This is a genomic window from Acinetobacter sp. Root1280, assembly GCF_001425285.1.
In the GTDB taxonomy this organism is placed as follows: Bacteria; Pseudomonadota; Gammaproteobacteria; order Pseudomonadales; family Moraxellaceae; genus Acinetobacter; species Acinetobacter guillouiae.
In genome coordinates, this window is record NZ_LMED01000026.1 from 57672 (window position 1) to 173014 (window position 115343).

The 115343-nt window shown below is 39.4% G+C and carries 117 protein-coding genes and 1 riboswitch (2 of these 118 cut by a window edge); of the genes, 71 read left to right on the forward strand and 46 right to left on the reverse strand.

Annotated elements, in window-relative coordinates; translation table 11 throughout:
* The 3 genes in view from purC to dapA are tightly spaced (at most 37 nt apart) and all read right to left on the reverse strand, a layout consistent with a single transcriptional unit that may run on beyond the window.
* A protein-coding gene (gene purC, locus ASC84_RS17390; protein WP_004818291.1) for a phosphoribosylaminoimidazolesuccinocarboxamide synthase crosses the window boundary here: on the reverse strand, positions 1-531 show its 5' portion. The gene continues 189 nt to the left of window position 1, outside the view; 531 of the gene's 720 nt are visible here — the first part of the coding sequence; its start codon is at positions 529-531; its stop codon lies beyond the left edge, outside the window.
* A 37-nt stretch (positions 532-568) separates the two neighbouring features.
* The gene (locus ASC84_RS17395; protein WP_004718797.1) at positions 569-1177 is read right to left on the reverse strand and encodes a hypothetical protein; all 609 of its coding nucleotides are present in this window, start codon (positions 1175-1177) and stop codon (positions 569-571) included.
* 15 nt (positions 1178-1192) lie between these two features.
* Positions 1193-2089 carry a 4-hydroxy-tetrahydrodipicolinate synthase gene (gene dapA / locus ASC84_RS17400; protein ID WP_004718795.1) on the reverse strand — a complete coding sequence of 299 codons (897 nt, stop codon included), beginning with the start codon at positions 2087-2089 and terminating at the stop codon, positions 1193-1195.
* A 485-nt stretch (positions 2090-2574) separates the two neighbouring features.
* On the opposite strand from dapA, the gene pncA reads away from it, so the two are divergent.
* Together pncA and ASC84_RS17410 are read left to right on the forward strand one after the other, a co-directional pair.
* Complete coding sequence (pncA, locus tag ASC84_RS17405; RefSeq protein ID WP_056517059.1) at positions 2575-3210, forward strand: bifunctional nicotinamidase/pyrazinamidase; 636 nt, start codon at positions 2575-2577, stop codon at positions 3208-3210.
* Positions 3211-3303: 93 nt separating this feature from the next.
* Positions 3304-4257 carry a bile acid:sodium symporter family protein gene (locus tag ASC84_RS17410; RefSeq protein WP_056517062.1) on the forward strand — a complete coding sequence of 318 codons (954 nt, stop codon included), beginning with the start codon at positions 3304-3306 and terminating at the stop codon, positions 4255-4257.
* Positions 4258-4317: 60 nt separating this feature from the next.
* Here ASC84_RS17410 and ASC84_RS17415 read toward each other — a convergent pair whose 3' ends face one another.
* Positions 4318-4788, reverse strand: coding sequence for a DUF523 domain-containing protein (locus ASC84_RS17415; protein WP_034611128.1), 471 nt, complete (start codon positions 4786-4788; stop codon positions 4318-4320).
* The gene (locus ASC84_RS17420; RefSeq protein WP_056517064.1) at positions 4788-5306 is read right to left on the reverse strand and encodes an N-acetyltransferase; all 519 of its coding nucleotides are present in this window, start codon (positions 5304-5306) and stop codon (positions 4788-4790) included. The genes ASC84_RS17415 and ASC84_RS17420 overlap by 1 nt, the downstream gene beginning before the upstream one ends.
* 105 nt (positions 5307-5411) lie before the next feature.
* Here ASC84_RS17420 and ASC84_RS17425 point away from each other — a divergent pair, with 105 nt between their 5' ends.
* Together ASC84_RS17425 and ASC84_RS17430 are read left to right on the forward strand one after the other, a co-directional pair.
* Positions 5412-5681: a DUF4031 domain-containing protein gene (locus tag ASC84_RS17425; RefSeq protein WP_004718783.1), complete on the forward strand. Its 270-nt coding sequence runs from the start codon at positions 5412-5414 to the stop codon at positions 5679-5681.
* A 140-nt stretch (positions 5682-5821) separates the two neighbouring features.
* Positions 5822-6142, forward strand: a complete 321-nt coding sequence (locus tag ASC84_RS17430; protein ID WP_004718782.1) for a helix-turn-helix transcriptional regulator — start codon at positions 5822-5824, stop codon at positions 6140-6142.
* A 111-nt stretch (positions 6143-6253) separates the two neighbouring features.
* On the opposite strand, the gene ASC84_RS17435 is transcribed toward ASC84_RS17430, so the two are convergent.
* The 9 genes from ASC84_RS17435 to ASC84_RS17475 all read right to left on the reverse strand — a co-directional run bounded on the left by ASC84_RS17435 (position 6254) and on the right by ASC84_RS17475 (position 16045).
* Positions 6254-7225: a cation diffusion facilitator family transporter gene (locus ASC84_RS17435; protein WP_004718779.1), complete on the reverse strand. Its 972-nt coding sequence runs from the start codon at positions 7223-7225 to the stop codon at positions 6254-6256.
* A gap of 434 nt (positions 7226-7659) precedes the next feature.
* Positions 7660-9498, reverse strand: a complete 1839-nt coding sequence (glmS, locus tag ASC84_RS17440; RefSeq protein ID WP_056517067.1) for a glutamine--fructose-6-phosphate transaminase (isomerizing) — start codon at positions 9496-9498, stop codon at positions 7660-7662.
* Positions 9499-9510: 12 nt separating this feature from the next.
* Positions 9511-10875 carry a bifunctional UDP-N-acetylglucosamine diphosphorylase/glucosamine-1-phosphate N-acetyltransferase GlmU gene (gene glmU / locus ASC84_RS17445; RefSeq protein WP_056517070.1) on the reverse strand — a complete coding sequence of 455 codons (1365 nt, stop codon included), beginning with the start codon at positions 10873-10875 and terminating at the stop codon, positions 9511-9513.
* 21 nt (positions 10876-10896) lie between these two features.
* Positions 10897-11373 (reverse strand): phosphatidylglycerophosphatase A, encoded by a 477-nt coding sequence (locus tag ASC84_RS17450; RefSeq protein WP_016539097.1) that lies wholly within the window; start codon positions 11371-11373, stop codon positions 10897-10899.
* A gap of 22 nt (positions 11374-11395) precedes the next feature.
* Positions 11396-12313: a thiamine-phosphate kinase gene (gene thiL, locus ASC84_RS17455; RefSeq protein WP_056517071.1), complete on the reverse strand. Its 918-nt coding sequence runs from the start codon at positions 12311-12313 to the stop codon at positions 11396-11398.
* Between the two features lie 11 nt (positions 12314-12324).
* Complete coding sequence (gene nusB, locus ASC84_RS17460) at positions 12325-12774, reverse strand: transcription antitermination factor NusB (RefSeq protein WP_004718751.1); 450 nt, start codon at positions 12772-12774, stop codon at positions 12325-12327.
* Positions 12775-12777: 3 nt separating this feature from the next.
* Positions 12778-13248 (reverse strand): 6,7-dimethyl-8-ribityllumazine synthase, encoded by a 471-nt coding sequence (gene ribE / locus ASC84_RS17465; protein WP_004718750.1) that lies wholly within the window; start codon positions 13246-13248, stop codon positions 12778-12780.
* Between the two features lie 97 nt (positions 13249-13345).
* Positions 13346-14467, reverse strand: a complete 1122-nt coding sequence (gene ribBA / locus ASC84_RS17470) for a bifunctional 3,4-dihydroxy-2-butanone-4-phosphate synthase/GTP cyclohydrolase II (RefSeq protein ID WP_004818315.1) — start codon at positions 14465-14467, stop codon at positions 13346-13348.
* Positions 14468-14758: 291 nt separating this feature from the next.
* On the reverse strand, positions 14759-16045 hold the full coding sequence (locus tag ASC84_RS17475; RefSeq protein WP_056517075.1) for a hypothetical protein: 1287 nt from the start codon (positions 16043-16045) through the stop codon (positions 14759-14761).
* A 77-nt stretch (positions 16046-16122) separates the two neighbouring features.
* Between ASC84_RS17475 and serB the strand changes: the two genes are divergently transcribed.
* From serB to ASC84_RS17490, 3 genes are all read left to right on the forward strand, one after another.
* The gene (gene serB / locus ASC84_RS17480; protein ID WP_004718743.1) at positions 16123-17343 is read left to right on the forward strand and encodes a phosphoserine phosphatase SerB; all 1221 of its coding nucleotides are present in this window, start codon (positions 16123-16125) and stop codon (positions 17341-17343) included.
* A 430-nt stretch (positions 17344-17773) separates the two neighbouring features.
* Complete coding sequence (gene aciT, locus ASC84_RS17485) at positions 17774-18088, forward strand: ciprofloxacin tolerance protein AciT (protein ID WP_004818318.1); 315 nt, start codon at positions 17774-17776, stop codon at positions 18086-18088.
* 216 nt (positions 18089-18304) lie between these two features.
* The gene (locus ASC84_RS17490; RefSeq protein ID WP_004718739.1) at positions 18305-18784 is read left to right on the forward strand and encodes an SCP2 sterol-binding domain-containing protein; all 480 of its coding nucleotides are present in this window, start codon (positions 18305-18307) and stop codon (positions 18782-18784) included.
* Positions 18785-18878: 94 nt separating this feature from the next.
* On the opposite strand, the gene dtd is transcribed toward ASC84_RS17490, so the two are convergent.
* Complete coding sequence (gene dtd, locus ASC84_RS17495) at positions 18879-19319, reverse strand: D-aminoacyl-tRNA deacylase (protein WP_004818319.1); 441 nt, start codon at positions 19317-19319, stop codon at positions 18879-18881.
* Between the two features lie 279 nt (positions 19320-19598).
* Between dtd and pncB the strand changes: the two genes are divergently transcribed.
* The 3 genes from pncB to asd all read left to right on the forward strand — a co-directional run bounded on the left by pncB (position 19599) and on the right by asd (position 22614).
* The gene (gene pncB / locus ASC84_RS17500) at positions 19599-20825 is read left to right on the forward strand and encodes a nicotinate phosphoribosyltransferase (protein WP_004718736.1); all 1227 of its coding nucleotides are present in this window, start codon (positions 19599-19601) and stop codon (positions 20823-20825) included.
* Between the two features lie 92 nt (positions 20826-20917).
* Complete coding sequence (locus tag ASC84_RS17505) at positions 20918-21766, forward strand: sulfurtransferase (protein ID WP_035371610.1); 849 nt, start codon at positions 20918-20920, stop codon at positions 21764-21766.
* A complete protein-coding gene (gene asd, locus ASC84_RS17510; protein ID WP_056517077.1) occupies positions 21763-22614 on the forward strand; it encodes an archaetidylserine decarboxylase in 852 nt (283 codons plus the stop codon). Before ASC84_RS17505 ends, asd begins: the two co-directional genes overlap by 4 nt.
* 51 nt (positions 22615-22665) lie before the next feature.
* Here the strand turns inward: asd and ASC84_RS17515 are convergent, their stop codons facing one another.
* The 4 genes from ASC84_RS17515 to ASC84_RS17530 all read right to left on the reverse strand — a co-directional run bounded on the left by ASC84_RS17515 (position 22666) and on the right by ASC84_RS17530 (position 26164).
* Positions 22666-23097, reverse strand: coding sequence for a hypothetical protein (locus ASC84_RS17515; RefSeq protein ID WP_056517080.1), 432 nt, complete (start codon positions 23095-23097; stop codon positions 22666-22668).
* 24 nt (positions 23098-23121) lie between these two features.
* On the reverse strand, positions 23122-24480 hold the full coding sequence (gene phoR, locus ASC84_RS17520) for a phosphate regulon sensor histidine kinase PhoR (protein WP_004718725.1): 1359 nt from the start codon (positions 24478-24480) through the stop codon (positions 23122-23124).
* 25 nt (positions 24481-24505) lie between these two features.
* Complete coding sequence (gene phoB / locus ASC84_RS17525; protein ID WP_004718724.1) at positions 24506-25216, reverse strand: phosphate regulon transcriptional regulator PhoB; 711 nt, start codon at positions 25214-25216, stop codon at positions 24506-24508.
* 273 nt (positions 25217-25489) lie between these two features.
* Positions 25490-26164, reverse strand: a complete 675-nt coding sequence (locus tag ASC84_RS17530; RefSeq protein ID WP_004718721.1) for a TetR/AcrR family transcriptional regulator — start codon at positions 26162-26164, stop codon at positions 25490-25492.
* Positions 26165-26376: 212 nt separating this feature from the next.
* Between ASC84_RS17530 and ASC84_RS17535 the strand changes: the two genes are divergently transcribed.
* Together ASC84_RS17535 and ASC84_RS17540 are read left to right on the forward strand one after the other, a co-directional pair.
* Positions 26377-27222 (forward strand): SDR family oxidoreductase, encoded by an 846-nt coding sequence (locus tag ASC84_RS17535; RefSeq protein WP_004718720.1) that lies wholly within the window; start codon positions 26377-26379, stop codon positions 27220-27222.
* A gap of 208 nt (positions 27223-27430) precedes the next feature.
* The gene (locus ASC84_RS17540) at positions 27431-29698 is read left to right on the forward strand and encodes a YncE family protein (RefSeq protein ID WP_056517083.1); all 2268 of its coding nucleotides are present in this window, start codon (positions 27431-27433) and stop codon (positions 29696-29698) included.
* A 60-nt stretch (positions 29699-29758) separates the two neighbouring features.
* On the opposite strand, the gene ASC84_RS17545 is transcribed toward ASC84_RS17540, so the two are convergent.
* Positions 29759-31126 (reverse strand): MATE family efflux transporter, encoded by a 1368-nt coding sequence (locus ASC84_RS17545; protein WP_056517085.1) that lies wholly within the window; start codon positions 31124-31126, stop codon positions 29759-29761.
* Positions 31127-31253: 127 nt separating this feature from the next.
* Positions 31254-32408 (reverse strand): methionine aminotransferase, encoded by a 1155-nt coding sequence (locus tag ASC84_RS17550; RefSeq protein WP_056517088.1) that lies wholly within the window; start codon positions 32406-32408, stop codon positions 31254-31256.
* A gap of 360 nt (positions 32409-32768) precedes the next feature.
* Between ASC84_RS17550 and ASC84_RS17555 the strand changes: the two genes are divergently transcribed.
* From ASC84_RS17555 to ASC84_RS17565, 3 genes are all read left to right on the forward strand, one after another.
* Positions 32769-36578 carry an RHS repeat protein gene (locus ASC84_RS17555; protein ID WP_081409390.1) on the forward strand — a complete coding sequence of 1270 codons (3810 nt, stop codon included), beginning with the start codon at positions 32769-32771 and terminating at the stop codon, positions 36576-36578.
* A 139-nt stretch (positions 36579-36717) separates the two neighbouring features.
* Positions 36718-37155, forward strand: coding sequence for a toxin glutamine deamidase domain-containing protein (locus ASC84_RS23620; RefSeq protein ID WP_227515173.1), 438 nt, complete (start codon positions 36718-36720; stop codon positions 37153-37155).
* A 1-nt stretch (position 37156) separates the two neighbouring features.
* Positions 37157-37438: a hypothetical protein gene (locus ASC84_RS17565; RefSeq protein ID WP_056517094.1), complete on the forward strand. Its 282-nt coding sequence runs from the start codon at positions 37157-37159 to the stop codon at positions 37436-37438.
* 157 nt (positions 37439-37595) lie between these two features.
* On the opposite strand, the gene ASC84_RS17570 is transcribed toward ASC84_RS17565, so the two are convergent.
* The gene (locus ASC84_RS17570) at positions 37596-37772 is read right to left on the reverse strand and encodes a transposase (protein ID WP_056517097.1); all 177 of its coding nucleotides are present in this window, start codon (positions 37770-37772) and stop codon (positions 37596-37598) included.
* 47 nt (positions 37773-37819) lie between these two features.
* Between ASC84_RS17570 and ASC84_RS17575 the strand changes: the two genes are divergently transcribed.
* From ASC84_RS17575 to ASC84_RS17600, 6 genes are all read left to right on the forward strand, one after another.
* Entirely contained in the window at positions 37820-38029 is a 210-nt protein-coding gene (locus ASC84_RS17575) for a transposase (RefSeq protein WP_056517340.1), read from the forward strand.
* 200 nt (positions 38030-38229) lie between these two features.
* Positions 38230-38421, forward strand: coding sequence for a hypothetical protein (locus ASC84_RS23075; RefSeq protein WP_201784142.1), 192 nt, complete (start codon positions 38230-38232; stop codon positions 38419-38421).
* A gap of 5 nt (positions 38422-38426) precedes the next feature.
* The gene (locus tag ASC84_RS17585) at positions 38427-39005 is read left to right on the forward strand and encodes a hypothetical protein (protein ID WP_056517099.1); all 579 of its coding nucleotides are present in this window, start codon (positions 38427-38429) and stop codon (positions 39003-39005) included.
* Positions 38998-39441: a hypothetical protein gene (locus tag ASC84_RS17590; protein ID WP_056517102.1), complete on the forward strand. Its 444-nt coding sequence runs from the start codon at positions 38998-39000 to the stop codon at positions 39439-39441. The genes ASC84_RS17585 and ASC84_RS17590 overlap by 8 nt, the downstream gene beginning before the upstream one ends.
* A 571-nt stretch (positions 39442-40012) precedes the next feature.
* Positions 40013-40300, forward strand: a complete 288-nt coding sequence (locus ASC84_RS17595) for a CopG family ribbon-helix-helix protein (protein ID WP_056517105.1) — start codon at positions 40013-40015, stop codon at positions 40298-40300.
* On the forward strand, positions 40300-40575 hold the full coding sequence (locus ASC84_RS17600) for a type II toxin-antitoxin system mRNA interferase toxin, RelE/StbE family (protein WP_056517109.1): 276 nt from the start codon (positions 40300-40302) through the stop codon (positions 40573-40575). The genes ASC84_RS17595 and ASC84_RS17600 overlap by 1 nt, the downstream gene beginning before the upstream one ends.
* A gap of 205 nt (positions 40576-40780) precedes the next feature.
* Here the strand turns inward: ASC84_RS17600 and ASC84_RS17605 are convergent, their stop codons facing one another.
* Complete coding sequence (locus ASC84_RS17605) at positions 40781-41788, reverse strand: carbon-nitrogen hydrolase family protein (RefSeq protein WP_056517113.1); 1008 nt, start codon at positions 41786-41788, stop codon at positions 40781-40783.
* 247 nt (positions 41789-42035) lie between these two features.
* On the opposite strand from ASC84_RS17605, the gene ASC84_RS17610 reads away from it, so the two are divergent.
* Positions 42036-42977 carry an AraC family transcriptional regulator gene (locus ASC84_RS17610; protein ID WP_056517116.1) on the forward strand — a complete coding sequence of 314 codons (942 nt, stop codon included), beginning with the start codon at positions 42036-42038 and terminating at the stop codon, positions 42975-42977.
* A 338-nt stretch (positions 42978-43315) separates the two neighbouring features.
* Complete coding sequence (locus ASC84_RS17615; protein WP_056517119.1) at positions 43316-44074, forward strand: SIMPL domain-containing protein; 759 nt, start codon at positions 43316-43318, stop codon at positions 44072-44074.
* Positions 44075-44141: 67 nt separating this feature from the next.
* On the opposite strand, the gene ASC84_RS17620 is transcribed toward ASC84_RS17615, so the two are convergent.
* Both ASC84_RS17620 and ASC84_RS17625 read right to left on the reverse strand, forming a co-directional pair.
* Positions 44142-45461, reverse strand: coding sequence for a DUF445 domain-containing protein (locus ASC84_RS17620; RefSeq protein ID WP_056517121.1), 1320 nt, complete (start codon positions 45459-45461; stop codon positions 44142-44144).
* A 28-nt stretch (positions 45462-45489) separates the two neighbouring features.
* Positions 45490-46056, reverse strand: coding sequence for a hypothetical protein (locus ASC84_RS17625; RefSeq protein ID WP_004718687.1), 567 nt, complete (start codon positions 46054-46056; stop codon positions 45490-45492).
* 239 nt (positions 46057-46295) lie between these two features.
* On the opposite strand from ASC84_RS17625, the gene ASC84_RS17630 reads away from it, so the two are divergent.
* Positions 46296-46823, forward strand: coding sequence for a dihydrofolate reductase family protein (locus ASC84_RS17630; protein ID WP_056517124.1), 528 nt, complete (start codon positions 46296-46298; stop codon positions 46821-46823).
* 99 nt (positions 46824-46922) lie between these two features.
* On the opposite strand, the gene ASC84_RS17635 is transcribed toward ASC84_RS17630, so the two are convergent.
* Complete coding sequence (locus tag ASC84_RS17635; protein WP_004718682.1) at positions 46923-47462, reverse strand: DUF924 family protein; 540 nt, start codon at positions 47460-47462, stop codon at positions 46923-46925.
* A 210-nt stretch (positions 47463-47672) separates the two neighbouring features.
* On the opposite strand from ASC84_RS17635, the gene gshA reads away from it, so the two are divergent.
* From gshA to ASC84_RS17650, 3 genes are all read left to right on the forward strand, one after another.
* The gene (gshA, locus tag ASC84_RS17640; protein WP_056517128.1) at positions 47673-49250 is read left to right on the forward strand and encodes a glutamate--cysteine ligase; all 1578 of its coding nucleotides are present in this window, start codon (positions 47673-47675) and stop codon (positions 49248-49250) included.
* Between the two features lie 28 nt (positions 49251-49278).
* The gene (locus tag ASC84_RS17645) at positions 49279-49773 is read left to right on the forward strand and encodes a disulfide bond formation protein B (RefSeq protein WP_004818338.1); all 495 of its coding nucleotides are present in this window, start codon (positions 49279-49281) and stop codon (positions 49771-49773) included.
* A 77-nt stretch (positions 49774-49850) separates the two neighbouring features.
* Positions 49851-50366 carry a hypothetical protein gene (locus ASC84_RS17650; protein WP_056517131.1) on the forward strand — a complete coding sequence of 172 codons (516 nt, stop codon included), beginning with the start codon at positions 49851-49853 and terminating at the stop codon, positions 50364-50366.
* 35 nt (positions 50367-50401) lie between these two features.
* Here the strand turns inward: ASC84_RS17650 and ASC84_RS17655 are convergent, their stop codons facing one another.
* Complete coding sequence (locus ASC84_RS17655; RefSeq protein ID WP_004818342.1) at positions 50402-51733, reverse strand: alpha/beta hydrolase; 1332 nt, start codon at positions 51731-51733, stop codon at positions 50402-50404.
* Positions 51734-51976: 243 nt separating this feature from the next.
* Here ASC84_RS17655 and ASC84_RS17660 point away from each other — a divergent pair, with 243 nt between their 5' ends.
* The 7 genes from ASC84_RS17660 (at position 51977) to urtE (ending at position 60686) form a co-directional block, all read left to right on the forward strand.
* Positions 51977-52561, forward strand: a complete 585-nt coding sequence (locus ASC84_RS17660; RefSeq protein ID WP_004718672.1) for a YqiA/YcfP family alpha/beta fold hydrolase — start codon at positions 51977-51979, stop codon at positions 52559-52561.
* 16 nt (positions 52562-52577) lie between these two features.
* Positions 52578-54458 (forward strand): DNA topoisomerase IV subunit B, encoded by a 1881-nt coding sequence (gene parE / locus ASC84_RS17665; protein ID WP_004718669.1) that lies wholly within the window; start codon positions 52578-52580, stop codon positions 54456-54458.
* A gap of 576 nt (positions 54459-55034) precedes the next feature.
* Complete coding sequence (gene urtA, locus ASC84_RS17670; protein ID WP_034611328.1) at positions 55035-56324, forward strand: urea ABC transporter substrate-binding protein; 1290 nt, start codon at positions 55035-55037, stop codon at positions 56322-56324.
* 101 nt (positions 56325-56425) lie between these two features.
* Positions 56426-58066 (forward strand): urea ABC transporter permease subunit UrtB, encoded by a 1641-nt coding sequence (urtB, locus tag ASC84_RS17675; RefSeq protein ID WP_056517135.1) that lies wholly within the window; start codon positions 56426-56428, stop codon positions 58064-58066.
* 4 nt (positions 58067-58070) lie between these two features.
* Entirely contained in the window at positions 58071-59141 is a 1071-nt protein-coding gene (gene urtC, locus ASC84_RS17680; RefSeq protein WP_004718664.1) for an urea ABC transporter permease subunit UrtC, read from the forward strand.
* An 11-nt stretch (positions 59142-59152) separates the two neighbouring features.
* Complete coding sequence (gene urtD, locus ASC84_RS17685; protein WP_171077748.1) at positions 59153-59977, forward strand: urea ABC transporter ATP-binding protein UrtD; 825 nt, start codon at positions 59153-59155, stop codon at positions 59975-59977.
* 10 nt (positions 59978-59987) lie between these two features.
* The gene (gene urtE, locus ASC84_RS17690) at positions 59988-60686 is read left to right on the forward strand and encodes an urea ABC transporter ATP-binding subunit UrtE (RefSeq protein WP_056517139.1); all 699 of its coding nucleotides are present in this window, start codon (positions 59988-59990) and stop codon (positions 60684-60686) included.
* A 62-nt stretch (positions 60687-60748) separates the two neighbouring features.
* Here the strand turns inward: urtE and ASC84_RS17695 are convergent, their stop codons facing one another.
* The 3 genes from ASC84_RS17695 to ASC84_RS17705 all read right to left on the reverse strand — a co-directional run bounded on the left by ASC84_RS17695 (position 60749) and on the right by ASC84_RS17705 (position 62941).
* The gene (locus ASC84_RS17695; RefSeq protein ID WP_056517142.1) at positions 60749-61495 is read right to left on the reverse strand and encodes a hypothetical protein; all 747 of its coding nucleotides are present in this window, start codon (positions 61493-61495) and stop codon (positions 60749-60751) included.
* A 106-nt stretch (positions 61496-61601) separates the two neighbouring features.
* On the reverse strand, positions 61602-62105 hold the full coding sequence (locus ASC84_RS17700) for a GNAT family N-acetyltransferase (protein ID WP_004718653.1): 504 nt from the start codon (positions 62103-62105) through the stop codon (positions 61602-61604).
* Between the two features lie 113 nt (positions 62106-62218).
* A complete protein-coding gene (locus ASC84_RS17705) occupies positions 62219-62941 on the reverse strand; it encodes an outer membrane protein OmpK (RefSeq protein ID WP_056517146.1) in 723 nt (240 codons plus the stop codon).
* Between the two features lie 503 nt (positions 62942-63444).
* Here ASC84_RS17705 and ASC84_RS17710 point away from each other — a divergent pair.
* The 4 genes from ASC84_RS17710 to ASC84_RS17725 all read left to right on the forward strand — a co-directional run bounded on the left by ASC84_RS17710 (position 63445) and on the right by ASC84_RS17725 (position 66145).
* Positions 63445-63798, forward strand: coding sequence for an HPF/RaiA family ribosome-associated protein (locus ASC84_RS17710; protein WP_004718651.1), 354 nt, complete (start codon positions 63445-63447; stop codon positions 63796-63798).
* A 195-nt stretch (positions 63799-63993) separates the two neighbouring features.
* Entirely contained in the window at positions 63994-64536 is a 543-nt protein-coding gene (locus ASC84_RS17715) for an ankyrin repeat domain-containing protein (protein ID WP_004718650.1), read from the forward strand.
* A gap of 15 nt (positions 64537-64551) precedes the next feature.
* Positions 64552-65319: a transporter gene (locus ASC84_RS17720; protein ID WP_004718649.1), complete on the forward strand. Its 768-nt coding sequence runs from the start codon at positions 64552-64554 to the stop codon at positions 65317-65319.
* Positions 65320-65464: 145 nt separating this feature from the next.
* On the forward strand, positions 65465-66145 hold the full coding sequence (locus ASC84_RS17725) for a glutathione S-transferase family protein (RefSeq protein WP_004718648.1): 681 nt from the start codon (positions 65465-65467) through the stop codon (positions 66143-66145).
* Between the two features lie 14 nt (positions 66146-66159).
* On the opposite strand, the gene ASC84_RS17730 is transcribed toward ASC84_RS17725, so the two are convergent.
* The 3 genes from ASC84_RS17730 to ASC84_RS17740 form a co-directional block, all read right to left on the reverse strand.
* Positions 66160-67275 carry a GGDEF domain-containing protein gene (locus tag ASC84_RS17730; RefSeq protein ID WP_224964554.1) on the reverse strand — a complete coding sequence of 372 codons (1116 nt, stop codon included), beginning with the start codon at positions 67273-67275 and terminating at the stop codon, positions 66160-66162.
* A 256-nt stretch (positions 67276-67531) separates the two neighbouring features.
* Positions 67532-68134: a GGDEF domain-containing protein gene (locus tag ASC84_RS17735; protein WP_004718646.1), complete on the reverse strand. Its 603-nt coding sequence runs from the start codon at positions 68132-68134 to the stop codon at positions 67532-67534.
* A gap of 330 nt (positions 68135-68464) precedes the next feature.
* Positions 68465-69379 carry an alpha/beta hydrolase gene (locus tag ASC84_RS17740; protein ID WP_056517147.1) on the reverse strand — a complete coding sequence of 305 codons (915 nt, stop codon included), beginning with the start codon at positions 69377-69379 and terminating at the stop codon, positions 68465-68467.
* A 153-nt stretch (positions 69380-69532) separates the two neighbouring features.
* Here ASC84_RS17740 and ASC84_RS17745 point away from each other — a divergent pair, with 153 nt between their 5' ends.
* Positions 69533-69964: a DUF2147 domain-containing protein gene (locus ASC84_RS17745; RefSeq protein ID WP_004718644.1), complete on the forward strand. Its 432-nt coding sequence runs from the start codon at positions 69533-69535 to the stop codon at positions 69962-69964.
* 65 nt (positions 69965-70029) lie between these two features.
* Here ASC84_RS17745 and ASC84_RS17750 read toward each other — a convergent pair whose 3' ends face one another.
* Together ASC84_RS17750 and ASC84_RS17755 are read right to left on the reverse strand one after the other, a co-directional pair.
* Positions 70030-70386, reverse strand: coding sequence for a Spx/MgsR family RNA polymerase-binding regulatory protein (locus ASC84_RS17750; protein WP_004718643.1), 357 nt, complete (start codon positions 70384-70386; stop codon positions 70030-70032).
* A gap of 515 nt (positions 70387-70901) precedes the next feature.
* Positions 70902-71720, reverse strand: a complete 819-nt coding sequence (locus ASC84_RS17755) for an exodeoxyribonuclease III (protein ID WP_004718642.1) — start codon at positions 71718-71720, stop codon at positions 70902-70904.
* 40 nt (positions 71721-71760) lie between these two features.
* Between ASC84_RS17755 and pyrE the strand changes: the two genes are divergently transcribed.
* Positions 71761-72411 (forward strand): orotate phosphoribosyltransferase, encoded by a 651-nt coding sequence (gene pyrE / locus ASC84_RS17760; RefSeq protein ID WP_004718641.1) that lies wholly within the window; start codon positions 71761-71763, stop codon positions 72409-72411.
* Positions 72412-72486: 75 nt separating this feature from the next.
* Complete coding sequence (locus tag ASC84_RS17765) at positions 72487-73020, forward strand: hypothetical protein (protein WP_004718640.1); 534 nt, start codon at positions 72487-72489, stop codon at positions 73018-73020.
* Positions 73021-73022: 2 nt separating this feature from the next.
* Here ASC84_RS17765 and ASC84_RS17770 read toward each other — a convergent pair whose 3' ends face one another.
* From ASC84_RS17770 to ASC84_RS17780, 3 genes are read right to left on the reverse strand one after another with little or no spacing between them, the layout of a single operon-like run.
* The gene (locus ASC84_RS17770) at positions 73023-73733 is read right to left on the reverse strand and encodes a VanW family protein (protein ID WP_056517150.1); all 711 of its coding nucleotides are present in this window, start codon (positions 73731-73733) and stop codon (positions 73023-73025) included.
* Between the two features lie 16 nt (positions 73734-73749).
* Entirely contained in the window at positions 73750-74451 is a 702-nt protein-coding gene (locus ASC84_RS17775) for a class I SAM-dependent methyltransferase (protein WP_056517153.1), read from the reverse strand.
* A gap of 40 nt (positions 74452-74491) precedes the next feature.
* Positions 74492-74692, reverse strand: coding sequence for a DUF3565 domain-containing protein (locus ASC84_RS17780; RefSeq protein WP_035371612.1), 201 nt, complete (start codon positions 74690-74692; stop codon positions 74492-74494).
* A gap of 110 nt (positions 74693-74802) precedes the next feature.
* Here ASC84_RS17780 and gshB point away from each other — a divergent pair, with 110 nt between their 5' ends.
* The 8 genes from gshB (at position 74803) to lpxC (ending at position 84193) form a co-directional block, all read left to right on the forward strand.
* Entirely contained in the window at positions 74803-75747 is a 945-nt protein-coding gene (gene gshB / locus ASC84_RS17785) for a glutathione synthase (protein WP_056517155.1), read from the forward strand.
* 305 nt (positions 75748-76052) lie between these two features.
* Complete coding sequence (gene murG, locus ASC84_RS17790; RefSeq protein ID WP_056517158.1) at positions 76053-77150, forward strand: undecaprenyldiphospho-muramoylpentapeptide beta-N-acetylglucosaminyltransferase; 1098 nt, start codon at positions 76053-76055, stop codon at positions 77148-77150.
* 13 nt (positions 77151-77163) lie between these two features.
* A complete protein-coding gene (gene murC / locus ASC84_RS17795) occupies positions 77164-78612 on the forward strand; it encodes a UDP-N-acetylmuramate--L-alanine ligase (protein ID WP_056517161.1) in 1449 nt (482 codons plus the stop codon).
* A gap of 81 nt (positions 78613-78693) precedes the next feature.
* Positions 78694-79623, forward strand: coding sequence for a D-alanine--D-alanine ligase (locus tag ASC84_RS17800; RefSeq protein WP_056517162.1), 930 nt, complete (start codon positions 78694-78696; stop codon positions 79621-79623).
* Positions 79624-79627: 4 nt separating this feature from the next.
* Positions 79628-80482: a cell division protein FtsQ/DivIB gene (locus ASC84_RS17805; protein WP_004718624.1), complete on the forward strand. Its 855-nt coding sequence runs from the start codon at positions 79628-79630 to the stop codon at positions 80480-80482.
* A gap of 63 nt (positions 80483-80545) precedes the next feature.
* A complete protein-coding gene (gene ftsA / locus ASC84_RS17810) occupies positions 80546-81808 on the forward strand; it encodes a cell division protein FtsA (RefSeq protein ID WP_004718623.1) in 1263 nt (420 codons plus the stop codon).
* Positions 81809-81971: 163 nt separating this feature from the next.
* Positions 81972-83165 (forward strand): cell division protein FtsZ, encoded by a 1194-nt coding sequence (gene ftsZ, locus ASC84_RS17815; RefSeq protein ID WP_004718620.1) that lies wholly within the window; start codon positions 81972-81974, stop codon positions 83163-83165.
* A 125-nt stretch (positions 83166-83290) separates the two neighbouring features.
* The gene (gene lpxC / locus ASC84_RS17820; RefSeq protein WP_056517165.1) at positions 83291-84193 is read left to right on the forward strand and encodes a UDP-3-O-acyl-N-acetylglucosamine deacetylase; all 903 of its coding nucleotides are present in this window, start codon (positions 83291-83293) and stop codon (positions 84191-84193) included.
* A gap of 97 nt (positions 84194-84290) precedes the next feature.
* Here the strand turns inward: lpxC and ASC84_RS17825 are convergent, their stop codons facing one another.
* On the reverse strand, positions 84291-84740 hold the full coding sequence (locus ASC84_RS17825; RefSeq protein ID WP_004718616.1) for a hypothetical protein: 450 nt from the start codon (positions 84738-84740) through the stop codon (positions 84291-84293).
* 105 nt (positions 84741-84845) lie between these two features.
* Between ASC84_RS17825 and ASC84_RS17830 the strand changes: the two genes are divergently transcribed.
* The 10 genes from ASC84_RS17830 to recJ all read left to right on the forward strand — a co-directional run bounded on the left by ASC84_RS17830 (position 84846) and on the right by recJ (position 98877).
* Positions 84846-85523, forward strand: a complete 678-nt coding sequence (locus ASC84_RS17830; RefSeq protein ID WP_004718614.1) for a M23 family metallopeptidase — start codon at positions 84846-84848, stop codon at positions 85521-85523.
* Between the two features lie 288 nt (positions 85524-85811).
* Entirely contained in the window at positions 85812-88520 is a 2709-nt protein-coding gene (gene aceE / locus ASC84_RS17835) for a pyruvate dehydrogenase (acetyl-transferring), homodimeric type (protein WP_004818397.1), read from the forward strand.
* Between the two features lie 2 nt (positions 88521-88522).
* Positions 88523-90508, forward strand: coding sequence for a 2-oxo acid dehydrogenase subunit E2 (locus ASC84_RS17840; RefSeq protein WP_171252553.1), 1986 nt, complete (start codon positions 88523-88525; stop codon positions 90506-90508).
* A gap of 546 nt (positions 90509-91054) precedes the next feature.
* A riboswitch (yybP-ykoY riboswitch) is annotated at positions 91055-91211 on the forward strand.
* An 89-nt stretch (positions 91212-91300) separates the two neighbouring features.
* Positions 91301-91879, forward strand: a complete 579-nt coding sequence (locus ASC84_RS17845) for a TMEM165/GDT1 family protein (protein WP_056517171.1) — start codon at positions 91301-91303, stop codon at positions 91877-91879.
* A 213-nt stretch (positions 91880-92092) separates the two neighbouring features.
* On the forward strand, positions 92093-92890 hold the full coding sequence (locus tag ASC84_RS17850) for an MBL fold metallo-hydrolase (RefSeq protein WP_004718609.1): 798 nt from the start codon (positions 92093-92095) through the stop codon (positions 92888-92890).
* Between the two features lie 89 nt (positions 92891-92979).
* Positions 92980-93345 carry a YkgJ family cysteine cluster protein gene (locus ASC84_RS17855; RefSeq protein ID WP_081407361.1) on the forward strand — a complete coding sequence of 122 codons (366 nt, stop codon included), beginning with the start codon at positions 92980-92982 and terminating at the stop codon, positions 93343-93345.
* A 222-nt stretch (positions 93346-93567) separates the two neighbouring features.
* A complete protein-coding gene (guaB, locus tag ASC84_RS17860; protein ID WP_004718605.1) occupies positions 93568-95034 on the forward strand; it encodes an IMP dehydrogenase in 1467 nt (488 codons plus the stop codon).
* A gap of 118 nt (positions 95035-95152) precedes the next feature.
* Positions 95153-96484 (forward strand): phosphoglucosamine mutase, encoded by a 1332-nt coding sequence (gene glmM / locus ASC84_RS17865; RefSeq protein ID WP_004718603.1) that lies wholly within the window; start codon positions 95153-95155, stop codon positions 96482-96484.
* A 32-nt stretch (positions 96485-96516) separates the two neighbouring features.
* Positions 96517-97173 carry a pyridoxamine 5'-phosphate oxidase gene (pdxH, locus tag ASC84_RS17870; RefSeq protein WP_056517174.1) on the forward strand — a complete coding sequence of 219 codons (657 nt, stop codon included), beginning with the start codon at positions 96517-96519 and terminating at the stop codon, positions 97171-97173.
* Complete coding sequence (gene recJ / locus ASC84_RS17875; RefSeq protein WP_056517176.1) at positions 97174-98877, forward strand: single-stranded-DNA-specific exonuclease RecJ; 1704 nt, start codon at positions 97174-97176, stop codon at positions 98875-98877.
* Between the two features lie 56 nt (positions 98878-98933).
* Here the strand turns inward: recJ and ASC84_RS17880 are convergent, their stop codons facing one another.
* A complete protein-coding gene (locus ASC84_RS17880) occupies positions 98934-99695 on the reverse strand; it encodes a putative porin (protein WP_004718597.1) in 762 nt (253 codons plus the stop codon).
* A gap of 377 nt (positions 99696-100072) precedes the next feature.
* Between ASC84_RS17880 and ASC84_RS17885 the strand changes: the two genes are divergently transcribed.
* The 6 genes from ASC84_RS17885 (at position 100073) to ASC84_RS17910 (ending at position 103483) form a co-directional block, all read left to right on the forward strand.
* Entirely contained in the window at positions 100073-100615 is a 543-nt protein-coding gene (locus tag ASC84_RS17885; RefSeq protein ID WP_056517181.1) for a PadR family transcriptional regulator, read from the forward strand.
* A 49-nt stretch (positions 100616-100664) separates the two neighbouring features.
* Complete coding sequence (locus ASC84_RS17890; protein ID WP_056517184.1) at positions 100665-101060, forward strand: Fur family transcriptional regulator; 396 nt, start codon at positions 100665-100667, stop codon at positions 101058-101060.
* 35 nt (positions 101061-101095) lie between these two features.
* Positions 101096-101398 carry a DUF3861 domain-containing protein gene (locus tag ASC84_RS17895; protein WP_004818410.1) on the forward strand — a complete coding sequence of 101 codons (303 nt, stop codon included), beginning with the start codon at positions 101096-101098 and terminating at the stop codon, positions 101396-101398.
* A gap of 52 nt (positions 101399-101450) precedes the next feature.
* Positions 101451-101714 carry a DUF2798 domain-containing protein gene (locus ASC84_RS17900; RefSeq protein WP_034611342.1) on the forward strand — a complete coding sequence of 88 codons (264 nt, stop codon included), beginning with the start codon at positions 101451-101453 and terminating at the stop codon, positions 101712-101714.
* 265 nt (positions 101715-101979) lie between these two features.
* Positions 101980-102927 (forward strand): pirin family protein, encoded by a 948-nt coding sequence (locus tag ASC84_RS17905; RefSeq protein ID WP_034611289.1) that lies wholly within the window; start codon positions 101980-101982, stop codon positions 102925-102927.
* Positions 102928-103084: 157 nt separating this feature from the next.
* Positions 103085-103483, forward strand: a complete 399-nt coding sequence (locus ASC84_RS17910) for an OsmC family protein (protein WP_004718587.1) — start codon at positions 103085-103087, stop codon at positions 103481-103483.
* 127 nt (positions 103484-103610) lie between these two features.
* Here the strand turns inward: ASC84_RS17910 and ASC84_RS17915 are convergent, their stop codons facing one another.
* Positions 103611-104078, reverse strand: a complete 468-nt coding sequence (locus ASC84_RS17915) for a surface-adhesin E family protein (RefSeq protein ID WP_227515172.1) — start codon at positions 104076-104078, stop codon at positions 103611-103613.
* A 114-nt stretch (positions 104079-104192) separates the two neighbouring features.
* On the opposite strand from ASC84_RS17915, the gene ASC84_RS17920 reads away from it, so the two are divergent.
* Both ASC84_RS17920 and ASC84_RS17925 read left to right on the forward strand, forming a co-directional pair.
* The gene (locus ASC84_RS17920; RefSeq protein ID WP_004718584.1) at positions 104193-104834 is read left to right on the forward strand and encodes a glutathione S-transferase family protein; all 642 of its coding nucleotides are present in this window, start codon (positions 104193-104195) and stop codon (positions 104832-104834) included.
* A 26-nt stretch (positions 104835-104860) separates the two neighbouring features.
* Positions 104861-105460: an alpha/beta fold hydrolase gene (locus ASC84_RS17925; RefSeq protein ID WP_056517189.1), complete on the forward strand. Its 600-nt coding sequence runs from the start codon at positions 104861-104863 to the stop codon at positions 105458-105460.
* 41 nt (positions 105461-105501) lie between these two features.
* On the opposite strand, the gene dinB is transcribed toward ASC84_RS17925, so the two are convergent.
* From dinB to mdtD, 3 genes are all read right to left on the reverse strand, one after another.
* On the reverse strand, positions 105502-106557 hold the full coding sequence (dinB, locus tag ASC84_RS17930; RefSeq protein ID WP_056517192.1) for a DNA polymerase IV: 1056 nt from the start codon (positions 106555-106557) through the stop codon (positions 105502-105504).
* A gap of 122 nt (positions 106558-106679) precedes the next feature.
* The gene (locus ASC84_RS17935; protein ID WP_056517195.1) at positions 106680-107438 is read right to left on the reverse strand and encodes a GH25 family lysozyme; all 759 of its coding nucleotides are present in this window, start codon (positions 107436-107438) and stop codon (positions 106680-106682) included.
* 79 nt (positions 107439-107517) lie between these two features.
* The gene (gene mdtD / locus ASC84_RS17940; protein WP_056517198.1) at positions 107518-108909 is read right to left on the reverse strand and encodes a multidrug transporter subunit MdtD; all 1392 of its coding nucleotides are present in this window, start codon (positions 108907-108909) and stop codon (positions 107518-107520) included.
* A 201-nt stretch (positions 108910-109110) separates the two neighbouring features.
* Between mdtD and ASC84_RS17945 the strand changes: the two genes are divergently transcribed.
* Complete coding sequence (locus ASC84_RS17945) at positions 109111-110940, forward strand: choice-of-anchor I family protein (protein ID WP_056517201.1); 1830 nt, start codon at positions 109111-109113, stop codon at positions 110938-110940.
* A gap of 155 nt (positions 110941-111095) precedes the next feature.
* Here ASC84_RS17945 and tenA read toward each other — a convergent pair whose 3' ends face one another.
* Complete coding sequence (tenA, locus tag ASC84_RS17950; RefSeq protein WP_004818427.1) at positions 111096-111767, reverse strand: thiaminase II; 672 nt, start codon at positions 111765-111767, stop codon at positions 111096-111098.
* Positions 111768-112001: 234 nt separating this feature from the next.
* On the opposite strand from tenA, the gene ASC84_RS17955 reads away from it, so the two are divergent.
* From ASC84_RS17955 to ssb, 3 genes are all read left to right on the forward strand, one after another.
* Positions 112002-113084, forward strand: coding sequence for a DUF475 domain-containing protein (locus tag ASC84_RS17955; RefSeq protein ID WP_171252558.1), 1083 nt, complete (start codon positions 112002-112004; stop codon positions 113082-113084).
* Positions 113085-113223: 139 nt separating this feature from the next.
* Positions 113224-114588, forward strand: coding sequence for an MFS transporter (locus tag ASC84_RS17960; protein WP_056517207.1), 1365 nt, complete (start codon positions 113224-113226; stop codon positions 114586-114588).
* A 51-nt stretch (positions 114589-114639) separates the two neighbouring features.
* Positions 114640-115248 (forward strand): single-stranded DNA-binding protein, encoded by a 609-nt coding sequence (gene ssb, locus ASC84_RS17965; protein ID WP_004718569.1) that lies wholly within the window; start codon positions 114640-114642, stop codon positions 115246-115248.
* Positions 115249-115331: 83 nt separating this feature from the next.
* Here ssb and ASC84_RS17970 read toward each other — a convergent pair whose 3' ends face one another.
* Positions 115332-115343, reverse strand: the 3' end of a protein-coding gene (locus ASC84_RS17970; RefSeq protein ID WP_056517210.1) for a hotdog fold domain-containing protein. 453 nt of this gene lie beyond the right edge of the window; only the last 12 of its 465 coding nucleotides appear in the window; the start codon falls outside the window, past its right edge — the gene reads right to left on this strand; its stop codon occupies positions 115332-115334.

Sequence of the window (115343 nt, forward strand, 5' to 3'; positions counted from 1 at the left end):
TTTAAAATCAACAAGAAGCATGTTGCCTTGAGCGAATAAATCTTTCAGCACAACATTGACTTTTTGAGTCAATTCTTTCATTTGCGCCAATTGTTCAGCATTTGCCCAACCCAATGCAATTGCTTGAGACTCGTTCACCATAGGATCGCCTAAAGCGTCATCTTTGAAGAACAATTCAAATGTTGGTGGAACAAGCTCTAAACCTTCTTCAACACCCAAACGACGGCATAATGAACCTGCAGCATAATTACGCATTACACATTCAACAGGGATCATTTGCAATTTTTTCACTAAAACTTCAGTTGGAGAAAGAAGTTTTTCGAAGTGTGTTTCAATACCAGCTGCAGCCAGTTTTTCCATGATAAAGGCATTAAAACGGTTGTTCACCTTACCTTTACGGTCTAGTTGCTCTATTTTTTCGCCATTAAATGCAGAAGCATCGTCACGGAAAACTAGAATTAGATGATCCGCGCTATCTGTTTCATAAACAGATTTCGCTTTACCAGTATAGAGCAAGGTTTGTTTTAACATGGGGGAACCTTTTGCAAAAAAAAATTGCCTAGAACGACTAGGCTGGCCAGTTTTGGTAAATCTGGGTTAATAGTTCTGCAGCTTTTTCTTTGTCTGCAAAGCTATTATCGGCGTTAAACACAGCAAGTGTGTTACTTGAACCTACAGAATTAAGTTTCAATACATAAGTTGAATTATCGATTTTTACAGTTGCCTCATTGGCATTTTTGCTTTGGCCGATAACCTTATGATTTAAGCTACTGAGGGTCGCAAGTGCGTACTGCCAAATTGTAGCAGAATTTCCATCAATTTTGATCAGTGGATTGCCATTTCCATCAGTTAAAATTTGAGGACGACCAACACTTTCAGTTGATGCAGAAACTTCATCAGCAGGTGCACTGATTTGAGCAACATCTGGACGAGGAACTTCGTAACGGTTGCCTCGTTTATTTTCAAATTTTGGTGCATGCTGAAGTGCAAGAGGGTCAACAATAGGAGCTGGATACATTGGCGTTGCAGGTCTAACTGTTGAACCTTCAGGGTAGCTAAGTGGCTCTACAGTGGTCGTGTTTTTATAATCTAAAGAACCATTGCTGATTCCAAGGGAACTACAACCCGCCAAGCTTAAAGCTGAAATGGCAAGAGTTAAACCTAAACGTAATTGCATAATACTAAGCTCTTATTAAATGAGACCCACTGCTTTGAGTTCTTCACGCAGTGGTGCACGGTATTGTTCTGCTAGGGGAGTTAATGGTAAGCGAATGCCAGTACCAATTAATTCCATTTCATGAAGTGCCCATTTCACTGGAATTGGGTTCGATTCGCAAAATAGAATATTGTTTAATTTTGCAACTTGGTCATCTTTGCTTTTCGCTGTTGCAGCATCACCTGCAATTGCAGCGGCACAAAGTTCGCTCATGATTTTTGGTGCAATATTTGCTGTCACTGAAATATTGCCGTGGGCGCCTAACTGAATCAATTCACTCGCAGTCGCATCATCACCTGAATACACCACCATGTTTTTACCTTTTAAGCCATCAATCAGCTCTTTACCACGGGGAACATCGCCAGTCGCATCTTTAATTCCTACGATTTGAGGAATATCTGCTAAACGAATCGCGGTGTCGTTGTGCAGATCTACACCAGTACGACCAGGCACGTTGTAAAGAATGATAGGTAAATCAACAGCTTCAGCAACAGCCTTATAGTGTTGGAATAAACCTTCTTGCGTTGGTTTGTTATAATAAGGGGTAACTAAAAGTGCGGCATCTGCGCCGAGTTGTTTGGCTTCTTTGGTGAGTTCAATCGCTTCGTGTGTCGAGTTTGCACCAGTACCGGCAATAATTGGAATACGTTTATTGGCAACACGGATAATTTCTTTAATTACTTCTGTGTGTTCTGCCATGCTAAGAGTAGATGCTTCGCCAGTTGTACCGACAGCAACAATACTATTAGTGCCTTGTTCTATGTGCCACTCAACGAGCTTCTCGAGACCCTTCCAATCTACGCTGCCATCTTCAAACATAGGGGTGACGATTGCGACAATTGAGCCTTGAATGGTCTGTGCTTGCTGAGTCATTTTAAAAAAATATCCTATTTTTCCATCCACATGCGTTTGAGTAAACAAGGATTGGGATGGTTGCAGTATTTTGATTTGAGCGTGAAACAATCATCTTAAAGATTGCCTAATGCTTATGCAAATTATGACTGATTCAGCGTGTCAGAACAATATGCTTTAGTCAAAGCTTGGAAATTCTTTAACAAAAGCAACAAATCACTCACATTTCCAAGCAATTTTTTTTAATTTTCAGTTTTTTATCAAACTTGAACAACGCGCAGTTTCAATCCAAACGCAGGGTAAAATCCATCCGCGCTAGAAAACAATTTTCTATTGGGCGGCGGAGTCTCGCCGTTTAGAATCTAGCGAACCGTTCTAGATGATTTCTTGGTTGATTTTGATAAGACGCTCGCAAATGTAGGCTTTTTTATTGTATGTTGAGTCATCGAGTATTTAAATTTTTACGATTAAAATAATAGTCATTTGGCCAATATAAGGGTAGGGAAATGTTGCAATCTGAGCGTAGCGCCTTGATCGTTGTTGATGTACAAAATGGTTTCACTTCAGGGGGAAATTTAGAAGTTGCCCATGCTGAGCAAATTATTCCAACCATCAATCAATTGGCACTACATTTTGACAATATTGTATTGACTCAAGATTGGCATCCTGAAAACCATATTTCATTTGTTGAGAATCATCCCAACCGTAAAGCTTATGACCTGATTCAATTAGATTACGGTCCGCAAGTATTGTGGCCATCACACTGTGTACAAGGGACGCAAGATGCTGAATTCCATCCTGATCTAAACATACCAACCGCACAACTGATCATTCGTAAAGGCTTTCGTTCCCAAATTGACAGCTATTCAGCCTTTATGGAAGCTGATCATAAAACCACTACAGGCTTGGCGGGCTATCTTAAAGAGCGTGGTATAGATACGGTGTATATTGTCGGGATTGCAACAGACTTCTGCGTCGCATGGACGGCCATGGATGCCGCCAAATTAGGCTTTAAAGCCTTCGTGATTTCGGACGCGACCAAAGCGATTGATTTACATGGTTCTTTACAACACGCATGGCAGGAAATGCTGGCTGTGGGTGTAAAACGCGTGATCTCAAAAGAGATTTTCAACGTAGCATAAGCATCAAGACTTGCATCATTTGAGAAATATTACTGCTTTAGAACATCTTGTTTTAAGATAAGCCGAAATCCTCAATCTGCTTGGGTAAGGACAATGTCAGCAATTTTACGTTTTAGTCAGTTTGTACAAAAAACTTTTGCTCTATGGGTTGTGGTGTTTGCCTTTATTGCCTTATGTTTTCCAGCAGCATTTGTCTGGATGAAAGCATATATTCCATGGGTTTTAGGGATTATCATGCTGGGGATGGGCATGACCATGACCGTAGATGAGTTTAAAAATGTCTTGTCAAATCCCAAAGCAGTTGTGATCGGTGTCGTTGCACATTTTGTGGTGATGCCCAGTGTGGCATTCTTTCTCTGTAAAGTTTTTAATTTACCACCCGAAATTGCGGTAGGGGTAATCCTTGTCGGCTGTTGCCCCGGAGGGACAGCATCCAATGTCATCACCTATATGGCCAAAGGAAATACTGCTTTATCCGTCACATGTACATCTGTTTCAACGTTTTTAGCGCCTATTTTGACACCTGCAATATTCTATGTGTTAGCCAGCCAGTGGATTCCGATTGATGCGGGTTCAATGTTTATCGACATTCTTAAAGTGGTAATTTTTCCAATTATTTTGGGCGTGATTTTAAGAAGCTTATTTAAACAAAAGACTGAGCAATATATTCAAGTGATGCCTTTGATCTCTGTGATTGCCATTGTGGTGATCGTGGCAGCAATTATTGCAGCCAGTAAGGCTTCAATTTTGCAATCGGGCTTGCTGATTTTGGGTGTGGTGATTTTACATAATGGTTTAGGCTTTTTATTAGGCTATTGGGCAAGTCGTCTATTCAACCTATCTTATCCTGACTCTAAAGCTGTTGCGATTGAAGTGGGGATGCAAAATTCTGGTTTAGGTGTGACCTTAGCGGCAATACATTTTGCAGCATCTCCAATAACCGCAGTGCCAAGTGCTATTTTTAGTTTATGGCATAATATTTCAGGGCCTGTTTTAGCCACGTATTGGGCAGCGAAAGCAGATAAAATGGCTGAAAATAAGCAATAATACTATTTTAAAAGTTACCTTTCATTTAGAGAGCTTTGGCTCTCTTTTTATTTATAGTGCTTATTCATACGCTAACTGTTTTAAAAACTCATCTTCAGTGAGTACGCTAAAGCCATGTTGTTCGAGTAGGGCTGCAGTAACCCCTTTGCCTGATATTTTATGTCCTGAAAATGATCCATCATAAATCATCTGTGAACCACAAGAAGGACTGTTGGCTTTTAAAATAATATGTGTAACTTGATGGTATTGGGCGAGTTTTAGGGTTTTTTCTGCACCTAGAATAAATTCAGCTGAAACATCATCACCATTGGCGTCTTTTACTTTGGCTTGCCCCCTTAAAACCTGATAACCATCACCACCTACGATTTCAGCAGGCTGCCGAGGTGTACTTAAGCCGCCTGAAACTTCAGGACAAATCACTACGGCTTGTTGAGTGTCTAGCAGTTGTTTAAGCTTGTGTTGTAGGCAGTTCTTGGCATCGTAGCGAACATTTTCACCCACAAGACATGCACTAATCAGGTATTTTTTCATTATCTTGAGGTTAATTCGAGTTGCATTAAATCCATACCAATATCATATAAATCTGTTTTAAAGTCGATGCTTAATTTCTCTGTAAAAGCAAAATTTTGATAGAATTTTTTTGCACGGGTGTTGGTTGTTAATACTTCCAAAAATACAGAAGCTTGTTGATGTTCACGTGCAATATCAATCGCATTTTGCATAAGCGAAGATGCAAAATTTTTCCCAACCGCCTCTTTAAGCAAGTAAATTTTCTGTAATTCTGCACCCATAATATCTAAATGTGGTTCATATTGGTTGAGATTTAATTTGGCATATCCAATAATTTGCGCTTGTTCATTTTCAAGCAATAGCCAAACTTGATCAGGATCTCGCAGAGATTCGGACAAATTTTCTAAACTAAAATTTTGATTGAGAAAGTTTTGTAGACCTTGTTCTGACCAAAGATCAGCAAAATGTTGGCGATATGTGGTGCAGACAAGCTGATTGAGTTGCTTGAGATGGATTGGTGTGGCTGGATAAATTTTCATTATATTTTGTCATCAAATGACGCTTTGCTATACCTTGAATTTGTATTCAATCATGGATGAATTTCATGGGATAATCAATCCGAAATAGGGAAAATGAATCTTGTTATGAGTGTGTATGTCGATCGCGCAAAAGTTCCTTTTAAAGGCCAAGAATGGTGTCATTTGATGGCAGATACACTGGAGGAATTACATCACTTTGCGCAAATGTTGGAAATCGATGCCCGTTTATTTCATCGCTCTGCCTCTTATCCGCATTATGATATTACCCTGCAAATGCGTGTGATGGCGATTGCTTATGGCGCAATTGATGCCGATCGAAAAACCATTATTGCTTGTGGAAAGAAGCTGAAGTTACAACTCAACCAATCTTTATAAAGAATTGGTTTTTTATTCAAACTTGATAAAACCGCACCTCCAGAAAAATACTTTATCGCGATTAAGTCTTGTCCTTATGAGAAGCACAAGAGTAGAATCTTTTATGATGAAAAATTATGAACAACGATTGTGATTAATATATGACTTTTAAAGACGGCTCAACAGAAATATCGCAAGACGAGATTATTATTCTGGCTGAAACTTTTCGACTTTTAGGAGATGCCTCACGTCTCAGAATTCTTTTATTCTGTATGCGTGGACCTAGTCCAGTTGGCGATATCTGTGAAGCACTCGATTTGTCGCAATCTTTGGTTAGTCATCATTTACGTTTATTACGTTCAGCACGCTTGGTGAAAAGTGAGCGTCAGGCCAAACAAGTCTTATATGAAATCGCTGATACGCATGTCAGCCATGTTTTGTCTGATATGGCAAAACATATTGCAGAAGAGCAGTGTGGTTAAATTTTCTATTTTTTAAATCGATTATTAAAAGCAAAGTGAATTTCAAAATGTGGATGCCACAAGGTAACAATCAATGACCTTGTGGCGCTTTGTGCTTGATCCATATTGATCTTAATGGCTATGTCCAGCATGAGGATCAATTTTTGTCGGTTTTTCAAGGCTGCAGCTGCTATCACCTTGCCAATCAATCGCGACAGTTGGATGTTCAATATCAAATTTGGTTTTTAATTCATGTTCAATTTGTTCGGTGAGTGTCTTGATATCAACACCTGCTTCAGGTTGGACATGTAATGTTGCCATTGCTCTTCCTGAAGTAATCATCCATACATGAATATGGCTAATTTTCTGAATGCCTTGAACGGATTTTAATAAGTGAGTGGTAATATCTGTTGTATTCGCATTGGCAGGCGCACCTTCTAATAAAATATGAATGGTTTGTTTAAACAAAGACCATGCACTGCGCAATACAAGTAATGATACAAGCACAGACAAAATCGGATCAATCGGTGTCCAGCCTGAGTACCAGATGACGATTGCAGCGATAATTGCAGCAACAGAACCCAATAAGTCACCCATCACATGCAGAATTGCACCTTTGATATTTACATGATCCGTATCATCTCGTGTGAGATACCATAAAACAAAGATATTCACCAACATACCAACAATTGCGACAATAAACATCGGTCCTGCAAGTACGGGTTGAGGTGATTGAAAGCGTACAATCGCTTCATAGACGATCCATCCAACAATCCCAAACAATGTTAGAGAATTGATCAGGCCTGCAATCACTTCAAAGCGCATATAGCCGAAAGTACGTGATTTATCCGCAGTACGACGGCCAAAGCGAAACGCTGCATATGCTAATCCTAATGCAAGTGCATCCGTCATCATATGGCCTGCATCAGCTAACAGTGCCAGTGAACCAGATATGATTCCCCCAGCAGCTTCAACAAGCATAAAACTGAAAATAATGAAGAAAGAAATCAGAATTTTTCTTTCATTTCCTGTAGTTGCTTCAGGTACATGTGCGTGGTTGTGATCACTATGGCTATTATGGGGGTGATTATGATTGTGTCCCATAAGGACCTCTGAATTGGATTATTTACATATGAATATATGTTCATATGTTTGTTTTGTCAAATAGCTTCATGTTAATTTTTTATTGCATTGTGAATCAAAAATTTTAAAAAACTGATGCCATAAGGCACTTAGGTTTAATAAAACAGAATAGAAATAAAGTTTTTAAAACGGACTAATTCACTTTCGAGCTTATTTACTTTGATACGAAGTAAAAAGGAGGCTATTTTTTGCTCAGGGATTTTGTTGGTTCAAGTTTAAGAAGATGGTTTTTGTTCAGGTTATTTTTAAATTGATGGATCTATAAAAATCAGGCATAAAAAATCCACACATTCATGCAATTTTAGCGCACGGTTTGTGTGGATTGCTTGAGCTATTGATATGTGTATGAAACTTAATTTATTTCATACACATATGCTCAATGAGTAACTGATTGATTATTCAACCGTAACTGATTTTGCTAAATTACGAGGTTGGTCTACGTCAGTACCACGTAATACCGCAACATGATAAGACAACAATTGCACAGGTACACTATAAACGATTGGCGCTAACCAAGTATTGACCGTTGGAACATAGACAACATGTTGGCGTTCTTTAGCCACGATACCGCTATTTTCATCAGCAAAAACAAACAGTTCACCACCACGTGCTTGGACTTCTTCCATATTGGATTTAAGTTTATCCAGCATGTCATCATTCGGTGCAAGAATCACCACAGGCATATCATTGTCGACCAAAGCCAGTGGGCCATGTTTCAATTCACCCGCAGCATAACCTTCGGCATGAATATATGAAATTTCTTTAAGTTTTAATGCACCTTCAAGCGCAATTGGGAATTCTGTACCGCGACCTAAGAACAAGCAATGCTGTTTCTCTTTGAACAGAACAGATAAACGTAAAATTTCTGCATCATTTTGTAAGGTATCTAAAATGACTTTAGGGATATGCCACAATGCGGAAGTGATTTCATCAATACGTTCAGCTGAAATGGTTTGCTTAACTTGACCAAGTTTAAGGGTCAATAACATCAAAGCCGCAAGCTGTGTGGTAAATGCTTTGGTTGATGCGACCCCAATTTCAGGACCAGCTAGGGTTAATAAATGATGATTTGTTTCACGAACCATAGATGAGGTCGCGACATTACAAATCGTCATGGTATAGATATTCACCCCTTTTGCTTTGGCACGCTTTTGGGTATCACGTAATGCAGCCAAGGTATCTGCAGTTTCACCTGATTGGGAAATACAAACATACAAGGTGTTATCTACAATCACAGGCGAGCGATAACGGAACTCACTGGCAATTTCAACTTGGCAAGGCAGATCAATCAGTTGTTCAAACCAATATTTTGCAATCATTCCCGCATGGTAGCTGGTACCACAAGCAAGCACTTGAACTTGCTGAACATTTTTAAAATCTATTTCAGCATTTTGTAAAAAGTCTTCTCGTAATGTATTGCCATTTAAAGCTTGAGAGATCGTTTGTTGAATTGCTTCAGGTTGCTCAAAAATTTCTTTGAGCATGTAGTGTTTATATTCACCTTTAGAGGCATTACTCACGGTTGCATCCAGCTCTTTCACCGGACGATCAACCAATTGATCATTAACAAAAACTTCAATCGTTTCACGAGTTAAACGCGCAATATCACCTTCTTCAAGATAGATAAAACGGTTGGTCACAGGTAATAGTGCCAATTGGTCTGAACTAATAAAGTTCTCACCAATACCGACACCAATGACTAAAGGTGAGCCTTCACGAACAGCAATTAATTCATTTGGGTAATCGGTATGCACAATCCCCAGTGCATAAGCACCTTTCAGTTGAGGTACGATTTCTTCAACGGCTTTTAATAAATTTGGCGATGATTTTAGTGCTTCAGTAATTAAGTGAGCAACGACTTCAGTATCGGTTTGAGATGTAAACACATAACCCAAAGCTTCAAGATCATCTTTAAGCTCTTGGTAATTTTCAATAATACCGTTATGTACCACTGCAACATGCCCAGAAATATGCGGATGGGCATTGTTTTCAGTTGGTTTACCATGGGTTGCCCAACGTGTGTGTGCAATACCCACAGAACCTAAAATATTCGACTCTGCAACCGCGCCTTCTAAATTTGCAACTTTACCAACACGACGTTCACGTAAGATTTGCCCCTGATCAACTAGAGCAACACCCGCAGAGTCATAACCACGATATTCAAGACGTTTTAGGCCTTCAATTAAAATATTTGTAATGCTTCGTTCAGCAACGCCACCAACAATACCGCACATAATAATATCCTCTTATTTCTTGACCTTTTGGGGACGTTGATAATTTTCTTTCGAAATTTGTTTTGCACGTTCAAATGCAAGACTGTTGTCTGCTACATCATGGGTAATCACTGAACCCGCACCTGTGGTTGCGCCATGCCCAATTTTAATCGGTGCAACCAGTGAGTTGTTGGTTCCAATAAAGGCATTATCACCAATGATGGTTTTGTGTTTATTGGCGCCATCATAATTACAGGTAATTGTACCTGCACCGATGTTTGAACCCGCACCAATTTCTGCATCGCCTAAATAGGTGAAATGATTGGCTTTTGAACCGAGACCAACAGAAGTGTTTTTCACTTCAACAAAGTTACCGATATGAACTTCATCTGCCAATTTCGCACCTGGACGTAGTCGTGCAAAAGGACCAATGTGTACATCTGCACCAATCACTGCATCTTCAAAAACACTATACGGTTGAACTTTGGTTCCTGCCGCAATTTGAGTATTTTTGATAATACATCCTGCGCCAATTTCAACGCCATTTCCGAAAGTACATTGACCTTCAATAATCACATTAATATCAATACGAACGTCAGTACCCGCAGTGAGTTGACCACGTAAATCAAAACGTGAAGGGTCAATCAAATGCACGCCTTGTTGCATCAATAATTTGGCTTGATAATTTTGAAATTCACGCTCTAATGCTGCAAGTTGAATACGATCATTTACGCCTTCAACCTCAAAAGCCAATTCTGGTTGAATGGATGCGATTTCCATACCATCCGCTAAAGCCATTGCCACGATATCAGTGAGGTAGTACTCGCCTTGAGCATTGTCATTGCTGAGTTTAGGTAACCATTCATGTAATTTGGCATTGCTCACACAGTAAATACCTGTGTTGATTTCTTTAATTTGACGTTGTTCATCAGAAGCATCTTTATGTTCAACAATCGCTTGGATTTTTCCATCCTTACGTACGATGCGACCGTAGCCAGTAGAATCATCAAGCGTTAATGTGACTAAACCGATGCCTGTTTGACTGGATACATCAACCAAGCATTGTAGGGTACTTTGTTGTACGCAAGGCACATCACCAGAAAGGATCAAAGAAATGCCATCTTGGGGCAAAACAGGTAAAGTCACTTTAACGGCATGACCCGTACCGAGTTGTTCGGTTTGCTCTACCCATTGAATATTTTCATGTGCAAATGCATTTTGAACTAGATCACCACCGTGACCAAAGATTGTAATGATATTTTTTGCTTGTAATTGTTTTGCTGTTTCAATCACATGACCGAGTAGTGGGCGTCCTGCTAAAGGTTGGAGTACCTTGGGTAAACTAGAACGCATACGTGTTCCTTTACCTGCAGCAAGAATGATCACAGTTGTAGACATATCACACCTAACAGATCTGGCTTAAGCCATTTTAAAATATAAATAAATCACGATACATATTGCTGCCCAGAGGCCTGCAATAATATCGTCAAGCATGATCCCAAAGCCACCATCGACTTTTTGGTCAATGACACGAATAGGCCATGGTTTCCAGACATCAAATAAACGGAACAGTGCAAATCCAACCAGTGCCCAAATCCAATTCATTTGTCCTAAATAAATTAAAGGCAGGAACGTGATTGATTGCCCAGCAAACTCATCCCAAACAATGCGCCCATCATCATGCACATGGATAATCTCTGCGGTTTTCCCACAAATCCAAATACCGACCAATGACATGATTATGATGGCCAATATAGAGCCATAAAAACCAATTGCAAGCCAAATCGGAATAAACAAAAGCGCAAATGCTGAGCCAAATGTACCTGGTGCTTTAGGCGCTAAGCCTGAACCAAAGCCCACACCGCAGAACACAATAAAGCGTTCAGCCCATGTCATACTTTTAAAGACAATCGGAGGTTTATGCAAAGTGTTGGTACCCTTGAAGTTGAAGTGGATGGTCTAAGCCATCTTTCTCAAATACAATCCCAGATTTTTGTGTAACTTGGCCGATGATTGTAGTGGTTACATTTGGTTTTAATTGCAAAAGTTTAGCATAATTTTGCATAGTTATTGTAAAGCATAACTCATAATCATCTCCGCCCGCTAAAGCATATTTCCATTGCTCATTGTTGCTGAGCTGCCTTAAAGCTGGATGAATTGGGAGTTGATTTAAATCTATTTTTGCACCGACACCCGAGGCATCTAAGATATGCCCGAGATCTTGAGCAAGTCCATCTGAAACATCAATCATACTGGACGCCAAGTCTTTTAACAGAGCGCCTAATTCGCAGCGCGGTGTTGGGTAATCTAGACGTTGTTGTAGTGGATGTCCTAAATGTTTTAGCCCAAAAGCGGCATCACCAATCGAGCCACTGACTACAATTAAATCATCGACTTGTGCGCCAGAACGGGTAATGGCTTTGCCTGTTTCAATCCAGCCCAGTGCGGTGACGGTAATGGTGAGATGTGGACTTTGTGTGGTATCACCACCAATTAAACGTACGCCAAATTGATCGCAACAATCATATAAACCCTGACTAAATTGTTTTAGCCAGTCATGATCAATTTGGGATAGGCTCAATGCGAGTAAAATACTGTGGGGTTTTGCACCCATTGCAGCAATATCTGACAGATTGACAGCAACAGATTTCCAGCCAATGGCATGTGGAGAAGTTTCTAACGGAAAATGTCGACCAGCGACAAGGGTATCCGTACAAATCACCAATTGATGATTCAAAGGCGGGGAGAGCAGAGCTGAGTCGTCACCGACGCCTAGATCAACATCAGTTTGCTGCTGACGATTGAAATAGGTCTCAATAATTGAAAACTCAGCCATGTAAAAACAACTTATTTACTTTGTTGCTTTTCTGCTTCACGCAGGCTTGTTGCTAAACGATCTAATACACCATTGATGTATTTATGACTGTCAGCACCACCAAAGTGTTTTGCCAGCTCAATGGCTTCATCGAGTACAACTCGATAAGGGACTTCAAGATGGTCTTTGAGTTCGTATGCACCTAAACGTAATGTAGCAAGTTCTACACCGTCCAATGCACTCAGTTCACGATCCAGAACAGGAACAAGTAAAGCATCCAATGCTTCATGGTTTGCGATCACGGCTGTGAGCAACTCATGATAATAGCCGAGATCCACTTTATGCATTGCGTTTTCAACACGGGTACGTGCTTCAATTTCATGCACTGGGTTGTGGCTCATTTGCCATTCATAAATCCCTTGTACAGCAAAGCGACGTGCTTTACGTTTTGCTGCATAAGTAGCTTGGAGTGTTTGCGACATGCTTTAAATTGCCTTTAACAGGTTAACCATTTCAATAGCAGTAAGGGCAGCTTCACCACCTTTATTACCTGCTTTTGTACCAGAGCGTTCAATCGCCTGTTCAATACTATCCGTAGTCAATACACCATTGATTACAGGTAGGCCAGTATCTAAACCAACTACACCTAAACCTTTGGCACATTCACCTGCAACGAAGTCGAAATGTGGCGTACTACCACGAATCACTGCGCCAAGTGCGATCACTGCATCGAATTTACCAGAAGCTGCTAATTTTTTAGCCACAACTGGAAGTTCCCATGCGCCCGGTGCATGAACGACAGTGATATTATCGTCGCTTACACCATGACGATGCAATGTATCAATTGCACCTTCTAATAAATGTTCAACAACAAAGCTGTTAAAACGACCAACTAAAATCGCGTAACGGTCTTCGCTCGCGAGATGTAATAAACCTTCAATTCGGCGAATCGCCATGGCAACCTCGATAATTTAACAGATAAGTGGTTGTACCGACTGCTTTTATTTCCCGACTAAAAACCTAATTGAGCAATAAATGCAGTCTGATTAAAAATTATTGACCCGTTTTTTGGTCAGCAGTGATGTATTCCACCACTTCTAAATTAAAGCCTGATAATGCATTGAAACGTAATGGTGAGCTAAGAAGTTTCATCTTTTCAACACCAAGATCACGTAAAATTTGTGCACCAACACCAATCGTTTGGTATTGCTGTGAAAGTGCAGCATTTGATTTTGTTGGTTTTGGCTTACCAAGTTCTGCTAAAGCAGGGCCTAAGTCAGATAAATGACGTTGACCAATCCAGACCAAAACCCCTCGATCACTGTCGGCAATCGTTTTGAGTGCTTTATCGAGGTTCCAAGCAGGCTCACCATCTTTTTTATTGAGTTTCAATAAATCACGTACAGGATTGAACCCATGTACACGGACAGTCGTCACCCCTTGTTTTGGTTCACCTTTGACCAAAGCCAAATGAATGTCTGGATTACCAATTTCACGGTAACGGTATAAATCAAAGGTACCGTATTCAGTATCTATACTTTGTTGATCCAAACGTTCTACGGTTTGTTCATTGGTCATACGATAATGAATCAGATCAGCAATTGTACCAATTTTTAAGCCATGTTTCTCAGCAAATACTTCAAGATCAGGACGACGTGCCATCGTGCCATCTTCATTGATAATTTCACAAATCACAGATGCAGGTTCTAAACCTGCTAAACGAGATAAGTCACAGCCAGCTTCAGTATGTCCAGCACGGTGTAATACACCACCTGGTTGTGCCATCAATGGGAAGATATGCCCAGGTTGTACAATATCAGCAGGTTTGGCATGTGCTGCAACTGCAGTTTGAATGGTATGGGCACGTTCTGCGGCAGAAATACCAGTGGTAATCCCATTTGCAGCTTCAATAGAAAGCGTGAAGTTTGTACTGTGTTGTGCGCCATTATGGTCGACCATTAATGGTAGATCGAGTTGCTTACAGCGGTCACGACTCAGTGTTAGGCATACAAGACCACGAGCATGGGTGATCATAAAGTTGATGTCTTCAGGGCGTACGTGTGTTGCAGCAATGACTAAATCGCCTTCATTTTCACGATCTTCGTCATCCATCAGGATAACCATTTTACCTGCACGGATATCTGCTACAAGCTCTTCAACAGTATTGAGCGGCATCAACCTTCACCTTTTTGTTCTGTCGTATGACATTTTCATTGAGTACATTCGGAGCATAGTCTAACGTGTTTTTACGTATTTTGCCTATGCTTATCATCTTCCTTTGAGATAGATAGTTATACACAAGCTTGTAGGGCAATGAAAAGAGAAGAAAATTGAAACATTGCGATTTAGTATAAAGATCAGACACTCATTTCGAAAAAAATAAGATTAACTTATCGGAAATTGAGTGTAATAAAAGAAAAACCCTCGCACTTTAAAAAAGAGGAGGGCTTGATAGATGATAAATATTTAATTCTCTGAGATTGCTTCAGAATTCGGTGTATTTTTCTTACCTTTTAAAATCTCAGTACGAATATTTTGTGCAAGTTCAGCACAGTCATTATTCATACCATTGATCATAAATGAGTGACGGGTCAACACATTGGTTGGATTTGGTAAGGCAACCAATTGATAACAATCACCAATATGCTTGAGCTGATCATTGCTTAAATACAATGCCATTTCTTTGGCAATTAAATGATTCACCAAGCGCTCAGCCGCTTGAGACGCATCAAGTTGCATCGCTTCTACTGAGGTGGTGACCGCACAACGTGTCTGTAACACAAAGCGCTTGTCTTCACGGTAACGTTTATACAGAACTTCTGACAATAATTGAAATACCGAACCAACCATTAATATAGATTGTGCTGCATTGGGTTTTTCAGCATCAATACTCAGGATTGCACCATTCTGATTAAATTCTTGATGAATGGTGAAATCTTTTGCATTCAATTTGAAATGCTGTGCGCAAAGTTCAATACTTTTATTCAGAAAAATCTGACATAAATTAAAATAAGGCAGTGAAACCGACTGGTTGACCGTATTCATCAGTTGTTTTGGATCATAGTACTGAATATTCAGTGCCAAAATCTCTTGGTCATTTTCCAGTGTCGCGGTTACAGGAGTTTTGGGTTCAGGTTTTGCTTTGGCTTGCGCTTGTTGTTGAGCTTGCGCAATTGCAATGGTGCGGTTGGCTTTCTCAGCTTCAAGTGCTTCAGTCAGTTGTTGAATTTCGTGTTTTAAGCGGGCTTCATTGTTGATGCGAGCCAAAAATTCACTGCGCGTTGGGCGAGCGATGGCACGGTATGCCAACCATAAAAAGGTATGAATTAATAAGGACACTAAAATAGCCAGCCATTGGGTCCGTAAAATTTCACCAATACTTGGCTTGATCAAGGTAATTTCAATAGTGCCGACTTTTTTCTCGTTCTGTAATGCATCACGAACAAAAACTTCACCTTGACGCGTTTTTGCCATACCACTGGTTGCCAGCACTTGTTTTTTAGCATCTAGTATTCGAATCGAAGCCACGCTTGGATTGGTCGCATAGCGATTTGCCAACAGCGCCAATGACACCGTATTTGCGGGTTCGAGTTCAGATAGGCTGTCCGTGACCAATTGGCTGGTCATGAGTTGGCCTTGGCTGGCACGGTTTTCATTCAACTGATGTGTTGTTGCAACTACCAATAAAAAGGTATGAAATGCAAAACTTACAATAAGTAGGCTAGCAAATAGCCCTTGTCTTGGCGCATTCAACGTAAACTTCCAAAGCAAAAAATTTCGATTTCGATTATGATTCTTCCAATTGTTGTAGCTCAGACCCGAGTCAATTCATGCGAGAAATCATTCTTATTTCATTTTTAGGACCTGACCAACCCAATCAGTTTACTCGATTAATGCAAGTGTTGTCCGTACATTCTTTGCAAATATTAGATGTAGGACAGGCGGTCATCCATAATCAATTGACTTTAGGTATTGTAGTGTCGTCAAACGATCAAACTGCAACAGCTTTAGCCATGAAAGACATCCTTATTTTAGCACATGATATTGGTTTAACTGTTCGTTTTAAGCCGATTTCAGGCGCAGAATATGACCAATGGGTGAGTGAAGGTGGGCGCACACGTTATATCGTGACCGCTTTAGCACCAGAGCTCACAGCCGAACATCTGCAAGCGGTGACCAATATTGTTTCAAGTCAAGGTTTTAACATTGAAACAGTGACGCGCTTGTCGGGGCGTCCCGAGCGTAATGGACACCAAGATGGGCTGAAACGTTCATGTGTTCAATTCGGTTTGAGTGGGCAAATGCTGGATGCACAGGCGATGCGTGCCGCATGTTTACGGCTTTCTGCTGAATTAAATATTGATGTCGCGGTGCAGGAAGACAATGCCTATCGCCGTAATCGTCGCTTAGTCTGCTTCGACATGGACTCGACTTTGATTGAGCAAGAAGTGATTGATGAACTTGCTAAAGAAGCAGGGGTGGGCGATAAAGTCGCTGAAATTACTGAACGTGCAATGCAAGGGGAGTTAGATTTTCAACAAAGTTTCCGTGCACGCGTTGCTTTACTTAAAGGCCTTGATGCCACAGTATTGCCTCAAATTGCTGAACGACTAACCGTGACGGAAGGTGCCGAGCGGTTAATCTCGACACTGAAATCATTGGGTTATAAAACTGCGATTTTATCTGGTGGTTTTCAGTACTTTGCTGAATATCTACAAGAAAAATTGGGCATTGATGAAGTGCATGCCAATATCCTTGATGTTGAAAATGGTGTTGTGACAGGTGAGGTTAAAGGCCATATCGTTGATGGTGCGCGCAAGGCGTATCTCTTGACTGAGTTGGCTGGGAAAATGGGGATTTCACCGGAGCAAGCGATTGCGGTTGGAGATGGTGCAAACGATTTGCCGATGCTTTCAATTGCAGGGCTCGGAGTCGCATTCCGTGCGAAACCTGTGGTTCGTCAAAATGCCAATCAAGCCATTTCAAGTGTAGGCCTAGATGGTGTGCTTTATCTTTTAGGCGTCCATGATAAAGATTTGTCCCGTGCTTAAATGACATGGGTTATATTGCAGAATCATGACAAATAGCGACTTTAAGTCGCTATTTTTTATTTGAAAATGAATCACTTTGCTGCTATTCGCGCTCAATAAAACAGCTTGATAAAAATATTCGTTTTAGAACTTAAAAAAAGTTTTTCAGGGATTAAAAGCTGTGTGTATTTTTTTGTAATGACACTGCATGATTGATGGTAATTAGTTTGTGAGAAAAACAGGATTCTTAAAAAATGTAATGACAAATGAATGTTGCGACAAAGTGTGTCGTTTAAGCAGAAAACAGCGCTTTCCTTCTCTTAAAAACTATACATAATGCAAAGCATAAGCTTCTATAAGGTGATTTAAGAAAAATTATAAAGCTTGAAATTGTTGTGAAACACCTATTTAAACGGTTTTTTTATAAGGCATCATTTTGACGGAGGTTGTTATGGTATCAACAACATTTGCAACATTGATTGGATTCGGTCTAATTGCTGCAGCGTTGGCTACCGTTTTCTTTTCCCCTTATCGTCATTGGTTAGGGTTTATGTTTGCAGGCATGATCTTCTGGGGCACCTTGGAAGCAATGCGTTATAGTGTACAGAACATCTTTGATATTTCGGTCGCATATAGCTATTTAACCGCGATTATGTTGGCGATGTCAGCATTGATTGCTCTTTTATTGCGTGAAGACAGTCGTGCACAAAAAGCATTGGCAAATCGCCAATATATTGAACATACCCCAGTCTATGAAGATGAATAAGTTTTGAGTGAAAACTTCAGTCAATATGAACGCTAAGATAACAATAGTGACTTTAATTACACGAAAAAAATCAATTTAGACATTCCAAGGTATATCATAATGGTATACCTTTTTTTCAGTTTATACTTTGCTCTGAAAGCCATGTCTACGTAATGACAAGTTATGCTAGGATGAGCAAATTCGAATCTAATTTAAAAAACAACAGGCTTAAATGTCATGAAACTTTCTGCAATTCCAGTTGTGAAGTTACCAATCGTTGATGCAAGTACAGATCCACTGGATTTGCTTGTATTGGGTTTAGCACTTCGTATGAAACAATTGGCTCGTACCAGTCCAAAATTTATTGAATTGACCCATGACCGTCAGTTCCGTATTCAGATTGGTACTGACTTGGGCGTGGCACGCCAAATTATTGTGAACAATGGTCAAATTGATACAGTTTCAGGTGCTGAACAAAAAGCTGATTTTGTTTTACAGTTTGCTGACAGTGAGCAAGGTGTAAAAACTTTGGTAAAAGGCGATCCAACGGCTTTTATGACGGGTATGCAAAACGGCAGCATCAAAATGGAAGGCGATTTCAGTTTGTTGGTCTGGTTTAACCAAGTGGCTAAACTGATTCCACCAAAAGTTCCAAAACCAGTAAAAGATAAAATTAAATTGGCACGTCAATTCTTAAAAGAGAAGATTGGACGCTAAGCGAATCGAAAATCTTAAAAAGCCCGATCTGATCGGGCTTTTTAAGATTTAAACATTGGTATTAAGATCAAGCTTTTGATTATTCAGCTTTTAATTATTCAACTTCCAAGTTAAAGGTCACAGGCCCATCATTGACCAAATGCACTTTCATATCCGCTGCGAAAATACCCGTCTCAACATTTTTAAATTGTGATCGAGCATAATCAACCAATTGTTGATACAGTGCCTGGGCTTCAGCGGGCGGCATGGCTGGCCCAAAGTCTGGACGCAAGCCTTTTTGCGTTTGTGCCATTAAGGTGAATTGAGAGACCAATAAAATCCCGCCATTGGCTTGGCTGACGTTCCAGCCCATTTTGCCTTGTTCGTCATCAAAGAAACGATATTTCAAAATTTTATCAATTAATTTTTGACCTTTTTCAAAATTATCTTCCTTCGCTAAGCCTAGAAAAACCAAAATTCCTTTTTGAATTTCCCCCGTGGTTTCACCATCAACAACGACTTTGGCTTCTAACACTCTTTGTAATAATGCGCGCATATAAACAATAAGACTAAAATACGATAGCGCTATTCTAACAGGGAAAACCCTGTAAGTTGATGTGAGTAGGCCATTGCTGAAAAGTTGAAGCTGTTGATAAGCTTTTGAATAAGAATAGAATTTATAAAATTATCATATGAGCAGATAAATTGAAAAAATAATTCTGCTGAGATTTATGTTGAGCTTAACTGAAAATATAGTTCATCACTTATAAATGATTACGTTATCTCAGCGAAAAATATGCTTTAATAAAAACAGCATAGCGAAATTAAAATAGATATGGCGCCAATCATCCAATCCTTGCTCGATACAGATTTATATAAATTTACCATGTTACAAGTGGTGCTACATAAATTTCCTCAAACGCACAGTGTGTATCATTTTCGCTGTCGTAATCTAGATGCTACGGTTTATCCCCTGACGGATATTCTGGATGATTTGAACGAGCAGCTCGATCATCTCTGCTTACTCAAATTCCAAGAAGATGAATTGCAATATTTACGCAGTATGCGTTTTATCAAAAGTGATTTTGTCGACTATTTAGAATTATTCCAACTCAAACGCCGTTTTATTAAAGCGGGTATTGATGAACAAGGTCGTTTAGACATTTGGGTTGAAGGCCCAATGGTTCAGGCGATGATGTTTGAAATTTTTGTTTTGGCGATTGTCAATGAACTCTATTTTAGCCGGATACGTAATGATGACATTTATGTTGAAGGTGAACGACGTTTACAAGCCAAAGTTGAATTATTAAAGAAATTTGAACAACAACAAGGCACCCAAGCTCCTCCATTTTTAGTCTCAGATTTTGGTACTCGTCGTCGTTATAGTCTAGATTGGCAAAGACATGTGATTCAGACTTTCCATGCAGCTGTACCTAATGTGTTTAGAGGTACCAGTAATGTCCTCTTGGCAAAAGAATTAAATATTCATCCCATTGGAACCATGGCGCATGAGTTTCTACAAGCATTCCAAGCGTTAGATGTCCGTTTAAGAGATTTTCAAAAAGCTGCTTTAGAAACCTGGGTACAAGAGTATCGTGGTGATCTGGGCATTGCCTTGACCGATGTGGTCGGTATGGATGCATTCTTACAAGATTTTGATTTGTATTTTGCCAAGTTATTCGATGGTTTACGTCATGACAGTGGTGACCCATTTGAATGGGGCGATAAAGCTTATCAGCACTACCGAAAACTAAAAATTGATACTAAAACCAAGATGCTAACCTTTAGTGATGGATTAGATATTGAACGTGCATGGGCGTTGTATCAATACTTTAAAGATCGCTTTCAAGTTAGTTTTGGTATTGGTACCAATTTGACCAATGATATGGGGCAAACACCACTCAATATTGTGTTAAAACTGGTGGAGTGTAATGGTCAATCGGTGGCGAAAATTTCAGATAGTCCCGGAAAAACCATGACGGATAACGATACTTTCTTGGCTTACTTACGACAGGTCTTTGAAATACCTGAAGTTGTCGAAGCAGTGAAAATTGATATCTGAATTTTTGCTAAAAGAATGTGAAAAATCAGCATATTGGTAAAAAACACTGTGCTAAGATCATTTGTGCTCAAGGTCTTAAAATAGAAAAACGTATGACTACATCAGCCTTTAACTTCGAATTACTCATAGAAGCGGAACAACTTGTGCCATTTTTAGGGCATGACAAAATTCGTATTGTCGATCTAAGTCGTAGCTCTGTGTATGATCAATTACATATTCCACATGCCTTACATGTTAAACCACAACTGTTGGTTCGACAGGAAGAACAAGCTTCAGGGTTATTGCCTGATGAGGACGGTTTAAAAGCGCTGATTGAGTATTTAAACATCTCTCCCGAACATCATGTTGTGGTCTACGATGATGAAGGTGGTGCTTGGGCTGGACGTTTGATCTGGAACTTACATTGCCTTGGCTTTTATAATACCAGCCTACTCAATGGCGGAATTCATGCATGGTTGGCAGCAGGCTATCCGACTTCGGCTGAAGCGGAAAGTTTTAGCAAAGTTGAACCCTTAGTTACTGTCAATTTACAACATCTTGATCAACACCGAATTGAATATGCCAAACTGTTGCAAAAGGTTGAACAGCAAGCGATTCAAGTTTGGGATTGTCGAACTTCAGAAGAATATACGGGACAGCGTTTGGCAGCGCGACGCGGCGGTCACATTCCAAGTGCACAACATTTTGAATGGAGTACTGCAATTAATCGTCAAAATCATTTAAAATTGCATCCTCTAGAACGCACGCAACAACGTCTAGAACAATTAGGCTTTCAATTTGACCAGCCTGTGGTGGTGTACTGTCAGTCACATCATCGTTCTGGTCTGGCTTATATCTTGGGTCGGTTATTGGATTGGAATATTCAAGCCTATGATGGTGCGTGGAGCGAGTGGGGCAATCGCCTCGATAGTCCAATTATTACTGGAGAATCACCTGCGTGAGTCTTACATCAACGTTAAAAAAACAAATTTTTATCCAAGCACAAAAAGTCATTCCGCAACAGCAACTCAGCCGTGTTGTTGGTAAAGTTGCAGCCAGTGAAAATCCAATTGTTAAAAATTTAGCGATTCAAGCATTTAAAGCACAGTACGGGATAGACCTTTCTATTGCTGAGCAAAGTGATGCTTTAAAATATAAATCATTCAATGAATTTTTTACCCGTGCCTTAAAAGACGGTGTTCGAGAAATTGACGCAGATCAGACCAGTATTGTTTCTCCAGCAGATGGTGCAATTTCTCAGTTGGGTAAAATTAAAGATGGTGATGTCTTTCAGGCCAAAGGCCAAAGTTTTTCTGTAGACAAACTGATTGGCGATCCGCAATTGGCTGCACCATTTATCAATGGTGAATTTGCCACGGTTTATTTGTCACCACGTGATTATCACCGTGTCCATATGCCATTTGCAGGAACGTTGACCGAAACCTTGTATATCCCTGGTGAGTTATTTTCTGTAAACCAAACGACAGCAGAGAATATCCCAGGTTTATTTGCGCGTAATGAGCGTATGGTATGTTTGTTTGATACCGAATTAGGACGTATGGCGGTTGTTCTAGTGGGTGCAATGATCGTTGCAGGAATTGAAACTGTGGCGACTGGTAAGGTAAAACCAACAGGGCGTTTAGAGCTAAACCAGCATGATTTAGCCTTAGAAAAGGGTGCTGAACTTGGACGTTTTTATTTAGGTTCAACCGCAGTTGTATTGTTTGAACAGAATAAAATCACTTGGGATGAACAGTTTAAAGCCAATTCTATTGTGGTGATGGGTGAAGCTTTAGGGCATTCCGTTTAATTTTCTTGTTTTATGATGAGGTGCACTTTCTGTGGTAGAAAGTCACCGAGTCTAAAGCCTTATGGCATTGAAATAAGACAGCTTTAAAGCCTGTGCATCTGCTAAGGCATTGTGTGGATTTTCAGAGGGGACATGGGTTTCGATTGGATCCTGCATCCATAACTGCATGGTCAGCGGAGGTGTTCGGATACATTTTCCCGCAGAAAGTACCAGACTACGGGTAAACAAGGCAAAGTCTTCTGGCCAATCTGCCACAATTTCAAGACTTGTATATTGAGATAAATAAATCTGTAATCGACTTTGAAATTGCGCTAAGGAAATCGGTTTTTGATTTAGACGAGGCATGACATGGTCTTTAACCCAAGTAATTGGGTCTGCGCATTCTAAAACTTCATAAAAATGTTGATTATTCTCGTCAACCAATGCCAGCGAAATTAATTCACCACCAAAGCCATTAAATTCACAATCTAGAAATAGTTTCATTCGAATTAATCAAAAAATCAAATATTAACCTGCAAAATCAAGGCGCTCTTTGGGGAAAACCACTCTAAAAATAGACCCCCGATTTTCTTTAGAATCAATTTCTAAATACGCATTATGTTGCATTAAAACATGCTTCACAATGGCAAGCCCTAAACCAGTTCCACCCGTTTGACGGCTTCGTGCGCTGTCTACGCGATAAAAGCGTTCGGTTAAACGTGGAATATGTTTTGGGTCAATCCCGATCCCGGTATCTTCAACAGTGAAATAACCATGTTCACTGTCATCATGCCAGCCGATTGTAACTGTGCCACCTTTAGGGGTGTATTTAATCGCATTGGTGATTAAATTACTAAACGCACTGGCAAGCTCTGCATCAGAACCAATTAAGTCACAATGACTGTCGATATCTAAATTTAAAGTATGGCCATAATCGACATTGTAGGCTTGTGCATCATCAAAAAGCTGATTCATCAAATTCGGCATATCGATGATTTGATTTTTTGCGACCTGTTTATTGCCTTCCAAACGTGAAAGCAAGAGTAAGTCATTGACCAAGGCATTCATTCGACGTGTTTGCGATTGCATTTGTTCAAAGGCACGTTTCCAGCGCGGATTTAAATCTTCTTGGTCGGTAAAGGTTTCGATATAACCACTGAGTACAGTCAGCGGGGTACGAAGTTCATGTGAAATATTGTCGACAAAGTCTTTGCGCATTTGTTCCAGATTATGTACACGTGTGACATCGTAAGCAACGAGCAAACGGCTCTCACTGCCAAAACGTGTCAGTTTAATTTGTACATAATGCTCTTCATAAACCGAAGATTTTATTTTAATGCCATCTGGAGATTGGTCGATATTATTAAAATATTCAATAAAGCTCGGCTGGCGGATAATGGTCAAGATATTACGACCACGATCTAGCGGTTGAATGCCCAACAGTCTTTCCGCAGCAGGATTCCACCATTCAATTTGATGTAATTCATCCGTTAAAACAACAGCTTCTGCTAAAGCTATCAGTGAGGATTGCGCCCGATCAATCAATCCGACCATTTCAGCTTGAACAACCCGTTCTTGGCGTTGTGCACGATAAACATTAAAAAGCAGTGCACCCCAGATACCTTCTAGATTGGGTGGAGAGTCGTAAGGACGATTCGAAATCCACTCATTGACCAAGTATAAAGAGCGTAATTGAAACAGAAAAAAAACAGCAAAACCGATGGAAATACAAATCCAAAAATACCCTATCCCTAAACCAATAAATCCGCCAATGATGAGTAAAAAACCAAGCAGGCGTAAATCTTGTTTTGCAAATTCCCACAAGCTACTGTAACGGAATTTTTTATGTTCTCGTGCAAGATCTGGGACGGGGTAGGGTTCATACATAGAAATTTATTTACCTTGAGAATGCTTAACCTAAAGCAACATCTGCACGGGTAGAGAAGCGATAACCCGTTCCACGTACAGTTTGTACGTAGCGATCAGCACCATAAGGTTCAAGCACTTTACGTAAGCGGCGGATGTGTACGTCTATGGTACGGTCTTCAATATACACGTTACCACCCCAGACCTGATCAAGTAGCTGGGCACGTGTATAAGCACGTTCAGGATGTGTCATAAAGAATGCCAATAAGCGGTATTCTGTTGGACCCATTTCTAAAATATTATCACTAAAACTGACGCGTTGGCTCACTGGATCAAGTATTAATCCATTGGCATCAATGGTTTTTTCGCCACTGAGTGCATTGGCACGACGAAGGACAGCTTTAATACGCGAAACCAATTCACGGGTAGAGAATGGTTTGGTCATATAGTCGTCTGCACCAGCATCAAGACCTTGAACTTTATGGTCTTCTTCGCCACGTGCTGTCAACATGATGACTGGAATTTCTGCCAAATTTTCATCACGTTTTAAGCGACGACATAAGTCTACACCGCTCACACCGCCAGGCATCATCCAATCGAGTAAAATCAAAGATGGCCGTTGGTCAACAATCATTTGATGGGCTTGTTTTGCATCTTCAGCTTGCAGGCATTGAAAACCTGCCATATCCAATGAGGTATGAATCATTTCTCGAATCGGAAGTTCGTCATCGACGATTAATATATAGTCATCTTTCACAACGCAATATCCTATGTATGAACGGTGTACCGTCTTTTATTTATGACAGGCTTATTACAAAGATTAATTATGACAGTATCATTGCAAAAAGAAGATGTTGACGAATTTTTGCAAAAAAATGTGACAAATAATCGTCGATATGATGAATAATCCATGACATTTTTAAATAAATGTTCCATTTTGAGAAAAGAAATTTATTTAAACTGAACATAAAAATACGCTATTTGATAGTTTTGTGACGATTTTATGACAGGGTCATTCAGGCTAAAAAGCTTATTTAGATGAAAATGAATCAATCAGCGATATAAATACAATTTCACATGCTGAGACAATTTCTTCAAGCGATTGTTTAAATCCGCCCATGACCCATCGAACCGCAATTTGAGTCACATAGCCATTTAAACCTGTGGCTACTAAGGAAATTTCTTGTTCACTACGTTCAATATGCGGCATCATCAGGGTGACAAAGGAGTGAATTAATCGGTCAAAACGGCCCATCGTTTCATGGATCGTGGCATGATTATGCAGCTCTTGAACCAGCATGGCATCGATATAAATAATACGCGCCACACGTGGATCATTTTTTAACATGGTAAAGATTGCAGTTAAGCCACCACGGATCATATTTTTAGGATCAGGTGCTGCTTGCATGACGCCTTGCATCACGGTTTGTTGTAATTGTTCAATCAGTTGTAGAAAGATGACTTGGAACAGTTCTTCACTTTTTTTAAAGGACTCATAAAAATAACGTTCAGTTAGCTTGGCTTCATTACAAATATCTTTGACGGTGACAGAAAAAAAGCCATGCGTACCATAAGCTTCAATTCCTGCTTCGATCAGCTTTTCTCGACGTGCAAGTTTCCGCTCAGATAAGGACATGCCTTTAAATTGACGCTCTTTGGCAGCTTTATTTATAGTTTTCTTTTCAGTGGAAAGTGGTTCATTCATTGTAAAAAATTACTCGTGTCATATTTGATTGTCACAAAGAAGCGCTTATTTTAGCAATAAAAGCCATTGAAACCTATTCTAGAATTTTTGTATAAAAAAACATCGGCTAAATCATAATATAATATTGACAATAATGATTGTCAAAATTATATTGAGCAAGTGAGCTGCACATCACTCTGAATGCTTTGTGCGGGTTTAAAAAAGGATAGACAATGAAAAATTTTAAAAACAAAGTCGCTGCAATTACTGGTGCTGGCTCTGGTATGGGACAACAACTTGCTATTTTATTGGCAAAAGCAGGTTGTCATTTATCCATTAGTGATGTGAATGAAAAAGGTTTAGCTGAAACCGTTGAACTGGTCAAAGCGTATAATGTTCGTGTGACCTCAAAGAAAGTGAATGTTGCCAAAGTTGAAGAAATGCGAGCTTGGGCTGCGGACACAGTGCAAAATCATGGTTCTGTAAACATGATTTTTAACAATGCTGGTGTGGCTTTAGGTTCTACCGTAGAAGGCGCATCTTATGACGAACTAGAATGGATCATGGATATCAATTTCTGGGGCGTTGTATACGGAACAAAAGAATTTTTACCTTATATCAAGAAAACAGGTGATGGGCATATCATCAACATTTCGAGCTTGTTTGGTTTAACCGCGCAACCGACCCAGTCTGCATATAATGCATCTAAATTTGCAGTACGTGGTTTTACTGAATCATTACGTCAAGAATTAGATATCGAAAAGTGTGGTGTATCGGCACTATGTGTCCATCCAGGCGGCATTCGTACCAATATTGCAAATGATGCGCGTATGAATGACAGTTTACGTTCTTTAGGAATGAACCCTGACAAATCAGCAAAAGCATTTAATAAACTATTACGTATGCCACCAGAAGATGCTGCTCAACAAATGTTGGATGCTGTACTAAAAGACAAACGTCGTTTACTTATTGGAAATGATGCAAAAACCTTAGATTTAATTCAGCGTATTTTACCGACTGGATATCAAAAAATTACAGGTTTTGCGACCAAGTTTAGTAAAAAGCTAGAACCAAAATAATTGATTTATAAAATGAAAAACCGCCAAGCTGGCGGTTTTTTCATTTTAGACATTGTGAAATAATCGAATCAATTGAAAATAAAAATCAGCATGCTTTAAATTCATTAATATTCTGCGGATTGGGATTGATACAATAATTTGTTAGAATAGATCAGAAAATATTAAATTTTTTATTTTTATTATAAAGATAATTTGAATTGAGCATTTTATGAAGAAAGCCATTTTAAGCCTAAGTATAGGTATGATTTTATTCGCCTCACATTTAACCTATGCTTCTACTGATCAAGAGAATGCCCGTATTTTAGACAGTGTCGCTGGCGTACAAGACCATTCAAGTCATGATACGGTAGAAAATACAGAGCTTTATAGAGCAGAAATAGAACGACTCTACCCACAGTATATCAAAGAGGATGAGGATGATCGGTTATATCCAGGTTTCTTAGCAGATTATAAATATAGAAAATTTTGGTCACAATATTTTGATCGTTCTGTGCAATATCTAGACTTATATCAAACAGCTATTCACCAAGAACAATTACGCAAAATAGATCCTGATCTTTCTAAATTGGATGCGATGTTATATTCAGATTTAACCATTATTTATCAATCACTTGATCAAATACAAGAAGAATTAAAACCAGTTGTGCATTTTAATCGTAGCATTGTTGATAACATTCGATTTGATCAACCTTATCCTTTATTGAATGAAGATCAGGCCAGTACTTATCGATCTGCATTACATGATATGAATGACATTCAAGAAGCGCAGAAGAAACAGCTCGTTCTATTAACCCAAATGATTGACAAGTACCAAGATCAGGTCGATGAGTTTGCAACAATTGTGTCTAAACGGGTAAAAAAGCAGCATGAAAAAAATATCGATGTATTGAATCGAAAAGTGGCGTTGATTGGGCACTATTTATCAGCCCAACTGCAAGGCTATGATGCATTTAAAGCGACCTATAGTGTATTAGATAGCTATGATCTTGAAGCTCATACAACCTATGCTAAAAAATTCCAACAAGCTGCACAGTCAGAACAGAATATAAAAAAAGTGAAAGCGATCATGGCTGCCATCCCTTCAGGACTGGGCCAAAGTTCAGCGCCCTCTCCACAGCAAAGTCAGATCAGTGATTTACAACAGGCCAGTCAATATTGTAACTATCTGTGGAATGGTGAAGAGCAGCTTGATATTGAAAGCTACTTGGGGAAAACCAAGCAACAGTACATCCATGATTGTCATGAACAAAAGATCAAGATTCAAAAATTCTATGAGAGTCAGGTCTTTTTGGAAGCTGTCCCACAGCAAACCGTTACTTTACCCAATATGAATGCAATGGGAGATTATCGTCGATATGGGGACAATCTTTACTATACAGAGACAGAGAAAAATGCAGTCTATCGATTTAATCTTGTTTCATTCAAAGAGGAACTGCTTTACCAATATGCTTTAGCTGATGATGAAACTGGTTGTATGCACAACATGTGCCGAGGTGTCGGTGCAACCGATGTGGTGTTGAGTCGTGATGGCCAAATGATGTATGTGGCATCGTTGGATTATGACCAAGTTTTTGCAATCGATTTAAAGACCAAACAGGTATTGCAAAAATTTAAAGTTGAACGTTATCCACGCAAACTATTATTGGATAAACAGGGTGAAAATCTATATGTTTACAATGGTGTAGGGAACAGTATTTCACGCATCCAGTTGAAATCAGGCAAAATCACCACAGCCGCATTGCCAGCAAATTATCAGGAACACTTTTGTCGTGAAATCGATATGGTCTTTGAGCCAGACCAAAAAAGCATTCGTATTTTAGGTGATTGGGCAAATCATCCTTATATTTATATGAATACTGCGAATTTGAGTTTTTTTGAACTCAATTTTGATGTACCTGAAAAAGTTCTCTATTCCGTTGATGCGTATCGTTCAGTGGTTGAGTTTTATCAAGATTCGGAAAACCAAATTGGGATTTATGATCGACGTGTTGCAGATATTGTAAGTGTAATTAACGTCCAAGATGAACCATCTACAAATCAAGATGAGCAAGAAGACAATCGCTATACTTATCGAGAGATCTACACCAGAAGCATACCTATTTTAATGGGTTATTTAGGCGATCAATATTTGTATTATGTTGAGAAAGCCAATTTTAACCGATTCAATCAGTTAAATAGTGCCTTAGATCAACGAGATTTAGATATTTATCTACTGAATCTTGTTGACCAAACGCAAGAAAATAGCCAAAAGGTTGCATTTAAACTACCTGCCAAACCTCAGAAAATTGAACTGCTGGAAAATGGAAAAATTTTAATATTGTTTGCTGAAAGCTATCTCAATGAGCAGCAAATTTTACCGCAAGCCTTAGTCTTTGATCCGAATGATCCAGCAATTCAACAAGTGTTTGAGCGTAATAAAAGCAAGTTATTAGGGCAGTCGGAGCTTAAAGTAATTGAGCTTTATCGAAAGGATTAAAATCATCTCGATAAAGCTCAACATTATTGATTTAAATGCATGGGCACAGTGCCGATGCATTTAAATCAAGATCTCAATGGTTTTCTTTTTCCAAACAAATTGATAATACAAACCTTGCATGAGACATAGACTGAAAAAGGTCAGTGCAAGCGCATACCAAATGCCTTGTAAACCAAACCACTGGCTAAATAAATAAGCACATGGAACTTCAATGACCAGGATGGATAAAATGTTAAAAATCATAGGAACAGTTACAGTTCCGCTGGCCCGCATGATTGAGGCAAAAATTGCACTTGCACCAAAAAATATAATCGACCACAGCACGATAAATAATAATTGTTGACCCAATTCAATCACTGATGGATCTGTAATAAACAACGCCATCAAATATTTTGAACAAATATAGGCCAAGAGTACCAATGAACCTGTAATCACGATATTACTGAGCAGCGCCGTTCGCGTCACTTTTGCCAACAGCTCAGACTTCCCAGCGCCAATCGCTTGCGCCGCAAAGATGGAACCTGCAATGGCAATCGACAAAGCTGGGAATTGGATATAGTTGAGCACTTGGTTAACTGCACCATAGGCCGCTGTTGCATGTGCACCATGTTGGTTAACCAGTCCAATCACCACTAGACCTGCGACCGAGTTGGTCACCATTTGAATACCTGTCGGCACACCCAAGCGCAAAATACTGCGACTAAATTGTGGGTGATAGCGGATATGTTGGATTAACGCTGAATCTGGTCTTAAAGCATGATCTTTTTTATTCAAATAGATATAGAGAAAAGCTAAGGTCGAAATAAAGCCTAAGCCACTGGCAATTGCTGGAGCAATAATGCCAAGCTTAGGTAAACCAAAGTAACCGCCAATCAAGGCTGGGGTTACAATCACACCCACAATGATCGTCAGACTTGAAGCCATCAATGGTGTAGTACTGTCACCCACACCACGTAAAATAGAGGTGTAGGTGATGTAGATGAATAGAAAAGGGCTACTCATTAACATCCATTGAACATAGGGCAGTGCAAGATGCATGATTTTGGGATCTATACCCAAAAGCAATAGAATTTCTTTGGCAAAAAACACCCCTAAAAAGGCAATGATTGATCCACCAATCAGGGTCATAAATAACAATGCGCCAACAATGGTACGCACTTTTTCGATATCTTTGGCGCCCCACGCTTGTCCAACCAAAACAGTTGCACCTGTAGATAGACCAATCACAAAAGCTAGCAATAAAAATAGAATCGGAAAAAATACCGAAATTGCGGCAATCGCTTCTACACCGAGCATCTGTCCAACAAAAATGGTATTAATTGTTCCAGACAGATTTTGCAGAATATTGGTTAGAATCAGTGGGCCAAGGAAGATTAAAAAAACCTTCCAGAATTTGGGTTGGTGAAGCATATCGGGACGAGCTGGCATCTTTTATTCTACTGTCTATTTCGAGTGTCTTTATCTTATTGATAATATAACAAACGCTGAGTAAAAAGCCTGAGTATTTGAGTAACTCAGGCTTTAATTTTACAGAGATGATCTGTATGGGTTGGGATTAAATTTGATTTAAAATTTCACAGGCCTGAATCAAAGTTTGCTCCTTTTTAGCAAAACAAAAACGTACTAAACGTAAGTTTTCAGGAGCTTGCTTATAAAAAACAGAAACTGGAATCGCCACAATTTTATGTTCTTCCGCTAAGAATTTACACATCTCTACATCATTTAAATCTGGGCGAATTTGGCTGTAGTCAACATTTTGAAAGAATGTGCCTTGAGAGGGGATTAAACTGAATTTTGAATCCGCAATACCTGAAATAAACAGGTCACGCTTTTGCTGATAAAAGCTTGATAAGCCATCAATATGTTCAGGGTGCTGTTGCATAAAATTGGCAAGTGCCACTTGTACAGGGGTTACCCCACAGAAGTTGGCAAATTGATAAATTTGACGAAATACTTTCATGAGCTCTGGTGTCGCAATGCAATAACCTGTTTTCCAACCCGTTACATGAAAGGTTTTACCAAAAGAACCGACTACAAAACTACGATCTCTGAGTTCTGGAAATGACAATGCCGAATAATGTTTTTCGCCGTCATAAATCAGATGCTCATAGACTTCGTCTGAAAGCACAACAATATTTTTATCTTGAATTAGTTCAATTAAATTTAGCCAGTCTTGTTTAGACCAAATCGCCCCAGTTGGATTGTGTGGAGTATTTACAATGACCATACGGGTTTTATCTGTAATCGCAGATTTGACTTGATTCCAATCTACAGAAAACTCAGGCGCATTGAGTGGGATATGAATGGTTTTACCACCGACCAATTGCACGCTTGGTGCATAACTATCATAGCTTGGATCAAAAATAATCACTTCATCGTCTTGATGGATGATGGCTTGTATAGCACTAAAAATCCCGATCGTTGCCCCCGGGGTGATGGTGATTTCTGTGACTGGATCAAGTTGTAATTGATCACGTTTTAAAAACAGTTGCGCCAGTTGTTCTCTTAGCACTAATAAACCATCGCCAGCAGCGTATTGGTTAAAACCGTCTAATGTAGCTTGGCTCAGTGCTTGTAGCAACGCAGGTGGCGCGTCAAAGTCGGGGAAACCTTGAGATAAGTTAAGGGCGTTAAGACGATGTGCCATAGCGGTCATGATGCTAAAAATGGTGACGCCTTGAGCAGGGAGTTTGGAGTGGATTTCGATCATGACCGGACTGATTTTATAAATGCGTTGGTGGCAGTTTAGCAGGTCGTTTTAATGAGCTGAATAGGATTAAGTAATCTATTGGTTAGGGGGCGATGGGTGTTCAAGATTGATGAAGTTAGGTTTTCGATGGGCGTAATTTTTAGTTACACAATATATGGGGGAAGTTGAGTTGGTATGAATGTGATGGGGTCTATAAGTTAAAGGCAGATGTAGGCTTCGTATAAGAGATTTTATGTTAAATGGGGAGATATTTGCCGATTTTTAGTTAAGTTGTGTTAAAAAAATATTAACAGTTGGTTTAAAAAACAATCTAAAATTCATATTAGAAAAAATGACTAGATAAAAACAGAGAATCACCATATGAAACATAACTATCTTTATCAGTATGTATTAGCACTTTTTTTAGTTTTCTTAACAGTATATACACATGCGGACTATACTGGTGAAAGATATGGTTTAACGGCATTAACGGCTCAAAATCAAAATATACAATCATGTACTCCAGGGATTAATGCCATATCCCGTCAAATTATAACAGGCAGTACGGATATTGGTGGCCCATTACCTTTCAGTAGAAATTACGAAACAGCTTTGCAACTAGGTTTTATTCCAACACTTCGTTCTGGTGATGCAAAGAGTTCAGATGAAGCTTTCGCTATCACCTATTTAGAAAACAGAGCCTTACTCGGAATGGGATGGTCTCATAATTATGATTATCGACTTCAGGTAATTGGTACCCGTGCATTTACCCTTAATATGCCAGGCAGTGGCCTAGCATTACTTTTTGCAAAACAAGCAGATGGATCAGTTCGCTTATCAAACACAAGCCTCGTTCCAATTACAACAGACTTGGAATATAAAATTACTGATAATAATCTAACAGTGATAGTTAATATCAATGGCACAGAAATTACCTTCCAATCTTTATCTGGTTCAAGAGCGTTCATACAAAATTTTCAAGCCACTCAAGTTAAATACCTTGGCGGTAAAGTTATTACAATGACATATACCCCAGCCACCACCTCTGGAGGAGCTGTTATAGGATATCTCGTTACAGGGGTATCAGATAATTTAGGAAATAAAATATTAATAAATCGTAGAAATATGAATGGGGCTGATACTTCGACGTTAGGATTTCAACTCCAAGGGTTTATATCAAGTGTAGAAACTCTATCAAATCCATTGAATAGACAGACAGCAACCTATAATTATAATATTCAATCCATTTTATGGAGTGGTAATACAAAGAATTTACCTATCTTGACTCAAGTGACATCTACCATAAACGGTACAGAAGATTATAACTACACAAACTATCTACATAATGGTTTATTCAATGACAGCGCTAAAACAAAATATGGTGTAAATATCCCAATTTTGTCTAAATATTCAAAATCTGGACAAGCATTGTTAAATTGGGAAGCTACAGCGAATAAGATAGCCTCATTCACGGATAAGAGTTTGGATTATTCTAGTTTGACTTATGCTGAGCTTGCTTATGGTGGGACTTTAACACTTTCTACTCCAAACTCATTTACAGCCACCCCATCTACTGAAATTTTTGATATAAACGATACTTCTGATAGCATTATTTATAATAGTAAGAGTTCGTTACCTTGCTTAAGTGTTGGTGGTAAACCTGTTAAAGAACTCGTGTTTTCTAAAAAAATTAGAAAACTCACTTCTACTACAGATAAAATTGGGAATAAGTCTACTTTTGCTTATGATTCAAGTAACAGATTAACATCGTGGGTTGAAGCAGTAGGATCGTCGAGTCCTCGTACAACTACTTTAAGCTATAACACTAATTTTAGTATTCCAAGCACAATTCAACGAGCAAATCAGACCCAAACGAATACGATTAATACAATTGGGCAAATTACTCAGTCTGTATTAAGTTCGTCTCAAGCAGGAAGTATTTCTAAAGCAACTGTATATACATACTTGAATAATGGATTACTAGACAGTGTAGATGGACCTCGTGCAGGCACACTTGATAAAATAACATTCACATACGATAGCTATGGTAATAAAACTTCAGAATCTCAAATCGTAAATAACATCACCAGAACGACTAGCTATGTGGGTTATAACTCGCTTGGTCAACCTGAACGTATCGTTTATCCATCAGGATTAGTGGATAAATTTATATATAACACAGATGGGGCAGTCGCCAGTAAGACGACAGGTGTCGGCACTTCAACCTCAGCCATTACAGGAAAAACCATCAGTTATACCTATGATGTCTTAAAACGTTTAAGTTCTGAAACGAATCCAGATGGTGAAAAAACTTCTTATTTTTATGATCTTGCTGGTCGTATTATTAAAACAGTTTCCCCAGATGGTAGTGTAACCAATAAGAGCTATTATGGTAATAGTGTAGTTGCTTCTGAAAAACTCACAGATAGTACTGGTGCAACCATTTTTAGTCAAAGTTCCACAACATTGGATGTAAATAGACGTCCGCTTAGAACAATGAGTGGTACCGATACCGCTAAAAACTGGGTGGACAATATTTATGATCTCAATGGAAATCTCATTCAAAGTACATCGGCATTAGGCATTACCGAAAAATGGTCTTATGATGCATTTAACCGTGTACTGACTCATACTGATGGCTTAGGTAATGTTGATACCAAAACTTACGACTTACAAGATAATACATTAACTGCTTTAGATGCATTAAATGCGGGTACAAATCCTTATTCTTATCGCAATGGTAAAGTTTTAACTAAAGAAATCAATACAGACTATGGAACCAAGTCTTATACCTACAATGAAGCTGATTTGCTCACTCAATCCCTATATGGGACTCGTAAGTGTGATAATACCAATATTGATGCTTTAGAGCGAGTAGGACAAACAGCCTGTACTAATGCTTCTGCAACAACGCCTGCAACACTACTCAGTAATCTTAGCTTTGGTTATGACCAAACCCGTTTTGGTCGTTTAGATAAGGTAACATCTGCCGATACTGCTTATGGTGTTGATACCGTTTATATCTATGATATTTATGATCGTATTATCGGTAAATCTCAAACCAATAAAACCATTACGACTTGGACAGGGACTAAACCAATTTTATCTGTGGGTTATGCTTATACCCTTGGTGACAAGCTAAGTGCTGTAACATTACCATCTGGTCGAAACCTTGTTTATACTTATGATGCAACCAAAAAAAATCTTCTAAGCAATATTACTTTGGATGGTACTTCCCTCATTCGTGCAATCACTTATGATGCTGGTGGTCAGATGACAGGTTGGAATTGGGGGACTGGGGCTGCAAGTTACACATGGGCTTATGATGTTTCTAAAAGTGGCGTAGTTCAGTCGATTAGCAATAAAAATAATGCTGGGGTGGTTAACTATAGTTTAGTTTATGGCTTTGATAATGATGGTCGTATTAACAAAATCACGCGTAATAATGGTCTCGTGGATAGCTTTGGTTACAACAATACAGATCGTCTTTTGAATGAGACTCGTGTAAATGGTACAAGCAATGTTTTCAGTATTACGTATACGTATGACAAAAATGGTAACCGTTTAAGCCTTGCGGCTACAGGGACACACCAACAACCTCAGGCAAGTGTAGCTTATACCTATACGGGTAATAAGTTAGCCACAATTGCAGGTATTGCGACACCTCATACAGCGAATGCTGAGTTGATCTATGGTGGATTTACACCTACGTATGACAATGCAGGCAATCGTCGTGAGGATAAAACTACAGGTGGGGTTGTTACTGCACCTCAGTACTACATGACTTACAACCATAAGAATGAGCGTACTGTTCGTGGTTATCAAGCGAATGGATCAGCATGGAAAGCGAATGCTGTTCAGTATGTTTATGATGAAAACAGTCATTTGATTGGTGAATATAATGCAGATGGTATTCCACAGGTTGAATATGTGTGGATGGATGATAAGCCTGTTGCTGCTATTTATGGTTCAGGTACTGCAACTAAAATTTATTGGATTGCAAGCGATGTTCAAAACACGCCTCGTCGTTTAATTAATGCTGCCGATGCTACAACAACGGTTTGGGCTTGGGACTCAACTACATTTGGTGTAGGACTTCCAAGTGTTCAGACGGTGAAGTTTAATCTACGCTTCCCTGGTCAATACTATGATGAGTTAACTAAACAGCATTACAATCATAACCATTCGTAATGGTCGCATTGCAACAATGAGACCAACAACAGATCCATTAATTGCTGCATCTGTACTCCGCTTAGAACAGCAAATTAGGATCTTTAACCCTACATATCGGTATAATGTTGTGGTACCAGCAGGACAACCAACACACTCTATGAGGGATGTATTTTTCCTTCAAAGTGAATTAAATCGGGTTAGATCGCCTTCACCAGCAGGATCGATAAGAAATGTTAATCCTACTGGTTCTAATTATAATTGCGTAGGTTGTGCTATCGGTACAGATTACACTTTAGCAGGACGACCTACTTCGGCGCTCCCTAGTAATAGAGCAACACCGATATCATATCTGGAAAACTTATATGGTCGAAGTTTTAGTTATCCTGTAAATAATATTAGCTTTATTACTAATCGGATGCAGCAAGCGGGAAATGGGTCTAGAGGGATTGTATATGGGTCTAGAGGGCAAAATACTATAGGTCATGTATTTAATGTAGTTAACCAAAATGGGACAATACGGTTCCTAGATGGGCAAACAGGTGGACAAGCACAGTTTGCTGGTTATATTTATTTTCAACTGCTAAGGACGAATTAATATGAATTTTATTCAGGCAAAAGAAATTGCTCAAAATGAGTTAACAGAAATATCTAATTATGCAGGTGAAAAATGTATTTTTTTTAAAATCTATGAGGTGAAAAATAAAGGTTGGGCATTTAGTTATAATACTGAAGAATATTTGCTTAAACAGAATTATTCTCATGCATTAGCAGGTAACCTTCCAATGTTTGTAACATTGGAAGGTGAGTTAAAATATGTTGATTTAGAGGAATATGATAAATTGTTTGAAAACACATGGACTAAAGTTATTGTTGAATAATGGTCTAAAATTATATCTTAGGATCATATGGTGGTTTTTTATGGCTCTAAGTTTTTTATCCTTAAAATAAGGCTTTTAAAATAATTTCAATGATATATGTGTTAGTGACTTTTAAGTTACGTTTTCTTAGTCAGTATAGCTAATTAAATAAATATTACTACATTAATTTAAAAGCCATATCTAAAGCTTCAGAAACAGTTTTTTCATGTTGACTCACAATATTTCTCACTTTTCTTTTAAATACAGACCATGCTTTTTCAATTGGATTGAGATCAGGGCTATACGTTGGCAAATAGTAAGCATCCGCTAAAGCACCACTACAAAAACAAATCATAGATGCTTATTTTTGTACCCACTTATTTATTAATGGGTACTAAATTTATGAATAAAGAACTGACTATCATTAATAATGATCGTGTAAAAAGAAAACGTCGTACTTATAGTGATGATTTCAAACATGAACTCCTCATTCAAAAATGTCATCATCCATATATTTCTATTGCTCGCGTTGCATTAGAACATGGCATCAACACCAATTTACTCAATCGTTGGGTGAAACTGCATCTCTTGAAAACAATATCTCAAACGTAGAACTACGATCAAATTTCATTGCTATACCATTTGAGCATACAGCACACAATGAGATTACTTTTAAGATTCAGATACTCAAATCAGATCAATCTCTTCAGTTTACATGGCCGATGACAGATATGGCATCACTTGCTCAACTTATTCGTGAATTAACATCATGATCGATCCGTATTGATGAAATCTGGTTATCTACCCAGCCTATGGATATGCGAGCAGGTACAGATACTGCACTTGCTCAGGCGATGAAAGCCTTTGGCTGTGTCAAACCGCACTGTGCTTATTTTGGTGTAGGACTTCCAAGTGTTCAGACGGTGAAGTTTAATCTACGCTTCCCTGGTCAATACTATGATGAGTTAACTAAACAGCATTACAATCATAATCGAGTGGGTTAGCACCAATGGTAGTAGGTATGGGGGGGGAAAAGTCATGGGATCCGACTCCTTTTCCTTTACCTGATTCAGCCGTAAATGCTTCAGCTGGTTTCGGAGACACTTTATTACTAGGAATATCTCCTTATATTAGAACGGCATTGGGCATTGGTAGTGTTGATCAGGAATCTTTGGCATACTCTTATGGTGAATATGCTGGCATAGGTGCTTCCTTTCTTACGGGAGGCATAACTGGCTGGAAAGCAGCAGGAACAAAAGCTCCTGGTCTAGAGTTTTCACATTGGGTTTCAGATAGATTTGTTAATGGTGTTCTTAATCCTAAAAATGGTCGACAATCTTATAGGAAAGATTATTTAGATAATGCTTTTGGTCAATGGTTAGCTAAGAAAGGAAATAAATGGAATGGTAACTATGTAACACCAAAGCAGCATTACCGCCATGATAGTTGGAGATCACCAACTGGTTGGAGAGATTTCGGATCAAGATATCATCCTGTATTACAACAATATAGCCGAATCCCACTAGTATATAAGGGGGCTGCAGGTGGGGGCATTTATGGTGTGGTTGGAGATAGCTTAAATGATTGATATATTAGACTTTTTTTCAAAAACTTATTGCAAGTTAGTAGGTAATAATAAATTAAGATATTATGAAATGTTCTGCTTGGATGAATGGAAAAAACATCTGAATAATGATGAAAAAGATCTATTGGAAAAACAACTCTCTATGTTTGATTATATCTCTAGAGAGCCATATGGGTTAAAAACAGTTTTTTATTCTATCCGTGATCCTGAATTTAAGTCTTGGGGAAAAAAAGATTTCTTTAGCAACTTAAACTCAGATCTTAAAGTTTTTTCAGGAACTATTGTAGGGCATATTGGAGATATTGAGATATCAATTGAATTCGATATTTTTGCCCATAAAGGTAGAATTTTTTCAATCGAATTCAAAAATGAGACTAAACTTTTAATGCAAGCAGAAGGACTGAAGATTTTAAAAGGAAGAGTTATAAATCAAGTGTAGTTATTAAACTCTTCTAAAATTAACATAATACAGCTTATGCGAAATGATTGAATTTTTCCTATAAGCATCAATGTATTAGCCTAAGCCGTTCTAGGGTTCAGCGCACTGGAACGGCTTTTGATTGATTTTTCACGTTCCACGATTTTTAAATCAAATTTTTACATAATTGAAAATCATATAGACTTTTTTGATCAAATATTTTGAACATACTAGATTGAATCGCTTTTTTACTGGTTTGATTAAAAGTCTCTACTTTCTAATAGTTCATTCTGTGTATTTGGAACGTGACCAAAGATATATTTTTCTTTGCTTTGAAAGAATATATCAAAGCTTTGGCCCATTAAGGGATCATACTGGCTTTGATTCTGATAAATCGGTGCTATTCGAATGATGTAGTAATTTACACAAACCGATATATCCAATGGTTTAATGGCAACTAGTTCGTTTTTATAGCTAAATATCTATGAATCAAGCAGTCATTTACTTCAAGATCCATCTAAAGGTTTTTTGTGCGTCATATATTGCTTTGTGTTATATTTGAATTCAAATGTAACACATTGGAGCTGAAACTATGACAGAAGCGACTTTCACATTCCGAGTGGATGAGTCTTTAAAGAAAGAGTTTTCTAGTTTTGCGAAAGATATGGATCGTAGCGGAGCACAATTATTACGTGATTTCATGCGCGATTTTGTAAAGCAACAACAAGAAGCGGCATCTTATGATGTCTGGTTTCAAAAGCAAGTACAAATTGGCTTAGATCAGGCGAATGCGGGGAATCTGATTTCTCATGAGGACGTAGAAGCTAAATTTGCTGCAAAACGAGCTGCAACATTGGCACGATTGACTACTAAAAAGTAATGAATATTCTTTGGACCGTAGATGCACAATTAGATCGTGAGAGAATTTATGATTATCTTGATGAAAGGAATCCACTTGCTGCAATTGAATTAGATGAGTTAATTCGAGAGAAAGTAAGTTTACTTGCCCATAATAATCTCATGGGACGAATTGGACAAAAGAAAGAAACAAGAGAATTGGTTGTTCATCCACATTATGTTGTGGTGTATGACATTGTAGATACAGTCCGTATTTTAAGAGTCTTACATACATCGCAACAGTGGGATGCTAATTAGAAATAATTTAATTTGATAGAAAAATGTTATCAAAATTTAGGAAATTATTATTTGAGACATGGTTTAGAATTTATTTTAAACAATAAATTATTTTATAGCCAAGGAGCCCTCTATTAAAGAAAGGCCCTTATAGAGCCTTCCTTTAATTAAAAATTAACCAAGATTAGTTGTATCGCCTCCGTGATCAGAAATAGCGAATCATCATTTATTCTCCTTCAACCTCCAATTCTGCTGTCACATCAATATTTGTTGGTTCGACAGTGGGTGCTGAATAAATCACGTTAGGTTTATGTTGAGTATTAAAGACCAACTGAAAAACATCTGGACGAGAATAATGCCCTACAGGATCTGCTGCATTTTTGGCAAAAATAATATGATTAAGATCAATGTCAGCGATTAACAGACCTTCTTCATCTTCGGCAAGTGGAGTGGCGAGATCACCGCCATCAGGGCCATAAATTCGTGATGCACCGCCACCAGTTTTTAGTAACTGTTTCTTTGTGTCATCGCTACATAAAGCGTCAATCATTTCCTGAGAAACCATCGCACAAGATGCAAGCACAAAACATTGTCCTTCAGCTGCATACAGACGTGAAGCAGCATTGTTGACTTCTGCGCCGAGTGCGGCAGTCATATCCGTATATAAGCTAAAACTAGGCCATGCTGCGATATGGATTTGTTCGTGCTGCGAATACATTGCATAACGGTTTAAGGGCTGTAAATGTTCCCAGCAGCACAGCGCCCCAATGCGACCAAGTGCAGTGTCATAGACTTGCAGAGAACTACCATCACCTTCACCAAATAAGGTGCGCTCTACATGGGTAGCTTTTAATTTTCGACGTACAGCGATGGTTTCCCCATGATGATCAATAATCCATTGGGAAATATACAGACTGCCATGATCACGCTCACTCAAGCCTAAAACCACATGCATATTATGTTTTTTTGCAGCATCCGTAATTTGTTTGGCTTGGTCGCTGTTAAGTTCAAGTGAGTTGAGATGGTATTGATATACCCAAGGCATATTCGCAGCGGGAGAATCTAACCATAAAAACCATGGGTAGCCTGGAATCCACGTCTCTGGAAAGGCAATAAGTTCAACCCCTTTTTCTGCTGCTTCAGCAATAATTTTGATGGTTTTGTCTACGCTTCCTTGTAAGTCGAGAAATGCAGGAACCGCTTGTGCACAAGCGACTTTAATTGAAGTTTTCATGAGTAATCCTTTCTCAATAACTAAGCAATATTGCACTTTTGGTTATAAAGCTAAAGATTGATCAGGGGGTATGCTGAGCAGGCACAAAAAATAGATCTATACGGAACTAAAAATCGAAAAAAGATTCCAAATTTAAAAGAGATAATTTTTACTTGATCTCAAGGTTAGGAGACGCTGAGTTGAAGGTTTACAAATTATGCTAAACGGATTAGCTTTATTGTATAAGCGTCTAAGAATAAGAGAGACAATGATGTTTAACTATGACACAAGGCGTGTCAAAAATAAGCTGCAACGTGACTATTGGCAGGATGCGATTAGTCAAGTATTTGTACCATTGACTTGTAATGTTTCTGTACAGGATGGCTTTTTTGGTGCTTTGTCTGCAAAACATATAGGCAATATTCAACTGGTTGAAATCAAAGGCTATGGTCAACATGTTGAACGGCATGCTTCCAATATTAGACATAGTCATCATGATGAGATTTTATTTATCTTCCTGATAGAAGGTCAAATGGGTGTTCAGTATCATGGTCGTGAACAATGCCTCAGCAAAGGGCAATTTATTTTTCATGATACCCAGCAGCCGTATGATTTGTATTTGAATGGACAATTCAATCAACTAGTGCTCATGTTCCCGCGTGAACAATTTCAACAGTATTTTGGGCGACCTGACCAGTTATGTGGTCATGCTTTTGGTGATGGGCATCCACTGAAAATTTTATTATTAAATTACGCTCATGATTTATTTTGGTTCCCTGAGCAGGCTTCAACAGAACTTCAGCAGGTGGTACTGCATAAATTTTTTGATTTACTGCATTATGTGGTTCTTGATCAGGTCAAAGACAAAACGCCTAGATCAAGTAGCCACAGCATGCTCGTACAGGTCAAGCATTTAATCTTGGAGCACTTAGACAATAGTGGGCTTAGTATTCATGATATTGCTCAAGATCTTCGTATTAGTTCACGATATATCAGTAAACTTTTTCAACAGAATGAAACCACATTTGGCCGTTATGTGATGCAAAGTCGTTTGCAATTAGCCAAGAAGATGTTGATACAGACCAATGAACATACGCATAAGATTAATCAAATTGCCTATCAATGTGGATTTGATGATATGTCGAAATTCTCACGTGAGTTTAGAAAACATTATGGTATATCGCCGAGTATGATGCGTAAGATTAACTAAATAGAACTACAAAATAGTAAGAGATAAAATTACCGATAAGATGATTGCTAAATTTCTCATTTTTAAGTCCACAAGATCCAAACTGAAATTTCATTCATTCGTTTCAGAGGAATTTTAGATGGCTTAAATGCACTTTAGCAGTGATTTTAAGCGCTGAATCAGATCATGTAAATTTCATATGATGATTAGATGAATTATTCTGATTTTTATAAGGCGTGATCAATCTTTATAGGCGATGCAAACCATAAAGCAATATTGTTTATAGGGGCAAAGTGGGTTGACTTGTTGTAGGATCCTTACTATAACTTATTTATAATAATTTTAGCGATACTACAATAATGGAAAATAAATCAATTACATATAAAACTTTATGGGTCTTTGCACTCATTCTAAGTTTAGGATTCATTATTTCGGCAAGTGTCATGGGCTATGCACTTAAGCAGTTTAATGGTGAAAAAAATTCAATAGTGGTCAAAGGGTTGGCTGAGAAACCTATACAAGCGGATCTAGCGCGCTGGGAAATTCATCTGCAAACCAGCCGTGCTTCAGACAGTGTTTCAGTGGCCTATCAATTGTTAGATCAAGAAATAAAAGCACTACAAGATTTCTTTATTGAGCATGGGTTTAAGGCAACAGAAATGAAACTGGGTAATAAAAGCTCTCAACCCTATTATGAGGAAGTTGATCAGGGGGAAGGAAAATTTACCCGTGAGTTTAGAGGCTATACTGCGATGCAATCGCTAGTGATAAATAGTCGTGATATTCAAAAGATTGAGAAAGCCGCAAAAGATGCTTATTTGTTAGATGAAAAAGGCATATCCATCGGGCAGAAACCACAGTATTTGGTGTCAAATCTAGAAGAAATAAAAATGTCATTGATCGCCAATGCAACTAAAAATGCACATAGTCGTGCCAATGAGTTTGCAAAAGTCGGTGGGGTAAAAGTCGGTGCGATGCGTTCTGCAAGTCAGGGTGCGTTTTATATTTTACCTGAAAGTGGTTCTGATAATGATAGTGATTATGGCGGTGCTTATGACAAAGCCACCATTAATAAAATTGCGCGTGTTGTCGTGACCATCAATTATGCGATTGATTGATAAAGCATTTAAATTGATAAAAGTGCAGTGCTAAAAAATGGGAGCTAGACTCCCATTTTTTATATTCTTAAATCGCAAAATCAATCACAGCACGAATCACACCTAAACTTAGACCAATAAATGCACCGACCACAACACCATTAACACGGATCATATGTAAATCACCGCCTACCTCATTTTCAATCTTGGCGATCATTTCGGTAGAGTCCCATTCATGGATACGTTGACTAATAAACTTAATCACTTTCTCACTATATTGGTCACTTAAATTGATGGCAATTCCGCTGATTCGATCATTCAGCAATTCACGTACAGACTGATTTTGCATCAAGTTTTCACCAAGCTGTTGAATGGCGATACGTAAATTCATGGCAATACCTGAGTCTGCTTTAAGCAAGTCAGATTTAACCGCATCACATAAAATCACCACAGCACCAGTAATAAAGTTGAGTACTGGTTCGCTGTCTAAAAGGGCATTCTTGGTTTCATTTAGACTTATGCTGGCATGACTATTGTTATCTGCCAGTTGTAGCATAAGTTCATGTGCAGCTTCTTCAATTTTTTGACGAATAGGATGCTCCTGATCAGCAAGCATGGATTCCACTTTTTCAATCACTGAATCAATGGTCCGTTGCTCAACATCAATCCCAATCCAGCTGGCACCTTTGGCAAGGCGGGAAACACCAAGCTCTTTAAACATGGTTTGAGTGATTTCACGGGTTTTTTCAGGATGGGTCATCATCCATTCATGGGCAATATCCAGTCCACGTTGTAATACATCTTGATGGAAATCATTTTCTAAAACCGCACGCAGCATTTCACTTGCCAATTGGTTCATTCGAGTATTTCGAACCCATTGCACACTGTTGTTTTGAATAAAGCGTCCAATTTGATCCTGCCCGACAAATTCGAAAATTTTCGGAACCGTTTGCTGAATCACATCCACCACTTGACCGTTATTTTTAGGATTGGCCAGCCATTGACCCACAGCAAAACTAAGATCAATACTTTTTAAACTACGTTCAACAATTTGTGGAGAGAGAAAATTCTCTTGGACAAATTTACCCATTGATTCCGCAATACGTGCTTTATTACGTGGAATGATTTCGGTGTGATCTTTGAGGAATTTAGGAATGGGAATTTTCCCAAAGGGATTACGAAACAACACGGTAATCGCATACCAATCGGCTAAGCCACCGACCACGCCAGCTTCAGCACCCAGCATGAGAATATGAATAAACCAAGCATACTCAGGCATCAGTTTGGCGGAAATGATCAAAGCAAACCATGCGACAATAGCCACCACCAAGGCGATGGTCGCAAAGCGTTTGCTTCGATCTAAGTTTGGAATTTCATTGAGAACTTCACTTTGTTCAATTCCGCTCATTCATTTTCCTAAATAGATTTCTGCATTTTTATTTCGTTGATGTTACCGCATCAGGCTGTGGTTGCAGTACTTGTCCTGTCGGACTAACACCATATTTTTGTCCTAAAGATTGCAAAATCAGACGAGCGTCAAATGCATCATTCGGTGATGATTTTTTATCTTTATAACATTCTATCGTATAGGAAATTTGCACAGGGTCAATGGTCACCACTTGTGGCATATCATAAAATGGGTCATTCCAGAACACTGGATGACGACGATAGCCCCAGCCATATGGATAGTAGTTTGATGATGGGTAAACTACTGCTTTACGAGGCGGTTGCTGAGTGCGATTACTTGGATCATCTAAAACCTTGAAGTAAGTAAACCCATTTAAAAGCGTTGTTTGTGCGGCTTTGACAAGGTTAATTTCTTCAGCTGTTCCAAAACTCATATTGCTATTGCCTTGGAAGCTGATGCGATAGCTATGATCGTTAAGTGGAACCGTAGTGTATTGCCCAAGCTGGTCAAAGGTACGTGGTTTGCTTGGTGTCGTCGCACAACCTGTGATGGTGAGCGCCGCTGCAATAGTTAGACCAATGAGTACTTTGTTCATGTGTCTCTCCTTTCCATTCTTCTGGATGGAATTTAATGAATTTATAATCCTCAGTATATTGTTCTAAATTGATGGACTGACAATGAATTTCAAGAAGAATTTTGTTAATTCAGGATGATATCCAGCAAGATAAATGACTGTTCACGTAAAATTTAAACAATAAGTACGGTATTATGCGTATTTGATCTATGATAAAAAATGAAGACTGTTAAGAGTGAAGGCTGTTGAGAGAGGGTTAAATGAGTATTCAAATTAAAGGTTATATTGCAACAAGTGCAGATGGCTATATTGCAACACTGGATGGTTCTGTAGCCTTTTTAGCGCCATTTCAAAGTATTGACTGTGGATATGATGGTTTTATCCAAGATATCGATATCGTGATTATGGGGCGTAAAACCTATGAAGTGATTTGTTCTTTTGCTGAGGCGTGGCCCTATCCAAACCAGAAAGGATTTATCGTCACTTCTAATCCTGATTTAGCTTTAACTCATGCCTCGCTTTCGCGGTGGAACTTAGCTGTGGATGAACTTGTTGAGCACCTTAAACAGAATTATAACGGCAATGTCTGGATTGTCGGTGGAACACAATTGCAGAATACTTTTATTGAACAGAAGCTGCTCAATACCTTAGAGGTTTTTATCATGCCTGTTCTTCTTGGAAAGGGCATACCGCTATTTCCAAGTTTTGACTCGCATGAACAGCAGTTAAAGTCCATACATGCAGAAATGATTGAAAATACCATTATTAAACACAGCTATGTTTTCTAACGCTTGTTGTTTCTGATGGATCAGTATGCTTTGATGCGCTGGTCAAACAGCTTATGCAAAATATTTCTGCATAAGCTGTTTAGATAAAAATAAATAGGATTAAAAATGACTATTCGGCTGTTTTAAAAATTCAATTTCTTCTGCCGTCGAGCTTCGCCCTAAAATTTGATTACGGTGAGGATAACGTCCAAAACGATCAATAATCACTTTATGCTTTTTCTCAAAATCTAAATTGAGTGGATTGCCCAGCTCTTCAAAAAGTTGTAAAGCTTGGATATGGATAATTTTTGATTCACTATGCATAAATGGCATATACAGGAATGAACGCTGTTCGGGGCTTAATTGTTGATCTAAATTCAGCTGAATTGCTTCTTGTGCTAGCGCAAGTGCTAAGGCATCTTGTGCAAAAGATTCAGCATGATCTCGATACAAATTACGCGAGAATTGATCTAAAACAATAATTTCAGCCAAGCGACCTTCTGCTGTGGCACGCCAAGTCCATAGCTCACAATGTTTGGCTTGATCCAAGGTATGTGCAAATCGTTGGTGCAAAGTTTGATCGAATGCGTCACTTTTTGCGAACCAAAATGGTTGAGTTTCTTCACTAAACCAAAAATCGATAATTTCTTGATAATTCATAGTAGTTACAATTCTTTAGTGGTAATTTTTCTATAAAATCACAAATTTTAGATGTCTTGTAGAGGTAGTTTGTGTTAAAAACTTTTCCGAAATAAAGTGAATAATTCATTTAAAACAACGATGCTTATACGTGTATATCGATAAATAACGTTATACTGCGCGCATCAAAACATTTTATTTTAAAAAATTCTTTAAGATAAGCGAGTAAGTATGAGTCAACCCGAAACGATTTCCCAATCTTTAGTACCAAATTGGGTGGATTCTACCTTATTCAGAGGCATGTTACGTGGCATCGAACGTGAAAGCCTGCGTATGCAAAGTAATGGCTTTTTATCACAGGCTGATCATCCTCAGTCTTTAGGCTCAGCCCTAACACATCCGCATATCACCACAGATTATTCAGAAGCTTTGATGGAGTTTATTACACCTCCCAAAGAAAGCATTCCTGAAGCGTTAAGCTTTTTAACCGATGTACATGCTGTTGTGCATCGTCATTTAGAAAATGATGAAAAGCTATGGACTTTGTCCATGCCATGTATGCTGGATGACAAAGAAGAAAATATCCGTTTGGCGCAATATGGCACATCCAATATTGGTCAATTCAAAACCTTATATCGTCATGGTCTCGGCATTCGTTATGGGCGCCGTATGCAGACGATTTCGGGTGTGCACTATAATGTGTCTTTCCCAGATGCGTTATTTGAACAATTACAACAGCATGAAAGCAATGAAGCGCTTAAAGCATTAAGCCTGCAAGATTATCGCAGTCATCGTTATCTCGGATTAATCCGTAACTTTATTCGTTTAACTCCTCTCGTGATGTATTTGGTAGGTGCCAGCCCTTCAGTCTGTAAATGCTTTATGACAGGGCGTGAGCATCAATTGTTGCCTTTAATCAAAGGCACATTATTTCTACCTTATGCCACAGCATTGCGTATGGGGCGTTTTGGTTATCAAAATTCTGCACAAAAACAATTGGGTATTCATTACAATAATTTAGAAAGTTATGTGGCTGAATTACAAAAAGCAGTCAATTCACCTTATGCACAGTTTAGTCATTTAGGTTTAAACGATGCCAATGGTCAGCCGATTCAAATTAATGATCACGTCTTACAAATTGAAAATGAATACTACAGCTTAGTCCGTCCAAAACAAGTGCCACAAGCAGGGGAAACGCCATCTCAGGCCTTGTCAAATCGTGGGATTGGCTATGTTGAGTTACGCGCGGTAGATGTAAATCCATACAGCGCTATTGGTATCGATGAGGATACAGCTGGCTTCTTGGAAGTGGTTGCGTTGTATTGCTTGCTTAAAGAAAGCCCAGATTTATGGGATGAAGAACAAGATATTATTGAGCAAAATCAGGCTGAAGTGGTCAATCGTGGTCGTGCGCCAAATGCGAAAATCATTGAAGCGGGTGTTGAATATCCATTACTTGAGTGGATTCAACAACATGTCACCGCCATGCAACCACTTGCAGATCTACTCAACCAATCCTATGCAACAGATTTATATCGCCAAGCGTTGATGGTGATGCAAACACGTATTGATGATGTGGATGAAACACTATCAGCGCATGTGATTGCCGATACTGTAGAGCAAGGTGGTACATGGAATTTTGGTGGCTATATGGCCAATCAACATATCCAAAGTTACGAACAACATGTATTAAGTCCGGAAACTTTAGCGTATTTTGAGGGGCTTACTCGAACATCTCTCGCAGAACAACAGCAACTTGAACAAAATACAAGTATAAGTTTCGAGGATTATCTGAGTAAATTTAGATAAAGCATTAATTAGATAATGAGGAAGTTCCATGCAATGGCGTAGTTATCGCTTCGTAAGTGGTCTTTTATTTTTGGCGAGTGTGATTGGTATGTCATTTGCGCTCTATTTAGAGCATGTACAAGGCCTTGAGCCATGTCCACTATGTGTATTTCAACGTATTGGATTGATTGGTCTAGGGCTAATTTCACTGATTGCCTTTTTGCATAACCCAAAAACAAATGTATTTAAACGCATTTATAGCGTTTTGGGTTTAGCTGCGATTTCTTGGTCAGTTGGTGTTGCCGCTCGTCATGTGTGGCTACAGAATCTACCCAAAGATCAGGTCCCAAGTTGTGGTCCCGGTCTGGACTATTGGGTCAACACTTTGCCTTTAAAGGCTGTGTTTGAAAATGTGCTTAAGGGTTCTGGCGAATGTGCCATGGTTGATTGGACTTTCTTAGGACAGTCTTTACCTGTTTGGTCATTACTGTTTTTCAGTGTATTGGCATTGATCAGCCTGTGGCAGTTGTTTAGAAAGTACTAATTTAAAAACATTAAGAGCCAGTCTAAACTGGCTCTTTTTTCATATAAACTTCAATTATTTATAAATCAAGCAAAATCATGAATCATAAAATAAATTTAGCCGGGATCGGCATACTGGTCTGCTTGGCTACAACACAAGTCTCTGCAAAACCAGCCAACAATGTGGTCAGTAAAGATGTGTCTTGTCAGTTTAAATCTAAGTTTGATGACACTATTCCAGCCGATGTTTCCTATATCAAATTGGGCGCTCAGCCATTTAAAAAATTTATTGTCGATCCAGATTATTTTTCAAGTCGAATTGAAGACTGTCAGTTACATGGCGGCAGATACTACGTATTGTCTGTGTCGCAGAGCCATCCTGCTAGAACGCTTGCCCAGTCGCTGATTGAGGTGACGCAATTTGATTTAACAGGCAAAAAGCTCAGCCAAAAATTTTATAATAAAGCTTGGACTTGTGAATTAAAACAAGGCTTTATTGCAAAAAATCAACGCTTATTGATCGATACCCAATGTGCAGAAAAATCAAACTTTGATGAATATGGTGACATGATTGATCCTCAGCAGAACAAGTCTTATCAAATTGAAGTGAAATAGCAAAAAAGGCTGATTGAAGATCAGCTTTTTTGCAATTAAGTTTCAACAATCCCTTGCATACTTTCTAATTTAATCAAGTATTTGCGAATTTGTTCTTCTGCCAATTCATCATGGTGCGGATAAAACCATTTGGCAATTTGTTCCGAAACCAAAGGATGATATTGAATCTCAAGATGGTTTAAGCCATAAAACACAGCTTTATGCGATTCAGGTAATTTCAACTGGAAACGTGGGTTCGGGTGTTCACCCAAGGCACTTTTAACACTGACCAGATAGTCGCCAATCACTTTTAAGGTGCGGTTTTTGCGGTTTTCAAACTCCAAGGTACCTGCAATTAAAAAGGTATTGATATGCGACGGTAGCGGAGCTGGTTTACGGTTGTCATCCATCAAACCAATACGGGCATTGTTATGCTCCCAGTCATCATCTCGAACACTTCCATAACGCAAGTCTAAGATGCCATTACTGCGGATATTGACGATATGGCTGATCATTTTAACAATCGGGAAATTACCCACTTTCTCTTGCATGGCAAATCCGAAACGTTCTAATAGCGCACCATGATGCGGAGAACCAATACAAACCAGATTCTCAACCATGTGGAACCACTGATGCATGTTTTGTTTACCATAGAACAGCGCACTGCGAGAAACCAAGCCACCCATACTGTGTCCAATTAAATCAATGCTGGTAATGCGAGGGTTACGTTTGATTAAATCTTCTAAAAGATTTGCCAATGAACGTCCATTGGCTGAAATTCTGCGTCCAGTATTGTAGTGAAAATACAACATGGTGTTGTGGTCACGTTGCGCCAAGAGTTTCTCACCAATACCGCCATTGTTACGATTGGTCCAGTCTTGATAATTCATACATAAACCGTGAGAGAAAATCACCACACGGCCAGCCAAATCACCTTGCTGTAATGAACCATAATGATCATAGAGCACAGGTGACAGTGCGAGCGGATTATGAGTTGCCAACAAATAATCACCCAACACCCCATTTAAAACACTGACCAAAAAAGTCATATGAGAGGTCAATGGCTTATCATGTAAATTTGGGAAACGTTCAATGGTTTTACGTAAAATTGGGGCAATCAGGTGGCTACCATAATTTTGCAATGCGTGATAACCAAATTGATAGAATTTATCGACAATTGGACGGGATTGGAATCGTTTGGCTTTTTGTTTACTTAAGCCAAAAATACTCAGCAACATTTCACGTTGAATCGACTGGATAAAGTCTTGAACCATGCCACTGAGTGGTGTACTCACTAACTGCGCTAAACCTTCTAATACATCGGCCTGACTTGGAGGCGAACGATCCCACTTACAATAGGTTTCGTGTAAAGGGGTTAAGCTTGGCATTGTTATTTCCTCATCCATATTGATCTTGAACAAAGACTTTATTTTTGCTGTAGATCAATGTATAAATCCCTAGGCAATCATCTTATCTTGTTCATCCTGAACGCTATTTAAAATACCGATAATTGCGATTAAGTTTTAGTTTTTTGTCGGACAATATCCCAACATATACAAATTAAAACAATAATGTGATTTGAATCACATTAAAAATTAAAACATTGGTGGTAAAAAAGCAAACTATTTTCAATGAATATTATTTATTTACATGGTTTTAAAAGTAGTCCTTTATCAATAAAAGGGCAACAACTAGATGATTATTGTCGATGCTATTCATCGCATAGTGTGCATTTGCCTGATTTAAACCAGCATCCGCAACTGGTTTTAGATCAAATTTCAGCGCTCATTGAAAAATTGCCTGATGTTGCACTGGTGGGGAGTAGCTTTGGTGGCTTTTATGCGACACAATTGGTCGCAAAATATGGTGTGCCTGCTGTTTTAATTAATCCAGCTATGCGACCATGGCAATTGTTCAGTAACTTATTTGGGATTGAACAAATTCCCTATAAGATCAATGAACAATGGACTTTAGATCGTTTACAACTTAACTACTTGGAAGCGATTGCCGTGCCGTTTGTACAAGATGCAGACAAAATACTGGTCTTATTGCAACAAGGTGATGAAGTTTTAGATTATCGTGACGCTGAACGGTATTATAGTGCAGCTCCACACACATCATTGATCATGACAGAAATGCATGGTAATCATGCGATGGAAGATTTTGCAGATAAAATACCCATGATTCTGGAATTTTTATCATACTCCGTAAAATAAAAGGAAAAAACTCAACGTGTCTCAATATACGGCCCAATCACTTGAAGTATTATCTGGTCTAGATCCTGTACGTCGCCGTCCAGGTATGTATACCGATACCACTCGTCCAAACCATTTGGCGCAAGAAGTAATTGATAATGCTGTCGATGAGGCACTTGCAGGACATGCCAATAAAATTACTGTCACGGTATATAAAGATGGTTCGTTGTCGGTCGAAGACAATGGACGTGGTATGCCAGTCGATATTCATCCTGAATACGGACAAAGCGGGATTGAAATTATCCTAACGAAACTGCATGCAGGCGGTAAATTTAGCACCGATAACTATCAGTTTTCGGGCGGTTTGCATGGTGTTGGAATTTCCGTGGTCAATGCCTTGTCCGATCGTGTTGAAGTTGAAGTTCAACGCCACGGCAATCTTTATAAAATGGCGTTTGAACATGGTGAACCTGTTGCGCCTTTAGAGGTTTTGGAAGGCAAAGCGCCAAAACGTGCTACGGGGACAACAGTACATTTTTGGCCAGAAGCGAAATATTTTGATTCACCTAAATTTGCTTTAAAAGCGTTAAAACATAATCTCAAAGCCAAAGCTGTATTGGCTGCTGGTCTACAAATTAATTATATTGATCAGATTAATGACGAAAAAATTGAATGGCAGTTTGAAAATGGTCTCGTCGACTATTTGATGGATGAATTACAAGATCGTGAAATCATTCCAGATCCTGCCTTTGTCGCAACGGGTGAAGCTGAACGCGCCAGCGCTGAGTTTGCAATTTGCTGGAATGCTGAGGGTGGCGAACAAATTCAGGAAAGTTATGTGAATTTGATCCCGACAGCACAAGGGGGAACCCATGTAAACGGGTTACGCTCAGGTGTTACCGATGCGATGCGTGAGTTTTGTGAGTTACGTAACTTGTTGCCACGTAATCTCAAATTGTCTGCTGAAGATGTTTGGGACGGGGTCAATTATATCCTGTCGCTTAAATTCCAAGAACCACAATTCTCAGGACAAACCAAAGAACGTCTTTCAAGCCGAGAAGCGTCTAACATTGTTTTAAATATTGCCAAAGATGCTTTTGCACTCTGGCTAAATCAAAACTCTGAAGTGGCCATGCAATTGGCTGAGATTGTGATTGCGAAAGCGGGTCGCCGTTTAAAAGCAGCGAAAAAAGTTGAACGTAAAAAGATTGTTGCCGGCCCTACCTTGCCCGGAAAACTATCAGATTGCGTGGGTCATACCCTTGAAGAATCAGAACTGTTTATTGTCGAAGGTGACTCTGCCGGTGGTTCTGCAAAACAAGCACGCGATAAAAACTTCCAAGCGATCATGCCGATTCGCGGGAAAATTTTAAATACTTGGGAAGTGTCTTCTGACGAGGTGTTGGCTTCTCAAGAAGTGCATAATATTGCGATTGCGATTGGCGTAGATCCGGGCAGTGATGATCTTTCCGAATTACGTTATGGCAAAATTTGTATCCTTGCCGATGCCGATTCAGATGGTTTACATATCGCGACCTTGCTTTGTGCACTCTTCGTCAAGCATTTCCCTGCAATGGTCGATGCTGGGCACCTATATGTTGCAATGCCTCCATTGTTCCGTATCGATGATGCCAAAGATGTTTATTACGCGCTTGATAACGAAGAGTTAGAAGCTATCTTAAAGAGAGTTAAATCTAAAAACCCACAAATTACTCGATTTAAAGGTTTGGGTGAAATGAACGCCAGTCAATTGCGTGAAACCACCTTAGATCCAAATACACGCCGTTTGGTGCAATTGGATTTGGACGATACGCATCACACAACAGGCTTACTGGACAAATTACTTGCCAAAAAAAGGTCAGGTGATCGTAAAGACTGGTTAGAGCAGAAAGGTAATTTAGCTGATTTGAGTGTTTGATTGCTGAACTCATTCATATTTAAAAAATGATGCCTGAGAGCATCATTTTTTTTGATACCTCTGAAACATCGCATTGATGCAAACAGAATTACATTCTTCGTCGTACAAATAATTTCTGCATTATCTTTCTATTTTTTCTCCTATTCTTTTGCCTCTACGCCATCCATCTCAGGGATTGGATTATCCCGTCAAAAATCGTTTGGCGCTGTAACGCAAAATTTATCCCGAAAGCCCTAAAATTTAATTTTGGGTAAATTTTTTGCACTCTCATCGCTCATTTTAAACAAAAAAAATCGCACTTAATTTGACCAGTGTGGCTTTTAATCTCGCATTTTTACTTGCTAAGTGCTGGCTATATCCAGTGATTGAAAGGCATTTGATGCCTATCAATGTGTCTTAACCTTATATAAAAATAACAGTGTCTAATATTTTGATTTTATTATTTTTTATCAGGAAAACTACTTAACGATAAAACTACAAATTCTCCACTTGGCATAAAAATTGAATTAAGCCTGTCAGGTAAAAGCAAAATCGCGCATTCAAAAATGCACCAAAAGGTTTGGAGAGAAAAAGATGATGTTCCAACAAAAAATGTTTTCAAAAACACTTCTCGCTGTGGCAATGATGGGGAGCATTGCGCTGACGGCTTGCTCAAAACCCGCAGATAAAACGGAAGCGAAACCCGCAGCAGAAAATAAATCGGCAACTGCTACAGGCGGTGACACAATTAAAGTGGGCATCTTGCATTCATTGTCTGGAACCATGGCAATCTCTGAAACATCGCTTAAAGATACGGCACTGATGGCAATCAATGAAATTAATGCCAAAGGTGGGGTGATGGGGAAAAAGCTTGAGCCTGTTGTCGTCGATCCTGCATCAGACTGGCCATTATTTGCTGAAAAAGCCCGCCAGTTAATAACTCAGGATAAAGTCGCTGTCATTTTTGGCTGCTGGACTTCAGTTTCTCGTAAATCAGTGTTACCAGTTGTAGAGGAGCTCAATGGTCTGTTGTTCTATCCAGTGCAATACGAAGGCCAAGAACAGTCTAAAAATATTTTCTATACAGGTGCAGCACCTAACCAACAAGCGATTCCTGCTGTTGAATATTTAATGGGTGAAGAGGGAGGTAAGGCGCAACGTTTTGTCCTATTAGGTACCGACTATGTTTACCCGCGAACCACCAACAAAATTTTACGTGCATTCTTAAAGTCTAAAGGTGTTGCCGATGCAGACATCATGGAAGAATACACACCATTTGGACACAGTAATTATCAAACCATCGTCGGCAATATTAAGAAATTCGCTGCGGGTAAAAAGACCGCGGTTATTTCCACCATCAATGGCGATTCTAACGTACCGTTCTATCGTGAATTGGGTAACCAAGGCATAAAAGCTTCCGATATTCCTGTGATGGCCTTTTCAGTCGGTGAAGAAGAATTACGCGGGATCGACACCAAACCACTGGTCGGGCATTTGGCATCTTGGAACTACTTCATGTCTGTGAAGAATCCAGTGAATACCGAATTCGTCAATAAGATGAAGCAATACGCAGTCGAATATAAGCTACCCAATGCCAGTAAATTGGTGACCAATGACCCAATGGAAGCCACTTACGTTGGCATCAATATGTGGAAACAAGCCGTTGAAAAAGCGGGAACAACGGATGTAGATAAAGTCCGTGAAGCGATGGCAGGTCAAAGCTTTAAAGCACCGTCTGGCTATACCTTAAGTATGGATGCTACTAATCATCACTTGCATAAGCCTGTGATGATTGGACAAATTCGTGGTGATGGGCAATTTGATGTGGTTTACAAGAGCCCTCAACCGATCAAAGCGGAACCATGGAGCCCGTACATTCCTAAATAAAGACTTTACGACCCCAAAAGCCCGCTATATGCATAGTGGGCTTAACTGATGACTCAACTTTAAAGGTCATTGTATTTAAACAAAAATAGGGGGAGTTGCACATGTCACTTAGACTGAAACTCGCAGCACTTTTTTTTACGATCTCTCAATTATTTCTTATTCAACAGATTTTTGCTGAATCTGTGCATAGTGCGCAATCGTCATCCGCTCAGCCAGCGGCAAGTCATGATGACGCCATTCAAAAATTTGTACGTGCAGATTTTGCAAAGCGTCGAGCGATGCTGAATCAATGGCCAGCAAGTATAGACGAGCTTGATAAGCTGGTGGCCTATGTCGAAAACGACGAGCTTTATACCGACAGTTCGGGAAATACCTACATCATGAAAGCTGGCGATAAACTGTTCAGTTATCCAGATGAAAAGGCAATTACTGATTGGCCAGGTGATTTAAATCAAGTGACGCTGGTCAACACTTTACATAAAGCCTTGAGCTTTGGTCAGGCGAAGATCAAGTTACAGTCCCCAGATGCATCACAGCGTTTGGCTGCGATTGATATTTTGGAAAATAATTTAGATGAACTGGATATTAAGGTCATCAACCAACTTTATCTCAATGAAAAAAATAATAAAGTGAAGGCACGTTTAGCCCAGTTAAAAGCACGAATTGATTTTAATAGTCCAGATACGCTCACCAAAATTCAAGCGGTTAAAACCTTAAAAGATTCTAGTCGTCCTGATGTTCTGGCGATCATCGAACAAGCGCTAACACAGCCAAACTTAAATCCAGAATTAAAGGCTGCATTGGTTAGTGCGCAAAGTAGTATTAAAACCCGCATTCAAGCCAGTGAATGGACAGGACATGTTTTTTCAGGCCTCAGTACCGCAAGTATTTTATTGCTCGCAGCATTAGGACTGGCGATTACTTATGGCTTACTCGGTGTGATCAATATGGCACATGGCGAGTTGATCATGATCGGTGCTTATACCACTTATGTGGTGCAAAGTTTCTTTAAAACCCATTTGGGTACTTATGTCGATTGGTACCTGATTGCAGCAATTCCAGCAGCGTTTTTAGTCAGTGCTTTGATTGGCATGTTGATAGAACGAACCGTGATTCGCCCGTTGTATGGCCGTCAGTTAGAAACCTTGTTGGCGACCTTTGGTGTCAGCCTTATTTTGATGCAATTGGTCCGGATGATTTTTGGTGCGCAGAATGTGGAAGTATCAAATATTTCATGGCTGTCAGGCGGGATTTCGCTTACACCTAGTTTGATGCTGCCGTATAACCGTATCGCGATCATCGTCTTCACCATCGCTGTATTACTTTTACTGGTTTACCTGCTCAATAAAACCCGATTTGGTCTATTCGTCCGTGCAGTCACGCAAAACCGTCAGATGGCACGTGCTGTCGGTATTCGCTCTGCACGGATCGATATGATGGCCTTTGGACTGGGTTCAGGACTTGCAGGCTTAGCAGGCTGTGCCTTGGCACAAGTCGGCAATGTCGGACCTGACCTAGGGCAAAACTATATTATTGATGCTTTCCTTGTGGTTGTTGTGGGTGGCGTTGGTCAGGTTTGGGGTGCTGTGCTTGCCGCATTAGGTTTAGGTGTGAGTGGAACAATTCTCGAAATTGGTATGGGCGCAGTGCTCGCCAAAATTATTCTCTTGGTTCTTGTGATTCTGTTTATTCAAAAACGCCCACAAGGTTTATTCGCTATCAAAGGTCGTTTTGTGGAGTAAGCCTATGAAAATCACATCATTACTTTCAGATAAACCCTATAGTGCAATTGCCATTGCTGTATGTTTCGCTGTGATGCTGATTCTGCCGTGGTTTCATGTGTTACCACAAGATTCAGCCTTACACCTCTCAGCATATTGGGTGACTTTGATTGGTAAAATCATGTGTCTCGCCTTGGTTGCACTGGCTTTGGATTTGGTCTGGGGTTATGCCGGCATTCTAAGTCTGGGGCATGGGTTATATTTTGCTTTGGGTGGTTATGCTTTTGGTATGTACCTGATGCGAGAGTCAGCAGGCGAGCAATTACCTGACTTTATGCGCTTTCTCAGTTGGACTGAGCTGCCTTGGTATTGGGTCGGAACCCAGCATTTCTTATGGGCTTTGGCTTTGGTGATTTTGGTACCAGGCGTGATTGCCTTTATCTTTGGATTCTTTGCATTTCGTTCCAAAATTAAAGGTGTGTATTTTTCGATTATCACCCAAGCCATGACTTTTGCTGCTGCACTGTTGTTTTTCCGCAATGAAACAGGTTTTGGCGGGAACAATGGCTTTACTGGATTTAAAACCATTCTTGGGATGGATATTACCTCTGCTTCTATGCGAGCAACATTGTGTTTCCTTACGGCCTTAGTGTTGTTACTGAGCTTTATCGGCTTACGTAGTTTAATGAATAAGCCTTATGGTCGAGTGTTGGGGGCAATCCGTGATAGCGAAAACCGGTTGCAATATTTAGGCTATCGTACCCTGTGGTACAAACTGTCGGCATGGGTCCTTTCAGCGGTGATTGCCGGAATTGCAGGTGCATTGTATGTCCCACAAGCAGGCATCATTAATCCAAGCGAAATGAATCCTGTGAATTCGATTGAAATGGCGGTTTGGGTTGCAGCAGGTGGTCGTGGCACATTGATTGGCCCAATTCTAGGTGCAGGTCTGATCAATGGAGTTAAAACCTATTTTACCGTTGCATATCCTGAAATATGGTTATTGATCCTTGGTGCATTATTTATCGTTGTAACCATCTTCCTCCCTAAAGGGGTGATTGGATTGCTTGAGCGCTTTAAAAAGGAGGATCACTAATGTCAGAGCTATTGTCAGATTTGGGCTTAAATTCGCAACATGGTGGTCAAATCGGTGAGGGCTATGGTCGTCCTAAAGCTGAAGGTGCCGATTTCAGCCATGGTATTGCACTTTACTTAGAAAAAGTCAGTGTATGGTTTGATTCTTTCCGCGCTTTAAATGATTTGTCTCTTTACATTGAAGAAGGGGAGTTGCGCTGCATTATTGGGCCAAATGGTGCGGGAAAAACCACATTGATGGATGTGATCACTGGTAAAACACGTCCTACCGAAGGTTCTGCCTTTTTTGGTCAAAACTATGATCTTGCCAAAATGAGTACTGAACAAATTGCAGAAGCGGGTATTGGTCGTAAGTTTCAGAAACCGACTGTATTTGAAAATTTTACAGTGATGGAAAATCTGCTCCTTGCTGCACCAAAAGACAAAACCGTGAAAAAAAGTTTTTTTAGCAAGCTAAGTCCCGATGCACAGTTGGCTTTGGATGAGTCGTTGCAACAGATTCGTTTACAAGAGTTTATTCAAAAGCCTGCGGGATTGTTATCACATGGTCAAAAGCAGTGGCTAGAAATTGGCATGTTGTTGATGCAACGGCCTAAACTGATCTTGTTGGATGAACCTGTAGCGGGAATGACCGATGCTGAAACTGAACGCACAGCAGAGTTATGTTTGGAATTAAAAAAGAATCATACCTTGATTGTGGTCGAGCACGATATGAGCTTTATCGACACCATCAGTGAGAAAGTTACTGTGCTGGCACAAGGTGCCATTCTTGCAGAAGGAACCTTGGCGGAAGTACAAGCCAATGAAGATGTGATTGAAAAGTATTTAGGACGTTAAGGGGAGCAATATGCTAGAAATAAAAGACGTCAATCAATTTTATGGGGGCAGTCACATTCTCCGTGATGTGACTTTAACTGCGCCGATTGGTGAGTGTTCTGTGGTTTTGGGACGGAATGGTGTGGGTAAAACCACCTTATTAAAATGTTTGATGGGAATTTTACCGATTAAGTCTGGGCAAATCTTATTGGATGGCAAAGACATTGCTAAAATGAGCCCTGAACAGCGTGTACGCGCGGGTTTGGCCTATGTTCCTCAAGGGCGTGATATTTTCTCAACCCTGACTGTAGAGGAAAATATTTTGATCGGCATGGCGAAGTTTTCAGGCGCAAAAACCCGTAAAGTTCCTGAGCATTTATATGAAATTTTTCCTGTCTTAGACGAAATGAAACATCGCCGTGGCGGTGATTTATCGGGTGGACAGCAACAGCAATTAGCCATTGCACGTGCTTTAGCATCGGAGCCGAAAGTTTTGATTTTAGATGAGCCGACCGAAGGAATTCAGCCTTCGATTATTAAAGATATTGGTCGAGTGATTCGAAAATTGGCAGATGGTGGCGAAATGGCGATTGTACTTGTAGAGCAATTCTATGATTTTGCCGAGGAGCTGGCCGATAACTATACCGTGATGGCACGTGGTCAAGTGGTTGCACAAGGCATCGGTGAAGAAATGCCTGAAAAGGGGATTCGTGATTTAGTGGCGATTTAACAGAATCGTGAAAACATTTTGTTTACCTCCCTGAGTCAAGGGAGGTGTGGTTAAACCCTATATTATTGAGGCTCAACTTTCTGATAATAGCCTGTTGATGAAACATTCATACCAAAGCCACAATCGGCTTGTTCATTTAATTCTTTCACTTTAATAAAATTGCCTAAAGAGGAGTTATAGGTGAAATTGATGTCAATTTGACAATTTTCAAAACGATAGCTTGCTTTCTTGGCATGAAGTGGCATTTCTGTTTCAAATTCGCCAATATTTGGACCATAAAGTAGGCTTCGAGCACCCATCCATAGACCAGTGAATTGAATGAGATATTTCTGATCACGTTTTTTAATGGTGATATTATTCCATTCGCCAAAACCTGCATAACTGGCATATTCTCCTGTTAAGTCATTGTTTGGTTTTGGTGTTACTAACTTTTTTAAATTAAATTGACTGGTTTTTGTGGGTTTAATTTGAAACCACGCTCTTGACCATAAGGGTTGATTGAGTTTGCTATACGTTAAACCCACATTATTATTGGCAATGTCGATGTCATTATCTGAAACCCGAATGCCAGTGTCTTCTTCACCCACAGACTGACAAAAAGCACTCCAAGATGCTTGTCTTTGAAACTGATCAAGCGCTTTTTTATAGTTTTTCTGGTCGTAAAATTTTTGTCCCAATTTACGATATTGACTGAGTTTGGCACAACCCTTTTTTATATTTTGTTCATCGTAGTCGTAGTCAGCAGCATGGCTTGCTGTATTAAGTATCAATGCAAATGGTGCCAATAGACTGATTATCATTTTATTCATCGATATTCGCTCTGAAGTTCAGCAATATTGTTTATGGTTATACAACAGATTTTGAAAAAGCGACAAAAAAAATTTACGACGGATGCTGTATAAATACTGCTCTATTTTAATCAAAATTTAATTGCATCAACACCAAATCACGCCACTGCCCAAATTTTTGTCCGACTTGTGGCATGTAACCTGTTTGTTTAAATCCGAGTTGTTGGTGTAGATAAATCGAACCAGTATTTTCATGGTCAATTGCAGCAACCATAACGTGGATATTGTGCTGTTGAGCATGTTCAATCAATTTCAGCATTAAGCGTTTGCCGAGTCCTTGTCGAGTAAATTCTGGGTCGATATAAACAGAGTGCTCAACTGTATATAGATAACCGTTGATTGCTCTAAAGCTTGCATAATCGGCATAGCCTGCAATGGCATGAGTCGCTGTTTCTTCAGCAACAAAAAGTGGAAATTGCTGTTGTTGTAATTCTAGAAACCACTGTTGGTAATCTGCGAAAGTCTTTAATTGGCTGTTCCATGTTGCTAAACCTGTTGCAATTTCATGATTATAAATACGCATAATCTCAGTTAGGTCAGAAGCTTGAGCAGGGCGGATCTGAAAATTCATGGATACAGGTCAATGGAAAATTGATAGGGGTATTCTAAAAAGATTTATTTTTAAGGGCAATAAAAAAAGCAAAACCGAAGTTTTGCTTTCTGATCAATGGATTTAGCTCAGTCTTAGAAATGATACTTGATTAAAGCGCTGACATTATTTTCGTCTTTGCCTGGAACACCGTATTTGTTGTGCCATACAGAGTGTTCAACACCAAGATATAGACGGGTATCTGGAGAAATGTGTTTACCCGCATTCCATTTCCATTGTGTCGTCCAGTTCAACTCGCTTGAGTGTGCAACTTGATCTTTTTCTGCAGTTGACCAATCAAGGAAACCGTCCACAAGGAATTCTTCAGATGCAATTTTAAATGGAATTCCATAGGTAAATGTCAATTGATAGTCATCTTCTTGGATTTCATTATTGGCACGGTAGAAATTTAATTGCGCATATTGAAAATAAGGAATGGCTAAATCAACACCAACACCGTATAGGTAGTTGTTCATGTCTTTACCACCTTCCCAAGTGGTCGCAATTAATACGTCTTTAATTGGGCCTAATTCAAGTTTTTTCCCAGAAACAGCGCCTAAGCTAAGACGTGGAGAAACCTCAAAATAAGTATCCGACTGACCATCACTGTTGGTACGGTCAGCAAAGGCAAAGAAATCACCGTATTTAAGTTTGGCAGCATACTCAAAAGTGATGGTAGATTGTTTCTCATCTGGTGTTAGTTCATAGTTTTCACCATAAAGACCAGTAATACTAAAATCTTGCCAAACAGGCGCAGCTTGAGCCAAAGTTGCAGTTGAAGCGAATGCGCAGATAGCCGCAATTTGTGTAAGTTTCATGAATTCTTCCTTTCCCCCAAGAAAAGCGCTTCAAGAATACAGATTCTTAAATAAAAATAAAGCGAAAATTAGATGGAATGAAAATAAATATGTAAACATCAAGAGGTGAAATGTTTTAAAACGTGAGTCGCATATTTAAAGCAAAGATTTAAAATTTATATCCATTAAAAGTTTAAGAATTAAACATAGTTGATGTTTTTAGTCAGAATTAGTCATTAAAAAATCAATTAAATCATTTAATTATAAAGTAACGTAACAAGATGTCATTTTTCATATTCTTTTCATAAAAAAGTTAAAAATCTACTTGCATATTTTCCAATATGGCCTGATATTGAATGTATAAGAACACCTATCTGCAGATCGTTAAAAGTGTTCATCTTTGCAATAGAGGAGTTACGGTTCCAATTTATTGTAGGTGAAAAGCTGTCTTATACAGCAGGCGCAAAGTGTGCCGAAAATATAAGTTTTGCACTCGTTTTTTGATTAGAAAGAGGATGTTTTTTATGAATATAGAAATCCGTACAGATAAAAATATTAGAAATAGTGATCGTTTAATTACTTACGTACGCGATGAGCTAAATCAAGAATTCCAACGTCATAGCGAACGTATTACCCAGTTTTCAGTTCATATCAGTGATGAGAACGGTGACAAAGGTGGGGCGGATGATATCCAATGTATGATTGAAGTCAAAGCAGCAGGTTTGAAGCCAGTCGTGGTAAAACATCGAGCGAAAAACATTGATCTTTCATTACACGGTGCGATAGATCGCGTAAAGCGTAGCCTAGAGCACGTATTAGAAAAAATTGAAAATCCACGTGGTGGAAAACTAGAACTTGCTGATGCAGATGAAGCATGATCTGATAAAAAGCCCTTCGGGGCTTTTTTATGGTCTTCAATTTTATGGTTTTAAAACAGTCCTTGATTATCTTCTTTGTCATAAATGAACAATAAATGCCATTTATAAAATAAAAGCGACACGATTAAAATTTTTCAAAGCTATTTTAAAAATATTCGTCATAATGTTGTATAGGAATAGAATAGTGAGATCAAAATGTTATCAGCACAACAACAAGTCTTTATACAGGCTTTAGAAGATTTAGACCTTGCTCAAGTCAAACGTTTGCTTGCAGATGGATTTGATCCTAACTTTATGGAACCTGAAAAAGGACCAGCTGTTTCAATTTGGTCAGATGGATTGTTTAAATGGTGGGAAAAAATTTGTGATGCCTATGAAGCAGGTCATCCTTTAACGGCAGAACAAAAAGCACAAGATTTACAACCGCATTTAGATATTTTGGATGCTTTAATTAATGCCAAAGCAAACTTTTATTTGTGGGACACTGAAGAGTGCTATGGTCCACTGTGGGATGCAGCAAGCGCAGCCTGTGTACCTGCAATTCATAAGCTTTTAGATCATAAGGTTGACCCGAACACCAAAGATGAAGAAGGTAAGACTATTTTATCCTCGATCAGTGATTTGTTCTTTGATTGTGAATTTGATCAAATAGATTGGTCTCAGGCTTTACCTGAAGAGAAAGAATCTTTAGAGTTACTACGTAGTCGCGGTGCGAAAATGTCCAAAGAATTATCGTAAATTTTGAGTCTTCATATGGCAATTTTAAATAGAATCACATTAGCCCTTGCTTCGAGTCTAAGTATAAGCGCAATGGCAGCAGAATTTTCTTTTGATCGTCCTGGAACTGGTTTTGGAACAGGAATCACGCCAGTGGGTCAATTGGCTTGGGAGCAAGGTCTACCAAGTGCAACCTATACAGAAACTAAAGTAGATGGCGCAAAAGCAAAAACTGTAACCCTCAATGGTGATATGCTGCTCCGTACTGGTTTAACCTCTAGTATGGAGTTACAGTTAGGCTGGCAGGGTCCAGCTTGGACTCAAACCAAATATAGAGGCATTAAAGAGGATGACTCTGGTTTAGGTGATGTTTCTATTGGGATTAAAAAAGCCATCGACTTAAAAGATGATAAATTATCCATGGCTATTTTGGCTCAAGCCTTGATTGCAACGGGCAATGATGGTTTTAGTGAAGAAGATGATATTTATAGCATCGGCACATCATTAGATTATCAGTATAATGATTTGGTCAATACTGGAATCACCATGAACTATGCTGTGCAAGATGGGCATTGGTCAGTGACCGCTGTACCTACTGTCGGTTATAAAATTGCTGGTAATCTTTCAGGGTTCTCTGAGTTTGTCTATTCAAAAACAGAAAGCCAAAACTATAAGTATGGTCTAGGCTCTGGTTTGATCTATGCGGTTAATGAGCGTACCCAACTTGATGGAAGTGTGGGTGTCGATTTGGAAGGGCGAGACCGTAGTTATAAAGCTGGTTTAGGTGTGGCATTCTTATTCTAATCAATTCAGTCTGATACATCGTCAAGGAGTAGTTGATCTACTCCTTGATTTGTTTTCAAAGCGAGCAATTTTCGAAATGCTTTTAGAATAGTCTTATCTTGTGTATGCTGAGTTCAAAATAAGCAATAAACACAGGAGTATTAAAATGTTAGAACTGTTTATTGGTGATAAAAATTACTCGACTTGGTCGATGCGTCCATGGTTAGTGATTCAGCATTTTAATATTTCATTTACAGAGCACCTAATCCCTTTTGATCACTTTGACCTCGATAGCCAATTTAAACAAAGTATTTTAAAAATAAACCCAACTGGCAAAGTTCCAGCTTTAGTAGACGATGGCTTTTTAGTTTGGGATTCTTTGGCGATTTGTGAATATCTGGCAGAAAAGTTTCCTGAAAAACAATTGTGGCCTCAAGATGTAAAACAACGTGCACGCGCAAGATCGATGTCCGCTGAAATGCACAGTAGTTTTATGGCTTTGCGTAGTTGTTGTGATATGAATTTAGATGCTGATTTAAAGCATATTGGTGCACAGCTTTGGCAGGAAAATTTAAAACTACAGCAAGATGTAAAACGGATTGAACAATTATGGTCGGAGCGACCAGACTCTGACAGTTTTTTATGTGGTGATGAGTTTACTATTGTCGATGCTTTTTATGCGCCAGTTGTGATGCGGTTTATGGGTTATGGCATTGCAGTATCAGCAAACAGTCAACGTTATATCGACAAGATATTAGCCGTCCCTGCTGTACAGCAATGGATAGCAGAAGCGCAAGCAGAATTTCGATTTGTAGCATGTGAAGAGCAATATCGCAGTCAGGTTTAATCTATTGAATACTGCTAAGCTATTTCATTGATTTGAGCGCGGTAGAGCTGTACTTGATTGCGCCCAGACTGTTTGGCCCGATATAGCGCTTTGTCTGCCAGATGAATAATTTTACTAATATTGTCATCGTCACTGGAGGTGGCAATACCAAAACTGGCGGTCAGCTGAACATAATGATGATCAAGGGATTCAAGCACTTGGTTTTGAATCGCCAATCGACAGCGTTCAGCAAGTGCTTGAGCAATGTTTAAAGAGGTTTCAGGTAAGGCAATAATAAATTCTTCACCGCCATAACGAGCCACAATATCCGACTGACGAATGTGAGATGATAATAATTTGGCAACTTGACACAATGCTTCATCACCAAAATGATGTCCATATAAGTCATTGATTTCTTTGAAATGATCAATATCAATCAAGATAATGGCATATTCGGTTTGCTTATTTTGGATATCATCAAGCTTTTCATTAAAAAAACGACGATTATATAAATTGGTCAGTGGGTCAATTTCACTGAGTTTTTTGATTAATGACTCTCTATGTCGCCACTGAGACAGTAAAATCTCACATAAAATCAAACATACAATTAAAATAGGAATAATAAAATATAGCATTGTTCCTACCCAGAACGGGTTATCATGCCGATTATTTTCTAATATATGTGTATTAAAAATTGGGGCATACGGAATGATGCGCCAATAAGTACAAAGCATCATTGAAATATAGAACAGTAGTGCAGTGCTAATTTGCAGATAAATAATTTTTCTATTGAATAAGATTAAACCCACACCAGAAATACAAACAAATGCAAAAACAGTAGCTGGACTATAGATACCAACGAGGAAACCATCAGCAAGCATTAAAAGAATAAAAATACTGATGACAATATGGGGGAGGATAGTGTTCGCCCATTTTTTATTTTGAAAGAAATAACAAAATGCAATCAGAAAAAAAAGCAGTAGGGTTGAGCCAGCATTGACCACAAGTTGTGAACGAATCAAGGAGATATTGACCCATTGCCAAGTTTCTGGATTTAACAGGATAAAAATTTTCCATACAATCCATGATAAATGAAGGGCAACAGTCAGGAACAGAATCAAGATACATTTATGTAAACTGCTCCAATTCATAATGATATTTGAATCTAATTGTTGTTTCAGCTTTTGCCAGTAATGATTAAGTCTTATATTCGATACCTTCATTCATAATTATTCCAGGGTTTTTCAAGCTGTAATTCATTAAGTACTGATTAATAATTTTTTAAATTATAGTGATTAAAATTTATTAAAACAAAGAATTGTTATCATTTATTTGTTAATAAACAGGTATTTTATTATTAATATAAAGTAAATAGTGGTGTAATTAATTTTTAAATATACAGATGTTTTAAGACAAAACACCTGTGCCCGAATAACAAGGTTTACGATTGGTTTTCGCAATATATAATGCTTGATCTGCTTGTTGTAACACTGCATTACTCATGCTGTCATGTTTAGAAACAGATGCACCACAACTTGTTTGAAGTGGGATGACTTTGTTGTTGATCTTTAAATCATAATGATTAATTAAACGTGATAGACGATCTGCGATATGACGTGCTTGATCCTGAGTAACATCACTGAGAATTAAAATAAATTCAGATTCGCTATAGCGGCCAACAAGGTCAGTTTCACGGATATTTTGTAATAACTCTTGGGCTATAGCCGCTAAAGCTTTATGTGCAATTTTTAGATTGTATTTGTTCTTGATTTCACACAAGTTATCAACACTAAGCAAAATGATACCAAAGTTAGAATCAGTCTGAGGATGTAATTCTTTTAAATAGGTATTAATTGCAAACTGATTATAAATACCTGTATGTGGGTCGATTTCCAAACTGTTACTCAGTTGGTTTTTATATATTAATTTGGCAATAAATGAGTGTTTCAATACTTGATTGAATAATGAATGAATTTTACGTCGTTTTTCGGAATAAATTTTATTACGCATAATCTAATCCATCCACACTTGGATTTTTATTGTTGATGCCTAGAATGTAGCAATTTATTGACTTAAACTCAAACTAAAGTTTAAGTAAATACTTGAAGGATATATACATAATTTAAAAAAATGTGATTAATTTTGTAGTATAGGTTAAGAGTCTGTTGAAATTTGAAAAAGCACTAAACATAAATCTGACAAGCAATATAGTTTCAATGAATTGTATGGTTATTATTGTAGTGAATGCTCATTTTTTAAATTGATTATTTTATTTTTAAAGATGAACAACAGTTTGGTTTTTAAAATCATCTGTTGTTCATTATTTGGTCAATATTGGGATCAATCTTTGTCAATTTTATGAGCAAATTCAGCAATATCTGCTAAAGATTGTTTTGCTTCATCAAACCATGGGCTAAACATTTGGAAATTATGCCACATTCCCGTATATAGCTTGTAATTGACTTGGACACCAGCAGCTTTGGCTTTTTCTTCGAAACGTTGCGCATCTGACAAAAGAATTTCTTTAGAACCAATTTGAACCAAGGTTGGAGGCAACCCTGCAAAATCTCCGAAAATAGGCGAAAGTGGGGGTAAAGAACGATCCATGTTTTTCGGTACGTAAAAATCAATACCAGATTCAAGTGCTTCGATTGACAGTAAAGCATCATGCTTCTGATTATAGCGTAAAGACTCGCCTGTTAAGGTCAGGTCTAAGAAGGGTGACATTAGGATTAAAGCGCTAGGGAGTTGTTGCTTATTTTCTTCTTTGATTCGTAATGCGAGTGCCAAAGCCAGATTCGCTCCACAAGAATCACCTGACACAATAATGTCTTTCGCTAGCACGCCTTGATCTAAAAGTTGCTGATAAATATCATAAATCGCATCACTTGCTTCAGGGAATTTACTTTCAGGTGCGAGCGGGTAATCGACATGTAAAACTTGCATTTGTGTACGTGCAGCAACTTCAGATAAAAAAGCCCGATGGGTTTTGATAGAACCGACAAAAAACGCTCCACCATGAATATGAAAAATCATTTGAGTCGCATGCGCTTGCGGTTTAATTTCTTCTGCCCGAATCCCCGCAATGCGCAAAGAACGGATCTGTACATCTTTACGTTGTGGAAAAACACGTGCAAGTTGTTCTATTCCAAAACGTGCAGTTGCCGGGGGAAGATTGAAACGACTTGGAAATTTGAAGCTAGATTTAAGAATAGATTCTGTAAGATATTGTTTCAGAGCTGGGTTAATCTTCATGTTCCTTCCATATTGTTAAACTTTTGACTTTATTTTTGTTGATTTATCAACATTTGTTACAAGGGTACACTATATAGTCACATTCAAGAATTGCTAAATCGACGTAAATTTTTGATACTATAAAGTGTCAATTAGACTAGGGAAAACAAAACAATGAAAAAAATTGTACTTGCATTAGGCTTATTATCAGCAACAGTTCTTGCAAATGCTGCGGATCCACTCAATGGAACAGTTTGGAAAACAATTGATGACACAACGAAACAGCCAAAAGCAATTGTGAAATTCACTGAACAAAAAAATGGAACATTGACGGCAACAATTCAAAGTATTTTAACACCAGGTGAGGAAAATACTTGTACCAAATGTGAAGGCCCTTACCACAATAAATCATTGAAAGGCGTGACGATTGTCAATGGTTTAAAAAATGTCGGTGGTAAAAACTATGACAATGGTACGATTCTAGATCCTAAAAATGGCAAGACCTATAAACTCAAAGGTGAACTTGCTGGTAATCAGTTAAAGTTACGTGGTTATATGGGTATTTCTGCTTTAGGTCGCAACCAAACTTGGGTGCGTGCAAACTAAGCAGATTGATTCACTGCAACAAAAAGCCTGATCTATTGATCAGGCTTTTTGTTGCTCGATTATTTTTATGTTGTAAGTTTTAAAGCTTTAATTTTATCTTCATCAAAACCAATTACATATTGGCCATTTTGATCAATCACAGGGCGTTTGATTAAACTGGTGTGTGTGGTAAGCGCTTGAATCAGTGCTTGTTCACTCGACAAAGCTAGTTGCTGTTCTTGTTCACTGAGTTTTTTCCACGTTGTGCCTTTTTTATTGAGCACAAGATCTTGCCCAATATGATCGAGCCATTGTTTAACCGTCTCTGCATCTATGCCTTGTTTTTTATAATCATGAAACTCATAACTCAAGCCAAGTTCAGTCAGTAAATCAAAAGCTTTTTTCATGGAGTTACAATTTTTGATTCCATAAATTTTCAACATGTCTTAACCTAATATTCAATTGTTTGATTTGACAGAAAGAGTAGCAAAATTGCCAATATGTACAGTATAAGAATAGATAAAATATTTTAAAAGGCATGATTGCTGTCATCAGAATTTAACAATTTGCGCTTAATATTTTATTGAAGCGAGCAGCAGACTGGCTGACTAAATGATTTAAATTTTAAAAATAAAAAATGAAACTAAAAAAAATTGAAATTAAAAAAAGAGAAAACCCGCATCTAATCATCCTGATTATGCGGGTCTCATTACAACGTCCAATGTCACATCCTTGAAAAATAAATATTCAAAATACTTATTTCCTTTTCTTCCTACGGCGTCCTATCCTTTTGCTGTCATCCTGACAATGTCCCTGTGCCGTGCGTGTATAATGCGCTTGTTGATATGAAGAAAATATAAGATAACACGACAAAATTTGTAAGTTATTACCCTGTAATCAGTGAACACTTGTTCACAAAATTGCTCAATTTTTAGATAAAAATTGAGCAATGGTCTGTTTAAATTTGATAATCAATAATCACAGGGGCATGGTCGCTATACCATTCATCTTTATAGACCCAGGCATTGACTGTGCGATCTTTCCAGTCAGGTGAGCATGCTTGATAATCAATTCGCCAACCGACATTTTTAGCACGCGCTTGTCCACGATTGGACCACCAAGAATATACTTCAGCTTCTTTACGTACTTCACGAAATGTATCGACATAGCCCAGTTCGTCATAAATATGGTCTAACCAAGCACGTTCATGCGGTAAACAACCTGAAGATTTTTGGTTGCCTGACCAGTTTTTAATATCGATTCGTTTATGCACAATATTGTAATCGCCACATACAATGATCGACTTATCTTCATCGCGCCATTGTTTTAAAATTTTTCGATATTCTTCTAAGAAGTGATCTTTACGGGCTTGTGCTTCATCACCTGATGAACCTGAAGGTAAATACAGTGAACAGATATGCACAGGCTTGGCTAAACCGACATCAAATTCTGCGCTAATAAAACGACCTTGGCTATCGGCAAGTTCAAAACCCAAACCATTCTGGATCGATTTAAATGGCAAGCGACTGTAAATTGCTGTACCTGCATAGCCTGATTTTTCCGCAGGAAACAGATGGGTAAACCAACCTTCGGGTTTGAATTTATCGGTCCATTGTTCATGTGTAATACGGCTTTCTTGGATACAGATCACGTCTGCATCTGACTTTTCCATCCATTCAAGTAGGCCTTTAGTGACGGATGAACGTAAGCCATTTACGTTAATTGAGACAACTCTTAAAATTTTTTGATCACTTGGATAGCTACTCTTTGGTATCATGCGCAGTCATAACCTCAATGTATGAATTTTGGAGCACCTCATGTCAACGCCAGCTCAGTTTAACCCGCAAGCTTTTATCGAACTCGCATTATCACGTGGTGTGCTTAAATTTGGTGAGTTTACTTTAAAATCAGGCCGTGTGAGCCCTTATTTTTTTAATGCAGGTTTACTCAACGATGGTGAAGCATTATCGCTTTTAGCTCAAGGTTATGCAGATAAATTAACACAATGTAACAACGTTGAAGTGATCTTTGGACCTGCATATAAAGGAATTCCTTTTGTTGCAGCAACAGCTGTGGCTTTGTCACAAGTACATGGTGTAAGTGTGCCTTGGGGCTTTAACCGTAAAGAAGCCAAAGACCATGGTGAAGGCGGTGTATTGGTTGGTGCTTCAGTAGAAGGTAAAAAAGTCTGGATTATTGATGACGTGATTACAGCGGGTACCGCAATTCGTGAAGTTGTCACAATTCTTAAAAATGCAGGTGCGACAATTGCAGGCGTATTGGTTGCGCTAGATCGTCAAGAAAAAGGGCAAGGTCAATTGTCTGCCATCCAAGAAGTTCAACAAGAACTTGAGATTCCAGTACATGCTTTAATTAGCATGAAAGACTTAATGGATTATCTAGATGCTAAAGGCGAGCAAGATGCTTTAGCAAAAATGGAAGCTTACCGTGTGAAATATGGTATATAAGTTAAAAAAAAGGATAAGATAAGGAGCATAAGCTCCTTATTTTTATGGACTATAAAGGATTAGGTGCCATTTTAAATGTTCATTCTATTGATAATCGTCGTGGTTGCTGTACTTGGCATTATGCTGGTCAAACATATTGACCAACGACGTTGGCAACGTTACCAATTTGAGCGGGATATGTTTTTTCGGCAATATCCATTTCAATGGAAAGGTTTAGAACAGTTTGAGCTGGTTTTAAATATCAACGTGCACGCCCAGAAAAAATTAATCAATGAATTGATGTTAAGAGCATCTGAGAACAGTTATATCAAGAAATCACGTATTCAACGTGAACCTGAATGTTCGAGACAACAATACTCAATTAAAGTCATGATTCAAGATTTAACCATTGGGCACTTAGAAAAGAAATATGCAGACTTATTGGGAGAAAGTCTAGATCAAACCGATTTTGAAATTGGTCGCCCGATCGAGCTAGATGCTGAAATCATTGTGTTTGAAAAAGATGATATCGAGTTGGGCTGTCGTGTCAAACTGGCTTTACCGCGTGATCCACGGACTGCACATCAATACCTGATAGAAAATAGCCAACAACAATTTCAAGAAAAATAAGCTTAATCAGCATGCGAATTGAGCAAGTAGATACTTTGCTCAATCTGTTCTTGGTCTTGCAAGGTGCGGACAATTCGATGGGTTTTAGAATCTTCAACAATAAATTTGAGTGTATATTCCTTTAAATGCTGCTGAGCGACCAAGGTGGCGACCAGTTGGTCATGTTGTCTGAAAATTTGAATTTGTAGTGCCTGATCTAAACAATTTTGAAACTGTAAGTCCTTATAGCCATACACCACAGTTGCATCACTGCCTAAAGGGGTAAAGCGCTCATGTTCCTGATAAATATCAATCGAATGTGAATGTCGTTCTGTGATGGTTAAACCCGCTTTTAACGCATTGATATAGAGCAAGCAAGAAATTTGACAAATCCCACCACCCAGATCTTCTGAAATTTTTCCATTGACCAGATTACGCCCTGTTTTAAAGCCATTGTTTAACGTCGGGGCTGTTACCAAATGCCAAAATGAAAAGATTTGATTTGGCTCAATGACCAAACCGTTTATGCTCTGAATCGCAAGATCAATGTTATGGGTTTTATTTTCAAAATAATGATTTATCTTGATGCTTTGTTGGGTTGAAATTTGCTGGTCTGATTGCCACAGTGTTTGATGTTTTAAGGCAAACTGTAGCTTCGAGAAAAGGTGTTCACGACAATACCTGCGTAATAACTGATAAAGCAGTTTCCATGATTTGGGTAAATATTGCCGCATATTCCACCTGCTTATTCTAATTGTTTACTGACGGTTGTTTTTCTAAAACGACAACCAAGTATGATGCATATTCTTTTAAAAATGAACGGCACATCAAGCTGTCTAGGCTTCTAAACAGTGGGCGTAAAATCGTTGGAATACGATGGATAGGGAAAAATAAAAAGCCCTCACTTTCAACCAGTTTCCATTGAGGGCCAAGCAGCTTTTCAATCTCTACCAATGTCATTTGATGAGCAGCATGCCAGCTTTGTTGTTGATGCTTTACAGCTTGTCGACGTTTGGCAGAGGGGAAATCAAAAATAAGCTTGCCATTGGTTTTTAATTTTTGATGCGCCTCATTCAGAAACTGTTCTGTGGTTGTATGGTCTTGATGCATGATCACATGAAAGCTATAAATGACATCGAGCTGATGGTTTTCGATTGGAATTTCAGTCAGAGAGCCTTCAAGCAAGATTTTATGCGGATATTTTTCTCTAGCGACTTTCAGCATTTCAGGGCTGAAATCTACACCGTAATCGGCATAATCGAGTAAACGACCTGTACCACAACCGATATCCATACAATGTGTAGGTGCTGTTTTACTGAGAATACGCTTGAGAAAAGCACGCTCTTGTTGGTCTAAATATTGCCCATAACTGTTGTTAAAACGGTTGTTATCGTAGTCGTGTGCAAGTTCGTTATAGTAATTTTTAATCTCTGAGTCAGGTTGATTCGACATTGAATAACTCTTTTTATTGACGAATAGAAACTAATTCAACTTATAAACTATTTTGTTGAAGATCACACGTTTTACACGCTAAAAACATGCCTATTTTTTCCTGCCGTCCTTGTTCTGTCAACACCCACGGACGATTCTGCCAAGGCGGAAGATGACGCACATGTTGTTGATGTCCACACGCAAGTTCAGCAACATAATGTTGCTCCTCATCCAAATGAAATCCCACAATGGCTTGTTGCATTTCGATCATCATATTCACAATAATTGCTAAGAGTTTAGCGAAATTTCGAAAAAGTACACCAGATTCTCCGCTATACTGCATTCAATCCAAAATTTTATAAGAGCATCAATATGCGCGTACTTGTTGTGATGGATCCCATCGAAAGTGTAAACCTGAAAAAAGACTCAACAATGGCAATGTTATGGGCGGCTGCACGTCGAGGGCATGAGTTAGGCTATGCATTACAACAAGATTTATATATTGACCAAGGCAAAGCATTTGGTTTGATTTCACCGCTTCAGGTTTTTGAAGATTATGATCACTACTATGAGTTAGGTGAAAAAGCCAAAGAGTCGCTTGCAACGTATGATGTGGTGTTGATGCGTAAAGATCCGCCTTTTGACATGAACTTTGTTTATACCACTTATATTTTGGAACAGGCAGAGCGTGAAGGGGTGTGGATTATTAACAAACCACAAAGTTTGCGTGACTGTAATGAAAAACTATTTGCGACCCAATTTCCAGATCTACAAGTACCCACTTTAGTGACCTCACAGCAAAGTTTGATTCGTGAATTCTTAAAAGAACATGGTGACGTTATTGTTAAGCCACTGGATGGTATGGGTGGAATGGGGATCTTCCGTTTATATCAAGATGGCGTCAATATTGGTTCAACCATTGAAATTTTAACTGAAAATGGCACACAACCGATTATGGCACAACGTTATATCCCTGAAATTGTGGATGGTGATAAACGTATTTTGATGATTAATGGTGAGCCTGTACCTTATTGCTTGGCTCGTATTCCTCAAAATGGTGAGGTGCGTGGGAATTTGGCAGCAGGCGGTTTGGGTGAAGCTCGTCCATTGACTGAAAATGACAAAGCCATCGCAGCCAAAGTTGGACCATTCTTAAAAGCCAAAGGCTTGGTTTTTGTCGGATTAGATGTGATTGGAAATTATGTTACTGAAATCAATGTCACCAGTCCAACCTGTATTCGTGAAATTGATGATCAATTTGGTACTTCAATTGCAGATGATTTGTTTAATGTACTAGAAGCAGGTCAGTCAGTTTAATTTAAGCTGGGATACTGCATTCTAAATCTCAACTAAAAAATAGAGTCTTTCGCGGCTCTATTTTTTTGCTGTCGATTGGCTATAAAAATGATAAATCATCGAGAAATATAAAAAAATAACGTTTAATTCCACTTTTTTTAACGGATTAATGATAAAAGTAGTTTAAACTTTCAAATCAGTAGAAAAAAACAATGAAAGGCTTGGTGAAAAAAAGTAAATAAACTTTTCCCCATAGCGGATTGTGATTACAATTGGTTGTTTAAGATATTCGTTAAATATTTATTTTTGCATTGAAGAATTAGACCGTGACCGAACCCCAGCAAAGCACACCGAAACACATCATGATGATGGCGGCAGGTACAGGTGGACATGTATTCCCTGCACTGGCAGTTGCAAAAGAATTGCAACAACAAGGCAGCCAAGTGTCTTGGTTGGCGACTCCGACAGGTATGGAAAATCGACTTTTAAAACAACATGATATTCCAATCTATCAAATTGATATTCAAGGTGTACGTGGCAATGGTATTGTACGTAAATTAGCTGCACCCTTTAAAATTTTAAAAGCAACCTTGAGCGCAATGCGCTATATGAAACAGCTCAATGTCGATGCAGTGGCTGGTTTTGGGGGGTATGTTGCGGGGCCAGGTGGTTTGGCTGCACGTTTGTTGGGTATTCCTGTGATTATTCATGAACAAAATGCAGTGGCAGGCTTTACCAATACCCAGCTTTCAAGAATTGCTAAAAAAGTCTGCGAAGCATTTCCAGATACTTTTCCGAAAAGTGAAAAAATTGTGACAACAGGTAATCCTGTACGGGCAGAAATTACCGCAATTTATAATCCTTCTTTTCGTTATAAAGAACGCGAAAATGCGGCTGAACCCTTACATATTTTAATTGTTGGCGGTTCTTTGGGTGCGCAAGCCCTGAATGAATGTGTACCTCAAGCCTTAAAACAATTTGATGTTCCATTAAAAGTATTTCATCAGTGTGGGCAAAATAAACAAGAGACCACACAGGCTTCATATGCGGATGCACCTGCAAATATACAGGTTGAGGTTCAGCAATTTATTGAAGATATGGCACTGGCCTATAGCAACGCAGATTTAATTATTTGTCGTGCAGGTGCACTAACAGTCACTGAAGTGGCGACTGCTGGTGTGGCGGCTGTATTTGTGCCATTACCAAGTGCGGTGGATGATCACCAAACTGCCAATGCACGATTTTTGGAGAAAACAGGTGCTGCGAAAATCTGTCCGCAGCAGAGCATGACTCCAGATTCGTTAAAGGATTTACTAACACCGTTGATGAACCGCCAATTATTGATGGAAATGGCGGTAAAAGCTCGTCAACAAGCTCAACCAGATGCAACACAACGTGTGGTTGGTTTAATTCAAGATTTGTAAGTTAGAGTTGATTATGTCTCCAACAAGCCCTGCTGATAAAGCAAAAAACCTAATTAAAATTCCAGAGATGCGCCGTATTAAACATATCCATTTTGTGGGTATCGGTGGCGCTGGGATGTGTGGTATTGCAGAAGTATTGAAAAACCAAGGCTATAAGGTTTCTGGTTCTGACATTAAGGCATCAAAAACAACGGTTCAACTTGAAGAAAACGGCATTAAAGTTTTTATTGGACATACGGCAGACAATATCAAAGGTGCAAATGTACTGGTTGTTTCTACTGCAATTGACCCTGAAAATTTAGAAGTAAAAGCAGCAATTGAAAATCGTATACCCGTAGTGCGCCGTGCAGAAATGTTGGGTGAATTGATGCGTTATCGTCATGGTATCGCGGTTGCAGGAACCCATGGTAAAACCACGACAACCAGTTTAGTGACCTGCATGTTGGCAGAAGAGAACATGGATCCAACTTATGTGATCGGTGGTCTGTTAAACCGTACCGGTGTTAATGCAGCGTTGGGTGCTAGTCGTTTTATTGTCGCAGAAGCAGACGAATCAGATGCATCATTTTTACATCTAGAGCCTATGGCGGCCATTGTTACCAATATTGATGCAGATCATATGGATACCTATGGCGGTAGTTTTGATGTACTTAAAGACACCTTTATCAAATTCTTACAGAAAATGCCGTTCTATGGCTTGGCTGTAGTTTGTGGTGATGATGCCAATATTCGTGAAATCATGCCACGTATTGGTCGCCCAGTGCTGACCTATGGTTTTAATGAAGACAATGATATTCGAGCAATTGACGTTGAACAAGTTGGTATGCAGTCAAGCTTTACGGTATTGCGTAAAGGTCGTGAACCATTACGTTTAACCATTAATCTTCCGGGTTTGCATAATATTCTAAATGCACTGGCTGCGATTGGTATTGCAACAGATGAAGGTGTTTCTGATGCTGCGATCGCACGTGCCTTAGAAAGCTTTAGTGGTGTAGGTCGCCGTTTCCAAGTTCAAGGTGAGTTTGAGTTGGATGAAGGCACTGTAAAACTTGTAGATGATTATGGGCATCATCCGAAAGAAGTTGAAGCGACCATTAAAGCTGCACGTGCCAGCCATCCAGATCGTCGTTTGGTGATGATGTTCCAGCCACATCGTTATAGTCGTACTCGTGACTGTTTTGATGATTTTGTAGATGTGTTGTCACAAGTCGATCAATTGTTGTTGTTAGAAGTATATTCTGCAGGTGAGAAACCGATTGTTGGTGCAGATAGTCGTTCTTTGGCGCGGAGTATTCGTCTGCGTGGCGAAGTTGAACCGATCTTGATTGACCCAGTGGAAGGCAATTTGCAGAACGCGATACAAAAAGTGTTACAAGCGAATGACTTGTTATTAACACAAGGTGCGGGTAACGTGGGAGCAATTTCTGTAGAATTGGCTCAAAACCAACTGTATTTAAAATAATTGATTTGGCTTTGTTTAAATTTGGATTTGAATAAAGCCTAGAAATTAAATTGACTAACTTATAAGTTTAAGGATTTAAACGTGTCAAATGCTTCTAAATTCGGCAAAGTAGCGGTATTGCTTGGTGGGAAATCTGCTGAGCGTGAGGTGTCATTAGATAGTGGTAAAGCTGTTTTAGAAGCATTATTACGTTCGGGAGTGAATGCTGAAGGCTTCGATCCACAAGAGCGTAGTGTGACGGAACTTGTGGGCTATGATCGCGCATTTATTGTATTGCATGGTCGTGGTGGTGAGGATGGTCAAATCCAAGGCGCGTTAGAATGGATGAATGTACCGTATACAGGTACAGGGGTTCAGGGTTCAGCGATTGGGATGGACAAAGTTAAGACCAAACAAATCTGGCAAGGTTCAGATTTACCGACTGCACCGTATCGTATTATTTCCAAAGATTCTGATTTAACTGAAGTGATTGAAAGCCTTGGCTTACCATTAATCATTAAGCCTGTACATGAAGGTTCTAGTGTTGGTATGAGCAAGGTTGAAAAAGCTGAAGAGCTTGCTGCTGCAATTGAAAAAGCTACAGTACATGATGCTGTGGTGATGGCTGAAAAATGGATCACGGGGCGTGAATACACTATTTCTTTCCTCAATGGTTTGCCATTACCTGTGATTCGTTTGCAACCGCCTGCTGATGTTGCATTCTATGACTATGAGGCAAAATATAACCGTAATGACGTGGAGTATGGTATTCCATGTGGTTTAAGCGAGTCAGAAGAAAAGAACTTACAAGAATTGTGTTTACGTGCTTTCCAAGCAGTCGGTGCCAGTGGTTGGGGACGGATTGATGCGATGTTAGATGAACAAGGTCATTTCTGGTTATTAGAAGTGAATACAGTGCCTGGCATGACCAGTCACTCACTTGTGCCTAAAGCTGCAAAAGCTGTGGGTTATAGCTTTGATGAATTGTGTGTTGCGATTTTAGCGCAAACGCTCACGGAACAAGCACACTAAGTTTATGGCTCAACTTCCTGCTTCGATGCGTCGCAAACGTGCGGCAATTACATCAATACACGATAAGCCGCCAACACGTCAGGAAAAGCTTCTCAACGTGGGAAGCTGGTTGCTTATGGTCATTGCTATTGCTGTGCTATTTGCAGGAATCTATGGTCTGTATAAGGTGATTACCGATGCTCGGGTGGCCACACTTCAAGTGGTAGGTACCACCTCATCGGTAGAGTCACAAGCGATTACACAACATTTGGCGCCTGTTGTTAAAAATAATTATTTCACCTCGGATTTAGAACAGATTCGAGATAAAGCACTAGAAGTATCATGGGTGGATCGTGTTGTGGTTTCACGGGCATGGCCAAATGGTATTCGCGTGCGGATTATGCCACGTCATGCAATCGCTCGTTGGGGAACCGGGCGATTACTGAGTGATGCTGGAGATGTCTATACAGAAGCGGTGGCGAAGAATTATTCAAACCTGCCATTGCTTCATGGGCCGCTCAGCCAATCCAAAGTGATGATGCGTCGCTATAATGAAATTAATCAATTATTTCACCCAGTCAACTTACGTTTAAAAGAGCTTTATCTCACTGAACGTATGACTTGGTTTATGCAGTTTGATTCGGGACTACGGGTGATCGTAGATCAAGATCAAACCATGAGTAAGCTACAACGTTTAAGTCACTTGGCACAAACTGATTTGAAACCTACTTGGTCGAATATTTCCGCCATTGATTTGCGCTACCGAAATGGTTTGGCAATTCAATGGAGAAATTCTATTTCACCAAAAATTGTGAATGGTCAGTTTGTTGTAACCAGTAATGACATAAGCGTTGCAGGTGGGATGGTTGCACAGCCATAATACGTGGCTTGAAAAAGAGGCATATAGCCAAACATAAACAATGAAGATAATGGTAGCAAAGTGATGAATGAAGCTGTTCCCTCAGTTGTTGCAATTGACATTGGGACACATAAAGTTTCAGTACTGATTGGTAAAGTACATGCCCCTGATAATATTCAGGTTATTGGCATGGCAAGCGCACGCAATAAAGGAATGAATAAAGGCAAAATTGTGAGCCTTGATAAAGTCACAAATGCAATTAAACAAGCCGTTCAAGAAGCTGAAGATATGGCTGAGTGTCGTATTCATTCAGCTTGGGTTTCTATTCCAAGCACCGAATTACAAAGCCATTATGCGATTGGTCGTACGCCGATTTCAAATTCAGAACATACCATTACGACAACTGAAGTGGTGCGTGCATTAGAGCTTGCTAAAGCCAGTCATATGACAGCCGATCATTACTTAGCAAGTGCAGTGCCTTTAGGTTTTGAGCTGGATGATTCAAGTGAGTGGGTACAGAACCCAATCAATTTATCTGCCAATAGTATGACAGCCCATTATCAATTGATGATGATGCCAATCAGTACTATGCAGAACTTGGATCGTGCAATGAAAGGCGCCAATATTTCAGTTGAAAAAATGGTGGTATCTTGTTTAGCAACTGCAGAAGGCAGTTTGCTTAAAGATGAAAAGGAATATGGCGTTTGTTTGCTCGATATTGGTGCTGGAACGACAAATATTGCAGTCTATATTGAAGGGCATTTGGCATTAGCCCATACCATTCAATGTGGTGGTGAAAATGTCACACGTGATATTGCAACAGTGTTGCAAACCACAACTGAAGAAGCTGAACGGATTAAGCTACTGCATGGTTGTGTTGATATTCACCAAGTTAAACCGGATCATATGATTCAGTTTGAGGCAATTGATGGCCCACAAACCATTAGTCGTATTGAGTTGACTGAAATTATTATCGCACGCTATGAAGATATCTTAGGTAAAGTACGATACGAATTAGAACAACGTAGTGCACTACAAAGTTTGTATCATGGTGTCGTACTGACAGGTGATGTTTGCCAGATTGAAGGCATGGTGACATTGGCTCGTCGTATGTTGGGTATCTCTGCACACTTAGGCAATCCACCGTTACAAGTGGTGACCGATGATCAGAATTTACCATCTTTACGTCGTTCAATGTATGCTACAGCAGCAGGGTTACTTTTGTTTAGTCAAAGTGACATGCAAGAGGCGATTGAAGAACCTGAAGTTCAAGGTGGAAGACCATTCTTTGATCGGATTGTGAATGGTTGGAATGCCTTAAATAACAAATTAAAAGGTATTTTTTAGGTGTGGTTTTTTGGGGAATATTGTTAGGAAGTTGTAAGTGTTCTGTCCAATACTTGACAAGCTCTGCAATGAACAGCATCCTAAAAACAATTTTTATTATTGAAGATCAAGGCAGTATACGGGCTTAAGTGACTGCCAAATTATATTAGGAAATCTAAAGGTCATGGCCTCATTTGAATTTTTAGACGATGGACAAACCGATAACAACGGTCAAGCCCGTTTTACTGTGTTTGGTGTTGGTGGCGGCGGTGGTAATGCTGTACAACACATGGTGCAATCTGACATTAAAGGTGTGAAATTTGTTTGTGCAAATACAGACAAGCAAGCCCTTGATCGCATGAATGCCCCATTTAAAATGCAACTTGGTGAGCAAAGCACACGCGGTTTGGGTGCTGGTGCTAATCCAGATGTAGGTCAAATTGCTGCTGAAGAAAGCCGTGAACAAATCCGTCAACACCTTGAAGGTGCCGATATGGTATTTGTGACTGCTGGAATGGGCGGTGGTACAGGTACAGGTGCTGCGCCCGTTGTTGCTGAGATTGCTCAAGAAATGGGTATTCTTACCGTGGGTGTGGTGACAACGCCATTTAACTTTGAAGGTCGTCGTCGTCAACGTTCGGCTGAAAAAGGGATTGAAGCATTAGAACAACATGTTGATTCTTTAATTATTATACCAAACCAACGTTTACTCAGCGTTTATGGTGACATCTCTATGCAAGATGCTTACCGTAAAGCAGATGACGTGTTGCTGAATGCTGTACGTAGTATTTTTGATCTGGTTGTTCGTCCTGGTCATATTAACCTTGACTTTGCTGACTTGAAAACTGCGATGAGTACACGTGGTTATGCGATGATGGGTGAAGGTAAGAGTAGTGGTCCAGACCGTGCTGAAGAAGCTGCACGTTTGGCGATCCGTAGTCCGTTATTGGATAATGTAAATATCATGAATGCCAAAGGGGTGTTAATTAACATCACTGGCGGTGCTGATGTGACTTTACGTGAAACTGAAGTGATTACAGATGTTGTGAACCAGATTGTTGACCTTGAAGAAGGTGAAGTGTTCTTTGGTACTGTATTTGATCCAGACGCACGTGATGAAATCCGTGTCACTGTGATTGCTACAGGTTTAACACGTAATGCCAGTGATGCAACTGAAGCAAAACGCAGAACCCATATCAGCAATGTTGCGCAATCATATAGCCAGCAAGCTAGCCACAACACTGTGGTTGATGAAGATGACGTTCCAGCGATCAATAAACGTCAAGAAGATGGTGCACCTGTTGCAGCACCAAGTTCAAGCGGTCGTTCTACGCCAATGAGTATTCAAGATTATTTGAAAAATCAACAGCGTAAATGATTGATAATTATTAAAAATAATTAATATCAACGAAAAAGGTAGTGAGATTCATTACCTTTTTTGTTTTTTATCAATGGCTAAATGTGCTAACGTATAGCGGATTTGAGAATGAAGACCGAATTAGCATGTTGAAACAACGTACCCTGAAGCGAGTCGTTAAAGCGAGTGGCATCGGACTACATAGCGGACAAAAAGTCATGATTAACTTTTTACCGCATGTGGCGGACGGGGGTATTGTATTTCGCCGTATCGATTTAAATCCATCTGTCGATCTGCCAGCAGATGCTATGCTGATTCAAGAAGCATTCATGTGTTCCAATTTGGTCAGTCATGAAACTAAGGTTGGAACCATTGAACATGTCACCAGTGCAATCGCTGGCTTGGGTATAGATAACCTGATTATAGAAGTGTCTGCTTCTGAAATACCGATTATGGATGGTAGCGCAGGTCCATTTATATACTTACTCATGCAGGGCGAATTAGTAGAACAAGACGCACCGAAAAAATTTATTCGAATTCTCAAACCTGTTGAAGCACTCATAGAAGATAAGCGCGCAATTTTTACCCCTCACGATGGTTTTCAAATCAATTTTACTATCGACTTTGATCATCCTGCATTTGCAAAAGAATACCAATCGGCGACCATTGATTTTTCAACAGAAACGTTTGTCTATGAAGTCAGTGGTGCACGTACTTTTGGTTTTATGAAAGATCTCGATTATTTAAAAGCCAATAATCTGGCACTGGGTGCGAGCTTAGATAATGCTGTCGGTTTAGATGATACTGGCGTGGTCAATGAAGAAGGTCTACGTTTTGCTGATGAGTTTGTTCGGCATAAAATTTTGGATGCAGTCGGTGATTTATACCTACTTGGGCATCAAATTATTGCCAAATTCGATGGCTATAAATCGGGTCATGCACTGAATAATCAGCTTTTACGCAATGTTAAAAGCGATCCAAGCAGCTATGAAATTGTAACATTTGATGACGAGAAGCTGTGCCCAATTCATTTTGTCAACGTGACATAAGTCTTTGTCTTTTAGGCATTGTGTTATAATGTAACAATAAAAAGTGTGATATTTGTCATATTTTAACCAGTTTTAATCTTAATTTAATCTAATTAGGTTACTTTTTATTGCTTGCCAAACGTAGTAAAGCTTGGCTAAGCTTAGGGTCGCTCACAAAACTAGCGGCATTTTGTAACATTTCAGATGTTGCAGGTTGTATGCTTCTTACAGTTTTATGGAGTTGTGGGGGTGTTTCAGTATTGCTGTTTTGAATACGTAAACGAACTTGCAGTTTTTGTAAATCACGAAGTTCGTTGATTTGTGACAATTGAGAAATATACTGTTTTTGAAGATAACCGAGTTGACTAATCATGGCTTGATTTTCACCGGTGATGGTCAAAATACCGTATTGATAACAGACAACTCGCCAATTCTCAGGTTGAGGAAGTAGCGGTTGAATTAATTTAGTAAGTTTTTGCCATTCGGCAACTTGCTTTGTAAGAAACGATAAGTTTCCTGTTTTTAAGTGTTGTCTTGTTGGTTGAAAGACGTTTTTGGGTTCAGACATACATGGTTCCTACATATTTATGTCTTATCTTAAGCGCTCATTTCGATAGATATCAAGGATGAGATCACTCAAGAAACTTGACTAAGAACAGTTAAAGAGGTTTTTATGCACACGCGACGTATTTTATTGGCTTTTACTTTAGCAGCTTCCGCTGCAACCGCTGCATTTGCAGACTTGGTTCAATCACCAGATCGTTTAGAACAATTATCCAAGACTTTATCTCAAGGCTCTTATAATCCAGATGATTTAGATCTTCCTGCTTCAGCAAAGATGAATATTACTTTACGTAGCCAAGATGCACCAATCGAGTTAAACAATGCAAGTATCGCTAAAAAATACGGTTCTAGCGCAAACTCTGCTTCTCGTTACACTGCAAACTCTCCATATTCTTGGTTAGTCACTCATCCGCTTCCAGATATGAAGCGCGTAAGCTCTGATTTTGGTGGCCGTACAATGGGCGGTCGTGCAGAACATCATTCTGGTTTAGACCTTTCAGCACCAAGTGGTACACCAATTTATGCAACAGGTCCTGGTATTGTGACCAAGTCTGGTTGGGGCACTGGTTATGGTCAATATGTAGAAATTAACCATGGTAATGGCTATATCACACGTTATGCGCATGCTTCACGTCTAATTGCCCGTGTAGGTGATCAGGTGAAGGCTGGTGAACATATTGCCAACGTGGGTTGCACAGGTCGTTGCACAGGTCCACATTTGCATTATGAAGTAGTGAAAGATGGTCAACGTAAAAATCCATCTTCTTACTTAGCCATGTTGCCATAACGCTAAACATTTGATTGTTGAGCTTATGACTGGTGCTCTGTATGCATGGTTGAATTCGTAGTCGCGATGAATTAAATACTGTATTCAGACTATCATCAAATAAAAAAATATTTTGTATAAAAAACCGCCTTTATTGGCGGTTTTTTGTTATTTTAAGTGTTAATTAGTCAACAACTATTTAGTTGCTAAATAATCCTTACAATCTGCATTTGGCTGTAACGATAACTTAACAGGCCCAAAACATGATACATATAATATATAGAAAACTATTCAAGGAGTAAGTGGGAAATGGCGTATTATGGTGATAGCGACGCTCAGGAAACACAAGAATGGCAAGATGCCTTTGATTCAGTGCTCCAGCATATGGGTACGGATCGTGCTGCGTTTTTATTAGAAAAATTATATCAACAAGCAATTTCGAAGCATGTACCTATTCAGCGTCTAAATACCCCTTATTTAAATACCATTCCAGTTGAAGAATCTCCAGCGATGCCAGGCGACCAAGATATGGAGCGTCGTATTCGAGCATTAATTCGTTGGAATGCTTTGGCAATGGTTCTACGAGCCAATAAAACAGGTGATGACTTAGGTGGTCACTTGGCAAGTTTCGCGTCTTCAGCAACCCTATATGATGTCGGTTTTAACCATTTCTTCCGTGCCAATAGCGATAGCTTTGGTGGCGACATGATCTATTACCAAGGTCATTGTGCACCAGGTATTTACGCACGTTCATTTTTAGAAGGTCGTTTGACTGAAGATCAATTGAGTAATTTCCGTCGTGAAGTGGGTGGTCAGGGGCTTTCAAGTTATCCTCATCCTTACTTAATGCCAGATTACTGGCAGTTCCCAACCGTTTCGATGGGCCTTGGTCCAATCATGTCAATTTATCAAGCGCATATTCAAAAGTACTTGATGAATCGTGGTTTGATCAAAGAAGAAAACCGTAAGGTTTGGGCGTATCTTGGCGATGGTGAAATGGATGAGCCAGAAAGCTTAGGTGCAATCTCGCTTGCGGGTCGCGAAAAATTAGACAACTTAATCTGGGTGGTTAACTGTAACTTACAGCGTCTAGATGGTCCTGTACGTGGTAACGGTAAAATCATTCAAGAGCTAGAGTCACTGTTCCGTGGTGCAGGCTGGCGTGTAATTAAAGTGGTTTGGGGTCGTCATTGGGATCCTTTACTGGACAAAGACACCTCAGGTGCTTTAAAAGCCCGTATGGATGAAACGCTAGATGGCGAATACCAACGTTACCAAGTAAAAGGGGGTGCTTATACCCGTGAAAAATTCTTTGGTAAATACCCAGAAGCTGCGGAGTTGGTGAAAGGCTTAAGTGATGAGGATATTGATAATCTGAATCGCGGTGGTCATGACCCATACAAAGTGTATGCCGCGTATGCAGCAGCAATGACCAGCAATGGTCAACCGACTGTAATCTTGGCGAAAACAGTGAAAGGTTATGGTTTGTCTGACGAAATTGAAGCCGTCAACAAAACCCACCAAATCAAGAAAATGCAACACGATTCATTGAAATATGTACGTGACCGTTTCAATTTGCCATTCTCTGATGAGCAACTTGAAGAGCTTCCATTCTATCGTCCAGGTGAAAACTCACCTGAATTGAAATATATGAAAGCACGTCGTGAAGCTTTAGGTGGTTATTTACCTGCACGTCGTAAAGACAGTGAAGTATTGGCGATTCCTGAGATTTCAGTATTTGATGGTGTGCTTAAAGGCAGTGGTGGTAAAGAACAATCAACCACGATGGTTATGGTGCGTTTGATTGCTGCATTGTTAAAAGAAAAAGCCATTAAAGACCGTGTTGTGCCTATCGTACCTGATGAAGCGCGTACTTTCGGTTTAGAAGGCATGTTCCGTCAGTTGGGTATCTATGCTGCGCATGGACAAAACTATACTCCAGAAGACCAAGAACAGCTCATGAACTATCGTGAAGCAAAAGATGGTCACATGTTGCAAGAAGGGATCAATGAAGCAGGTGCAATGAGCGCTTGGTCAGCATTGGGTACCAGTTATTCGACCAATAACTTACCAATGATTCCGATGTATATGTATTACTCAATGTTTGGTTTCCAACGTATTGGGGATATTGCATGGGCAGCGGGTGACTCTCAGGCACAAGGCTTCTTGTGTGGTGCAACAGCTGGTCGTACAACATTAAATGGTGAAGGTTTACAACACCAAGATGGTCATTCTCATATCTTGGCAGGTACGATTCCAAACTGTGTAGCGTATGATCCTTGCTTTGGTTATGAGTTAGCTGTGATTGTGCATGATGGTTTACAACGTATGTATGTGAATCAGGAACGTGTGTTCTATTACTTGACGCTCATGAATGAAAACTATGACCAACCTGCATTGCCTGAAGGTGCTGAAGAAGGCATCAAACGTGGTATGTACTTGTTCAATAAAGATGAAAAAGCCACAGTTCAGTTATTGGGTTCAGGCGTGATTCTGCGTGAAGTGATTAAAGCTGGGCAAATTTTACGTGATGAATACCAAATCCATTCCAATGTATGGAGTGTAACAAGCTTCAATGAATTGGCACGTGATGGTATGGCTGTTGAAGAATACAATCGCCTACATCCACTTGAAGATGGTAAAGAGTCTTGGGTTTCTCAGCAATTACGTGACACGGATGGTATTGTTGTTTCAGCAACAGATCATATGCGTGCCTATAGCGAACAGATCCGTGCTTACCTTCCAGATAGCCGTCCATATGTAACATTGGGTACAGATGGTTATGGTCGTTCAGATACACGCAGTAATTTGCGTAGTTACTTTGGTGTAGATGCGGCACATATTGTGGTTGCAACCTTGAAAAAACTTGCAGATGAAGGTGAAGTTGATCCACGTTTAGTGAAAGATGCAATCTCTTCATTTGAACTTGATGTTGATCGTCCAGTGGCATGGTTACCGCAAGCGCACCCATCTGTTCAAGAAGTTGCTGCTTATACTGAAGTGACAGAGGAGAAATAATGATGCAAGTTAAAACTCCTGATATTGGCGTTGATAAGGCCACTGTTGCAGAAATCTTGGTGAAAGTAGGGGATACCATCGCTGTTGATGACAGTATCGTTCTACTTGAGTCAGACAAAGCCTCTGTTGAAGTGCCAAGCACTTCAGCGGGTGTGGTTAAAAGTATTGCTGTTACGGAAGGTGATGAGGTTTCAGAAGGTGCTGTGTTGATCGAAGTTGAATCAGCGGATGCAACAGAGACAGAAGCTTCAGCACAGCCTGCTCAAGAAGCTGCAAAAACTGAACCTGCTGTAGAAACTAAAGCTGAACCTGTGGCGCCTGCTGCACCTTCAGCATCCGCGCCAGCTTCATCTCAAACAGTTGAAGTTCAAGTGCCAGATATTGGTGTTGAAAAAGCTTTGGTCGGTGAAGTTCTGGTTAAAGTGGGCGACGAAATTGCGGTAGATGACAGCATCGTCGTAGTGGAATCGGATAAAGCAACGGTTGAAGTTCCAAGTACAGTTGCTGGCACGGTTGAAAGTGTTGTGGTCAAAGAAGGTGATAATGTTAAAGAAGGTGTGGTACTGATTACAGTGAAAACTGTAGGCGCTGCAACGACTTCGGCGGCAGCACCTGCTGAAGCACCTCAACAAGCATCAGCAACACCGACTCAAGCTGCGGCACCAGAAGCATCAGCGCCAGCCCAATCGGGTAAAGTTGAAGTTGCTGTTCCTGATCTTGGTGTAGATAAAGCAACAATTTCTGAAATTTTGGTGAGCGTAGGCGATCAAGTTGAAAAAGACCAAAGCCTTTGCGTTGCTGAGTCGGATAAAGCCTCTGTAGAAGTGCCAAGTACGGTTGCAGGTACGGTGACGGCGATCCATGTGGAATTGAATCAGTCTGTGAGTCAGGGCACTGCTTTGGTGACGATTGAAGCACAGGGTCAGACTGCACCAGCACCACAAGAAAAGCCAGCTGCTCAAGCATCACAAGCTGCATCAGCACCAGCCGCGAAAACGACAGCATCAGCGCCAAAAGCTGAAGTGGCCGTTGCTCAAGCGGGTACTGAAAAGTTATCTAAAGCACAACAAGCTGAAAATGCCAAAGTTTATGCTGGTCCAGCCGTGCGTAAGCTTGCGCGTGAACTGGGTGTGGTTTTATCACAAGTCGAGGCCTCTGGTCCTCATGCACGTGTGATGAAAGATGATGTTTTTGCTTTTGTTAAAGCCAAATTGACTGCACCACAAGCAGTAGCTCAAACCGCCGCTGTGCCAGCCGCTTCAGGATTGCCTGCATTACCAGATTTCAGTGCATTTGGTGGCAGTGAAATTGCACCAATGACGCGTTTACAGCAAGTGTCTGTACCGCAATTGTCATTAAATAATTTCATTCCACAAGTGACACAATTTGATTTAGCAGATATTACTGAGTTAGAAGCTTGGCGTGGGGAGTTAAAAGGGAAATTTAAGCAAGATGGTATTAGCTTAACGATCCTTGCCTTTATTGCAAAAGCGGTGGCGTTCTTACTCAAAGAAGAGCCTTATTTTGCGGGTCACTTGGCAGATGATCAAAAGTCTGTGCTGTTGCGTAAAGAAATTCATATGGGAATCGCTGTGGCGACACCAGATGGTTTAACTGTTCCAGTATTGCGTAATCCTGATCAAAAATCGATTAAGCAAATTGCCATTGAATTAGGTGAGTTAAGTAAAAAAGCACGTGATAAGAAACTTTCTCCGAAAGACTTACAAGGTGCAAATTTTACCATTACCAGCCTAGGTTCAATTGGGGGTACTGCATTTACGCCATTGGTGAACTGGCCACAAGTTGCGATCTTGGGTATCTCACCTGCAACCATGCAACCGGTATGGAATGGCTCAGGCTTTGATCCAAAACTGATGTTGCCATTGTCATTGTCTTATGACCATCGTGTGATTAATGGTGCGGATGCTGCGCGATTTACCAATAAATTGACCAAGTTGTTATCAGATATTCGTAACATCTTGCTTTAAGTTCTAAATCATAGAAGACCTCGCTTTAGGCGAGGTTTTTTATATGGATCTAATTTTGTTTTATCAATAATTTTCAAATCTGCTTTAAAGTTATCATTCAATATAGTCAATCTGTCAAAAAACTCAGGCACAAGAATATAATTTCTCTTAATTAATATTTTTATTAAATCAATTATATGAAAAACAAATTATTTGATTATAAAAAAGCGTGCAATGCCACACCTTACATTCAAAGTTTAAATACCATTGCGTAGGCGATGCTTCACTTTTCGTAGGGGATGCCAAACCTTGCGCTGCAAACAAATCCGTACTTTGTTTTTGCTCATGGGCGAGGGGTACGTCCTGTACCCCCGCCCAACGGCGACATCCATGTCGCCCCACGATAGGATAACCATCTAGGGTTGAAAATTAGTGAAGAAACGAAATTGAATTCATCCTCTGCGGGCATTAAAAATGCTTTGGCACGATATTTTTTGAAGTTTATCTGAGCTTTAAATTTTTTAATTTTTAAAAATTGAAAATGATTGATAAAGCGTTGTAGAATAGCTGTACTTCATTGGGGAGTAGCCGCTGTTTGTCATCTGCGAGATGATAAATGGGTGATGATCAACATAATTACTCAACAGAGTATGGTCATCATAGCAAAGAACCAATTTAGCTGAAGGTGTTTACTCAGCTATCTTTTGTTGGCAAGACCTTTGATTTATCACTCCGCGTTGAATAGGCGACTATTCATATTGGCTAGCAGGAGGGGTAAGTCATCGGTAAATATTGCTAGCCAGAGACTTTGAAATGTTAAATGCCTTCCTCATCTCTTTAGTGGTTGTCGCTTTATCCGAAATGGGCGATAAAACACAACTGCTCGCATTACTTCTTGCTGCACGTTTTCGTAAACCTATTCCTATTTTATTTGCAATTTTATTAGCAACCATTGTCAATCATGGTGTATCGGCTGTGCTTGGTCAGTGGATTACCACAGTTCTTAGCCCGACAGTGTTACTTTGGATTGTGTCACTTGGCTTTATTGGTATGGCTGGGTGGATGCTGATTCCAGATGAATTGGATGATGAATCTGAAAGTATTAATAAATGGCAAAAATATGGGGTCTTTGGTGCAACCTTTGTATTATTCTTCCTTGCAGAAATTGGGGATAAAACCCAAATCGCCACAGTGGCACTTGCTGCACGCTTTGACAGTATCGGTTGGGTAACCATAGGTACGACATTGGGGATTATGCTGGTCAATGCACCTGCTGTATTTATTGGGAATAAATTGGCAGATAAATTACCTATTGCATTGATTCATAAAATTGGAGCTGCAATCTTCTTTATTATTGGTGTCGCAGCTTTAGTTCAGCATTACTTTTTTTAAGCGCAATTCTCCAAGCTTATTTAACATCAATAAAGTCATCTATTTTTAAAGCTGAAAACCCAACTTAATGTTGGGTTTTTTATTATTCTGAGAATGATGACACAAATAATCTTTAAACTTAGGTTGTAGATTTATTGTAACTTTGAAGAAAACCTTATATGTTGTATGGGATAACTAAAGATTTATTTTAAAAAAGGTTTTGGGGTTTCTGGTATGGCTTTAGATCGCACCACGTCGCAAGTTTTGTTTGATAATGGCACTCATAAATGTATAAGTTTTACCAGTTTGGTGAAAGGTGAAGGTGTACAAGCCAATCAGTTTCTTATTTTAAATAATGAACGTGCAGCAGTACTAGATCCGGGTGGTGATTTGACCTATGTGCCCCTGACCATGGAGCTCAATAAATACACCCGATTACAAAATTTAGACTATGTCATGGCATCTCACCAAGACCCTGACATCATTACTTCAATGCCACGTTGGTTGGTCTATACCGATGCCAAAGTGGTCGCATCTAAATTATGGGCACGCTTTTTACCTCATTTAAACTCTGCATTTATGAGTGATCGTATGAAAGGGGGCTGGTTAGAACGTCTGATCGAATTGCCAGACCAAGGTGGCTCTATTCCATTGGGAGAAACGCGCATTATCGTGGTTCCTGCGCATTTCTTACATTCCGTTGGAAATTTTCAGTTTTACGATCCAATTTCAAAAATTTTATTCTCAGGTGATATGGGTGCATCGATTGTTGATGATGCCTCGAAACCAATTGAAGATTTTGCAATGCACATTCCAACCATGCATGGTTTTCATCAGCGCTATATGTGTACCAATCGGGTGATCCGTTTATGGGTGAAAATGGTGCGTCAAATGGATATTGAAATGATTGTGCCGCAACATGGTAAGCCGTTTATTGGTAAAGAGATGATTCATCAGTTTTTAGACTGGATCGAAAATTTACAATGTGGTGTCGACTTGATGGATGAGTCTGTGTTTACCTGCCCGCAATAAAAAATTCAAAAAAGATATTGAGTTTGAGTGCGACTTTTTTTAGGATTTTCTTGCCAAAATTTTAAATTGATAACGAGAATCTTAAAAAAATGTTGTCACAAATCTCAGCACAGGATGCGTGCTTAAGTTGCGGGGCGTGTTGCGCCTTTTTCCGAGTCTCATTTTATTGGGCAGAAGGAGAAGCCATGCCGCCAGATTATGTCGAACCTTTGACAGCCGTGTATTCTTGTATGCAGGGCACCAATCAAAAGCAACCGCGTTGTGTGGCATTAAAGGGTGAGATTGGACAGCAAGTCAGCTGTAGTATGTATGAGCAACGGAGTTCTTCATGCAAACAGGTACATGCTGGGGATTCACAATGTGCAAAAGCAAGACAAGGCTATGGTTTAATTCCCCTGATCGAAATAGAAGTCGCTACACCCAGCAATGATGAAGACTTTGATCAGGTGTGTTAACGCTAAAGTGGGAAAATTTAGGATATCAGGCAGAGACTGTAAGTCGACAGTCTACTGTGGTGTTAAATCCACGATAATTTTATATTCAAAGCCCATTTTTATTTCAATAAGATACTGAAAAATAAAGTGTGATCGAGAATAAGATAAATCCGCACAATAAAAAATGAAAATTGAACGGAAATTTGTATATAATAGCTCACGGAAATTACCAGCGAGACTGTTATGTTGACCATCGTTCAAGAAGCGCTAACCTTCGATGATGTCTTATTACTCCCTGCCTATTCTACTATCCTCCCAAAAGATGTCTCTCTAAAGACACGCCTCACACGCGGCATTCAACTGAACATCCCTATGGTTTCAGCAGCAATGGATACTGTGACTGAGTCACGTATGGCGATTGCAATGGCGCAAAACGGTGGTATTGGTATTTTACATAAAAACATGGATATTTCTGCACAAGCTGCAGAAGTTCGCCGTGTAAAAAAATTCGAAGCGGGAATGGTGAAAGATCCAATTACCGTGACACCTGAAACCACGATCCGTGATTTGATGGCAATTACACAAGCCAACAACATCAGCGGTGTACCTGTCGTTAAAGATGGCAAAGTGGTTGGGATTGTAACTGGCCGAGATACTCGTTTTGTAACGAACTTGGAACAACCAGTAAGCAATATCATGACAGGGCAAGATCGTCTTGTGACTGTTCGTGAAAATGAATCGAAAGAAAATATTCAAGCATTATTGCAAAAACACCGTATTGAAAAAGTATTGGTGGTTGATGAAAGCAATGCATTAAAAGGCTTAATTACAGTTACAGATTTCCGTAAAGCGGAATCTTATCCAAATAGCTGTAAAGATGAATTAGGTCGTTTACGTGTTGGTGCTGCAGTGGGTACTGGCGCAGAAACCCCAAGTCGTGTTGAAGCTTTGGTTGAAGCCGGCGTTGATGCGATTGTAGTGGATACGGCGCATGGTCATTCTGCGGGTGTGATCGAGCGTGTACGTTGGGTGAAAGCAAACTTCCCTCAAGTCCAAGTGATTGGCGGTAATATCGCAACGGGTGATGCTGCTTTGGCATTACTTGATGCGGGTGCAGATGCAGTGAAAGTAGGTATTGGTCCTGGTTCAATCTGTACGACACGTATCGTTGCTGGTATTGGTATGCCACAAATCTCTGCAATTGACAGTGTTGCCAATGCATTGAAAGACCAAATTCCATTGATTGCTGATGGTGGTATCCGTTTCTCTGGGGATATGGCCAAAGCAATTGGTGCTGGTGCAAGCACGATTATGGTGGGTTCACTTATGGCGGGTACTGAAGAAGCGCCTGGTGAAGTTGAATTCTTCCAAGGTCGTTATTACAAAGCATACCGCGGTATGGGTTCTTTAGGTGCAATGGCTGGTGCAACGGGTTCTGCCGATCGTTATTTCCAAGACTCGAAAGCAGGCGCTGAAAAATTGGTCCCAGAAGGGATTGAAGGCCGCGTACCGTACAAAGGTCCAATGGGCAATATCGTACATCAAATGATGGGTGGTTTACGTTCATCTATGGGCTATACCGGTTCTGCAACCATTGAAGATTTACGTCAAAATGCAAAATTTGTGAAAATTACCGCTGCAGGTATGCAAGAGTCACATGTGCATGATGTAACGATTACCAAAGAAGCACCGAACTATCGTGTAGGTTAATCTTTTGTAATATTTTGATTGGAAAAAGCCGTCAGTTTATGACGGCTTTTTTATTTTGGTGTAAAGTAGTAAAAGTTAAAAATTGATTGTTATACAACACATAATAAGTGGGTAAAAGATGAGTTATTTTGGAACAGACGGGATTCGTGGAAAATTTGGTGAACTCCCAATTACCCCAGAATTTGCACTTAAACTCGGATTTGCGGCAGGGAAAGTATTAAAGCAAATTAGCCCCAAATCAAAACCGATTGTGGTTTTAGGTAAAGATACCCGTTTATCAGGTTATATTCTTGAAGCAGCTTTACAGGCGGGTCTCAATGCGGCAGGTGTTTATGTACATTTACTTGGACCGCTGCCGACCCCTGCAATTGCTCATTTAACCCGTGCATTGCATGCCAACTTAGGGATCGTGATTTCTGCTTCACATAACCCTTATTTTGATAATGGGATTAAATTCTTCTCAGATGAAGGGAAGAAGCTTCCAGATACGATTCAAGATGCGATTAACCGAGAGCTTGAGAACGATATCATCATTGAAGACACCGCAAACTTAGGTAAGAGTGTGCGTGTTAAAGATGCCAATGGTCGTTATATCGAGTTTTGTAAATCGACATTCCCGTATCATTTCAATTTACGCCATTTAAAAATTGTGGTGGATTGTGCCAATGGTGCAGCGTATAGCGTCGGCCCAGCAGTATTTCGTGAATTAGGCGCAAAAGTTATTGCACTTTATAACGAACCAGATGGTTTAAATATCAATAAGGATTGTGGTTCTACGCATCCTGAAAATTTACAAAAAGCCGTGATTGAGCATCAAGCAGATTTAGGTATTGCTTTTGATGGTGATGCAGATCGTGTGGTTTTGGTTGACCGTTTTGGTAAATTGATTGATGGCGACCATATTCTGTATATTTTAGCAACCCAAGCATCTCAAAAACCGGCGGGTATCGTGGGTACAGTGATGAGTAACATGGCATTAGAGTTAGCACTTGAAAAAGCCAAAGTTCCTTTTGTACGTGCTAAAGTGGGTGATCGCTATGTATTGCAAAATTTAGAAGAAAACAACTGGGTGATTGGTGGCGAACCATCTGGTCATATTTTGACTTTAGACAAGAGCACAACAGGCGATGCAATCATTGCAGCCCTACAAGTGTTAACAGTATTGGTCGAACAGAATAAAGCTTTAGATGAATTGGTTGCAGATTTTAAAACTTTACCCAATGTTTTGGTCAATGTTCGTCTTGAACAAATGTTTGACCCATTCGCAGTGCCAGCATTGGTTGCCGAGTTTGATAAAGTAGAAGCAGCACTTAAAGGACGTGGGCGAATTTTAATTCGTAAGTCAGGGACGGAACCGATCATCCGTGTTATGGTAGAAGGCGATAATCTGCAAGAAGTAACTGATTTGGCAAATCATTTAGCAGATGCTGTTCGTCAAAATGCGGCTTAAAATATTGTATCGTCTGTAGAAGGTTTTGCTTCATGCGTGATGTAATTAAAGACTTAAGTGAGCTTCGTCTTACTTATCAAAAAGGTGAACTACATGAGGAGCAGGTTGATGCTCATCCTCATGAGCAGTTTCTCAATTGGTTTAATTTGGCTTTAGAAGCAAAACTGCATGAACCCTATGCAATGTCGTTGGCAACCGCAAATGCACAAGGGCGTCCACATGTGCGTACTGTGTTATTGCGTGGTGCTACCGAGGCTGGTTATGATTTTTATACCAATTATGACAGTCAAAAAGGCTTAGACTTAGCTGAAAATCCTTATGCAGAATTGCTATTCTATTGGCCTGAGTTAGAACGTCAGGTTCGTGTGGGTGGTCAAGTTCAGAGAATATCTGAACAAGAATCTACTGATTATTATCATAAACGTCCGCGTGATAGCCAAATTGCAGCACATATCAGCACCCCACAAAGTGGCGTGATTGAAAGTCGTGAACATTTACAACAGCGTTTTAAAGCGTTATATGATCAAGTGGCTGAAAAAAATGAATTGGCTAAACCCGAATTTTGGGGAGGCTATCGTTTAGAGCCAACGTATTATGAATTCTGGCAAGGCCGCCCAAATCGCTTACATGATCGCCTAACTTATGAAAAAGTAGGTGGATCTTGGACAATACAACGTTTGATGCCATAAATGCAAAAATTACAAATTAAACAACGACCATTGATCACACGCCCTGAAAACTTTCAGGGCGTGTTACCCTTTATTGCTGAAATTTTAGCCCGTCGTGGTGTGCAATCTGAACAAGAATTAGATTTAAAGCTTAAATATTTACTTGCACCAGAAATGAAAGGTTTGGAGCAAGCCATTCAAATTATTGATCAAGCCTTAGATCAACATAAAAAAATTGTGATTGTCGGTGATTATGATGCAGATGGTGCCACCAGTACCGCGCTGATGATGCTGGCTTTACGAGAAATGGGCGCCAATGTTGAATACCTCGTTCCAGATCGCTTTAAATATGGTTATGGCTTAACCCCTAAAATTGCCGATTTGGCTTTTGAAAAATATCAGCCGGATCTATTAATTACGGTCGATAATGGAATTTCCAGTCATGCAGGGGTAGCACAAGCGCAGTCATATGGAATGCAGGTGATTATCACCGATCACCATTTAACGACCAAGAAAACGCCTCAAGCTGAAGCGGTTGTCAACCCAAATCAGTTAGGTTGCGAATTTCCAAGTAAGGCTTTGGCTGGCGTCGGTGTGGCATTTTACCTATTGGCAAAGTTAAGTAGCCATCGGACAAAACTGGGTAAGCCGGCTGCAAAAATGCCGCAATATTTGGATTTGGTTGCTTTGGGCACTTATGCCGATGTTGCCAGCCTCGACCATAACAATCGTATCCTAGTGGATGCAGGGGTTAAACGGATTCAACAGAATCAATGTCGTGCTGGGATTAGTGCCTTATTAGACATTGCAGCGCGTGATCCTGCTGAGTTAAAAGCCTCTGATTTAGGTTTTGTGTTAGGGCCTCGCCTTAATGCCGCAGGGCGTATGGAAACCATGGACATCGGTATTGAATGTCTTTTGGCAACGGATATGCAAACAGCCCACACTTTGGCACGCCAGCTCAATGATTTAAACTTAGAACGCCGTCAAGTTGAGTCGGAGATCAAACAAGAAGCTTTGGCAGCGCTGGAAAATCTACAGCTTGATCAAGATCATTTACCCGCAGCGCTGGTCATGTTTGAAGAGCATTGGCATCAAGGGGTGATTGGTATTGTGGCAGGGCGTTTAAAAGAACAATTTCATCGCCCCAGTATTGTATTTGCGGCGGATAAAGATGGGATTCATATCAAAGGTTCCGCACGTTCGATTGATGGTATTCATATTCGAGACAGTATTGAAAAAGTTGCTGAGCAATATCCTGATTTGATTAGTCATTTTGGTGGGCATGCAGCAGCAGCGGGTTTGACCATTCAAAAGCAACATTTTGAAGAATTTAAACAACGTTTTACTGAGTTGGTTGCTCAATCAGATGATGCACTATTCCAAGCGGTTTTGTGGACGGATGGTGAATTACCTGCTCAGGCATTTCAACTGCAAACCGTAGATACTTTGGCGCAATTGGGACCGTGGGGGCAAAAGTTTCCTGCACCGGTATTTGAAGGGCGTTTTAAAGTCATCGATTATCGTTGGTTAAAGGAAGTGCATCTGAAATTGCGTTTAGCTTTGGAAAATGGCCATCCGATTGATGCGATTGCCTTTAATGTACGTGATAAATTCAATTTTGATCCTATGCAAGATATGGTACGTATTGTTTATGAATTGGATAAAAATCAATTTAATGGCAATGTGAGTTTGCAGTTAAGAATGCTGCATTTAGAACAGTAAATTTAGAGATTAAAAAACCGCTTATACAAGAGCGGTTTTTTAAGTTTTAACAATAATTAGAAGCGGTAAGCAGCACGTAGACCATAGATATTATCGTCATCTTCAAAATCAACAGAACCTTCTAAGCTGATTTGTTGAGTAAAGAATTTTTTTGCACGAATTGTAAAGCTGTCTTCATCAGTACCATCAGTGCGACTACCTGAATAAGCCAATCCGACACTGAAAGTTTTATCTAGGTATAAATCCGTACCTACGCTGTAAGCATCGGTATCACCAAAGCTTGCACCACCTTCAAAATTCATGTCATAGCGACCCACTTGAGTGACATATTTAGCACGGATAGTTGGATCTATATCATCATTAAAATCATTATCATAGCCTGCTAAACCCACTGCAATCAAAAGCCCCGGGATTGGCAAGTAACCTACTTCAGCAGAGTAAGTTGTTGTATCTAAATCATCGACATGATCGGCCTTAGCTGTAGAGCGACCAATAGCAGCACTTGCATAAAAATCGGTATTTGGAACGAAATATTCAATACCAACACCATAAGCTGTTACATCGTAGGCATCATAATCGATATAGCTAATTCCAGCATTTACGTTGCTTGCGCGATCTAGAAAGGCAGCTTCGTTTAATGGGTTATTTTTAACTTGAACAGGGTTAAAATAATATGTTCCATCAATAGCAAAACCAGTAGATGTATCCCCTTTATCTGGATCAACAATACCGAGTGAACCACCGATTTCAGCTTGGTATGCATGTGCAGACCCAAAAGAACTAGCAAGTAATGCAGCAAATAAAGTTTTCTTAAACATTGTGTGACCCTTTTGTTATAAAAATATTAATTTTTTGTTACAAATCGCATTGTATGTAAATTAATCTCTATGTCAAGGCTAAAGATCTGAAAATTAAAAGTTTGCTGCGCCATGACATAAAAACAATGCTTAAAAAATGGGTAACTGAGTCAAGCTTTAAGCAATCCATAACAACAATAAAAATAGCCAATAGATTCGGTTTAAAGGTTTTTAATCGGTCTTTTTTATGTCTTAAATTTTTAAGATAGATCGATTTAAAATTATTTAATTTATTATTTATCAAAATATTATAATTGATTTTGTTCTATTGTCTTGCCTTAAGACTTATTAAGATATATCTTAAAATACATAAATCAATCAATTTGAGAAAAATAAAGATGAAATCAGAGCGACATGATCATTCACAAAATGATTTTGAGCATCGTGAACAGCATACCGAACGAGGCTATGGTGGGCGACGAGGTCGGTTGTTTGAATCGGGTAAAATGAAGCTTTTGGTTTTACATCTGATACAGCAACAGCCAAAGCATGGTTATGAAATTATCAAAGCCATCAGTGATCTGGTCGGTGGAGGCTATACTCCAAGTTCAGGCACAATCTATCCAACCCTGACCTATCTTGAAGAAATTGGTTTTGTGCATGCTGAAAATACAGAAGGTGATCGTAAGCAATATCAGATTACTGATGCTGGAAAGTTACATTTAAAAGAGCAGCATGTGCATATCCAACACTTATTAGAGCGTTTAGAAACTCGACGCGAAATTCATGAAAACGACCAATATTTGGATATTCATCGTGCGATGGAAAACTTAAAAACATCATTACGCTTAAAGCTCAAGGGTAAAGATTTTGATGCTGAACAAGTTAGACAAGTCGCTGAAAAAATTGATCAAGCCGCCGTAGAAATTGGGCGTTTATAACAGTGCAATAATGGGGCAATAATAGGGCAATAGAAGGTTTAGGTGAGACATGAGTATTGAGGTACAACAAAAGCTGCGTCATGCAAATTTAAAAGTGACCCAAGCAAGAGTGATTGTATTCAAAGCGCTGTTGGACCAAAAAACACAACTGACAGCAAAGCAGATTTATCAGCAGTTATATGTACAAAATAAGCAGATCAGCTTATCGACCATATATCGAGTGGTGAGCGATTTAGAGAAAGTCGGTTTGATTACGCAAAATCTGCATGGCAGAGATGAAGCCAAATATGCTTTGCCTTATTTATCCGAAGTGGAGTCACTCAATATCCAATGTGCCGACCTAACCCAGATCAATAAAGCATCATTGATCGCTTCACTGGAACAGGTTTTTCAAGCGTTTGATATTGATGTTTTGGATATTAAATTTAGTACGACCCTACATTAAACCCAGCCGTATATTTAACAAGTTAGAGAAATTTTATGAAACAACATCAATATTATGTAACTGTTCAACATCTTGCAGATGCGCAAGGTCATCCGTCAACCTACGATGAAAATATCGAATTTAACGTGGGCAATCACGATGATATTTTCCAAATCGTAGAGCGCTTAAAAGCTGCTGAGTTTTTTGATGAAGAAACCACTAAAGCGTTTGCGGTAGGATTAAAACTCTTTTTAGAGGTGATGATTACCCACCGTGATCATGTGCTATTTCAAGACTTTGAACCAGCAGTTAAACAATTTATGAAAAACCTAAAGCAGAACGTCAAGAAAAATGCCTGATTTAAAACCAGAGATCAAGATCGAAAATAGACCCGATCAACATAAACCTGCCATGATTTTTGCTGGAATTCCGAAATTACCAGCAAAATATGCAGGGTGGATTATGCCGTTGATACTCTCAGCTTTGATGAGTGCAACCATTTCCATGATTAACTTATGGAAAAATGTGGGGTGGTTCGATGGATTTTTTGCAAAATGGTTTAGCGTCTGGCTATTTTCATGGATGATTGCCTTTCCCACAGTATTAATTTTTTTACCTCTGGTTCGCCGTTTCACAGGCTTATTTGTAGATCTTACGCCACCACCTTCTGCTTAATTCGATCAAGACTTTGAACATGCTATAGGGTGATGACGGGCCTATAAACATTTCAAAGAGAATATTCAACTTGGTAAAGTATTGCTCCCAGATCTTGTAATCAGAAACTGCATAACAAAAACCAAACTATTATTGTCCTATTCATGGTATTCAGCGTATTAAGATAGCTATAGGTCGATGTATATAAAACCGATAAGCTAAATAAAATGAAATTGTAGATGTTGCAATAACGTCCTGAGCTGATGGACAAATTTAGGATAACAAAATGACCAATACCAACTATACCGAGATTTCTAACTCTGACGATTGTGAAAAATATGTGAATCAGTTTATTCAAGATTTTCCAATCCGTTCAGCAGAAATAGGCAAAGGCACCGTCATTAAACGTGCATTACCCAGTCGTCAAAAACGCATGATTGGCGCATGGTGCTTTTTAGATCACGCTGGCCCAGTCGTATTTCCTCAGGGAGATGGATTGGATGTTGGACCGCACCCACATATTGGATTACAAACCTTCACTTGGATGATCGAAGGGACGATGATGCATACAGACAGCATCGGCTCTAAACAATTGATTCGTCCTAAACAAGTGAATCTAATGACTGCGGGTTATGGAATTTCCCATACAGAAGTTGCTCCCGATACTGAAACAAGAATGCATGCTGCACAGCTTTGGATTGCATTGCCTGATGATAAGATCAATATGGCACCGCAGTTTGATCATTATCCAGAATTACCCATCGTAGAGCAGGACCATATCGAATTTACAGTTTTAGTCGGTGAATTCATGAATACCAAATCTCCTGTCAAAGTGCATACGGAATTGGTGGGGATCGATTTTTTTGCAAAAGAATCAACCAAGACACGTATTCCACTGAATCCTCATTTTGAATATGGATTTATGGCATTAGAAGGTGAAGCAACAGTAAATGGTCATGATTTAAATAGTGACAATATGGTGGTGATAGAACCTGGAATTTCACAGATTGAGGTTGAATTACCAAAAGGCTCGCGTTTACTGTTGATTGGTGGTGAACCTTTTGAGTCGCCTATTTTACTGTGGTGGAATCTTGTGGGCAGAACACAGGAAGAACTAAAAACGGCAACAGAACAATGGGCAAATCAGGATGCCCGTTTCGGAACGATCCCTGATTATGATGGTCCACGTTTAGAAGCACCTGCATTCCCAGACAAGATGCGAGCATCGAAGTGATGTGCTGCATTGCGCATTGTCGATCTTTGGACATGGATTGAAACTAAATAATTTGCGTTAAAGGCGTGCTTGATCATCCTTTAGCGCAAGTGTTGCGTTTACAAGTTTTTATTTAAACTGGCATTCACTAAAAATTTAAAGATTAAAGGAAAATAAAATGGCAATTATTGCAAATGCAAAGGTAAAAACCTATCCAGAACCATGGTCAGGTGAGGTGGTGAGTGGAAAACATCAACTGATTACCGATAAACCAGAATCATTCGGTGGGCAAGACAAGGGCTTAGCACCTTATGATTTTATTTGTTCAGGTTTAATTTCTTGTACCATGATTACTTTGCGTATGTATGCGCAACACAAAGGGCTTGATTTGGGTGAGTTTACAGTTGAAGCTGATTTTAATGCCAATAAAGAGGGGAAAGAATGGGTCGAGCGTCGCTTGTCTTTTGCCACTCCGTTGTCTGAAGAGTTGCATCAAAAAGTGTTAGACATTTGCCAAAAAACCCCAGTGACCAAGACTTTATTGCGTAGTGTGGAAATCAATACCACGATTATTTAAAAAACGGCTATGTAAAAACCGCCATGTAAATATGGTCGTTGTCGCTGATCCGTAAAAAAGATATTTTGTATAAAAACAAAATATCTTTTTTTCTGCCAGTAAGATTATGCAAAGTTGCTTTTATTGATTATTTACAGGTGTTTGCATAAATTTTTTTATAGAACTTATCTTGATTCAAGGCTTTAAACTCTAAATCGTCAAAGGAATAAAAAGCTGCTCCCGTTTCACCATCATGGCTCAAGGTAATGTCATCAAATTTTTTCACTAATTTACTGTTTGATGTTTTTCCTGCAAAGTAATCAGCGCCCCGAATGGCGATGGTTTTTCCTGTGCAATCTACAATAAGCTGTTTAATAACTGATTGATATGTTGCACCTTGCTCATCTTTAATAGGGTTGGCATATTTTTCATAGATGACAGCTTGCTTAAACGAATCACGAATTTTTTGATGTGCATTTACATCAATAAAGGACTCACCCTTATTCTCAAGAGATCCCAGTAACATAAGCTTGGGTTGATATGCATATAGATTTGAACAAATAAAGAAGAAAATTAACGGGATAAGTGACTTCATTTTTATTCTCAGAATAACCAATATTGAATCTAGAGTATAAACAAAGTTGATAAAAAAATGATTTAAATACAGTAATAGAATTGTTGAAAAGTTGAGATCAATTTATAGTCGAAGGATAAAAACTGAGGCAATACAATGATTACATTACATCACCTAGATCAATCTCGTTCACTCCGTATTATCTGGGCTTTAGAAGAGCTGGGACTTGAATATCAGATTAAGCACTATAAGCGCTTGCCTACTTTCGCTGCGCCCCCTGAGTTAAAAGCAGTTCATCCGCTTGGAAAGTCACCTGTATTGACCGATGGTGACCTGACTATTGCAGAATCTGCTGTGATTTTAGATTATCTTCAAGCAACCTATGATACAAAAAATCAGTTTAAGCCTCAGAATCCTAAAGACTTAATGCAATATAACTACTGGATGCATTATGCCGAGGGTTCTTTAATGCCTTATTTGTTGATGACCTTGGTCATGACCAATATGCCAAAACATGTTCCTTTTTTAATTCGCCCGATTGCAAAGAAAATTTCAGAAGGTGTCCGTGGCGGCTTTAGCAATCCTCGTTTAAAAGAGCATGCAGCCTTTTTGGAAGCTTATTTTAGTCAACATGACTATGCCGCAGGTGAGTTTTCTTTTGCCGACATTCAAATGAGTTTTCCCGTGATTGCCATGCAACAACGAACCAAAAATAAAACCCCTCGACTGGCTGCATATGCTGAACGAATTCAGCAGCGTCCTGCTTTTCAACGCGCTAAACTAAAGAGTGATGATTAAATTTTGTATATCAAGGTGATGGGTGAATGCATTTAATTTTTTTACCAGGCGCATCGGGAAGTACAGCGTTTTGGCAACCTGTTATGCAGCAGCTTTCAGCCGATCATCAAAAAACAGTGATGGCCTATCCAAGTTTTGCTGGGTATCCAGAGCATCCGCATATTGATAGTTTTGACGATTTACAGGGCTATATTCTCGACCAAATTCAACAGCCCTGTACTGTGATTGCTCAATCTATGGGAGGTGTTTTTGCAGTTCAAGCAGCATTACAAAAACCTGAATTGATCAAAGCTTTGGTTTTGGTTGCAAGCTCTGGCGGAATTGATTTAAGCCCTTTTCAGGTTGCCGATTGGCGAGGGAATTATCAGCAAACATTTGCAGTGCCCAATTGGTTTGTCGATCATCAATCCCATTTAGATGATTTATTATACAAAATAGCGTGCCCAGTCCTGTTGCTTTGGGGAGATGCAGATCCCATTAGCCCTGTGGGCGTGGGTAAATATTTGCATGAAAAAATCCAGCATTCCAGATTGCATATCATTGAACAAGGGGAACATGATTTGGCCAATGTACATGCCAATCAAGTGGCTAGATTAATTCACGATTTTATTTCTGATATAAAGTAAAAGATTTAAGCTGAAGTCGCACATGTCTTTTTCATTTATGTTTACCATAATGACAATTGTGCTTCATCTTGCTGATCGGTCAGTTGGTATAAACCTACCCCGATTAAACGGAATTGGAAATGCTCAGGAATTTGCATTTCGCTTAATAATATTTGAATGACCTGAACCATTTCTTGTTGTGATTGAAGTGCGGTTTTAAAACTTTTACTGTGCTGTAAAACCTGAAAATTCTTGAGTTTTAACTTAACGGTGACACCGCGAGCCTGCATGTGTTTTTTTTCTAAACTGAGCCAAACACGTTCAATTAAATTGTCCCAATAGATTGAGCACTGTTCAAGGCTGAGATCATCATCAAATGTGGTTTCTTTGGAAATTTGCTGACGTTGTCGTTCAGCTTGTACTGGACGATCATCAATACCTTGGGCATATAAAAACAACTGTCTGCCATATTTGCCAAAATGATGGATCAGTATATTTTCTTCAATTTTTTGCAAATCACCCAAAGTCTCTAAGTTTAAGCTTTTCAGTTTTTCCTGAGTGACCTTCCCAACACCGGGAATTTTTTTCAGGGGTAAATCATGGATAAAATGTTGAACTTGGGTCGGTTTAATGATGCAAATGCCATTGGGTTTATTCCAGTCCGAGGCAATTTTGGCAAGAAATTTATTCGGTGCCACACCTGCCGAAGCCGTAAGCCCTGTTTGTTGAAAAATATCGGCTCGAATTCGTTCCGCCACTTCAGTAGCACTGAGAATATTTTGTAAATTCTCAGTGACATCTAAATAAGCTTCATCTAAAGATAAAGGTTCGATAAGCGCAGTGTATTTCTGAAAGATTTCATGAATTTTTACAGAAACATCGCGATATTTTTCAAAATTCGGTTCAATCACATAGACTTGAGGGCAGAGCTTTTTTGCCTGTGACATCGACATGGCAGAGCGTAATCCAAACTGACGTGCTGGATAGGATGCAGCAGCAATCACAGCCCGAGGATGATGTGAGGAAATCACCACAGGCAAGTGCTTTAGTTCAGGACGGTCGAGTAGCTCTACAGATGCATAGAATGCATCCATGTCAATATGGATGATTTTTCTCATGAATTACACAGTGTTGAAACGCTGTGTGATTATTCTAACCGATCTTGATTTGTTTCTATTGATGAATTTGAATTTTGTAAAGAATATGCGACAGCTTATGTCATGAATGATCTTGATTACGCTTAATTCAACTTATTTTTCTGTAAAAATTGCTGCCATTGTTCTGCATCACCATAAAATACATTTAAATCGACATTTTTTTCGATGCCTTGAATTTTGCCTTGGTTGCTCTGTTGCCAAAATGTCCATGCACGTTGGTCTTTTAAATCAGGCTTATCTTTATATTCACGAATCCAAATCGGTGTATCTTTAAACTCACCTGTTAAAACCATGTTGTAAAAGATTTTAGAGGTATAAAAAATCGGTTGTTTACCGTAATGCTTTTGCAATTGATCATGCATACTTTTGATGTGTTTGATTAATTGTTCTTTGGTATAGGTGTTTATACAACTGCTGTCATATTCCAAGTCCATCACAGGGGGCAAGGCATTGCTTTTATTTGGCACTGTTTTGATAAAATTTTGTGCTTGAATATCACCATCACGACATAAACGAAAGAAGTGATAAGCCCCCACACGTAGACCACGTTCACGTGCTTCTAACCAATACTGCTGAAATTTATCATCTTGATAATCGCCACCTTCAGTGGCTTTGAGATAGACAAACTGATAGTGCTGTGGAGAGATTTTTTTCCAATCAATATCACCTTGATGATGTGATACATCGAAACCTTTAATCGGATAGGCTTCAGCCAAGGCAGCATTATTATGAACAAAAAACAAAGTCCCGAGTATGACGCAGCAGAAAAGTGCGATCGCTAAAACTGAGCTATTGCGAGTGATTTTTTGCTGTTTGTGTTTTTTCGCAGCGTATTTTGACATGGTTTTTCTAAATATCCAGATGGATCAGTTTAACGTGCTTTGGTTCTAAAAAACGATGGCTGAATAAAAATTGCAACACTTAAATTTGCGCATCTTTGGGAATTTGAAAGAATATCAACGCCGTAATGATGTTAATCGCACCTAAGCAAATCAGGGTATAGTGAAATGCTTGTGTTATATGCGCTTCACTAAAATAGCCTGTAAATGCATTGAGTAGAGTACCTGCCAAAGCAACCCCAATACTCATTGATAACATCATAATCATCGATAAAAAGCTATTCCCACTACTGGCATCCTGTTGCGGGAGATCTTTAAGCGTAAGGGTATTCATGGTCACAAACTGTAATGAGTTGAGTACACCAAAAATAAAAAAATGCACTACACCTAACCATGTCGGGGTATCTGCTGTATGTAAGGCAAAACTGGCAATACATGCACCGATCAATAAGGTATTGATCAGTAGAAATGGACGATAACTAGTACGTTGTAGAATCGGGCGGATGATGGGTTTAGAAAATAATGAACCGAGTACAATCGGGGTCATCATTACCCCAGTCATAAAAGGTTCCATTTTAAATGCAACTTGGAGCATCAGTGGCAAAATAAAGGGAACCGCATTTCCACCAAAGCGCGCAAAGAAATTACCGAGTACACCGATGGTATAGATTTTATTTTTAAACAGTCGACTACGAAACAATGCATTTTTATGGGTATGGGCATGATAGGCATAGACCAAGGCTGAGATTATCCCAGCAAAAAGTAAGCCTAAGCTCAGGCTTTGGGATATTTCATTGCTGGCAATATTTTCAATACCTAAAGCCATGCCCACCATTGCAATCGCCAATAGAATAAAGCCACTGAAATCAAAGGATTTTACCGATGCTTCAGCCACATTGGGCATGGCTTTAAAGGTGACAAAAGTGCCTAAAATACCGATGGGTAAATTAATCAAAAAAATCCAGTGCCAAGAGGCATATTCGACCAACCAACCGCCTAAGATCGGGCCCATTAATGGACCGAGTAATCCCGCCAAGCTCATCAAACTCATTGCAGAAAGAAACTGCTCACGAGGGATGATTTTTAACATGGCGAGTCGCCCGACTGGAACCAGTAACGCGCCACCGATACCTTGAATAACTCGAAATACAATAAGTAGATTGAAGTCATTGGACAGTGCACAGCCCAATGAGGCAGCGGTAAAAATTACGATCGCTGCAAAAAAGATATTTCGTACCCCAAAGCGATCTGCCAACCAACCACTTAAAGGAATACACGCAGCAACCGCCAAGACATAGCTAATCACGATGCCATGCATTTTTAATGGATTTTCTTGCAGGCTTTCTGCCATAGCAGGCAAAGCGGTATTGATAATCGTGGTATCTAAGCCTTGCATGAAAAAGCCGATCGAAACTAAAAAAACCAATAAATAGAATTTAGGTTGGAGTTTACTGTGCGATGGCGTAGTCGTCATAGAACTTAAATAATCCCATTTTGTGAATATTTTAAAACAATCATCTGGCTAAATCTGTATGAAATCGTTGCTTTATATTGAATCAGGTGTGATACCCAATTGAATGTTCAAGAAATTGCCATAAAACTGTAATCTGCTTGTCATGGAACTTACACCCGTGATGAATACATTAAGCCAAATTAAACAAAAAATGGGCTGTTTATGAACATAAAAGTTTCAGCATTGTGTTTAGCAATGCTTTCTGTTGGTTTAGTGGCATGTAATGATGATAATAAAACAACAGCGCCAACGGTTGAAGAAATCACACCTGAAAGCATTAATTTAAGCTTATTGGGGCGTTATGAAACGGGTATTTTTGCTGAAAGTGCAGCAGAAATTCCGGCATATGATGCAACAACAAAACGGGTATTTGTGGTCAATGCAAAGAAAGGTTTAGTTGATGTATTAGATGTGTCTAAACCCGAAACACCTGTGCATATTGGTGAGCTTTCGGCTCGTGAAGCTTTAGCTGATTCTGAAGTAAATTCAGTTGCGATTAAAAATGGCATTGTGGCACTAGCCGTTCAAGCCAAACAAAAAACAGATAAGGGTATTGTGGCTTTTTTTAATGCCAAAGATTTGAAATTGATCAGTACAGTCGAAGTTGGTGCTTTGCCTGATATGCTGACATTTAGCCCAGATGGTAAAACTGTTTTGGTGGCAAATGAGGCTGAACCCAATGATGACTATAGTATTGATCCTGAAGGTTCAATCAGCATTATTGATATCAGTAATATTCAACGACCGTCCGCCAGCCTTGCCGATTTTAAAGCGTTTAATGATAAAAAAGCCGATTTGATTAAAGCGGGTGTACGCATTTTTGGTCCTAAAGCGACAGTGGCTCAGGATCTAGAACCTGAGTACATCACCATCAGCAATGATGGGAAAACTGCTTGGGCGACCTTACAAGAAAATAATGCCATTGCCAAAATTGATATCGTTGCTAAAAAAGTGACAGATATTTTTCCATTAGGTTATAAAGATCATGGGCTTGCCAATAATGCGCTAGATGTCAGTGATAAAGATGGAAAAATTAATATTCAGGCTTGGCCGGGTTTGGTGGGGATGTATCAACCTGATTCAATTGCCCATTATCAAGCCAATGGGGCAAGTTATTTAGTCACAGCCAATGAAGGTGATTCACGTGAATGGTTGAAGGACTCAACTGCATATTATGCTGGAGATCAAAGTAAAGGTTTTGCAGAAGCAATTCGAATGAAGCATTTATTCAACGTCAAAGGTTTCAATAATAAAGGCGATTATCCTGCTCATTTGACCAATCTTGTTGCGGGTGTAAAAGGGGCCAAACTAGATGCCACAGTTTTTGCCTATTGTGGTGCAACAGCGACTGATCCGGGCATGTGCCGTGATGATACACAATTAGGACGTTTAAACATTGCTTGGAATATGGGTTATCAAACCAACACGGATGGCTCACCAAAATTGGATGCCAATGGATTATTGACCTATAGTAAACTTTATAGCTATGGCGCACGTTCTTTCAGTATATGGGATGCACAAGGTAAGTTAGTTTGGGATTCAGGCAGTGAGTTTGAGCGTAAAGTTGCTGAGCTATTTCCAAATTATTTTAATAGTGATCATGAAGCGGCGGCTTTTGATGACCGAAGTGACAATAAAGGGCCTGAGCCTGAAGGTTTAGCGCTGGGTACGATTGGTAAAAAAACCTTTGCCTTTATCGGCTTAGAGCGCCAAAGTGGGATAATGGTATACGACATTAGCAATCCACAAAAACCTGTGTTTATACAGTATTTTAATAATCGTACCTTTAAACAGGATCAGGTTTATAAAGATGCCAAAGGTCAGCCGATCTTAAACAAGGATGGTAAACAGATTCTGATTGAGAAAAGTGATTTAGGTCCTGAAGGACTGACGTTTGTCTCTGCCAAAGATTCACCAAATTCAAAACCTATGTTGATTGTGGGCAATGAAGTCAGTGGCAGTACAGCAATTTATCAGATTAATTTAAAATAGCGTTTTGATGTATTCTGTTGCGAGTAAAGAGTGCTTTGGCACTCTTTTTTATTGAAGCTATCCCTCAGTTTTATGAGGGATAGTTGTAGATGTGATACATGAAGTAGCTTAATTATTCATCTTTATCTACATCGGCAATTTTCAATAAAATTGTATTACTGATCTAAGCCCAACCACTGTCTTTGATGATAAGCGCTATCCCAGAACAACCACTCTAATTCAGCGCCTTTGGTATAGGCTTTATGCATTTTCTCAAGGGTATCTGCATCGCAATGTTCTGCAATACGGTCAATCGTTGCTAAAACATTTTTAACTGCTTCGTTAAACTCTTCACCTGAATAGGTATCGATCCATGCTTGATATGGATTATTGGCAATAGATTTACTCACAATATCTTTTCCAACTTCTGCATAAATCCAGAAGCAAGGCAGTAACGAAGCCAAAACCACAGGATAGCTTTCAGACCAAGCCGTCGCAGTTAAAAAAGCAGTGTAGTGATGGCAGGCAAGGGTAAGCGGGGTATTCTCAAAGTCAGCTTTGCTAATCCCAAAATCTTTCATAAATCCATCGTGTAGGCTACGTTCAACCACAATCGCTTCTTTCGCACCTTGGGTAAACTGGATGATATCGTCAGCATCAAATGCTTTTGCGCCACAGACAGCCAATGCCCGACCATAAGCCACCAGATAATGCGCATCCTGAATCACATAATGACAAAAAGCTTCCTTGTTTAATGACCCTGTCGCAAGTTCTTGGTTAAATGGAAGCGCTAAAGTTTTGTTATATAAAGCAAGATTACGTTGCCATACGTCTTGAGAAAAAGACATGTCATTTTCCTATGCAATGATTCAAGTTATAAAATGATTTCAGTTTGCAAGACTATAACAACTCTAAATTGCTTTAGGTATTTGAATGCAGAAAATTCGATTGTATTTGCATAAAAATATGACAAAGAACTTTGGATAAATGTGAAAAAGTCGTCATAATGTGCGCATTAAAAACGCGATTTTTATTTCAGTTTTCTGATTCAAAAACTATTCTCCGTAGGTCGAATTCTCATGATGAAACATTTTGGTTTCTCAATATTTTTTACGATCGTGTGTTTGGCAATCTCTGCATATTGGGGCTTTACCCATGGTCCAAATGCAGGCGTGCAAGCCATGCTCTCTGCACTGACCATTACGGCAATTCTTGCTGTGATGGAAGTGTCTCTGTCTTTTGACAATGCTGTTGTAAATGCATCTGTGCTGCGTAATTGGGATCATTTCTGGAAAATGATCTTTTTAACCGTTGGTATTTTGATTGCTGTATTTGGTATGCGACTGGTATTTCCTGTTGTGATTGTTGCGGTCACAGCGGATATGGGCATGTTTGATGTTGTGAAAATGGCATTAAATGATCCAATTCAATACTCAGAAAAATTATTGGCACATCATGCTGAAATTGCCGCTTTTGGTGGTTCATTCTTGTTGTTGGTATTTTTAAACTTTTTCTTGGATGAAGGCAAAGATACCCATTGGTTTAAATGGATTGAAAAGCGTTTAGCCAACTTGGCCAATGTACCAGCAATGTCGGTATTCCTTGCTTTAGTGGCATTGCTGATTATGGCTGCAAATGTAGATGAAGCGAAACGCCTTGTGGTCACAATGGCAGGTATTTGGGGCATCGTGATTTATATCGGTGTACAAGTACTCAGTCATTTACTGGGTGGCGAGCCAGAAGTAGATGAAGACGGCAATGCTGTGGGTCATGATGCCAATGGTGCACCTACAGGTGTGATCAAAGCGGGTATTGGTGGCTTTATTTACCTAGAAGTCTTAGATGCATCGTTTAGTTTTGACGGCGTGATCGGTGCATTTGCGATTACCTCTGATGTTGTCATCATTATGCTTGGTTTAGCCATTGGTGCGATGTTTGTTCGTTCAATGACAATTTACTTGGTCGATAAAGGTACACTTGATGCCTATATCTACCTTGAGCATGGTGCGCATTATGCCATTGGTGCTTTGGCATTTATCATGATTGCGAGTGGTACAGGTTTACATGTACCTGAAGTGGTAACGGGTTTGATTGGTGTTGCCTTTATTGTTTGGGCAATCATTGCATCGATTCAATATAACAAGCGAATTGAACAACAGAGTTAATCCTTTTTTAAGAAAAGAGATTACAATACAAGAGCACTTTAACAGTGCTCTTTTTTATGCTCAATGTTTCCACAAAGTTGCCACAATATGCGATGATGTGTTTGATAATTAGCTCGCCAGTTTTGATAAGCCAGTAGATATGATGAATCCTTTAGAACGCCGCTCGACCTTTGCATTAAGTAGTATTTTTGCTTTACGCATGTTGGGGTTGTTCATGATTATCCCTGTGTTTGCGGTGGTTGGTCAGTCTTATCAGTATGCCACACCTGCTTTGATCGGTTTAGCGGTCGGCGTCTATGGCCTCAGCCAAGCACTTCTGCAAATTCCTTTTAGCTTATGGGCAGATCGTTTTAGTCGTAAACCTTTGATTGTTTTTGGCTTACTGCTGTTTGCTTTGGGTGGTGCTGTTGCGGCAATGTCTGAAACCATTTATGGGGTCATTATTGGCCGTGCGATTGCTGGCGCTGGCGCTGTATCTGCGGTTGTTATGGCTTTGTTGGCGGATGTCACCCGTGAAGAGAATCGGACCAAAGCCATGGCTGTGATGGGCATGAGTATCGGATTGTCCTTTGTTGTGGCTTTTAGTTTAGGGCCTTGGCTCACCAGTTTGGTGGGGATTTCAGGGCTATTTTGGGTAACAACAATCATGGGATTATTGGCAATTCTCATGTTGTTTATGGTGCCTAAAACCACACGTCATCATAAAAACTTTAAACAAGGTTATCTGCATCAGCTCAAACAAGTCTTAAAAATGGGCGATCTGAATCGTCTACATGTTTCAGTTTTTGCGCTGCACTTATTGCTTACCGCAATGTTTGTTTATGTGCCTTCTCAATTGATCAATTTTGCCGGAATCCCTTTGGCGCAACATGGCATTGTTTATTTGCCTTTGTTGGTCATCAGTCTGTTCTTTGCATTTCCGAGCATTATTCTGGCTGAAAAATACCGTAAAATGCGCAGCATTTTTCTAACGGCAATTGCGGGAATTATCGCGGGATTAGTCATTCTGATTTTTGGTTATGAATCCAAATATATCTTATTGTTAGGCCTTGGATTGTTCTTTATTGCCTTTAATGTCATGGAAGCTTTACTCCCTTCATGGTTGTCTAAAGCAGCACCGATTCAATCCAAAGCAACAGCAATGGGTGTTAATGCAAGTGCCCAATTTTTAGGGGCTTTTTTTGGTGGGACACTCGGTGGACAATTAATTTTGCTCAATAATACAACAATGGGTTGGAGTGTCTTATCAGCTATTGCTATACTTTGGTTGCTCATTAGTTTTGGGCTAGCTCAACCACGATATTTAACATCAATCGTATTACGATTGCCTGAGGATAAACAAACCGATAATTGGACTTCTCAGTTGTTGTCAATTCGTGGTATTGAGGAAGTTGTGGTTATGTCTGACCAGCAAGTTGCGTATATAAAGGTTGATAAACAGCAAATTGATGATGCTGCGCGACAACATTTAACGCAGTTGTTTGGGAAAGAGGTAGCCATTTAAACATAACTCTTATAAAGTAAAACATAGAATCGAATAGGAAGATAACATCTAATGCGTGGTGTAAATAAAGTTATTTTAGTTGGTACTTTAGGTCGTGATCCTGAGACTAAAACTTTCCCAAATGGGGGTTCTCTCACTCAATTTTCAATTGCGACAAGTGAATCTTGGACAGACAAAAATTCCGGTGAAAGAAAAGAACAAACGGAATGGCATCGTATTGTATTGCACAACCGTTTAGGTGAGATTGCACAGCAGTATTTACGTAAAGGCTCAAAAGTTTATATTGAAGGTTCTTTACGTACCCGTCAGTGGACGGATCAAAATGGTCAAGAGCGCTATACCACTGAAATTCGTGGCGAACAAATGCAGATGCTTGACAACAACCGTCAACAAGGTGAAGGCGCTGCTGCTGACAATGGTGGTTATAACCAACCACGTTTCAATAATAACCAGCAAGGTGGTTTTAACAACAATCAAGGCGGTGGTGGTTATGCGAATCAAGGTAATCAAGGCGGTGGCTACGGCAATGCCAATCCACAAGGTGGCTATGGCAATGGCGGAAACAATGTAAACCAAGGTTTTCAATCGCCTAAACCTGCAGCTGCACCATCAGCACCTACTGCTGCCCCTGCGGATTTGGATGATGACTTACCGTTTTAGTTGATAAAAACGGTCAAGCTTTATCAAAACCCTTTGTGAAAACAAAGGGTTTTTTATGAGCTTCATGATTTGGTTTTAGACTATCACTTTTTTGC

What these genes read in the sequence shown, in the direction of transcription:
- ASC84_RS17395 (WP_004718797.1), bottom strand. Translation starts at nt 1,177, where the DNA reads ATGCAATTACGTTTAGGTTTAACTCTTGCCATTTCAGCTTTAAGCTTG.
- dapA (WP_004718795.1), bottom strand. Translation starts at nt 2,089, where the DNA reads ATGACTCAGCAAGCACAGACCATTCAAGGCTCAATTGTCGCAATCGTC.
- pncA (WP_056517059.1), top strand. Translation starts at nt 2,575, where the DNA reads ATGTTGCAATCTGAGCGTAGCGCCTTGATCGTTGTTGATGTACAAAAT.
- ASC84_RS17410 (WP_056517062.1), top strand. Translation starts at nt 3,304, where the DNA reads ATGTCAGCAATTTTACGTTTTAGTCAGTTTGTACAAAAAACTTTTGCT.
- ASC84_RS17415 (WP_034611128.1), bottom strand. Translation starts at nt 4,788, where the DNA reads ATGAAAAAATACCTGATTAGTGCATGTCTTGTGGGTGAAAATGTTCGC.
- ASC84_RS17420 (WP_056517064.1), bottom strand. Translation starts at nt 5,306, where the DNA reads ATGAAAATTTATCCAGCCACACCAATCCATCTCAAGCAACTCAATCAG.
- ASC84_RS17425 (WP_004718783.1), top strand. Translation starts at nt 5,412, where the DNA reads ATGAGTGTGTATGTCGATCGCGCAAAAGTTCCTTTTAAAGGCCAAGAA.
- ASC84_RS17430 (WP_004718782.1), top strand. Translation starts at nt 5,822, where the DNA reads ATGACTTTTAAAGACGGCTCAACAGAAATATCGCAAGACGAGATTATT.
- ASC84_RS17435 (WP_004718779.1), bottom strand. Translation starts at nt 7,225, where the DNA reads ATGGGACACAATCATAATCACCCCCATAATAGCCATAGTGATCACAAC.
- glmS (WP_056517067.1), bottom strand. Translation starts at nt 9,498, where the DNA reads ATGTGCGGTATTGTTGGTGGCGTTGCTGAACGAAGCATTACAAATATT.
- glmU (WP_056517070.1), bottom strand. Translation starts at nt 10,875, where the DNA reads ATGTCTACAACTGTGATCATTCTTGCTGCAGGTAAAGGAACACGTATG.
- ASC84_RS17450 (WP_016539097.1), bottom strand. Translation starts at nt 11,373, where the DNA reads ATGACATGGGCTGAACGCTTTATTGTGTTCTGCGGTGTGGGCTTTGGT.
- thiL (WP_056517071.1), bottom strand. Translation starts at nt 12,313, where the DNA reads ATGGCTGAGTTTTCAATTATTGAGACCTATTTCAATCGTCAGCAGCAA.
- nusB (WP_004718751.1), bottom strand. Translation starts at nt 12,774, where the DNA reads ATGTCGCAAACACTCCAAGCTACTTATGCAGCAAAACGTAAAGCACGT.
- ribE (WP_004718750.1), bottom strand. Translation starts at nt 13,248, where the DNA reads ATGGCGATTCGCCGAATTGAAGGTTTATTACATCTCGCGAGCGAAGAC.
- ribBA (WP_004818315.1), bottom strand. Translation starts at nt 14,467, where the DNA reads ATGCCGCTCAATACTGTTGAAGAGCTTGTAGCAGATATCCGTGCAGGT.
- serB (WP_004718743.1), top strand. Translation starts at nt 16,123, where the DNA reads ATGCGAGAAATCATTCTTATTTCATTTTTAGGACCTGACCAACCCAAT.
- aciT (WP_004818318.1), top strand. Translation starts at nt 17,774, where the DNA reads ATGGTATCAACAACATTTGCAACATTGATTGGATTCGGTCTAATTGCT.
- ASC84_RS17490 (WP_004718739.1), top strand. Translation starts at nt 18,305, where the DNA reads ATGAAACTTTCTGCAATTCCAGTTGTGAAGTTACCAATCGTTGATGCA.
- dtd (WP_004818319.1), bottom strand. Translation starts at nt 19,319, where the DNA reads ATGCGCGCATTATTACAAAGAGTGTTAGAAGCCAAAGTCGTTGTTGAT.
- pncB (WP_004718736.1), top strand. Translation starts at nt 19,599, where the DNA reads ATGGCGCCAATCATCCAATCCTTGCTCGATACAGATTTATATAAATTT.
- ASC84_RS17505 (WP_035371610.1), top strand. Translation starts at nt 20,918, where the DNA reads ATGACTACATCAGCCTTTAACTTCGAATTACTCATAGAAGCGGAACAA.
- ASC84_RS17515 (WP_056517080.1), bottom strand. Translation starts at nt 23,097, where the DNA reads ATGAAACTATTTCTAGATTGTGAATTTAATGGCTTTGGTGGTGAATTA.
- phoR (WP_004718725.1), bottom strand. Translation starts at nt 24,480, where the DNA reads ATGTATGAACCCTACCCCGTCCCAGATCTTGCACGAGAACATAAAAAA.
- ASC84_RS17530 (WP_004718721.1), bottom strand. Translation starts at nt 26,164, where the DNA reads ATGAATGAACCACTTTCCACTGAAAAGAAAACTATAAATAAAGCTGCC.
- ASC84_RS17535 (WP_004718720.1), top strand. Translation starts at nt 26,377, where the DNA reads ATGAAAAATTTTAAAAACAAAGTCGCTGCAATTACTGGTGCTGGCTCT.
- ASC84_RS17540 (WP_056517083.1), top strand. Translation starts at nt 27,431, where the DNA reads ATGAAGAAAGCCATTTTAAGCCTAAGTATAGGTATGATTTTATTCGCC.
- ASC84_RS17545 (WP_056517085.1), bottom strand. Translation starts at nt 31,126, where the DNA reads ATGCCAGCTCGTCCCGATATGCTTCACCAACCCAAATTCTGGAAGGTT.
- ASC84_RS17550 (WP_056517088.1), bottom strand. Translation starts at nt 32,408, where the DNA reads ATGATCGAAATCCACTCCAAACTCCCTGCTCAAGGCGTCACCATTTTT.
- ASC84_RS17555 (WP_081409390.1), top strand. Translation starts at nt 32,769, where the DNA reads ATGAAACATAACTATCTTTATCAGTATGTATTAGCACTTTTTTTAGTT.
- ASC84_RS23620 (WP_227515173.1), top strand. Translation starts at nt 36,718, where the DNA reads ATGAGGGATGTATTTTTCCTTCAAAGTGAATTAAATCGGGTTAGATCG.
- ASC84_RS17565 (WP_056517094.1), top strand. Translation starts at nt 37,157, where the DNA reads ATGAATTTTATTCAGGCAAAAGAAATTGCTCAAAATGAGTTAACAGAA.
- ASC84_RS17570 (WP_056517097.1), bottom strand. Translation starts at nt 37,772, where the DNA reads ATGATTTGTTTTTGTAGTGGTGCTTTAGCGGATGCTTACTATTTGCCA.
- ASC84_RS17575 (WP_056517340.1), top strand. Translation starts at nt 37,820, where the DNA reads ATGAATAAAGAACTGACTATCATTAATAATGATCGTGTAAAAAGAAAA.
- ASC84_RS23075 (WP_201784142.1), top strand. Translation starts at nt 38,230, where the DNA reads ATGGATATGCGAGCAGGTACAGATACTGCACTTGCTCAGGCGATGAAA.
- ASC84_RS17585 (WP_056517099.1), top strand. Translation starts at nt 38,427, where the DNA reads ATGGTAGTAGGTATGGGGGGGGAAAAGTCATGGGATCCGACTCCTTTT.
- ASC84_RS17590 (WP_056517102.1), top strand. Translation starts at nt 38,998, where the DNA reads ATGATTGATATATTAGACTTTTTTTCAAAAACTTATTGCAAGTTAGTA.
- ASC84_RS17595 (WP_056517105.1), top strand. Translation starts at nt 40,013, where the DNA reads ATGACAGAAGCGACTTTCACATTCCGAGTGGATGAGTCTTTAAAGAAA.
- ASC84_RS17600 (WP_056517109.1), top strand. Translation starts at nt 40,300, where the DNA reads ATGAATATTCTTTGGACCGTAGATGCACAATTAGATCGTGAGAGAATT.
- ASC84_RS17605 (WP_056517113.1), bottom strand. Translation starts at nt 41,788, where the DNA reads ATGAAAACTTCAATTAAAGTCGCTTGTGCACAAGCGGTTCCTGCATTT.
- ASC84_RS17610 (WP_056517116.1), top strand. Translation starts at nt 42,036, where the DNA reads ATGATGTTTAACTATGACACAAGGCGTGTCAAAAATAAGCTGCAACGT.
- ASC84_RS17615 (WP_056517119.1), top strand. Translation starts at nt 43,316, where the DNA reads ATGGAAAATAAATCAATTACATATAAAACTTTATGGGTCTTTGCACTC.
- ASC84_RS17620 (WP_056517121.1), bottom strand. Translation starts at nt 45,461, where the DNA reads ATGAGCGGAATTGAACAAAGTGAAGTTCTCAATGAAATTCCAAACTTA.
- ASC84_RS17625 (WP_004718687.1), bottom strand. Translation starts at nt 46,056, where the DNA reads ATGAACAAAGTACTCATTGGTCTAACTATTGCAGCGGCGCTCACCATC.
- ASC84_RS17630 (WP_056517124.1), top strand. Translation starts at nt 46,296, where the DNA reads ATGAGTATTCAAATTAAAGGTTATATTGCAACAAGTGCAGATGGCTAT.
- ASC84_RS17635 (WP_004718682.1), bottom strand. Translation starts at nt 47,462, where the DNA reads ATGAATTATCAAGAAATTATCGATTTTTGGTTTAGTGAAGAAACTCAA.
- gshA (WP_056517128.1), top strand. Translation starts at nt 47,673, where the DNA reads ATGAGTCAACCCGAAACGATTTCCCAATCTTTAGTACCAAATTGGGTG.
- ASC84_RS17645 (WP_004818338.1), top strand. Translation starts at nt 49,279, where the DNA reads ATGCAATGGCGTAGTTATCGCTTCGTAAGTGGTCTTTTATTTTTGGCG.
- ASC84_RS17650 (WP_056517131.1), top strand. Translation starts at nt 49,851, where the DNA reads ATGAATCATAAAATAAATTTAGCCGGGATCGGCATACTGGTCTGCTTG.
- ASC84_RS17655 (WP_004818342.1), bottom strand. Translation starts at nt 51,733, where the DNA reads ATGCCAAGCTTAACCCCTTTACACGAAACCTATTGTAAGTGGGATCGT.
- ASC84_RS17660 (WP_004718672.1), top strand. Translation starts at nt 51,977, where the DNA reads ATGAATATTATTTATTTACATGGTTTTAAAAGTAGTCCTTTATCAATA.
- urtA (WP_034611328.1), top strand. Translation starts at nt 55,035, where the DNA reads ATGTTCCAACAAAAAATGTTTTCAAAAACACTTCTCGCTGTGGCAATG.
- urtB (WP_056517135.1), top strand. Translation starts at nt 56,426, where the DNA reads ATGTCACTTAGACTGAAACTCGCAGCACTTTTTTTTACGATCTCTCAA.
- urtC (WP_004718664.1), top strand. Translation starts at nt 58,071, where the DNA reads ATGAAAATCACATCATTACTTTCAGATAAACCCTATAGTGCAATTGCC.
- urtE (WP_056517139.1), top strand. Translation starts at nt 59,988, where the DNA reads ATGCTAGAAATAAAAGACGTCAATCAATTTTATGGGGGCAGTCACATT.
- ASC84_RS17695 (WP_056517142.1), bottom strand. Translation starts at nt 61,495, where the DNA reads ATGAATAAAATGATAATCAGTCTATTGGCACCATTTGCATTGATACTT.
- ASC84_RS17700 (WP_004718653.1), bottom strand. Translation starts at nt 62,105, where the DNA reads ATGAATTTTCAGATCCGCCCTGCTCAAGCTTCTGACCTAACTGAGATT.
- ASC84_RS17705 (WP_056517146.1), bottom strand. Translation starts at nt 62,941, where the DNA reads ATGAAACTTACACAAATTGCGGCTATCTGCGCATTCGCTTCAACTGCA.
- ASC84_RS17710 (WP_004718651.1), top strand. Translation starts at nt 63,445, where the DNA reads ATGAATATAGAAATCCGTACAGATAAAAATATTAGAAATAGTGATCGT.
- ASC84_RS17715 (WP_004718650.1), top strand. Translation starts at nt 63,994, where the DNA reads ATGTTATCAGCACAACAACAAGTCTTTATACAGGCTTTAGAAGATTTA.
- ASC84_RS17720 (WP_004718649.1), top strand. Translation starts at nt 64,552, where the DNA reads ATGGCAATTTTAAATAGAATCACATTAGCCCTTGCTTCGAGTCTAAGT.
- ASC84_RS17725 (WP_004718648.1), top strand. Translation starts at nt 65,465, where the DNA reads ATGTTAGAACTGTTTATTGGTGATAAAAATTACTCGACTTGGTCGATG.
- ASC84_RS17730 (WP_224964554.1), bottom strand. Translation starts at nt 67,275, where the DNA reads ATGAATTGGAGCAGTTTACATAAATGTATCTTGATTCTGTTCCTGACT.
- ASC84_RS17735 (WP_004718646.1), bottom strand. Translation starts at nt 68,134, where the DNA reads ATGCGTAATAAAATTTATTCCGAAAAACGACGTAAAATTCATTCATTA.
- ASC84_RS17740 (WP_056517147.1), bottom strand. Translation starts at nt 69,379, where the DNA reads ATGAAGATTAACCCAGCTCTGAAACAATATCTTACAGAATCTATTCTT.
- ASC84_RS17745 (WP_004718644.1), top strand. Translation starts at nt 69,533, where the DNA reads ATGAAAAAAATTGTACTTGCATTAGGCTTATTATCAGCAACAGTTCTT.
- ASC84_RS17750 (WP_004718643.1), bottom strand. Translation starts at nt 70,386, where the DNA reads ATGTTGAAAATTTATGGAATCAAAAATTGTAACTCCATGAAAAAAGCT.
- ASC84_RS17755 (WP_004718642.1), bottom strand. Translation starts at nt 71,720, where the DNA reads ATGATACCAAAGAGTAGCTATCCAAGTGATCAAAAAATTTTAAGAGTT.
- pyrE (WP_004718641.1), top strand. Translation starts at nt 71,761, where the DNA reads ATGTCAACGCCAGCTCAGTTTAACCCGCAAGCTTTTATCGAACTCGCA.
- ASC84_RS17765 (WP_004718640.1), top strand. Translation starts at nt 72,487, where the DNA reads ATGTTCATTCTATTGATAATCGTCGTGGTTGCTGTACTTGGCATTATG.
- ASC84_RS17770 (WP_056517150.1), bottom strand. Translation starts at nt 73,733, where the DNA reads ATGCGGCAATATTTACCCAAATCATGGAAACTGCTTTATCAGTTATTA.
- ASC84_RS17775 (WP_056517153.1), bottom strand. Translation starts at nt 74,451, where the DNA reads ATGTCGAATCAACCTGACTCAGAGATTAAAAATTACTATAACGAACTT.
- ASC84_RS17780 (WP_035371612.1), bottom strand. Translation starts at nt 74,692, where the DNA reads ATGCAACAAGCCATTGTGGGATTTCATTTGGATGAGGAGCAACATTAT.
- gshB (WP_056517155.1), top strand. Translation starts at nt 74,803, where the DNA reads ATGCGCGTACTTGTTGTGATGGATCCCATCGAAAGTGTAAACCTGAAA.
- murC (WP_056517161.1), top strand. Translation starts at nt 77,164, where the DNA reads ATGTCTCCAACAAGCCCTGCTGATAAAGCAAAAAACCTAATTAAAATT.
- ASC84_RS17805 (WP_004718624.1), top strand. Translation starts at nt 79,628, where the DNA reads ATGGCTCAACTTCCTGCTTCGATGCGTCGCAAACGTGCGGCAATTACA.
- ftsA (WP_004718623.1), top strand. Translation starts at nt 80,546, where the DNA reads ATGAATGAAGCTGTTCCCTCAGTTGTTGCAATTGACATTGGGACACAT.
- ftsZ (WP_004718620.1), top strand. Translation starts at nt 81,972, where the DNA reads ATGGCCTCATTTGAATTTTTAGACGATGGACAAACCGATAACAACGGT.
- lpxC (WP_056517165.1), top strand. Translation starts at nt 83,291, where the DNA reads ATGTTGAAACAACGTACCCTGAAGCGAGTCGTTAAAGCGAGTGGCATC.
- ASC84_RS17825 (WP_004718616.1), bottom strand. Translation starts at nt 84,740, where the DNA reads ATGTCTGAACCCAAAAACGTCTTTCAACCAACAAGACAACACTTAAAA.
- ASC84_RS17830 (WP_004718614.1), top strand. Translation starts at nt 84,846, where the DNA reads ATGCACACGCGACGTATTTTATTGGCTTTTACTTTAGCAGCTTCCGCT.
- aceE (WP_004818397.1), top strand. Translation starts at nt 85,812, where the DNA reads ATGGCGTATTATGGTGATAGCGACGCTCAGGAAACACAAGAATGGCAA.
- ASC84_RS17840 (WP_171252553.1), top strand. Translation starts at nt 88,523, where the DNA reads ATGCAAGTTAAAACTCCTGATATTGGCGTTGATAAGGCCACTGTTGCA.
- ASC84_RS17845 (WP_056517171.1), top strand. Translation starts at nt 91,301, where the DNA reads ATGTTAAATGCCTTCCTCATCTCTTTAGTGGTTGTCGCTTTATCCGAA.
- ASC84_RS17850 (WP_004718609.1), top strand. Translation starts at nt 92,093, where the DNA reads ATGGCTTTAGATCGCACCACGTCGCAAGTTTTGTTTGATAATGGCACT.
- ASC84_RS17855 (WP_081407361.1), top strand. Translation starts at nt 92,980, where the DNA reads ATGTTGTCACAAATCTCAGCACAGGATGCGTGCTTAAGTTGCGGGGCG.
- guaB (WP_004718605.1), top strand. Translation starts at nt 93,568, where the DNA reads ATGTTGACCATCGTTCAAGAAGCGCTAACCTTCGATGATGTCTTATTA.
- glmM (WP_004718603.1), top strand. Translation starts at nt 95,153, where the DNA reads ATGAGTTATTTTGGAACAGACGGGATTCGTGGAAAATTTGGTGAACTC.
- pdxH (WP_056517174.1), top strand. Translation starts at nt 96,517, where the DNA reads ATGCGTGATGTAATTAAAGACTTAAGTGAGCTTCGTCTTACTTATCAA.
- recJ (WP_056517176.1), top strand. Translation starts at nt 97,174, where the DNA reads ATGCAAAAATTACAAATTAAACAACGACCATTGATCACACGCCCTGAA.
- ASC84_RS17880 (WP_004718597.1), bottom strand. Translation starts at nt 99,695, where the DNA reads ATGTTTAAGAAAACTTTATTTGCTGCATTACTTGCTAGTTCTTTTGGG.
- ASC84_RS17885 (WP_056517181.1), top strand. Translation starts at nt 100,073, where the DNA reads ATGAAATCAGAGCGACATGATCATTCACAAAATGATTTTGAGCATCGT.
- ASC84_RS17890 (WP_056517184.1), top strand. Translation starts at nt 100,665, where the DNA reads ATGAGTATTGAGGTACAACAAAAGCTGCGTCATGCAAATTTAAAAGTG.
- ASC84_RS17895 (WP_004818410.1), top strand. Translation starts at nt 101,096, where the DNA reads ATGAAACAACATCAATATTATGTAACTGTTCAACATCTTGCAGATGCG.
- ASC84_RS17900 (WP_034611342.1), top strand. Translation starts at nt 101,451, where the DNA reads ATGATTTTTGCTGGAATTCCGAAATTACCAGCAAAATATGCAGGGTGG.
- ASC84_RS17905 (WP_034611289.1), top strand. Translation starts at nt 101,980, where the DNA reads ATGACCAATACCAACTATACCGAGATTTCTAACTCTGACGATTGTGAA.
- ASC84_RS17910 (WP_004718587.1), top strand. Translation starts at nt 103,085, where the DNA reads ATGGCAATTATTGCAAATGCAAAGGTAAAAACCTATCCAGAACCATGG.
- ASC84_RS17920 (WP_004718584.1), top strand. Translation starts at nt 104,193, where the DNA reads ATGATTACATTACATCACCTAGATCAATCTCGTTCACTCCGTATTATC.
- ASC84_RS17925 (WP_056517189.1), top strand. Translation starts at nt 104,861, where the DNA reads ATGCATTTAATTTTTTTACCAGGCGCATCGGGAAGTACAGCGTTTTGG.
- dinB (WP_056517192.1), bottom strand. Translation starts at nt 106,557, where the DNA reads ATGAGAAAAATCATCCATATTGACATGGATGCATTCTATGCATCTGTA.
- ASC84_RS17935 (WP_056517195.1), bottom strand. Translation starts at nt 107,438, where the DNA reads ATGTCAAAATACGCTGCGAAAAAACACAAACAGCAAAAAATCACTCGC.
- mdtD (WP_056517198.1), bottom strand. Translation starts at nt 108,909, where the DNA reads ATGACGACTACGCCATCGCACAGTAAACTCCAACCTAAATTCTATTTA.
- ASC84_RS17945 (WP_056517201.1), top strand. Translation starts at nt 109,111, where the DNA reads ATGAACATAAAAGTTTCAGCATTGTGTTTAGCAATGCTTTCTGTTGGT.
- tenA (WP_004818427.1), bottom strand. Translation starts at nt 111,767, where the DNA reads ATGTCTTTTTCTCAAGACGTATGGCAACGTAATCTTGCTTTATATAAC.
- ASC84_RS17955 (WP_171252558.1), top strand. Translation starts at nt 112,002, where the DNA reads ATGAAACATTTTGGTTTCTCAATATTTTTTACGATCGTGTGTTTGGCA.
- ASC84_RS17960 (WP_056517207.1), top strand. Translation starts at nt 113,224, where the DNA reads ATGATGAATCCTTTAGAACGCCGCTCGACCTTTGCATTAAGTAGTATT.
- ssb (WP_004718569.1), top strand. Translation starts at nt 114,640, where the DNA reads ATGCGTGGTGTAAATAAAGTTATTTTAGTTGGTACTTTAGGTCGTGAT.